102 protein-coding genes, 2 pseudogenes and 2 riboswitches (2 of these 106 running past the window's edge) are annotated in these 112,607 nt (G+C 74.1%); of the genes and pseudogenes, 50 read left to right on the forward strand and 54 right to left on the reverse strand.

What is annotated here, in order from left to right; all coding sequences use genetic code 11:
- The 5 genes from paaC to ACLE50_RS01660 all read right to left on the reverse strand — a co-directional run.
- Positions 1-642: the 5' portion of a 1,2-phenylacetyl-CoA epoxidase subunit PaaC gene (paaC, locus tag ACLE50_RS01640; RefSeq protein ID WP_410941533.1), read on the reverse strand. The gene continues 279 nt to the left of window position 1, outside the view; the window shows 642 of its 921 coding nt (coding positions 1-642); it begins with the start codon at positions 640-642; the stop codon falls past the left edge of the window.
- Complete coding sequence (gene paaB / locus ACLE50_RS01645; RefSeq protein ID WP_410941534.1) at positions 639-1,019, reverse strand: 1,2-phenylacetyl-CoA epoxidase subunit PaaB; 381 nt, start codon at positions 1,017-1,019, stop codon at positions 639-641. Before paaB ends, paaC begins: the two co-directional genes overlap by 4 nt.
- Positions 1,016-2,023, reverse strand: a complete 1,008-nt coding sequence (gene paaA, locus ACLE50_RS01650) for a 1,2-phenylacetyl-CoA epoxidase subunit PaaA (RefSeq protein WP_410941535.1) — start codon at positions 2,021-2,023, stop codon at positions 1,016-1,018. The genes paaB and paaA overlap by 4 nt, the downstream gene beginning before the upstream one ends.
- Before the next feature lie 79 nt (positions 2,024-2,102).
- Entirely contained in the window at positions 2,103-2,723 is a 621-nt protein-coding gene (locus tag ACLE50_RS01655; RefSeq protein WP_410941536.1) for a TetR/AcrR family transcriptional regulator, read from the reverse strand.
- 5 nt (positions 2,724-2,728) lie between these two features.
- Positions 2,729-3,547, reverse strand: a complete 819-nt coding sequence (locus ACLE50_RS01660) for an enoyl-CoA hydratase/isomerase family protein (protein ID WP_410941537.1) — start codon at positions 3,545-3,547, stop codon at positions 2,729-2,731.
- Positions 3,548-3,727: 180 nt separating this feature from the next.
- Here ACLE50_RS01660 and paaZ point away from each other — a divergent pair, with 180 nt between their 5' ends.
- Positions 3,728-5,776: a phenylacetic acid degradation bifunctional protein PaaZ gene (gene paaZ, locus ACLE50_RS01665; protein WP_410941538.1), complete on the forward strand. Its 2,049-nt coding sequence runs from the start codon at positions 3,728-3,730 to the stop codon at positions 5,774-5,776.
- A 44-nt stretch (positions 5,777-5,820) separates the two neighbouring features.
- Positions 5,821-7,113 (forward strand): phenylacetate--CoA ligase PaaK, encoded by a 1,293-nt coding sequence (gene paaK, locus ACLE50_RS01670; protein ID WP_410942236.1) that lies wholly within the window; start codon positions 5,821-5,823, stop codon positions 7,111-7,113.
- A 22-nt stretch (positions 7,114-7,135) separates the two neighbouring features.
- Here paaK and ACLE50_RS01675 read toward each other — a convergent pair whose 3' ends face one another.
- A complete protein-coding gene (locus tag ACLE50_RS01675) occupies positions 7,136-7,534 on the reverse strand; it encodes a MarR family winged helix-turn-helix transcriptional regulator (protein WP_410942237.1) in 399 nt (132 codons plus the stop codon).
- Between the two features lie 179 nt (positions 7,535-7,713).
- On the opposite strand from ACLE50_RS01675, the gene ACLE50_RS01680 reads away from it, so the two are divergent.
- From ACLE50_RS01680 to ACLE50_RS01690, 3 genes are read left to right on the forward strand one after another with little or no spacing between them, the layout of a single operon-like run.
- Entirely contained in the window at positions 7,714-8,838 is a 1,125-nt protein-coding gene (locus ACLE50_RS01680; protein ID WP_410941539.1) for an LLM class flavin-dependent oxidoreductase, read from the forward strand.
- Positions 8,835-9,443, forward strand: a complete 609-nt coding sequence (locus ACLE50_RS01685; protein WP_410941540.1) for a CE1759 family FMN reductase — start codon at positions 8,835-8,837, stop codon at positions 9,441-9,443. The genes ACLE50_RS01680 and ACLE50_RS01685 overlap by 4 nt, the downstream gene beginning before the upstream one ends.
- A gap of 5 nt (positions 9,444-9,448) precedes the next feature.
- Positions 9,449-9,955, forward strand: a complete 507-nt coding sequence (locus tag ACLE50_RS01690) for a VOC family protein (protein ID WP_410941541.1) — start codon at positions 9,449-9,451, stop codon at positions 9,953-9,955.
- A 16-nt stretch (positions 9,956-9,971) separates the two neighbouring features.
- Here ACLE50_RS01690 and ACLE50_RS01695 read toward each other — a convergent pair whose 3' ends face one another.
- Positions 9,972-10,565 carry a hypothetical protein gene (locus tag ACLE50_RS01695; RefSeq protein WP_410941542.1) on the reverse strand — a complete coding sequence of 198 codons (594 nt, stop codon included), beginning with the start codon at positions 10,563-10,565 and terminating at the stop codon, positions 9,972-9,974.
- A gap of 78 nt (positions 10,566-10,643) precedes the next feature.
- On the opposite strand from ACLE50_RS01695, the gene ACLE50_RS01700 reads away from it, so the two are divergent.
- Positions 10,644-11,534, forward strand: a complete 891-nt coding sequence (locus ACLE50_RS01700) for an alpha/beta fold hydrolase (RefSeq protein WP_410941543.1) — start codon at positions 10,644-10,646, stop codon at positions 11,532-11,534.
- A gap of 7 nt (positions 11,535-11,541) precedes the next feature.
- Here ACLE50_RS01700 and ACLE50_RS01705 read toward each other — a convergent pair whose 3' ends face one another.
- The 5 genes and pseudogenes from ACLE50_RS01705 to ACLE50_RS01725 form a co-directional block, all read right to left on the reverse strand.
- Positions 11,542-13,116, reverse strand: coding sequence for a hypothetical protein (locus ACLE50_RS01705; RefSeq protein ID WP_410941544.1), 1,575 nt, complete (start codon positions 13,114-13,116; stop codon positions 11,542-11,544).
- Between the two features lie 112 nt (positions 13,117-13,228).
- Positions 13,229-13,897 (reverse strand): NAD-dependent epimerase/dehydratase family protein, encoded by a 669-nt coding sequence (locus ACLE50_RS01710; protein WP_410941545.1) that lies wholly within the window; start codon positions 13,895-13,897, stop codon positions 13,229-13,231.
- Between the two features lie 64 nt (positions 13,898-13,961).
- Positions 13,962-14,213 (reverse strand): annotated as a pseudogene (locus ACLE50_RS01715) (NAD-dependent epimerase/dehydratase family protein); the annotation flags it as partial.
- A gap of 9 nt (positions 14,214-14,222) precedes the next feature.
- A complete protein-coding gene (locus ACLE50_RS01720) occupies positions 14,223-16,034 on the reverse strand; it encodes a choline/carnitine O-acyltransferase (protein ID WP_410941546.1) in 1,812 nt (603 codons plus the stop codon).
- Between the two features lie 42 nt (positions 16,035-16,076).
- On the reverse strand, positions 16,077-16,952 hold the full coding sequence (locus ACLE50_RS01725) for a HalD/BesD family halogenase (RefSeq protein ID WP_410941547.1): 876 nt from the start codon (positions 16,950-16,952) through the stop codon (positions 16,077-16,079).
- 217 nt (positions 16,953-17,169) lie between these two features.
- Between ACLE50_RS01725 and tatA the strand changes: the two genes are divergently transcribed.
- On the forward strand, positions 17,170-17,433 hold the full coding sequence (gene tatA, locus ACLE50_RS01730) for a Sec-independent protein translocase subunit TatA (RefSeq protein WP_410942238.1): 264 nt from the start codon (positions 17,170-17,172) through the stop codon (positions 17,431-17,433).
- Positions 17,430-18,188 carry an SDR family oxidoreductase gene (locus tag ACLE50_RS01735; protein WP_410942239.1) on the forward strand — a complete coding sequence of 253 codons (759 nt, stop codon included), beginning with the start codon at positions 17,430-17,432 and terminating at the stop codon, positions 18,186-18,188. The genes tatA and ACLE50_RS01735 overlap by 4 nt, the downstream gene beginning before the upstream one ends.
- Before the next feature lie 4 nt (positions 18,189-18,192).
- On the opposite strand, the gene ACLE50_RS01740 is transcribed toward ACLE50_RS01735, so the two are convergent.
- Positions 18,193-18,507, reverse strand: a complete 315-nt coding sequence (locus ACLE50_RS01740; protein WP_410941548.1) for a hypothetical protein — start codon at positions 18,505-18,507, stop codon at positions 18,193-18,195.
- Between the two features lie 346 nt (positions 18,508-18,853).
- Here ACLE50_RS01740 and ectA point away from each other — a divergent pair, with 346 nt between their 5' ends.
- From ectA to ACLE50_RS01770, 6 genes are all read left to right on the forward strand, one after another.
- Complete coding sequence (gene ectA / locus ACLE50_RS01745) at positions 18,854-19,444, forward strand: diaminobutyrate acetyltransferase (RefSeq protein WP_410941549.1); 591 nt, start codon at positions 18,854-18,856, stop codon at positions 19,442-19,444.
- Positions 19,441-20,700 carry a diaminobutyrate--2-oxoglutarate transaminase gene (gene ectB, locus ACLE50_RS01750; RefSeq protein ID WP_410941550.1) on the forward strand — a complete coding sequence of 420 codons (1,260 nt, stop codon included), beginning with the start codon at positions 19,441-19,443 and terminating at the stop codon, positions 20,698-20,700. Before ectA ends, ectB begins: the two co-directional genes overlap by 4 nt.
- Before the next feature lie 7 nt (positions 20,701-20,707).
- Positions 20,708-21,103 carry an ectoine synthase gene (locus tag ACLE50_RS01755; protein WP_410941551.1) on the forward strand — a complete coding sequence of 132 codons (396 nt, stop codon included), beginning with the start codon at positions 20,708-20,710 and terminating at the stop codon, positions 21,101-21,103.
- A gap of 151 nt (positions 21,104-21,254) precedes the next feature.
- Entirely contained in the window at positions 21,255-22,181 is a 927-nt protein-coding gene (gene thpD, locus ACLE50_RS01760) for an ectoine hydroxylase (RefSeq protein WP_410941552.1), read from the forward strand.
- 89 nt (positions 22,182-22,270) lie between these two features.
- The gene (locus ACLE50_RS01765; RefSeq protein WP_410941553.1) at positions 22,271-22,945 is read left to right on the forward strand and encodes a DUF3159 domain-containing protein; all 675 of its coding nucleotides are present in this window, start codon (positions 22,271-22,273) and stop codon (positions 22,943-22,945) included.
- Positions 22,946-23,130: 185 nt separating this feature from the next.
- On the forward strand, positions 23,131-24,579 hold the full coding sequence (locus ACLE50_RS01770) for a hypothetical protein (protein ID WP_410941554.1): 1,449 nt from the start codon (positions 23,131-23,133) through the stop codon (positions 24,577-24,579).
- 63 nt (positions 24,580-24,642) lie between these two features.
- Here the strand turns inward: ACLE50_RS01770 and thiE are convergent, their stop codons facing one another.
- Positions 24,643-25,350, reverse strand: coding sequence for a thiamine phosphate synthase (gene thiE / locus ACLE50_RS01775; RefSeq protein WP_410941555.1), 708 nt, complete (start codon positions 25,348-25,350; stop codon positions 24,643-24,645).
- 49 nt (positions 25,351-25,399) lie between these two features.
- Positions 25,400-25,508: riboswitch (TPP riboswitch) on the forward strand.
- On the opposite strand from thiE, the gene thiO reads away from it, so the two are divergent.
- The 3 genes from thiO (at position 25,502) to thiG (ending at position 27,664) form a co-directional block, all read left to right on the forward strand.
- Positions 25,502-26,701 carry a glycine oxidase ThiO gene (gene thiO, locus ACLE50_RS01780; RefSeq protein WP_410941556.1) on the forward strand — a complete coding sequence of 400 codons (1,200 nt, stop codon included), beginning with the start codon at positions 25,502-25,504 and terminating at the stop codon, positions 26,699-26,701. It overlaps the preceding riboswitch by 7 nt.
- 1 nt (position 26,702) lies before the next feature.
- Complete coding sequence (gene thiS, locus ACLE50_RS01785; protein WP_410941557.1) at positions 26,703-26,903, forward strand: sulfur carrier protein ThiS; 201 nt, start codon at positions 26,703-26,705, stop codon at positions 26,901-26,903.
- A 2-nt stretch (positions 26,904-26,905) separates the two neighbouring features.
- Entirely contained in the window at positions 26,906-27,664 is a 759-nt protein-coding gene (thiG, locus tag ACLE50_RS01790; RefSeq protein WP_410941558.1) for a thiazole synthase, read from the forward strand.
- A 45-nt stretch (positions 27,665-27,709) separates the two neighbouring features.
- Here the strand turns inward: thiG and ACLE50_RS01795 are convergent, their stop codons facing one another.
- The 8 genes from ACLE50_RS01795 to ACLE50_RS01830 form a co-directional block, all read right to left on the reverse strand.
- Complete coding sequence (locus ACLE50_RS01795) at positions 27,710-28,312, reverse strand: hypothetical protein (RefSeq protein ID WP_410941559.1); 603 nt, start codon at positions 28,310-28,312, stop codon at positions 27,710-27,712.
- Between the two features lie 217 nt (positions 28,313-28,529).
- On the reverse strand, positions 28,530-30,440 hold the full coding sequence (locus ACLE50_RS01800) for a DUF222 domain-containing protein (RefSeq protein ID WP_410941560.1): 1,911 nt from the start codon (positions 30,438-30,440) through the stop codon (positions 28,530-28,532).
- A 224-nt stretch (positions 30,441-30,664) separates the two neighbouring features.
- Entirely contained in the window at positions 30,665-31,348 is a 684-nt protein-coding gene (locus ACLE50_RS01805; RefSeq protein WP_410941561.1) for a MadR family response regulator transcription factor, read from the reverse strand.
- Positions 31,345-32,910, reverse strand: coding sequence for a sensor histidine kinase (locus tag ACLE50_RS01810; protein WP_410941562.1), 1,566 nt, complete (start codon positions 32,908-32,910; stop codon positions 31,345-31,347). Before ACLE50_RS01810 ends, ACLE50_RS01805 begins: the two co-directional genes overlap by 4 nt.
- Before the next feature lie 70 nt (positions 32,911-32,980).
- Positions 32,981-34,234 (reverse strand): iron-containing alcohol dehydrogenase, encoded by a 1,254-nt coding sequence (locus tag ACLE50_RS01815; RefSeq protein ID WP_410941563.1) that lies wholly within the window; start codon positions 34,232-34,234, stop codon positions 32,981-32,983.
- A gap of 117 nt (positions 34,235-34,351) precedes the next feature.
- A complete protein-coding gene (locus tag ACLE50_RS01820; protein WP_410941564.1) occupies positions 34,352-35,497 on the reverse strand; it encodes an XdhC family protein in 1,146 nt (381 codons plus the stop codon).
- Positions 35,490-36,650 (reverse strand): vWA domain-containing protein, encoded by a 1,161-nt coding sequence (locus tag ACLE50_RS01825; RefSeq protein WP_410941565.1) that lies wholly within the window; start codon positions 36,648-36,650, stop codon positions 35,490-35,492. Before ACLE50_RS01825 ends, ACLE50_RS01820 begins: the two co-directional genes overlap by 8 nt.
- A 13-nt stretch (positions 36,651-36,663) precedes the next feature.
- Entirely contained in the window at positions 36,664-37,569 is a 906-nt protein-coding gene (locus tag ACLE50_RS01830; protein ID WP_410941566.1) for an AAA family ATPase, read from the reverse strand.
- A gap of 565 nt (positions 37,570-38,134) precedes the next feature.
- Between ACLE50_RS01830 and ACLE50_RS01835 the strand changes: the two genes are divergently transcribed.
- Entirely contained in the window at positions 38,135-38,848 is a 714-nt protein-coding gene (locus ACLE50_RS01835; RefSeq protein ID WP_410941567.1) for a transglycosylase family protein, read from the forward strand.
- A gap of 143 nt (positions 38,849-38,991) precedes the next feature.
- On the opposite strand, the pseudogene ACLE50_RS01840 reads toward ACLE50_RS01835, so the two are convergent.
- Together ACLE50_RS01840 and moaC are read right to left on the reverse strand one after the other, a co-directional pair.
- A pseudogene (locus ACLE50_RS01840) lies at positions 38,992-39,929 on the reverse strand (molybdenum cofactor biosynthesis protein MoaE).
- Positions 39,902-40,384: a cyclic pyranopterin monophosphate synthase MoaC gene (gene moaC, locus ACLE50_RS01845; protein ID WP_410941568.1), complete on the reverse strand. Its 483-nt coding sequence runs from the start codon at positions 40,382-40,384 to the stop codon at positions 39,902-39,904. Before moaC ends, ACLE50_RS01840 begins: the two are co-directional and overlap by 28 nt.
- A 423-nt stretch (positions 40,385-40,807) precedes the next feature.
- Between moaC and ACLE50_RS01850 the strand changes: the two genes are divergently transcribed.
- Positions 40,808-41,518 (forward strand): LysM peptidoglycan-binding domain-containing protein, encoded by a 711-nt coding sequence (locus ACLE50_RS01850; protein ID WP_410941569.1) that lies wholly within the window; start codon positions 40,808-40,810, stop codon positions 41,516-41,518.
- A gap of 75 nt (positions 41,519-41,593) precedes the next feature.
- Here the strand turns inward: ACLE50_RS01850 and ACLE50_RS01855 are convergent, their stop codons facing one another.
- On the reverse strand, positions 41,594-42,199 hold the full coding sequence (locus tag ACLE50_RS01855; RefSeq protein WP_410941570.1) for a nucleotidyltransferase family protein: 606 nt from the start codon (positions 42,197-42,199) through the stop codon (positions 41,594-41,596).
- A 2-nt stretch (positions 42,200-42,201) separates the two neighbouring features.
- On the reverse strand, positions 42,202-42,408 hold the full coding sequence (locus tag ACLE50_RS01860) for a hypothetical protein (protein WP_410941571.1): 207 nt from the start codon (positions 42,406-42,408) through the stop codon (positions 42,202-42,204).
- Between the two features lie 86 nt (positions 42,409-42,494).
- Here ACLE50_RS01860 and ACLE50_RS01865 point away from each other — a divergent pair, with 86 nt between their 5' ends.
- Positions 42,495-44,795 carry a helicase-associated domain-containing protein gene (locus tag ACLE50_RS01865; protein WP_410941572.1) on the forward strand — a complete coding sequence of 767 codons (2,301 nt, stop codon included), beginning with the start codon at positions 42,495-42,497 and terminating at the stop codon, positions 44,793-44,795.
- Positions 44,796-44,822: 27 nt separating this feature from the next.
- Here ACLE50_RS01865 and ACLE50_RS01870 read toward each other — a convergent pair whose 3' ends face one another.
- From ACLE50_RS01870 to ACLE50_RS01885, 4 genes are read right to left on the reverse strand one after another with little or no spacing between them, the layout of a single operon-like run.
- A complete protein-coding gene (locus ACLE50_RS01870; RefSeq protein WP_410941573.1) occupies positions 44,823-45,437 on the reverse strand; it encodes a GTP-binding protein in 615 nt (204 codons plus the stop codon).
- Positions 45,418-46,080 carry a DUF742 domain-containing protein gene (locus ACLE50_RS01875; protein WP_410941574.1) on the reverse strand — a complete coding sequence of 221 codons (663 nt, stop codon included), beginning with the start codon at positions 46,078-46,080 and terminating at the stop codon, positions 45,418-45,420. The genes ACLE50_RS01870 and ACLE50_RS01875 overlap by 20 nt, the downstream gene beginning before the upstream one ends.
- A 57-nt stretch (positions 46,081-46,137) precedes the next feature.
- Positions 46,138-46,566 carry a roadblock/LC7 domain-containing protein gene (locus ACLE50_RS01880; RefSeq protein WP_410941575.1) on the reverse strand — a complete coding sequence of 143 codons (429 nt, stop codon included), beginning with the start codon at positions 46,564-46,566 and terminating at the stop codon, positions 46,138-46,140.
- Positions 46,563-51,122, reverse strand: a complete 4,560-nt coding sequence (locus ACLE50_RS01885) for a nitrate- and nitrite sensing domain-containing protein (RefSeq protein WP_410941576.1) — start codon at positions 51,120-51,122, stop codon at positions 46,563-46,565. The genes ACLE50_RS01880 and ACLE50_RS01885 overlap by 4 nt, the downstream gene beginning before the upstream one ends.
- 348 nt (positions 51,123-51,470) lie before the next feature.
- Here ACLE50_RS01885 and ACLE50_RS01890 point away from each other — a divergent pair, with 348 nt between their 5' ends.
- The 3 genes from ACLE50_RS01890 (at position 51,471) to ACLE50_RS01900 (ending at position 54,176) form a co-directional block, all read left to right on the forward strand.
- Complete coding sequence (locus ACLE50_RS01890; protein ID WP_410942240.1) at positions 51,471-53,132, forward strand: DNA repair helicase XPB; 1,662 nt, start codon at positions 51,471-51,473, stop codon at positions 53,130-53,132.
- A 121-nt stretch (positions 53,133-53,253) separates the two neighbouring features.
- Positions 53,254-53,532 (forward strand): hypothetical protein, encoded by a 279-nt coding sequence (locus ACLE50_RS01895; protein ID WP_410941577.1) that lies wholly within the window; start codon positions 53,254-53,256, stop codon positions 53,530-53,532.
- A gap of 212 nt (positions 53,533-53,744) precedes the next feature.
- Positions 53,745-54,176 (forward strand): PspC domain-containing protein, encoded by a 432-nt coding sequence (locus ACLE50_RS01900; RefSeq protein WP_410941578.1) that lies wholly within the window; start codon positions 53,745-53,747, stop codon positions 54,174-54,176.
- A 301-nt stretch (positions 54,177-54,477) separates the two neighbouring features.
- Here ACLE50_RS01900 and ACLE50_RS01905 read toward each other — a convergent pair whose 3' ends face one another.
- Positions 54,478-55,107 (reverse strand): TIGR03086 family metal-binding protein, encoded by a 630-nt coding sequence (locus tag ACLE50_RS01905; RefSeq protein ID WP_410941579.1) that lies wholly within the window; start codon positions 55,105-55,107, stop codon positions 54,478-54,480.
- A gap of 63 nt (positions 55,108-55,170) precedes the next feature.
- Here ACLE50_RS01905 and ACLE50_RS01910 point away from each other — a divergent pair, with 63 nt between their 5' ends.
- A complete protein-coding gene (locus ACLE50_RS01910; protein WP_410941580.1) occupies positions 55,171-56,175 on the forward strand; it encodes a helix-turn-helix transcriptional regulator in 1,005 nt (334 codons plus the stop codon).
- A 215-nt stretch (positions 56,176-56,390) separates the two neighbouring features.
- Here ACLE50_RS01910 and groL read toward each other — a convergent pair whose 3' ends face one another.
- On the reverse strand, positions 56,391-58,019 hold the full coding sequence (groL, locus tag ACLE50_RS01915; protein ID WP_410941581.1) for a chaperonin GroEL: 1,629 nt from the start codon (positions 58,017-58,019) through the stop codon (positions 56,391-56,393).
- 240 nt (positions 58,020-58,259) lie between these two features.
- On the opposite strand from groL, the gene moeA reads away from it, so the two are divergent.
- From moeA to ACLE50_RS01935, 4 genes are all read left to right on the forward strand, one after another.
- On the forward strand, positions 58,260-59,498 hold the full coding sequence (gene moeA / locus ACLE50_RS01920; RefSeq protein WP_410941582.1) for a molybdopterin molybdotransferase MoeA: 1,239 nt from the start codon (positions 58,260-58,262) through the stop codon (positions 59,496-59,498).
- 568 nt (positions 59,499-60,066) lie between these two features.
- On the forward strand, positions 60,067-60,780 hold the full coding sequence (locus ACLE50_RS01925; protein WP_410941583.1) for a phosphatidylserine decarboxylase: 714 nt from the start codon (positions 60,067-60,069) through the stop codon (positions 60,778-60,780).
- Between the two features lie 4 nt (positions 60,781-60,784).
- Entirely contained in the window at positions 60,785-61,807 is a 1,023-nt protein-coding gene (gene pssA, locus ACLE50_RS01930; protein ID WP_410941584.1) for a CDP-diacylglycerol--serine O-phosphatidyltransferase, read from the forward strand.
- 9 nt (positions 61,808-61,816) lie between these two features.
- Complete coding sequence (locus tag ACLE50_RS01935) at positions 61,817-64,174, forward strand: AAA family ATPase (protein ID WP_410941585.1); 2,358 nt, start codon at positions 61,817-61,819, stop codon at positions 64,172-64,174.
- A gap of 38 nt (positions 64,175-64,212) precedes the next feature.
- Here the strand turns inward: ACLE50_RS01935 and ACLE50_RS01940 are convergent, their stop codons facing one another.
- Together ACLE50_RS01940 and ACLE50_RS01945 are read right to left on the reverse strand one after the other, a co-directional pair.
- On the reverse strand, positions 64,213-65,154 hold the full coding sequence (locus ACLE50_RS01940) for a LytR C-terminal domain-containing protein (protein ID WP_410941586.1): 942 nt from the start codon (positions 65,152-65,154) through the stop codon (positions 64,213-64,215).
- A gap of 13 nt (positions 65,155-65,167) precedes the next feature.
- Positions 65,168-65,482: a DUF3263 domain-containing protein gene (locus ACLE50_RS01945; protein WP_410941587.1), complete on the reverse strand. Its 315-nt coding sequence runs from the start codon at positions 65,480-65,482 to the stop codon at positions 65,168-65,170.
- A gap of 253 nt (positions 65,483-65,735) precedes the next feature.
- Between ACLE50_RS01945 and ACLE50_RS01950 the strand changes: the two genes are divergently transcribed.
- Positions 65,736-66,317 (forward strand): peptide deformylase, encoded by a 582-nt coding sequence (locus tag ACLE50_RS01950; protein WP_410941588.1) that lies wholly within the window; start codon positions 65,736-65,738, stop codon positions 66,315-66,317.
- Between the two features lie 21 nt (positions 66,318-66,338).
- Here the strand turns inward: ACLE50_RS01950 and ACLE50_RS01955 are convergent, their stop codons facing one another.
- Positions 66,339-66,980, reverse strand: a complete 642-nt coding sequence (locus ACLE50_RS01955; RefSeq protein ID WP_410941589.1) for a response regulator — start codon at positions 66,978-66,980, stop codon at positions 66,339-66,341.
- Positions 66,977-68,164, reverse strand: coding sequence for a sensor histidine kinase (locus ACLE50_RS01960; protein ID WP_410941590.1), 1,188 nt, complete (start codon positions 68,162-68,164; stop codon positions 66,977-66,979). The genes ACLE50_RS01955 and ACLE50_RS01960 overlap by 4 nt, the downstream gene beginning before the upstream one ends.
- Before the next feature lie 284 nt (positions 68,165-68,448).
- Here ACLE50_RS01960 and ACLE50_RS01965 point away from each other — a divergent pair, with 284 nt between their 5' ends.
- Together ACLE50_RS01965 and ACLE50_RS01970 are read left to right on the forward strand one after the other, a co-directional pair.
- Positions 68,449-69,210, forward strand: a complete 762-nt coding sequence (locus tag ACLE50_RS01965) for an ABC transporter ATP-binding protein (RefSeq protein ID WP_410942241.1) — start codon at positions 68,449-68,451, stop codon at positions 69,208-69,210.
- Positions 69,207-70,829 carry an FtsX-like permease family protein gene (locus ACLE50_RS01970; RefSeq protein WP_410941591.1) on the forward strand — a complete coding sequence of 541 codons (1,623 nt, stop codon included), beginning with the start codon at positions 69,207-69,209 and terminating at the stop codon, positions 70,827-70,829. Before ACLE50_RS01965 ends, ACLE50_RS01970 begins: the two co-directional genes overlap by 4 nt.
- A gap of 76 nt (positions 70,830-70,905) precedes the next feature.
- Here ACLE50_RS01970 and ACLE50_RS01975 read toward each other — a convergent pair whose 3' ends face one another.
- Positions 70,906-71,340: a nitroreductase family deazaflavin-dependent oxidoreductase gene (locus ACLE50_RS01975; protein WP_410941592.1), complete on the reverse strand. Its 435-nt coding sequence runs from the start codon at positions 71,338-71,340 to the stop codon at positions 70,906-70,908.
- A 207-nt stretch (positions 71,341-71,547) separates the two neighbouring features.
- Between ACLE50_RS01975 and thiC the strand changes: the two genes are divergently transcribed.
- The 5 genes from thiC (at position 71,548) to ACLE50_RS02000 (ending at position 77,967) form a co-directional block, all read left to right on the forward strand.
- Positions 71,548-73,191, forward strand: a complete 1,644-nt coding sequence (gene thiC, locus ACLE50_RS01980) for a phosphomethylpyrimidine synthase ThiC (RefSeq protein WP_410941593.1) — start codon at positions 71,548-71,550, stop codon at positions 73,189-73,191.
- A 130-nt stretch (positions 73,192-73,321) separates the two neighbouring features.
- Positions 73,322-74,179, forward strand: a complete 858-nt coding sequence (gene thiD, locus ACLE50_RS01985; RefSeq protein WP_410941594.1) for a bifunctional hydroxymethylpyrimidine kinase/phosphomethylpyrimidine kinase — start codon at positions 73,322-73,324, stop codon at positions 74,177-74,179.
- Between the two features lie 157 nt (positions 74,180-74,336).
- Positions 74,337-76,607 (forward strand): xanthine dehydrogenase family protein molybdopterin-binding subunit, encoded by a 2,271-nt coding sequence (locus ACLE50_RS01990; RefSeq protein WP_410941595.1) that lies wholly within the window; start codon positions 74,337-74,339, stop codon positions 76,605-76,607.
- The gene (locus ACLE50_RS01995) at positions 76,604-77,152 is read left to right on the forward strand and encodes a (2Fe-2S)-binding protein (protein ID WP_410941596.1); all 549 of its coding nucleotides are present in this window, start codon (positions 76,604-76,606) and stop codon (positions 77,150-77,152) included. Before ACLE50_RS01990 ends, ACLE50_RS01995 begins: the two co-directional genes overlap by 4 nt.
- Entirely contained in the window at positions 77,149-77,967 is an 819-nt protein-coding gene (locus ACLE50_RS02000; RefSeq protein ID WP_410941597.1) for an FAD binding domain-containing protein, read from the forward strand. Before ACLE50_RS01995 ends, ACLE50_RS02000 begins: the two co-directional genes overlap by 4 nt.
- Before the next feature lie 6 nt (positions 77,968-77,973).
- Here ACLE50_RS02000 and ACLE50_RS02005 read toward each other — a convergent pair whose 3' ends face one another.
- Positions 77,974-78,612, reverse strand: coding sequence for a response regulator transcription factor (locus ACLE50_RS02005; protein WP_410941598.1), 639 nt, complete (start codon positions 78,610-78,612; stop codon positions 77,974-77,976).
- On the reverse strand, positions 78,609-79,826 hold the full coding sequence (locus ACLE50_RS02010) for a sensor histidine kinase (protein ID WP_410941599.1): 1,218 nt from the start codon (positions 79,824-79,826) through the stop codon (positions 78,609-78,611). The genes ACLE50_RS02005 and ACLE50_RS02010 overlap by 4 nt, the downstream gene beginning before the upstream one ends.
- Positions 79,827-79,937: 111 nt before the next feature.
- Between ACLE50_RS02010 and ACLE50_RS02015 the strand changes: the two genes are divergently transcribed.
- Genes ACLE50_RS02015 through mftM form a run of 3 tightly spaced genes read left to right on the forward strand, consistent with a single transcriptional unit; the run spans position 79,938 to position 82,439 of the window.
- The gene (locus ACLE50_RS02015; protein WP_410941600.1) at positions 79,938-80,549 is read left to right on the forward strand and encodes a hypothetical protein; all 612 of its coding nucleotides are present in this window, start codon (positions 79,938-79,940) and stop codon (positions 80,547-80,549) included.
- Positions 80,542-81,693 carry a DUF418 domain-containing protein gene (locus ACLE50_RS02020; protein ID WP_410941601.1) on the forward strand — a complete coding sequence of 384 codons (1,152 nt, stop codon included), beginning with the start codon at positions 80,542-80,544 and terminating at the stop codon, positions 81,691-81,693. Before ACLE50_RS02015 ends, ACLE50_RS02020 begins: the two co-directional genes overlap by 8 nt.
- A 35-nt stretch (positions 81,694-81,728) precedes the next feature.
- On the forward strand, positions 81,729-82,439 hold the full coding sequence (mftM, locus tag ACLE50_RS02025) for a mycofactocin oligosaccharide methyltransferase MftM (protein WP_410941602.1): 711 nt from the start codon (positions 81,729-81,731) through the stop codon (positions 82,437-82,439).
- On the opposite strand, the gene ACLE50_RS02030 is transcribed toward mftM, so the two are convergent.
- The 3 genes from ACLE50_RS02030 to mdo form a co-directional block, all read right to left on the reverse strand.
- Positions 82,440-83,981: a VWA domain-containing protein gene (locus ACLE50_RS02030; RefSeq protein ID WP_410941603.1), complete on the reverse strand. Its 1,542-nt coding sequence runs from the start codon at positions 83,979-83,981 to the stop codon at positions 82,440-82,442.
- Positions 83,982-83,992: 11 nt separating this feature from the next.
- Positions 83,993-85,288, reverse strand: coding sequence for an AAA family ATPase (locus tag ACLE50_RS02035; RefSeq protein ID WP_410941604.1), 1,296 nt, complete (start codon positions 85,286-85,288; stop codon positions 83,993-83,995).
- 136 nt (positions 85,289-85,424) lie between these two features.
- On the reverse strand, positions 85,425-86,717 hold the full coding sequence (mdo, locus tag ACLE50_RS02040) for an NDMA-dependent methanol dehydrogenase (protein ID WP_410941605.1): 1,293 nt from the start codon (positions 86,715-86,717) through the stop codon (positions 85,425-85,427).
- Positions 86,718-86,957: 240 nt separating this feature from the next.
- A riboswitch (cobalamin riboswitch) is annotated at positions 86,958-87,180 on the forward strand.
- A gap of 158 nt (positions 87,181-87,338) precedes the next feature.
- Between mdo and metE the strand changes: the two genes are divergently transcribed.
- The 5 genes from metE (at position 87,339) to ACLE50_RS02065 (ending at position 94,224) form a co-directional block, all read left to right on the forward strand.
- On the forward strand, positions 87,339-89,645 hold the full coding sequence (gene metE, locus ACLE50_RS02045; protein WP_410941606.1) for a 5-methyltetrahydropteroyltriglutamate--homocysteine S-methyltransferase: 2,307 nt from the start codon (positions 87,339-87,341) through the stop codon (positions 89,643-89,645).
- A 135-nt stretch (positions 89,646-89,780) separates the two neighbouring features.
- Positions 89,781-91,271, forward strand: coding sequence for an ABC transporter substrate-binding protein (locus tag ACLE50_RS02050; RefSeq protein WP_410941607.1), 1,491 nt, complete (start codon positions 89,781-89,783; stop codon positions 91,269-91,271).
- Between the two features lie 4 nt (positions 91,272-91,275).
- Positions 91,276-92,223 (forward strand): ABC transporter permease, encoded by a 948-nt coding sequence (locus ACLE50_RS02055; protein WP_410941608.1) that lies wholly within the window; start codon positions 91,276-91,278, stop codon positions 92,221-92,223.
- Entirely contained in the window at positions 92,220-93,035 is an 816-nt protein-coding gene (locus ACLE50_RS02060) for an ABC transporter permease (protein ID WP_410941609.1), read from the forward strand. The genes ACLE50_RS02055 and ACLE50_RS02060 overlap by 4 nt, the downstream gene beginning before the upstream one ends.
- A gap of 85 nt (positions 93,036-93,120) precedes the next feature.
- Positions 93,121-94,224, forward strand: a complete 1,104-nt coding sequence (locus ACLE50_RS02065) for a DUF6925 family protein (protein ID WP_410941610.1) — start codon at positions 93,121-93,123, stop codon at positions 94,222-94,224.
- 70 nt (positions 94,225-94,294) lie between these two features.
- Here ACLE50_RS02065 and ACLE50_RS02070 read toward each other — a convergent pair whose 3' ends face one another.
- A complete protein-coding gene (locus ACLE50_RS02070) occupies positions 94,295-94,969 on the reverse strand; it encodes a TetR/AcrR family transcriptional regulator (protein WP_410941611.1) in 675 nt (224 codons plus the stop codon).
- Between the two features lie 88 nt (positions 94,970-95,057).
- Between ACLE50_RS02070 and ACLE50_RS02075 the strand changes: the two genes are divergently transcribed.
- From ACLE50_RS02075 to ACLE50_RS02085, 3 genes are all read left to right on the forward strand, one after another.
- Entirely contained in the window at positions 95,058-95,939 is an 882-nt protein-coding gene (locus ACLE50_RS02075) for a siderophore-interacting protein (protein ID WP_410941612.1), read from the forward strand.
- A gap of 112 nt (positions 95,940-96,051) precedes the next feature.
- Positions 96,052-96,924, forward strand: coding sequence for a siderophore-interacting protein (locus ACLE50_RS02080; protein ID WP_410941613.1), 873 nt, complete (start codon positions 96,052-96,054; stop codon positions 96,922-96,924).
- Positions 96,921-98,333 (forward strand): DHA2 family efflux MFS transporter permease subunit, encoded by a 1,413-nt coding sequence (locus ACLE50_RS02085; RefSeq protein ID WP_410941614.1) that lies wholly within the window; start codon positions 96,921-96,923, stop codon positions 98,331-98,333. Before ACLE50_RS02080 ends, ACLE50_RS02085 begins: the two co-directional genes overlap by 4 nt.
- A 70-nt stretch (positions 98,334-98,403) precedes the next feature.
- Here ACLE50_RS02085 and ACLE50_RS02090 read toward each other — a convergent pair whose 3' ends face one another.
- From ACLE50_RS02090 to ACLE50_RS02100, 3 genes are read right to left on the reverse strand one after another with little or no spacing between them, the layout of a single operon-like run.
- On the reverse strand, positions 98,404-99,390 hold the full coding sequence (locus ACLE50_RS02090) for an ABC transporter substrate-binding protein (protein WP_410941615.1): 987 nt from the start codon (positions 99,388-99,390) through the stop codon (positions 98,404-98,406).
- 24 nt (positions 99,391-99,414) lie between these two features.
- Positions 99,415-100,020 (reverse strand): histidine phosphatase family protein, encoded by a 606-nt coding sequence (locus tag ACLE50_RS02095; protein ID WP_410941616.1) that lies wholly within the window; start codon positions 100,018-100,020, stop codon positions 99,415-99,417.
- The gene (locus ACLE50_RS02100; protein ID WP_410941617.1) at positions 100,017-101,453 is read right to left on the reverse strand and encodes a short-chain fatty acyl-CoA regulator family protein; all 1,437 of its coding nucleotides are present in this window, start codon (positions 101,451-101,453) and stop codon (positions 100,017-100,019) included. The genes ACLE50_RS02095 and ACLE50_RS02100 overlap by 4 nt, the downstream gene beginning before the upstream one ends.
- Before the next feature lie 209 nt (positions 101,454-101,662).
- Between ACLE50_RS02100 and aceA the strand changes: the two genes are divergently transcribed.
- Both aceA and ACLE50_RS02110 read left to right on the forward strand, forming a co-directional pair.
- A complete protein-coding gene (gene aceA / locus ACLE50_RS02105) occupies positions 101,663-102,955 on the forward strand; it encodes an isocitrate lyase (RefSeq protein ID WP_410941618.1) in 1,293 nt (430 codons plus the stop codon).
- A 19-nt stretch (positions 102,956-102,974) separates the two neighbouring features.
- On the forward strand, positions 102,975-104,093 hold the full coding sequence (locus tag ACLE50_RS02110; protein WP_410941619.1) for a bifunctional 2-methylcitrate synthase/citrate synthase: 1,119 nt from the start codon (positions 102,975-102,977) through the stop codon (positions 104,091-104,093).
- 129 nt (positions 104,094-104,222) lie between these two features.
- Here ACLE50_RS02110 and ACLE50_RS02115 read toward each other — a convergent pair whose 3' ends face one another.
- The 3 genes from ACLE50_RS02115 to ACLE50_RS02125 are packed head-to-tail and all read right to left on the reverse strand — an operon-like array spanning position 104,223 to position 107,094.
- On the reverse strand, positions 104,223-104,987 hold the full coding sequence (locus ACLE50_RS02115; RefSeq protein WP_410941620.1) for an ABC transporter ATP-binding protein: 765 nt from the start codon (positions 104,985-104,987) through the stop codon (positions 104,223-104,225).
- On the reverse strand, positions 104,984-106,111 hold the full coding sequence (locus tag ACLE50_RS02120; RefSeq protein WP_410941621.1) for a FecCD family ABC transporter permease: 1,128 nt from the start codon (positions 106,109-106,111) through the stop codon (positions 104,984-104,986). The genes ACLE50_RS02115 and ACLE50_RS02120 overlap by 4 nt, the downstream gene beginning before the upstream one ends.
- Positions 106,108-107,094 carry an ABC transporter substrate-binding protein gene (locus ACLE50_RS02125; RefSeq protein WP_410941622.1) on the reverse strand — a complete coding sequence of 329 codons (987 nt, stop codon included), beginning with the start codon at positions 107,092-107,094 and terminating at the stop codon, positions 106,108-106,110. The genes ACLE50_RS02120 and ACLE50_RS02125 overlap by 4 nt, the downstream gene beginning before the upstream one ends.
- 27 nt (positions 107,095-107,121) lie before the next feature.
- Here ACLE50_RS02125 and ACLE50_RS02130 point away from each other — a divergent pair, with 27 nt between their 5' ends.
- A complete protein-coding gene (locus tag ACLE50_RS02130) occupies positions 107,122-108,024 on the forward strand; it encodes an LLM class flavin-dependent oxidoreductase (RefSeq protein ID WP_410941623.1) in 903 nt (300 codons plus the stop codon).
- 21 nt (positions 108,025-108,045) lie between these two features.
- On the opposite strand, the gene ACLE50_RS02135 is transcribed toward ACLE50_RS02130, so the two are convergent.
- The 5 genes from ACLE50_RS02135 to ACLE50_RS02155 all read right to left on the reverse strand — a co-directional run.
- Positions 108,046-108,900 carry a CbtA family protein gene (locus ACLE50_RS02135; protein WP_410941624.1) on the reverse strand — a complete coding sequence of 285 codons (855 nt, stop codon included), beginning with the start codon at positions 108,898-108,900 and terminating at the stop codon, positions 108,046-108,048.
- A gap of 1 nt (position 108,901) precedes the next feature.
- On the reverse strand, positions 108,902-109,111 hold the full coding sequence (locus tag ACLE50_RS02140; RefSeq protein WP_410941625.1) for a CbtB domain-containing protein: 210 nt from the start codon (positions 109,109-109,111) through the stop codon (positions 108,902-108,904).
- Positions 109,112-109,238: 127 nt separating this feature from the next.
- Positions 109,239-110,366, reverse strand: a complete 1,128-nt coding sequence (locus tag ACLE50_RS02145) for a bifunctional 2-methylcitrate synthase/citrate synthase (RefSeq protein ID WP_410941626.1) — start codon at positions 110,364-110,366, stop codon at positions 109,239-109,241.
- Positions 110,363-111,268, reverse strand: coding sequence for a methylisocitrate lyase (gene prpB, locus ACLE50_RS02150; RefSeq protein ID WP_410941627.1), 906 nt, complete (start codon positions 111,266-111,268; stop codon positions 110,363-110,365). The genes ACLE50_RS02145 and prpB overlap by 4 nt, the downstream gene beginning before the upstream one ends.
- Positions 111,268-112,607: the 3' portion of an MmgE/PrpD family protein gene (locus tag ACLE50_RS02155; RefSeq protein ID WP_410941628.1), read on the reverse strand. 172 nt of this gene lie beyond the right edge of the window; the window shows 1,340 of its 1,512 coding nt (coding positions 173-1,512); its start codon lies beyond the right edge, outside the window; it ends in the stop codon at positions 111,268-111,270. The genes prpB and ACLE50_RS02155 overlap by 1 nt, the downstream gene beginning before the upstream one ends.

Below are 112,607 nucleotides of genomic sequence, written 5' to 3' on the forward strand. Positions count from 1 at the left end.
CTCCAGAGCCGCCTGCATGCGCTCGTGCGACAGCGCGGTGCCGTCGCCGAGGCGCAGCACCCAGCGCGCCGAGTGGTCCCGGTGGTAGGCGACCTCCTTGACTCCCTTCGCCGCGACCGCGGCGACCACCGGGTCCGCGGAGTCCTGCAGCCGGTGCAGCAGCGCGAGCCGCCAGCTGGAGAACACCAGCAGCCGGGCCACGGCGCGGGCGAAGTCCCGGTCGTCGGAGGGCTCGGCGAGCGCGACGCAGCGGAACTCCGGCACGTCCCGGCCGTAGGCCAGCGCGTCCTCGTCGGTGCCGGTCAGGTGCCCGGCCCGCGACAGCAGCACCCGGGCCTGGCCGAGCAGGTCGAGCGCGGTGTTCGCGAGCGCGACCTCCTCCTCCAGCTCCGGGGCGTTGGTGACCCACTCGGTGAGCCGGTGGCTGTAGACCAGCGCGTCGTCGCCGAGCATCACGCAGTACGCGGCCAGATCCGCCGGGTCGACGCCGTCGGGCACCGGGGCGGTCAGGTCGGCCTCGACGTCGTCGAAGCCGGAGCCGAACGCCCAGCGCGGGTCGTCGGCCTCGACGAGCGCGTCGTAGACGGTGCCGTGCTCCTCGTTCCCGCCGGTGGGGTTCTCGTCGGTGGGGGCGGTGCTCACAGGTGCGGCACCTCCTCCGGGATCGCGTAGAACGTCGGGTGCCGGTAGACCTTGTCGCCGCTCGGGGCGAAGAACGGGTCCTTCTCGTCCGGGCTCGACGCGGTGACGGCGTCGGCGCGCACCACCCAGATGGAGACGCCCTCGTTGCGGCGGGTGTAGACGTCACGGGCGTTGCGCAGCGCCATCTCGTCGTCCGGGGCGTGCAGCGAGCCGACGTGCACGTGGTTGAGGCCGCGCTTGCCGCGCACGAACACCTCGTAGAGCGGCCAGGTGCGGCGCGAGGGCCGCTCGCCCCGCCCGGTCTCGACACCCGCGGTGGGGACGGCGCCGTGCCCGCCCTCGGCGGTCACGTCGTCCGGGGTCACGTTCTCGCTCATGCCGGGACCTCTCCGTCCTGCATCAGGTGGTCGTGGCGGACGCCGTCGGCGGCCTGCGCGCGCCGGGCGGCCTGCTTGTCGGCGTAGGCCTGCGCGGCCTCGCGCACCCAGGCGCCCTCCTCGTGGGCGCGGCGGCGGTGCGCCAGGCGCTGCCGGTTCGCCGGTCCTGCGCCGGAGACGACGGCCTTGAACTCCGACCAGTCGGGCTCGCCGAAGTCGTAGGCGCCGCGTTCGTCGTTCCAGCGCAGGTCCGGGTCGGGCAGCGTGACGCCGAGCGCCTCGGCCTGCGGGACGGTCATGTCGACGAACCGCTGACGCAGCTCGTCGTTGGTGTGGCGCTTGATGCCCCAGTCCATCGACTGCTGCGTGTTCGGCGAGTCGCCGTCGGCCGGGCCGAACATCATCAGCGACGGCCACCACCAGCGGTCCACCGACTCCTGCACCATCTGCTTCTGAGCATCGGTGCCGTTGACCAGCGCGAGCAGGGCCTCGAAGCCTTGGCGCTGGTGGAACGACTCCTCCTTGCAGATCCGGATCATCGCCCGGGCGTAGGGGCCGTAGGAGCAGCGGCAGAGCGGGACCTGGTTGCAGATCGCGGCGCCGTCGACCAGCCAGCCGATGACCCCCATGTCCGCCCAGGACAGCGTCGGGTAGTTGAAGATCGACGAGTACTTCTGCCGGGACGCGATCAGCTTCTCGGTCAGCTCCTCGCGGTCGACGCCGAGCGTCTCGGCCGCCGCATACAGGTACATGCCGTGCCCGGCCTCGTCCTGCACCTTCGCGAGCAGGATCGCCTTGCGCCGCAGCGACGGCGCGCGGAGCAGCCAGTTGCCCTCCGGCTGCATGCCGATGATCTCGGAGTGGGCGTGCTGGGCGATCTGGCGGATCAGCGTCTTCCGGTACGCCTCGGGCATCCAGTCCCGGGGCTCGATCCGCTGGTCGGCCTCGATCGTCGCGTCGAAACGCGCTTCCAGCTCCGCCGGGGAAGGAGCGGTGCTCGTCACTGGACACCTCCGTACCGAATGTTCGTTCGGGAAGTGAGTGTGGCTCATGACCAGGGGATGTCGCAACCCCTGCGGGCGGCTACGGGGCCGGGACGATCCCGGTGAAGGCGGCGCGGACGACGTCGTCGGGGAGGGTGTCGGTGCCGGCGCGGCCCGGGCGGTACCACTCGACGATCGAGTTCACGAGCCCGGACAGCAGGCGGGCGGCGAGAGCGGGGTCGACGTCGGAGCGGACCTCCCCGGCGTCGACGGCCTCGCGCACCAGGGTGGTGATCGCGGCGTCGTAGGCGCGGCGGCGTTCCAGGGCCCAGCGCTCGGTCTCGGTGTTGCCGCGTACCCGCAGCAGCAGCGTCACGTAGGGCAGCTCGGCCATCAGCACCCGGACCTGCTCGGCGACGATCGTCCGCAGGCGCTCGGTGGGGCTCCCGGACTGCGCGGCGGGCAGGTCGAGCACGCCGAACAGGCCGTGCACGGCACGCTCCAGTGCGGCCCGGAGCAGGGCCTCCTTGCCTGCGAAGTGGTGGTAGAACGACGACTTCGTGATCCCCGCGGCGCGCGAGAGGTCCTCCATCGAGGTCGCGTCGTAGCCGCGGTCGATGAACTCTCCGACGGCGGTCTCCAGCAGCTGGTCCTTGCCGCCGCTGGGGCGCCGCCCGCGCCGGGCCTGCGCGGCGGAGGGGGTCGTCGTCTCGCTCGTCATGCGCGTCAGCGTCCCTCGAAGGTCGGGGTCCTCTTGGCCAGGAAGTCGGCGACGGCGCCGTGGTGGTCCTTCGTCCCGGCGAGCCGGACCTGGGCGTCGGCCTCGTGCTCGAGCACCTCGGGCAGGTCGTGCACCGCGCCGAACTGCACCGCGGCCTTGACCTCGGCGTACGCCTTCGTCGGACCGGCCGCGAGCCTACGGGCCAGTTCCAGTGTCGTACTCAGCACCTCAGCGGCCGGGACGACGTCGCGGACCAGCCCCCAGTTGCGGGCGTCGTCGGCGGAGAAGGTGTCGCCGCAGAGCAGCAGCTCGGTCGCCCGCGCGACCCCGACGGCGTGCGCGAGGCTCGCGGACAGCCCGGTGTCCGCGGTCAGTCCGATCCCGGTGAACGCGGTGGCGAACTTCAGCCCCTCCGCGGCGATCCGCAGATCGGCGGCCAGTGCGAGCCCGAGCCCGGCGCCGACGCACGGCCCGTTCACGGCGGCGATCACCGGCTTCGCCATCCCGGACAGCGCCAGGACGAGCGGGTTGTAGTGCTCGCGGACGGTGTCGAACGCGCCGACGGCGTCGCGCTCGAGCGCCGCGGCGTGCTCGCCCAGGTCCTGCCCGACGCAGAACGCCCTGCCCGCGCCGGTCAGCACGACCGCGCGGACCGACTCGTCCCCGGCGACCTCGGTGACCGCGGGGAGCAGGGCCTCCTTGAGCTCCACGGTCAGCGCGTTGTACTTCCCGGGCCGGTTGAGCGTGACGATCGCGATCGAGTCGTCGGTGACGTCCCGTTCGACGAGGACGGCGGGCTCGGTGGCGGCTGCGTTGTCGCTCATCGGGACACCATAACCACTCCCTGCGTCGCCGACCGAACGATCGGTCCAGCTCGTCACGCCCGGGAATCCGGCTCTTCACCGACGGCCGGGATCGGTGCTAACTTTGCCGAACGAACGGTCGGTTCAATCAGTGGCCGGCGCGTTCACTCGGTTCGACGACGTACCGGAGGCGCATCCGCGATGACCCTGCTCCGCAGCCACCTCTCGGGTTCCTGGCAGACGGGATCCGGGGCGGGCCGCCCGCTCCACGACGCGGTGACCGGCGAGGAGATCGCCCGGATCTCCACCGACGGCCTCGACATGGCCGCGGCGCTCGACCACGGCCGCCGGGTCGGCGGCCCTGCCCTGCGCGCACTGACCTTCCACCAGCGCGCCGCCCTGCTCAAGGCACTGGGGCAGCACCTGCGCGAGCACCGCGAGGAGCTCTACGCGGTCTCGGCCCGCACCGGCGCGACGCCCGGCGACTCGGCCTTCGACGTCGACGGCGGCATCGGCGTCCTGCTCGCCTACGCCTCCAAGGCCAAGCGCGAGCTGCCCAACTCCACCGTCCTCGTCGAGGGCCCGCTGGAGCCGCTCGGCAAGGGCGGCACGTTCCTCGGCGAGCACGTCCTCACTCCGCTGCACGGCGTCGCGGTGCAGGTCAACGCGTTCAACTTCCCGGTGTGGGGGCCGCTGGAGAAGCTCGCCCCGGCCTTCCTCGCCGGCGTCCCGACGCTGATCAAGCCGGCGAGCCCGACGGCGTTCCTCACCGCGAAGCTCGTCGAGCTGATCGTCGACTCGGGCCTGCTACCGGAGGGCGCCGTGCAGTTCGTCGCGGGCTCGCTCGGGGACACCTTCGAGCACCTGACCGGCCAGGACCTGGTGTCGTTCACCGGCTCGGCCGCGACCGCGCAGACCCTGCGCTCGCACCCGGCGATCGTCCGCAACTCGGTGCGGTTCTCCGCCGAGGCCGACTCGCTCAACCTCGCCGCGCTCGGGCCGGACGCGACCCGGGGCACCGAGGAGTTCGACCTCTTCGTGAAGGCCCTGACCACGGAGATGACGGTCAAGGCGGGCCAGAAGTGCACCGCGATCCGGCGCGCCTTCGTCCCCCGCGCGCAGCTCGACGCCGTCGCCGAGGCCGCGTCGGCGCGGCTGGCGGAGGTCGTGGTCGGCGCCCCGGACGCCGACGGGGTGCGGATGGGGGCGCTCGCGAGCCTGGAGCAGCGCGAGGAGGTCCGGCGCAGCGTGAAGGCCCTGCGCGAGGCCGGCCGGATCGTCTTCGGTGACCCGGACACCGTCGAGGTGACCGGCGCCGACGCCGGCCGTGGCGCGTTCGTCTCGCCGCTGTTGTTCGTCGGCGATCCGGAGCGCAGCGAGCCGCACGAGGTCGAGGCGTTCGGCCCGGTCGCGACGCTGCTGCCCTACGACACCACCGACCAGCTGATCGACTACGCCGCGCGCGGGCAGGGCTCGCTGGCCGGCTCGGTCGTCTCGGCCGACCCGGAGTTCGTCCGGGAGGTCGTGCTGGGCATCGCGCCGTTCCACGGCCGCATCCACGTGCTCAACGCGCGCGACGCGAAGGAGTCCACCGGGCACGGCTCGCCGCTGCCGCAGCTGGTGCACGGCGGCCCCGGCCGCGCGGGTGGCGGCGAGGAGATGGGCGGCATGCGCGGCGTGCGGCACCACCTGCAACGCACCGCGATCCAGGCCGACCCGGAGTCGCTGGCCGCGATCACCGGGCAGTGGGTGCCGGGCGCGCCGCGCCGCGAGGACACCGTGCACCCGTTCCGCAAGCACCTCGAGGAGCTGCGGCCCGGCGACGCGCTGGTCGCGGGTCCGCGGAGGGTCTCCCGGGAGGACGTGGAGCACTTCGCGGAGTTCACCGGCGACACCTTCTACGCCCACATGGACGACGCCGCCGCGGCGGCGAACCCGCTGTTCGGCGAGCGCGTCGCGCACGGCTACCTGGTGGTCTCGCTGGCCGCGGGGCTGTTCGTCGACCCCGACCCCGGCCCGGTGCTGGCGAACTTCGGCGTCGACGGGCTGCGGTTCCTGACCCCGGTCCGCTTCGGCGACGAGCTCACCGTGACCCTGACCTGCAAGCAGATCACCCCGCGCGAGTCCGCGGACTACGGCGAGGTCCGCTGGGACGCCGACGTCACCCGGCAGGACGGCGAGTCCGTCGCCCGCTACGACGTGCTCACCCTCGTCGCCAAGCAGGGACACGAGCAGGGAGCGCAGGCGTGACCGCCGCGACGGAGCGCCGCCTCGGGGACGCGCCCCCGGCGGAGATGCTCGACCCGGCCGAGCGCATGTCGGTCGACGAGCTGCGGGCGCTGCAGCTCGAACGGCTGCAGTGGACGCTGCGCCACGCCTACGACAACGTGCCGCACTACCGGCAGAAGTTCGACGCGCACGGCGTCCATCCGGACGACTGCCGCGAGCTCGCCGACATCGCGAAGTTCCCGACGACGACCAAGGCCGACCTGCGTGAGACCTACCCGTTCGGCATGTTCGCGGTGCCGCGGGAGCGGGTGAACCGGATCCACGCGTCGTCGGGGACGACCGGCAGGCCCACCGTCGTCGGCTACACCGCCGGGGACATCGACCGCTGGTCGTCGCTGGTGGCGCGCTCGATCCGCGCGGCGGGCGGGCGGCCCGGGCACCGGATCCACGTCGCCTACGGCTACGGCCTGTTCACCGGCGGCCTCGGCGCGCACTACGGCGCGGAGAAGCTCGGGGCCACGGCGATCCCCATGTCCGGCGGCATGACCCCGCGCCAGGTGCAGCTGATCCGGGACTTCGAGCCCGAGGTCATCATGCTCACGCCCAGCTACATGCTGACCCTGCTCGACGAGTTCGACCGCCAGGGCGTCGACCCGCGGGAGTCCTCGCTGCGGATCGGGATCTTCGGCGCCGAGCCGTGGACCGAGCAGATGCGCCGCGAGATCGAGGAGCGGGCCGGCATCCACGCCGTGGACATCTACGGGCTCTCCGAGGTCATGGGCCCGGGCGTCTCGCAGGAGTGCGTGGAGTCCAAGGACGGCCTGCACATCTGGGAGGACCACTTCCTGCCCGAGATCGTCGACCCGCTCGACGGGGATGGGCGAGGCACCCCACTGCCCGACGGCGAGGAGGGCGAGCTGCTGTTCACCAGCCTCACCAAGGAGGCGCTGCCGATCATCCGGTACCGCACCCGGGACCTGACGACGCTGCTCCCGGGCACCGCGCGGCCGTCGATGCGCCGGATGGCCAAGATCACCGGCCGGTCCGACGACATGATCATCCTGCGCGGGGTGAACGTCTTCCCGACCCAGATCGAGGAGATCGTGCTGCGCACCCCGGGCCTGGCGCCGCACTTCCAGCTGGTGCTCACCACCGAGGGCCGGATGGACGCGCTCGCGGTGCGGGTCGAGGCCCGTCAGGGCGTCGGCACCCAGGAGCGGGCCGCCGCCGCGGCGGCGCTGCAGCGCGAGATCAAGGAGCGGGTCGGCGTCACCTGCGTCTGCGAGGTCGTCGACCCGGACACCCTGGAGCGGTCGGTCGGCAAGCTGCAGCGGCTGCAGGACCGCCGCGGGACGTGACGTCCGCCCCGGCGGCTCGCGCTCAGCGGGTGGCGAGCCGGTCCAGGACGGCGTCGGCGATGCGGGCCATCGCGTCGACGTCGTCCTCGCCGACGGCGTCGAACACCAGCTCGCGCACCGTCTCGACGTGCCCGGGCGCCGCGGCGACGATCGCGTCCCGGCCGGCGTCGGTGAGCACGACGTAGTTGCCGCGGCCGTCGTCGTCGCAGTCCTCGCGGGTGACCAGACCGCGCTTCTGCATCCGCGCCAGGTGGTGGGAGAGCCTGCTCTTCTCCCAGTCCAGCGTCGTCGCCAGCTCCATGACCCGGCAGCGCTCGTCGGGCCGGTCGGTCAGGGCGACGAGGACGTCGAAGTCGGAGATCGACAGCCCGGACTCGGCCTGCAGCCGCCGGTGCAGCTCGGCCTGCAGCCGCGACTGCATCCGCAGGAAGCTCCGCCACGCCGCCTGCTCGCGGCCGTCGAGCCAGCGGGTGGTGGTCCCTGCGCCGGTGTTCGTCACGCCCCCACCCTAGCGGAATAGTTGACGAGTCATCTATGTTGGTGGCAGTAGATGACGCGTCAACGACGGATGAGGCGTCGCGAGCACCCGGGAGGGGAGCCATGCAGTTCGGTGTCTTCACGGTCAGCGACATCACGCCGGACCCCACGACGGGCCGGACGGTGCCGGAGGCGCAGCGCATCAAGGACGTGCTGACGATCGCCCAGCACGCGGAGCAGGTCGGCCTCGACGTCTTCGCGCTCGGCGAGCACCACAACCCGCCGTTCTTCTCGTCCTCGCCGACGACGACGCTGGGCTACCTCGCCGGCGTCACGAGCACCCTGCAGCTGTCCACGTCGACCACGCTGATCACCACGAACGACCCGGTGAAGATCGCCGAGGACTTCGCGATGCTGCAGCACGTGGCCGGCGGGCGCGTCGACCTCATGCTGGGCCGCGGCAACACCGGCCCGGTCTACCCGTGGTTCGGCAAGGACATCCGCGAGGGCCTGAACCTGGCCGTCGAGAACTACGCGCTGCTGCGCAGGCTGTGGGACGAGGAGGTCGTCGACTGGGAGGGGAGGTTCCGCACGCCGCTGCAGGGCTTCACCTCGACCCCGCGCCCGCTCGACGACGTCCCGCCGTTCGTCTGGCACGGCTCGATCCGCAGCCCGGAGATCGCCGAGCAGGCCGCGTACTACGGCGACGGCTTCTTCCACAACCACATCTTCTGGCCCGCCGACCACACCCGCCGGATGGTCGAGTTCTACCGCAAGCGCTGGGAGCACTACGGCCACGGACCGGCGTCGAGCGCGATCGTCGGGCTCGGCGGCCAGGTGTTCATGCGGAAGAACAGCCAGGACGCGGTGAACGAGTTCCGGCCGTACTTCGACAACGCCCCGGTCTACGGGCACGGGCCGTCGCTGGAGGACTTCAGCCAGGCCACCCCGTTGACCGTCGGCAGCCCGCAGCAGGTCATCGAGCGGACCCTCGGGTTCCGCGACTACGTCGGTGACTACCAGCGCCAGCTGTTCCTCATCGACCACGCAGGCCTGCCGCTCAAGACCGTGCTCGAGCAGCTGGACCTGCTCGGCGAGGAGGTCGTCCCGGTGCTGCGCAAGGAGTTCGATGCGCTGCGCCCGGCCGGGGTGCCGGACGCGCCGACGCACGCGTCGCTCGTCGCCGCCCGCGAGGAGCGCGCGGGTGACACCCGGAACGACGTGCAGACGGTGGAGGTGGCGTCATGACCCGCAGGATCGTCGTGCTGAGCGCCGGGCTGTCGACGCCGTCGTCGACCCGGCTGCTGGCCGACCGGCTCGCCGCCGCGACGTCGGCGGCGCTGCTCGGGCGGGGTGAGCAGAGCGAGGTGCAGGTCGTGGAGCTGCGCGAGCACGCCCGCGACCTGGCCGACCACCTGGTCACCGGGTTCCCGAACGACGCGCTGCGCCCGGTGCTCGACGCCGTCGCGGCCGCCGACGCGGTGGTCGCGGTGACGCCGGTGTTCTCCGCGTCCTACAGCGGGCTGTTCAAGACCTTCGTCGACGTCCTCGACCGGGAGGCACTGACCGGCACCCCGGTGCTGGTCGCCGCCACCGGCGGGACCGGGCGGCACTCGCTGGTCACCGAGCACGCGATGCGCCCGCTGTTCACCTACCTGCACGCCGCCGTCGTCCCGACCGCCGTGTTCGCCGCGCCCGAGGACTGGGGCGCGACCGGGACGGGCGCCCCGCTGGAGGCCCGGATCGAGCGGGCCGCCGGGGAGCTGGCCGACGCGGTCGCCGCCCGTCCGGCGACGGTCCGCGCCGACGCGTTCGACGACGTGCCCGATTTCTCCGCACTGCTGAAGGGCTGATCGACATGACCGCCACCGACACCACCGAGACCGCGGCACTGGACGCCGAGCGCGCCCGCATCCGGGACACGCACCTGAAGCCGGTGGGGGAGCGGCCCGCGTCGACCGCACGCGGGCTGCACCACACCGCGCTGGTGAGCTCGGACGTCGAGCGGACCGTGCGCTTCTACCAGGACGTCCTCGGCTTCCCGCTCACCGAGCTGATCGAGAACCGGGACTACCCGGGGTCCTCGCACTTCTTCTTCGACATCGGCAACGGGAACCTGCTCGCGTTCTTCGACTTCCCGGGCCTCGACCTCGGGCCCTACGCCGAGGTGCTCGGCGGGCTGCACCACATCGCGATCAGCGTCGAGCCCTCGACCTGGGACGCGATCGTGGCCCGGCTCGACGACGCCGGTGTCGAGCACGAGGTGCACTCGGGCGTCTCGGTGTACTTCCGCGACCCCGACGGTGCCCGGGTCGAGCTCATCGCCGACCCGCTGGGGGAGATGTACGGCGAGCACGTGCTCTGAGCCCGCACGGGCACGCTCACCGGCGGACGCTCACGTGGATGTGGTCGAAGTGGCCGCCGGTGGCGTCGGTGGGGTCATAGACCCCGCCGCCGTTGTACGGGCTGCCCCAGTTCTCCCGGCCCGGGCCGTCGTCGGAGGAGCCGCGGTACCAGATCCGGCCCTGCCAGATGACGTACCGGACGCGCAGCTCGGCGGCGTTGTCGCGCAGCCAGTCCGCGACGGCCCAGCCGTGCTCGAGATCCTGGCCTGCGGGGAACCGGCCGTAGCGGGCCGGGAAGAAGTCGCACGCCCGGCCGGCGGGGTGGTCGCTGGAGGGGTTCCAGGCGTGTTCCGACCAGCAGGTGACCGAGCGGATCGGGGCGCCGGCGCCGGGCGTACCGAACCGGGCCACCGCCCCGTCGTGCAGGCGCAAGGTGGACGGGGTGAGGCACGCCCGTCGATCCGACGACGTCGGGTCGTCCTCGGTGCACCGCTCCGGCTCCGGCGGGTGCAGCAGCTCCCACGCGTCGCCGGTGGTGCCCTCGATGCTCGACGCGACCCACACGAGGCCGCCGGCGAGCAGTACGAGCGCGAGCAGGGCGCCCAGCACGGGGGCGGCGCGGGTTCTCACGGGCACTTCGTCCGTTCCGTCGGTTTCCCGCCACTCTAGGCGCGATTCCGCGGCACCATTCCGCGGCACCATGAGGACATGACCGTCCCTGTGACCACCGAGCTGTTCGACCGTCCCGGGGCGCGCATCGCGTTCGACGTGCGCGGGACCGGTCCGTTGCTCGCCCTCGTCGGTTCGCCGATGGGTGCCGACGGGTTCGCCGCGCTCGCCGACCGGCTGGCCGCCGACCACACCGTGCTGACGTTCGATCCGCGCGGCACCGGTCGCAGCCCGGCCGACGACCCGGACGCCGACTCGACCGTCCCGATCCGGGCCGCGGACCTCGCGGCGCTGATCGAGCACGTCGGGAGGGGGCCGGCGACGCTGCTCGGCTCCAGCGGCGGCGCGGTCGTCTCGCTCGCCCTGGCCCAGGAGCGTCCCGACCTGGTGCGTGCGGTGATCGCGCACGAGCCGCCGCTGGAGGAGCTGCTGCCCGACGCCGCCGAGCGCAGACTCGGCACCGAGCAGATCATCCAGGCGTACCGCGACGAGGGGTCGGCCGCGGCCTGGACCCTGTTCCTGGGCGGGACGGGCCTGCCGGCCGGACGCCCGGACGACGCGCCCGACGACGCTCCGGCCGGCCGCACCGGCCTGCCCGGCGCCGACGACTCCGCCCCCGACGACGCTGCCCCCGACGACCCAGCCCCCGACGCCGGGGCGCGGTGGCCGAACCCCGACGAGCGGCACTTCTTCCTGCACGAGATGCGCGAGACGGTCCGCTGGACGCCGGACCTCGACGTGCTGGCCGACCGGCGGGTCGTCGTCGGGATCGGCGACGACTCGGCCGGCCAGATGTGCGACGACACCTCCCGCGCGCTCGCGGCCCGCCTCGACGTGTCCCCGGAGCCCTTCCCCGGCGGACACGTCGGCTTCACGACGCACCCCGAGGCGTTCGAGGTGCGGCTGCGGGAGGTCGTGGCGGGCCTCTGAGCGCCGGTCAGTCGCCCAGACCCGGGATGCCTCCGCCGGGGCCGAACGGCATGCCGCCGCCGAGGCCGCCCATGTTCTGCCGCATCTCCATGACCGTCAGGACGCCGTAGACGCAGCTCGCCAGGAACACCAGGCAGCACAGGCACACCAGCAGGTAGGTGATCACCCGCAGCCAGGTGAGCGCCGGGTGGTCGACGCGGCGGTCCTTGCGCGAGCTGCCACGGCCCTTCCGGTCCTTACCGTTGCCGTTCCCGTTGTGGGACAGGCCCCGTTCCGCGGCGGCGTCGCCGACGGTCCACCCGCGGCCCCGGCCCTGCTGCTCCTCGCCGGCCTCGCGCTGGGCGGGGAGCGCGGTGGTCGCCTCGCCGGACCCTTCCGGGCCGGTCGGGGCCGGTGCGTCGCCGGAGCGGCGGCGCTCCCCGAAGCGCTGCGGCTGCTGCCGGGTGGGCTGCGCCTGGTCGGCCGGGACGGCCCGGGTGCGTTCGTCGCCGGCCGGGACCGCGGTGGTGGCCGCGTCCGCGCCGTGTTCCGGCCGGACGTCGGCGTAGCGGGCGGTCTCGTCGCCCGCGGGTCCGGAGCGGGCGCCCCCCTCGGGCGTCCGCTCCGGAGGCTCGCCGGCCGCGTCGGAGGCGGAGCCGGGCCCCGAGCCGGAGTCGGAGTCGTGCCCGGAGCCGGAGCCGCGGCGGGAGGCGTACGCGGCCGCGCCCGCACCCAGGGCACCGGCACCGACCGCCCCGGCGGCCGCGGTACCCGCCCCGGGGCCCGAGGACTGCTCGGTCCCGGGTTGCTGCGCGCCGCGGGGTGGCGTGCCGGTCGGGTCCGGCCGTTCGGCGGTGCCCGGCCGGGCCGATGCGTCGGGCTCCGGCGAGGAACCCTGCTGTCCCGCGTAGCCCTGCTGTCCCGCGTAGCCCTGCTGCCCGGCGTAGCTCTGCTGGTCCGCGAAACTCTGCTGGTCCGGGAAGCCCTGCTGTTCCGCGGAGCCCTGCCGGGCTGCGTAACCCTGGCCGCTGCCCGCGTCCGGCTGCGCGCCGTAGCCCGGAAGACCCGCGTAGCCCTGCTGCTGCGGGGGCGCTGCGCCGTGATCGGGGCCGTTCCCGGGGCCTCGCGTTCCGAGCCGCTGCTCGTCGACCTGGGGCACGCCCGCCGGCTCGGCGGCACCGCGCTCGTCGTAACGGGTGGGCGCCGCGAACGCCGACGGCTGCTGCGCGTCCCGCTCCTGGTCGTAGGGCCGGTCGGCGCCGGCGGGGCCGCCGTAGCGCGCCCACGAGGCGTACCCACCCGCGTCCGCGGGCGGCTGCTGCTGTTGCTGCGGCGCATCCTGGGGGAACGAGCCGCCCTGCTGCTCCCCGCCGTGCCCGCGCGCGGTGCCGTAGGCGCCGTAGAGCCCGTCCTCGGACCGCTGCGGGCGCTCCACCGGACCCGGCTGCCGCAGGTCGGGGTAGCCGCCCTCCTGGAGGGAGTCCTCCGCGACCCCGGCGCCGCCCTCCTCGTCGGGACGCCCGTGCCGCGGACGCGGTGAGGGCCGGCCCTCACCCGCATCACGCGGGGCAGGGCTGGGCCAGGACTGCTGCGGACCGGTCATCACGACCTCCGGACTCGATACGGCTGTGACGCGTGTGCCGACACACCTTCGCCGTCCGTACCCGTTCCGTCAGCGTTTTCGACCCCGAGTCACCTGACCCGGTGAGTCGGAATCACGTGGTGTACACGCCCGTGGGACGCGCGTGATAGCCCTTCGCGCCGACCGCGTCGGCCAGCGGGCTGCGCGGCGGCAGCCCCGATCGCACCCGTCCGGCGACGGCGTCGGCGGTCCAGACCGGTGCCCAGTCCAGCTCGGCGACGGCCCGGGAGGCGTCGTAGACACGGTCCACCGCCGGGGCCGCCCAGCCGCGCTCGTCGAGCACCGCGGCGACCTCGGGCGCCCGGCGGCGCAGCACGGCCGGGACGTCGTGGCCCAGCTCGGCGAGGTCGTCACGGCGCAGCGGGGTCGGAGCGCTGACGACGTAGCGGGCGAAGCCCAGCTCCGGAGCGCGGCGGGCGGCCGCGAGGTGCGCGGAGACGACGTCGGCGACGTCGACCCGGCGGTGGCAGAACTCGACGAGCTTGAGTGCGGTGTCGTCGAACCGGGCGCGGACGTCGTCGCGGTCGTCGGCCTCCGGGAAGAACCGTGAGGTCCGCAGCACCACGACCGGCAGCCCCGGATCGAGCGACGCCAGCTCGCACAGGTCCTCGGCGGCGGTCTTCGTGGCGCCGTAGACGTTGCGCACCCGCGGCACGACGGTCTCGTCGATCCAGGTCGCGGGCCCGCCCGGTGCCGGGGTGAGGGCCCGGCCGAACGCGCTGGTCGACGACGTGAACACCACCCCCCCGCACCCCGGCGGCCGCGGACTCCTCGAGCACCGCGAGCGTCCCGGAGACGTTGGTGTCGACGAAGTCCTGCCTGCTGTGCGACCCGACGTGCGGCTTGTGCAGCGTGGCCGTGTGCAGCACGTGCGTGGCCCCGGCGACGGCTGCGCGCAGCGCGTCCCGTTCGATCAGCGGCGCGACGACGTCGGTCCACGGCGACGGCCGCACGTCCAGCCCGACGACCGGCACGCCGTCGGCGCGCAGGGTCCGTACCAGCGCCTCACCCAGGTGCCCGGAGCTGCCGGTGACCAGGAAGCGTTCCACGCCACCCATGATGCGGGGTCAGGCCAGCAGGTTCCGCAGCTCGGTGACCGCGGCCCGCAGCTCCCGGGCGAACGCGTGCATGCCATCGGCCTGGTCGGCGGGGGTGGACAGGTGCACGTGGAAGCGGTCGGGCAGCAGCACGTAGGCGACGCCGATGCAGCGCGACGCGGTCGACCCGAAGCCGAACCAGTGCACGTTCGCCGACGGCGCCGAGCTGGTCGACAGCCAGTCGTCGCGCATGACGGTCCAGCCGGGCGAGTCGAAGACGCTCAGGGCGTCTGTCGCCCCCAGCTGCTCCCCCCGACGACGCTGGATCCACTCCAGCTCCCACAGGTGCTGCTCCGGCGCGTCCCCGGCCTGGCACTGCTTCGCCCGCGCACCGTGCGCGGCCGCGGCGGCCCGGAAGGCGTCGCGGCGCGCGTCGTCGGAGACGTCCGGGTCCTGCATCGCGTCCACGAACGCGACGATCTCCGGGGTCACCACGCGCATCGCCTCGGTGCGGCCGTGCCGGAACTGGCGGGTCGCGATCGACTCGTAGGTGGCGCCGGTGACGCCCTTCGCCCGCCGGTGCGCGAGCTGGTAGGCCAGCTGGACGAACGCGTCCGGCGAGCACTTCAGGGCCTTCGCGTCGTCGGCGCCGAAGTCCTCGATCGGGACCAGCTCGGTGGCGGTGGCGTCGAGGAACGCGGCGAACTCGTCGTGCGCGCGGACGATCGTGGCGCGCAGGTCGTCGTCGAGGAGGAAGCCCAGCTCGACCGGCTCCGGGACACCCTGCGCGCGGGCGCCGGCCCGCTCGGCGTGCTCGGCCGCGGAGTGCGCGAACATCGCGTCGACCAGGGTGAGGATCGTGGTGCCGTCGAGCTCGCAGTGCTCGATGTTCACCCCGGCCCGGGCGTCGGGCAGGACGACGATCGACAGCGCCTTGTCGAACCAGCGGTTCCCCGAGTCGCCGGCGAGCAGCGTCCGGCAGGCCGCCTGTTCCGGGTCGTCGGAGGTCTCCGGGTCGGCGTCGTCGAGGTCGATCGCGAACAGCGCCCGCTCGATCAGGTCCACGGCCTCGGCGTTGGCCGGGTCGAGCCCGGTCAGCCGGGCCCGCACCCCGGCCCACTCGGCGCGGGCCAGTGTGGTCAGCGACCCCACCGCATCGTCGACGGCGGCCCGGGACGGGTGCGCGCCGCGGACCAGCCGCAGCGCCTCGGCGATCTCGTCGACGGTGTGCGGGACGCCGTCCGGGCCGAGCACGTCGAGCCGGAAGACGCGGCCCCGGCAGAACACGACGACGTGCCGCTCGGTGCTCGGTCCGGGCCAGTCGTCCGACCAGGGGGTGCGCACGGTGTCCTGCTCCTCGCCCGGGATCCGGGTCGTGGAGAACAGGTGCTTGCTCTGCTCCATCGACTGCGGCACACCACGGTTGACCAGCGGTGGGAACCCGCCGGTGTCGAGGTCGTGCTTGTGCCCGAGCGCGGCGAGGGCGAGCTGCGCGGCCCGCTCGCACGGGTCGGTGGTGTCGCCGGGGCCGAACAGGAAGAAGAAGTTCGCGTTGAGCGCGATCCGGTCCCGGCGGCCGAGGTAGCGCGACGGCCAGAACTCGTCGAGCCAGCTGTACGTGGTGGGCTCGGTGTCGAACCGCAGCAGGTCGGCCTGCAGCGTCTCCGCGGTGCCGCCGGGGGTGAGCAGCTCGCGGGCGGCGGCCTCGGTGCGGGCGTACTCGTCGGCGGTGAGCAGCGGGGCGCACCACTCCAGGAAGCGGTCCACCGACGCGGCCAGGGTCGGGACGGGCACCTTCGGCAGCTCGTCCTCACCGGCGAACGTGGCCGGGACGTCGGTCATGGCGTGATCCTTCCGCGTACGGCGACGGTGCTCGTGGCCACGTCAGTCCAGCAGTCCGTCGGAGGGCGCGGAGCGCGACCCCCCGTGTTCGGGCAGTGTCCGGCCGAAGAGCTGACGGGTCCGGACGGCGGTGCCCACCACCCCCGGGCGGGTGCTGTAGGAGAAGATCGCGGTGTGCCGGGCGCGGCTGCCGCCGACCTCGGTGACCCGGTGCAGCGAGAACCGGCCGCGGAACAGCTGCAGGTCCCCGCACCGCAGGTCGAGGCGCCGGACCCGGTCGCGGTCCCGCCCGGCGAGCACCTCGGTGACACCGGCGGTGTTCTCCGCACCCGCCGAGCGGATGTCGGGGTGGTACTCGAACGTGCCGCCCGCGTCGGACGCGCGGGTCAGCAGGCTGATCGCGATCTCGTTGGTGTCGAAGTGCCACGGGTGCTCCCGCCCCGGCGGGACGACGTTGAGGCAGAGCCCGGCGAGCGGGTCGGCCAGCTCGTGCAGCTCCCCGGCCCCGACGCAGGCCGCGAGGAACGCCCGGAACGCGGGCTCGGTGTAGAGCCGGTGCACGAGCAGGTCGCCGGGGATCCGGTCGCGGGCGACGAAGGCGTTGCCGCGCTGCAGCGGTACCCGCGCGGGGTGGTCGTCGGGCACCTCGTCGTCGGGCTCGGTGTTGTAGACGTTCACGGTGCGGGTCTCGTAGTGCGCCCGCGGCGCGATCCGCTCGCCCTCGGCGCGCAGCCGATCCCGCCAGGAGGCGCGGACGAAGCCCGTCAGCACCGCGCAGCCGTCGTCGGCCAGGCCGGCGCGGGCAGTGGCGACGGCGTCGTCCCACTCGGGGGAGCCGGGCCGGTGCAGCGGGAACCTGCGCAGGTCGACGGGCTCGAGCGCCGCCGGGATCGTGGCCGCCGCGGTCGGGGGAACCATGAGAACCGCTCCTTCGCCGGGCGGCCTCGGTGCCGCCGTCCGTGGATCACTCAACAGGCCCCGCGCCGCGATGTCCATGACTCCCCGGTGGTATCCGCGGGGTATTCACGGGGGGTGGGTTGCGGCGGCGAACCCCCAGGGGGGATCGTCTCGTTGTGCCTGGAAGAGACAGGCATCGCCGCCGGATCTCCCCGGTGGTCCGACGTGAGGAGATTCCATGGGCGCGATGAGCCCCACGCACTGGCTGATCGTCCTGGTCGTGCTGGTCCTGCTGTTCGGTGCGAAGAAGCTGCCGGACATGGCGCGGTCGCTGGGCCGGTCGTCGCGGATCCTGCAGAGCGAGATGCGTGGCCTCAAGGACGACCGCAGCGGGGACCGTGCCGAGGAGACGACGCAGGCTCCCGCCGTCGAGCAGGCCCGTCCGGTGCAGGCGCAGACCGCCGAGCACAGCAGCGCGCCGCAGACCGAGACCCGCTCCTGACCTCGTTCTCCTCCGGGGCCGTCCTCGTCACCGGCGCCAGCCGGGGTGTCGGGGCGGCCACTGCACGGCTGCTCGCCGCCAGGGGCCGGGACGTCGTCGTCGGGCACCTGGCCTCGCCCGACGAGGCCGAGGCGGTCGCGGCGGACTGCCGTTCCTGCGGTGTGCAGGCCCTGCCGGTTGCCGCGGACGTCACCCGCTCCGAGGACGTCGCCCGCCTGTTCGACGCGGCAGGCACGCTGCCGTCGCCGCTGACCGGGGTGGTGGTCAATGCGGGTGGGGCGCCGTCGCGGCAGCGGCTGGAGGACATGACCGACGACCGGATCGACGAGGTCGTCGCGCTGAACCTGCGCTCGGCGCTGCTCTGCTCACGGGAGGCCGTGTGGCGGCTCGCGCCGCGGCACGGCGGTTCCGGCGGCGCGCTGGTGCACGTGACCTCGCGGGCCGCGGTGCTGGGCTCACCCGGCGAGTGGAACGACTACGCCGCCGCCAAGGCCGGCGTCGAGACCCTGGTCGTGGGCCTGGCCAAGGAGGTCGCCGACGACGGCATCCGCGTCGCCGCCGTCCGTCCGGGCCTGCTGGACACCGACTTCCACCGCCGCGCCGGTGAGCCCGGACGGGCCGAGCGGATGGCGCCGGCGATCCCGATGGGCCGCGCGGGGCGGGCCGACGAGGTGGCTCCGGCGATCGCCTGGCTGCTCTCGGACGAGGCGAGCTACGTGACCGGCGCGATCCTGGACGTCACCGGCGGACGGTGAGCGCTCAGCGCCACATACGGCGGCGCGGCTCCCGGCGCGGGGGCTCGACCGCCGCCGTGCACAGCGGGCAGTGGCTCCCCGGGGGCGAGGCGAGCGAGGCGGGCAGCACGAGGTGCCCGCAGACCGCCGACAGCTGCCCGGTCCCGGACGCGAGCGACTCGGCCAGTACCGCGTGCGGCACCGAGTGGCTGAGCCCGTCGCGGGCGCACGTCACGGTCGCGTGCTGTGCGGGCGCGCGGTCGCCGGACTGCTGGGCGGGGATCGAGCCGGACGCGACCCCGGCGGAACGCAGCCGTGAGCTGACGGACGGAACCGACACGGTCTCTCCTCCGGGCGGGCTGCGGCGAGACTCCATCGTGGCTCCCGATCCGTGCACATGCAAGTGCATCCGCACGAACGGCCGAGCGGGACACGGCCGGGTGTCCCGATCGGCGCGCCGTCGTCGCGCAGCGTGGCACACGCCACGTCGGCCGGTCGTTCCGCTGTCCGGCGGACCCCGCGTCGATCTCCGCCGGCGGCCGCGAACGGCCCGTCAGCAGGGCGGACACATGATCCGCGCGGAACGGCCCCCGGCATGACCCGGATCACGGGAATCCCAGCTCAGGGGGGTGGCCGGGCCGGTCAGGGGCTGCGATCGAGGGCGCGCGCCGTTAACCTCGTCGTTCATGATCGCACCCGAGCACGCCGAGCCTCGGGCGTCCGCACCCCCACCGTGCGACGCCGACGGAGACCATTCGTACGAGATCGGTGCTCCCGTGCCGGCCGACGGTGTGGACATGTGGCGACTCGCGGTCGAGTCGCAGACGCTGGACGCCAACGCCCGCTACGCCTACGTCCTGTGGTCCCGTGACTTCGCGGGTACCTCGGCCATCGCCCGCCGCGACGACGGCGAGGCCGTCGGCTTCGTCACCGGCTACCTGCGCCCGGACGCCCCGGACACCCTGATGATCTGGCAGGTGTGCGTGGACGGGCGTGCGCGCGGGGCCGGGCTGGCCGGGCGCCTGCTCGACGCCGCCTGGGACCAGGCCGTCGCCGGTGCCGGCGTCACCCGGATGGAAACGACGATCACGCCGGACAACGCGTCGTCCATCCGGCTCTTCACGAAGTTCGCCGAACGACACGCCACGACGATCGAGCGGGAGGACCTCTTCGGTCCGGACCTGCTCGGTGACGAGCACGAGCCGGAGCACCTGTACCGCATCGGCCCGATCGCCTCCGCCCCCGGAGCGCAGAAGACAGAGGGTGAGACCACGTGACCGTTTTCGAGGACCTCGAGTCCCAGGTTCGCAGCTACTGCCGCAACTGGCCGGTCGTCTTCGACACGGCCAAGGGCAGCCGCCTGACCGACGTCGACGGCAACAGCTACCTGGACTTCTTCGGTGGCGCCGGAGCCCTGAACTACGGGCACAACCCGGACGAGCTGAAGCCCGCGCTGATCGACTACCTGACCCGGGACGGAATCACCCACGGCCTGGACATGTACACCGTGGCCAAGGGTGAGTTCCTGACCGCGTTCGAGGACATCATCCTGCGGCCGCGGAACCTGGACTACAAGGTCCAGTTCCCCGGCCCGACCGGCGCGAACGCCGTCGAGGCCGCGCTGAAGCTCGCCCGGAAGATCACCGGCAACGAGGCGATGATCAACTTCACCAACGCGTTCCACGGTATGACGCTGGGCGCGCTGTCGGTGACCGGTAACTCGATGAAGCGCGGCGGCGCCGGCATCCCGCTGGTGCACTCGACGCCGATGCCCTTCGACAACTACTTCGAGGGCAAGTTCCCCGACTTCCTCTGGTTCGAGAAGGTGCTGGACGACAGCGGCTCCAGCCTGAACGACCCGGCGGCGGTCATCGTCGAGACCGTGCAGGGTGAGGGCGGGCTCAACCCGGCCCGCGTCGAGTGGCTGCAGGGCCTGCGCGAGCTGTGCACGCGCAAGGGCATCCTGATGATCGTCGACGACGTCCAGATGGGCTGCGGCCGGACCGGCCCGTTCTTCTCGTTCGAGGCCGCAGGCATCCAGCCCGACATCGTCACGATCTCCAAGTCGATCTCCGGCTACGGACTGCCGATGGCGCTGGTGCTCATCAAGCCGGAGCTGGACCAGTGGGGCGCCGGCGAGCACAACGGCACCTTCCGCGGCAACAACCCCGCGTTCGTCACGGCCACCAAGACGCTGCAGACCTGGTGGACCGACGACGCCTTCGAGAAGCAGACGATCCGCAAGGGCGAGAAGATCGAGGAGGCGTTCAACGCGATCGTCTCCGAGACCAGCCCGACCGTGGAGTGCTTCCAGAAGGGTCGCGGCATGGCCCGGGGCATCCAGTTCCAGCAGGACGGACTGGCCGAGGAGGTCGCCGCGAAGGCCTTCGAGCAGCACCGTCTGCTGCTCGAGACCGCAGGCCCGCAGGACCAGGTCCTCAAGCTGCTGCCGCCGCTGACGACCTCCGATGACGAGCTGGACGAAGGACTTGCGATCATCGCCGAGTCCGTACGTACTGTCACCGGGAGCTGATACCGCAATGATCGTCCGCACTCTCGACGAGATCACCGACACCGAGCGCGACGTCGAGTCCGACAACAAGCAGTGGCGCTCGAAGCGCATCGTCCTCGCCAAGGACGGTGTCGGGTTCTCCGTGCACGAGACGGTGCTCCAGCCGGGCACCATCAACGACTTCTGGTACGCGAACCACATCGAGGCCGTCTTCATCACCGAGGGCGAGGGCGAGCTCTACGACAAGGACAACGACGTCACCTACCAGCTGGCGCCGGGGTCCATCTACGTGCTGAGCGGCAACGAGAAGCACCAGCTCCGCCCGAAGACGCTGATGAAGACCGTCTGCGTGTTCAACCCGCCGGTGACCGGCCGTGAGGTCCACGACGAGAACGGCGTGTACCCGCTGATCACCGAGGACTGAGCGGCGCACCGGCGACGAGCCGGTACCGCGAATCACCACGAGGGGCGTTTCCGCCGTGTTACGGCGGGAACGCCCCTCGTGGTCTGAAGAAGCCAGACCTTCGTGGAAAGGAACCGCGACCACCGCATCCGCCGATACAGGAGGACATCGAATGACCGCTCTCGTCGGCCGTGGCGACCTGACTCGTCTCAGCAACGTCACCGACCGCTACCCGACCCGTGTCTCACAGGTCCCGGCCTTCATCGACCGGGCCGAGCCCACCGTCTGGGGTGATCGCGCAGGGGCCGGGATGTTCGGCGCCCAGGAGCTCGACGCGCACGCCCGTGACGGGTTCGTGCAGGTGCCGGGCCTGCTGAGTGCCGAGGAGGTCGCCGAGTACAGCGCCGAGCTGGACCGCCTGGCGTCCGACCCGCAGGTCCGCGCCGACGAGCGCTGCATCATCGAGAAGTCCTCCGAAGAGGTGCGCTCGATCTTCGAGGTGCACCGCATCTCCGACGCGATCGGCCGCCTCGTCCGCGACGAGCGCGTGCTGTCCCGCGCCCGCCAGATCCTCGGCTCCGACGTCTACGTCCACCAGAGCCGGATCAACTACAAGCCCGGCTTCGGCGGCGGGGGCTTCTACTGGCACTCCGACTTCGAGACCTGGCACGCCGAGGACGGCATGCCCGGCCCGCGCGCGGTGAGCTGCTCGATCTCGCTGACCGACAACCACGCGTTCAACGGCTGCCTGATGATCATGCCGGGCTCGCACCGGACGTTCGTGTCCTGCGTCGGCGAGACACCCGAGGACTACCACCTCGAGTCGCTCAAGGAGCAGAAGATCGGCACGCCGGACACGGACTCGATCTCCAAGCTGGCGCAGCGGCACGGCATCGCGATGATGACCGGTGACGCAGGCGGCGCGACGTTCTTCGACTCGAACTGCATGCACGGCTCGGGGGACAACATCACCCCGTTCCCGCGCTCGAACATCTTCCTCGTGTTCAACAGCGTCGAGAACACCTGCGTGCAGCCCTTCTCCGCACCGCGGCCCCGGCCGGCCCACATCGGCTCGCGGGACTTCACCCCGGTGCGCTGAGGCCCTGCCCGGGCGTGTGCGTGCGTCCTCCGCGGGTGCCGGTCACCGTTACGTCGACCGGCACCCGCGGGATAGGGCACCCTTAGGGGGTGAGCCCCGACCCCGCCCCGCGTGCCGCCCCGGTCCGACCGCCGGATCCCGGTCTCGGCGAGCTGCTGGGTGGACGGGCCGGCGCCGTCGACGCGTCGGTCCCGGTCGTGGCCTTCGTGCTCGCCTGGCTCGGTGCGGGCCTCGCCGGGTCGGCGGTGCCGATCCGCTGGGCGGCCGGTGCCGCGGTCGTCGCCGGGGCGCTGGTCGCGGTGTGGCGGTGGCGGCAGGGGCGCAGGCCGCGGGCGGTGCTGCTCGGGCTGGCCGGGGTCGTGGCCGCGTCGGCGGTGGCGCTCTACACCGGCCGGGCCGCGGACTTCTTCCTGCTGCAGATCATCTCCAACGTCGCGAGCGCGCTGGTGTGGGCGATCTCGATCGTCGTGCGGTGGCCGCTGCTGGGGCTCGTCGTCGGCGGGCTGCTGGGGCAGAAGACGCGGTGGCGCCGGGACCCGGACCTGCTGCGCGGCTACCAGCGGGCGTCGTGGGCGTGGGTGGCGCAGTACGTCGTACGGATCGGCGTGTTCGTGCCGCTGTGGGCCGCCGACCAGACGTTCCTGCTCGGGCTCGCGCGGACCGTGCTGAGCCCGGTGCTGGTGACGCTGAGCGTGGTCGTGTCCTGGCCGTTGCTGCGTACGGCGCTGCCCGCTGATCACCCGGGAGTGCGTCACCCCCGGTGACGAATCGCAACAGGGGGTGTCGCTATCATCGTGATCACTCCGTGACTTTCACCGGGACTTTCACCGGGATGTTCCCCGGATCGTGTGACGGTCGCGACAACCGTTGATCATCGGGTGCGTCCGAGGGGCCTCGGACGTTCCCCGTAGTAGCCGCCCGATCCCTCTCGCGCCCCCTGCAAGGAGCCATGGCACAGCAGAGCCGCCCGGAGTACGGCCGGAACGCCGCCCACGGCGACGACCCGGACCGCCCCGGCCCCGCCGCCCCCCGTCCCTCCCACGGTCGCACCGCCGAGGCCGACGCGTCGGTGCCGCAGCCGCGCCGGCAGGCGGCGAGCCGGCCGCCGAACCGCACCGCCCCGCCCGGCCCGCGGAACTCCTGGGCGCCGGAGGGCGAGCACGCGACACGGCGGGCCCGGCCCGCGGGTCCGCCCGAGCCCGGTGCTCCGCAGCCTGTTCCGCCGCAGCAGCCCGGTCCGCAGCAGCCTGTTCCGCCGCAGCAGCCCGGTCCGCAGCAGCCCGGTCCGCCGCAGCGCGGTGGGCCGATGCCGGGCGCCCCGATGCCCGGGACGCCCATGCCGGGGGCGCCCGCCGACGGGATCCGCCGAGACCCCGGCGTCCCACCGGGTACGCCGCCCGCCGCCGCGCCGCGCACCCCGGCGTCGGCGCCGGCATCGGCATCGGCATCGGCGGATCAGCCGAAGACGCTGAAGAACGAGATCAATCCGACGAAGATCGTCGCCGGTGCGGGCGCCGCCGTCGTCACCGCGATCCTGGGGTCGTTCCTCGGTGCGGTCGGCACGGTGCTCGGTGCCGCGCTCGGCTCGGTCATCACCACCCTCGCGACGACGTTCTTCACCCGCGGCATCGAGCAGAGCATGGAGCTCAAGGACAAGGCCAAGGCCGTCGGGCTGCGCGGCCGCCCCGGCCATGAACACCGCACCGGGGAGGGCCACCGGCGCGACGGCGCCGTCGGCGGCGTCGGCGCCGCGTCCGCGCCGCCCGGTGACGAGACCGTCATGCTCGGTGCCCCGCAGGCCGGGACCCGCGGCGGGTCGAAGGGGAGCGGCTTCCTCGGCCGGTTCCGGATGAGCCGCCGCAACGCGATCATCGCCGGGATCGGTGCGCTGATCGCGTTCGCCGTCGCGATGTTCCTGGTCACCGGCATAGAGTTCGTGAAGGGCTCGACGATCACCGGCGGCCACACCGGCACCTCGATCGGCAACGTCGTGCACGGCGGCGGCGAGAAGAAGAGCTCCGGCGACGAGGGGTCCACCTCGTCGAGCTCGGACTCGGGGGAGTCGGGTTCCTCGTCGACGTCGGAGTCGGACTCCGGCGGCTCGGGCAGCACCGGTGAGTCGAACTCGAACGGCGACTCCTCCGGGAGCAACCCGCTGCAGGACGGCCTGAACAAGGTCCTCCCGTCCGGCGAGCCGAAGCCGGGCCAGAGCGGATCGGGTGACTCCGGCTCGGGCTCTGGCTCCGGCGACTCGGGCTCCGGCTCGGGTTCCGGCGACTCGGGGTCCGGTTCCGGGCAGGGCGGTTCCGGTGGGCAGAACGGCTCGGGCTCGCAGGGCGGCTCGGGCTCGCAGGGCGGCTCCGGCTCGCAGGGTGGCTCGGGGTCCGGCCAGAACTGAGCCGCACGCCCGGCCGACCCGCACACCCGTCCACCGGCCCGCCGCGGTCCGCCGGCCGGTGTGTCAGCCGGTCAGCCGGGCCCGGAGCCGCTCCGCGGCGGCCCGCGGGTCGTCGGCCTCGGTGATCGCGCGGACGACGACGATCCGGCTCGCGCCTGCGTCGAGCACCTGGTCGAGGCGCTCCTCGTCGATCCCGCCGATCGCGAACCAGACCCGTTCCGGGCCGCGGGCGGCAACGGTGCGCACCAGGTCGAGGCCCGGTGCGGGGCGGCCGGGCTTGGTCGGCGTCGGCCAGCAGGGGCCGGCACAGAAGTAGTCGACGCCGTCCTCGTCGGCGGCGGCCAGGGTCTCCTCGGCACTGTGCGAGGAGCGGCCGAGCAGCACGTCGTCGCCGACGACGCGGCGCGCCCACGCCACCGGAAGGTCGTCCTGGCCGAGGTGCAGGACGTCGGCGCCGGCGGCCAGCGCGACGTCGGCCCGGTCGTTCACCGCGAGCAGCGCACCGTGCCGCGCACAGGCGTCGGCGAGGATCTCCAATGCGGCCAGCTCGGCCGTGGCCTCCAGCGGGCCGTCCGGGCCTCCCTTGTCCCGCAGCTGCACGATGTCGACGCCGCCGGCCAGCGCCGCGTCGGCGAACTCGGCGAGATCGCCGCGGTCGGTGCGGGCGTCGGTGCAGAGGTAGAGCCGGGAGTCGGCGAGCCGGCGGGCGCGCTCGTCCCGGGTGGTCGGGCGGGGTGTGCGATCGCTGCTGGGAACATCGGTGTGGGGCACGGCGCGCAGGGTACGGCGTACCGTGGACCCCGCAGGGACGAGAACTGTGTGAGAGCCACGGGAGCCCGCCGCAGCGGGCTGAGAGGGGACCTGGCCGGGTCCCGACCGTCGAACCTGATCCGGGTCATGCCGGCGCAGGGAGTGAGGTGTCATGAACGAACGGCTGGCCGTCGTCGGCGGCGGCGTCATCGGCCTGTCCGCCGCCCGCGAGGCGGCCCGGGCGGGCTGGACGGTCACGGTGTACGACCCCGCCCCGGGGTCCGGTGCGTCGCGGGTCGCCGGCGGGATGCTCGCACCGGTCACCGAGGCGTGGCCCGGCGAGGAGGACCTGCTCGCGCTCGGGCTCGACTCGGTCGCGCGCTGGCCGGAGTTCGCCGAGACGCTCTCCGCCGACGCCGGGACCGATGCGGGGCTGCAGCCCGACGGCACCGTCGTCGTCGCCACCGGGGCGGGAGACCGCGACGAGCTGACCGCGCTCGCCGCATACCTGAAGACCCTCGGCCGCCCGGTGGAGTCGCTGACCGGCCGCGAGCTGCGGCGACGTGAACCGGCGCTCGGCCCGGACGTCCGCGGCGGCATCGCGGTGCCCGGCGACCCGTCGGTGGACAACCGGCTGCTGCTCGCCGCACTGCGCCGCGCCTGCGAGCGGGCGGGCGTGCTGTTCGACGAGCGCGCCGTGACCGCCGTCCACGACGACGGCGCCCGGGTGACCGGCGTGTCCCTCGCCGGGGAGCCTGCCGCGGTGCCCGCCGACGCCGTGGTGATCGCGGCCGGGGCGTGGTCCTCGGCGCTGCACCCCGCGCTGGACGGCCTGATCCGCCCGGTCAAGGGCGAGATCCTGCGCCTGACCCGGCGGGCGGGAGCGCTGCCGCCGCCGTCGCGCACGGTGCGGGCGCTGGTCGACGGCCGCCCCGTCTACTGCGTTCCGCGGAACGCGCCCGGCCACGACCTCGTCGTCGGCGCGACGACCGCGGAGAACGGCTTCGACACCACCGTCACCGTCGGTGGGGTGCGGGACCTGCTCCGCGACGCGGAACGGATCCTGCCCGGGATCGCCGAGTACGAGCTGACCGAGACGGCGGCCGGGCTGCGTCCGGGCAGCCGCGACAACCTGCCGCTGATCGGACGCATCGGGCCGGAGGGCCTGATCGCCGCGACCGGGCACGGACGCAACGGGATGCTGCTGGTGCCGGTCACCGCCGCCACCGTCGGCGCGCTGCTGGGTGGCGGTGTCGTCCCCGAGGTGGCGCGCGCGGCCGACCCGCAGCGGTTCGTGGCCGCGGGGTCCGGGGCTGCGGTGTCCGGGGCCGGGGCTCCGGCGCCGGCGTTGCTCTCGCAGGAAGGGAACTGACATGCGGATCGTGTTCAACGGCGAGGCACGCGACGTCGACGGCGAGCCGACGCTGGCCGAGGTGCTCGCCGCGGCCGGCATGCCCGAGCGCGGCATCGCCGTCGCGCTCGACGGTCAGGTGGTACCGCGGACCGCGTGGGCGGACACCCGTCCGGCCGACGGCGCGCAGGTCGAGGTGCTCACCGCCGTGCAGGGAGGATGACGATGGACAAGCTCACCGTCGGGGACCACGTCTTCGACTCACGGCTGATCATGGGGACCGGCGGCGCCGCGAACCTGGAGATCCTGGAGCGGGCGCTCGTCGCGTCCGGGACCGAGCTGACGACCGTGGCGCTGCGCCGCGTCGACGTCGGTGGCGGGACCGGGCTGCTCGAGCTGCTGCGCCGCCTCGGCATCCGGGTACTGCCCAACACCGCCGGATGCCGTACCGCGGCCGAGGCCGTGCTGACCGCGCGGATGGCTCGCGAGGCCCTGGAGACCGAGCTGGTGAAGCTCGAGGTCGTCGCCGACGAGCGGACGCTCCTGCCCGACCCGATCGAGCTGCTCGACGCCGCGGAGCAGCTCGTCGACGACGGGTTCACCGTGCTGCCCTACACCAACGACGACCCCGTGCTCGCCCGCAAGCTCGAGCAGGCCGGGTGCGCCGCCGTCATGCCGCTCGGGTCGCCGATCGGCACCGGGCTGGGCATCCGCAACCCGCACAACATCGAGATGATCGTCGACGGCGCCGGGGTGCCCGTGGTGCTCGACGCCGGCATCGGCACCGCGTCCGAGGCGGCACTGGCCATGGAGCTCGGCTGCGACGCGGTGCTGCTCGCGACCGCCGTCACCCGCGCAGCGGACCCGGCCCGGATGGCCTCCGCGATGCGCGGCGCCGTCGAGGCCGGCTGGGACGCGCGGCACGCGGGCCGGATTCCGCGCCGGTACTGGGCGCACGCGAGCTCGCCCGACCGGGAGGAGTGAGCCCGTCGCCCGGCCGGACCCCGCCGCCCGGCTGCAGGTACGGCATCAGCTGCGGGTGCGGCGCAGGCCGAGGTCGGCGAGCTCCAGATCCGCCAGCCGGGCGACGACCTGCGGGTCACCGGAGCGCCACGCCGCGGCCGGGTCCGGGGCGACACGGGTCAGCGTCCGCACCGGGACGCGGGTCAGCGCCCGGACGGCGAGCAGGTCGGGCGCGGTGTCGCGGGCGGCGACGGCGGCACCGGCCCGGCGCGCGTAGCGCAGCCGCAGCGGCAACCAGCCCAGCAGCAGCGGGAGCACCAGGAGCAACGGCAGCACCACCGCGGACCAGTCCGCGATGGTCTCGACGGTCCCGGCGAAGTCCCGCCCGGCGCTCGCGAGCTGCGACCCGGTCGACGCGACCGGATCCAGGGCGCGGGCCAGGTCGCCGCCGACGAACGGGATCCCGGCGACCGCACCGGCCAGGCCGGACAGCGTCCCGACGGCCCGGTCACCGGCGCCGACCAGCGCCTCGCCGGGCTCGCGCAGGGCGTTGAGCCCGCTGCGTGCGGCCATCCCCGCGACGACGGCGAGCACCGCCCACACCAGGGCGGCCGCGTCGGCGACGACCTGCCGCACGAGCCGGTCGGGACGTTCGGCGTACCAGCGCATCGGCCCTGTCTACCGGGTGCCGTGCGCGCGGCTCGGCCGGGGCGGGCTGCGGCCGGTCGGCTGCAGGGCGAGATGTTCCGCGGAACGCGGTCGGGGTGGTCGGGATCGCCGGGGCGGGCCGTTCGCCGGGGCGGTCCGACAGCCGGGAGGGCCGTTCGCCGGGGCGGGCCGTTCGACGGTCGGCCGAGGTGGCCGACCCCGGTGGCGGGTCCGCCGCTCAGGCCGCGGTCGACCGTGGGATCGGAGGCAGCAGCGCATCGAGGATCGGCTCGGCGACGAGAGGCTCGCCGTACCAGTCGGGGGTGAGGGTCTCGTCGTCGATCCGCAGGCCCTCCCTGATGTTGATCTCGATGACGCCCTTGTCTGCGCCGGTCAGCGGAACGGGTACGGCAGGCACCGGGGTGCCGTCCGGTCGTTCGAACGCCCAGCGGCCGCCGGGGAGCGCCCGGATCCGGTACCCGTGGTCGTGCACCAGCCGGTGGTGATGGCTGCAGAGCAGGACGAGATTGTCGACGTCCGTCGGGCCGCCCCGCAGCCAGTGCACGACGTGGTGGGCGTGCAGGTACCGGACGTGGTCGCACCCCGGGAACCGGCAGCCACCGCCGTCCGCGGCGTCCCGGGCGGTGAGCGCGGCGATCTGGGCCGGGCTCGCGAGACGCCGTTGCCGACCGAGGTAGAGGCGGTTGCGGCTCCGGTCGTCGAGCAGGATCCGGGCGCGGGCGTCACACGCGAGGCGCTCCGCGGTCGTCGGCGCGAGCTCGGGGCCGCCCTGGATCCGTGCCGTCCCGGTGGCGACGTCGAGGTGGACGACGAACTGCGCGGCACCCCGTGCGACGGACGGCTCCGGGGCCGCCGAGTGCCGTGTGGCCAGCGTGACCAGGGCGTCGGCGCGCCGGGCGGCGAGCGAGTCGGTGGTGGGCCCGGGCTCCTGTTCACGGGCACGGTGCTCGAGGTCGGCAGGGTCCTCGTCGCCGGTGGTGGTGTTCTCGCCGTCGCCGGAGGCCGGGTTTTCGCTGTCGCCGGAGGCCGGGTTTCCGCTGTTGCCGTCGGCGGGGCCGGACGGGCCGATCGGCGGCGGCAGCGGCTCGGTGCACAGGGCCTCGAGCGCGGCGACGAGCGCGGCGCCGTCGTCGGGTGTGAAACGGCCGCGCAGGACCAGGGTGCCGTCGGCGTCGTAGTACCAGTTCAGGCTGCGCCGGGCGGCGGTGTCGACCGGGGACGCACAGCTGCGCCGCACCTGGCGGACCAGCTTCTCGACGTGGCTCGCCGTGCTCGACAGGGCGAGGTCGACCAGCGTCTGTTCGGAGACCTCCCGGGGCGCGACGGACGGGACGGACCACGGCGCGGGCTGTTCCTGTCCGGAAGCCGGTTCGGCCGGACCGGGTGCGTCGGCGGGACCGGGTGCGTCGGCGGGATCGGGCGTGCCGGTAGGAGCAGGCGCGTCGGTAGGCGCCGGTGTGTCCGTGTCCGTGGCCGCGGCGTGGGGGTCGTGGTGCGGGTCGTCGGCACCGGCCGCGGGGTCGTCGGTGTCGTCGGGATCGGCGGTTGCGCTCTCGTCGGTTGCGGTGGCGGGGTTGGTTCGGGTGGCCTCGATCTGTTCGGCGAGGCGTTCGAGGACGGCGTCGTCGGCCCCGACCAGCCGGGTGATGGCACGGACCTTCGAGTAGGAGATCCGTCCGGCGGCGAAGGCCTCGGTGACCTGCGGGAGTCTCGCCAGCGCATGCGCGACGCGCAGGTGCTCGGACGCGGTCCGCAGGCTCATCCCGGCGCGCCAGGACAGCCAGTGCGCACACGACCGCACCCCGACGCCGGCCCAGCCGTCGCGCCGGTCGAACTCGGCGAGCAGCCGCAGGAAACGGCACTCTGCCGCGGCGATGTGCCCGGCGAGCCCGAGCAGCTCCGACTCCAGCGCGTCGATGCTCAGCTCAGGAAGCGGCGGTACCCCGGCTGTGACGGGTGCGGGCTCGGTGTCCGGCACCTCGGCGCCCGGCACCTCGGTAGTCGGTGCCTCGGTAGTCGGTGCCTCGGTAGTCGGTGTCTGGGTGGCCGCTGCGCCGGCGGGCGGGCCGGGGGTGCGTGCGCCGGCGGGTAGCTCGGGCTGATCGGCGGTGGGCGTATCGGTGGCCATCGCGGTGCTCCTCGTGTCGAACTCATGTTCGGCGAGTGTGCGGCCGAGGTCCGACACTTTCGGTCCGTCCGAGAGCCGCGGGGTGCGGATCGCGTTCCGCGGAACGCGAATTTCGGCCGGACGCCGCAGCTCGGACGGCCGAACGGCGCAGCGAATCGCGTTCCGCGGAACGCGCCGCGCGGCCCCGGGGCAGCGACCGGGGGCCGTGCCCGGTGAAACCGGCGTCAGAGCAGGCCGAGCTTGGTCGCCGCGTAGACGGCCTCGGCGCGCCGCGAGACGGTCAGCTTGCGCATGAGGTTGCCGACGTGGAACTTCACCGTCGTCTCGGAGATGAACAGCTCCGCGCCGATCGCGCGGTTGGACAGCCCGCGGGCGAGCAGCCGCAGCACGTCGAGCTCGCGGTCGGTGAGCCGCTCCCGGTCCGGCATCCCGCCCGACAGTGACCGCACCATCGCCGACGCCGACCGCGCGTCGAAGGCGCTCTCCCCGCGGGACACCGCACGGATCGCGCGTACGAGCTCGGTGGTGTCGACGTCCTTGACCACGTAGCCCCGCGCGCCGGCCTGCACCGACTCGACGACCAGGCGGTCCTCGGCGAACGTCGTCAGCACCAGCACGCCGATGCCCGGATGCTCCGCGCAGAGTCGGCGGCACACGTCGAGCCCGTCGGTCTGCGGCCCGGACGCGAGCTTGAGGTCGAGCAGCACCACCTGCGGCCGGCCGGCGTCGACGGCCGCGTAGGCCTCCGGTCCGCTGCCCGCCTCGCCGACGACGCGCAGGTCGTCCTCGCGTTCCAGCACCGCCCGCAGGCCCTGTCGCATGATCGAGTGGTCGTCGACCAGCACGATCCGGATCTGCCGGACCGCGGGCCGGGCGGCCGCCGGGCCACGTGCCTCGGTGACGCTCACGTCGTCTCCCCTTCGATCGGGACGTCCACACGCACCTGCAACCCACCGATCCGGGACCGCCGGAACCGCAGGATTCCGCCCATCTCCCGAGCACGGGCGTCCATGTTGACCAGGCCGCGGTGCTCCCCGGCCGGTCCGCGCACGGCCGCCGCACGCAGGGTGCGGCGGATCTGGTCGGGGGCGGCGCCGCCGTCGTCGGACACCGACAGGCGGACGCGGTCGGGCTGGTAGGCCAGCCGCACCACCGCCCGCGACGCCGACGCGTGCATGGCCGTGTTGAACAGCGCCTCACCGGCGATCCGGAACAGCGACTGCTCGTACTCGTGCGGCAGCGGGACCGGGGTTCCGCCGATCGAGACCTCGACGCGCAGCTCGTCGGGCATGTGCACGGTGGACAGCTGGCGCAGCATCGACGGCAGGTCCTTCTCGGCCTGGTCGTCGTCGTTGAGCGCGTAGATCGCAGACCGCAGCTGCTCCACCGCGCGCCGGGTCAGGTCCTTCGCGGTGTCCAGGTGCTCGACGACCCGGTCGACCCGGTCGGCCCTGTCGGCCCGGTCGGCGCTGCCGATCCCGCCGCCGTCGGCCCCGTCGATCCCGCCGGCGAAGCCGGCGACCTCCGAGCGGCACAGCTCGATGTGCATGCCGGCCGACAGCGCGTACTGGGTGACGCTGTCGTGCAGCTCGCGGGCGATCCGGTGCCGCTCGTTGTCGAGCACCTCGCGCTGCCGGGCGGCACCGAGCGCCTGCTGGGCGGCGACCAGCTCGTCGTTGCGGATCCGCAGGTCCTCGGCCTGCGCGGCGGTGTGCGCGTGCAGCCGCTCCGCCCGTTCCAGCAGGGCGCAGTTCTGCAGCGCAGATGCCGTCTGACCGGCCAGGATGCGCAGTACCGAGTGGTCGGTGTCGTCGATGTCGCGGTCCGGCGGGGTCCAGGCGACGAACCCGCCGACGACGCGGCCGTTCAGCCGGATCGGGACGTGCAGATGGCGGCGCTCGTCGTCGGCGTCCTCGTGCCGGGAGCGTGGGGCGGGCTGCACGTGCGGGGCGTGCGCGCCGTGCGAGCTGTACATCGACCGCGGCCGGGACGCGCCCGGCCGCGGCTCCGGTGGCGGGTGCGCGTGGCCGGTGGCGCCGTCCTCGCCGGTGCCCGCGCGAACGTGTGCGACGTGCCGGCGCACCTTCTCCGGCACCAGCCGCAGGTCGCTCCACTCCGCCCCGTCCGGGCCGAGGACGACGTGGCGCGGGGTCGCGTCGGCCAGCTCGCCGTCGACGAGGGCGAGGATCACCCAGTCCGCGGTCAGGTGGTCGGCGGCGGCGTCGGCGACCGCGCGGACCAGCGCCTCGGACCCCTCCATGGTGCGCACCAGTGCCGCGGAGATCCGGTCCAGCGCGAGGATCACCCGGCGCAGCCGCTCGGCGTTGACCCGGTACTCCGGGTAGAACGAGGGCTTGCCCGACCGCAGCCCGGTCAGCTGGTCCAGGTCCGGGCGCGTGCGGGAGCCGGGCGGGAACCCCGCCGGCGGTGACGGGGTCCGGCGGCGGGGGAAGCGCGCTGCGGCGGTCACCCGGGCGACCCCTGCGTCGCAGTGGCTCCCGGGATCACAACGCTTCCCGGGATCACAGCGCTTTTCGGGATCACAGCGCTTCCCGGAACAGGCCCTCGATCTGCCCGACGCTCGCGCTGCGCGGGTTGGTGGCCAGGCAGGCGTCGCCGAGGGTGAGCCGGGCCAGCCGCGGCACGTCGGCCTCGCGGACCCCGATCGCGCCCAGCCCGGTCGGCACGCCCACCTCGTCGGCGAGCTTGCGCACCTCGGTCGCGACCATGTCGACGGCCTCGTCGCCGGGCATGCCGACCCGCGCAGGCAGCCCCATCGCCTGGGCGATCGGCACGAACCGGGTGGAGTCGTCGACGCCGTTGAACCGGATGACGTGCGGCAGCAGGATGCCGTTGATCAGCCCGTGCGGCAGGTCCAGCAGCCCGCCGACCTGGTGGCTCATCGCGTGCGTGGCGCCGAGGATCGCGTTGGTGAACGCCAGACCGGCCTCCAGCGCGGCCTGGGCCATCGCGGTACGCGGGCCCTCGTCGCGGCGGCGGATCATGGTGGTCGGCAGGTGCGAGTGGACCAGCGCGACGGCGTGCAGCGCGTGGGTGTCGGTCAGCGGGCCGTGCGCCAGCGACACGTAGGCCTCGATGCCGTGGGTCAGCGCGTCGAGCCCGGTCGCGGCATTGAGCCAGTCGGGCATCGTGACCAGCAGCCGCGGGTCGACGACCGACACGTCCGGGACCAGCGCCCGCCCCATGATCGTGATCTTGGTGAGCCGCTCGGTGTCGGTGATGATGCAGAACTGGGAGACGTCGGCGCCGGTGCCCGAGGTCGACGGAATCATCACCAGTGGCGGGATCGGGTTCTCGATGCGGTCGATGCCCTCGTAGTCGCCGATCGTGCCGCCGTTGGCCGCGAGCAGCGCGACGCCCTTCGCCGCGTCGATCACCGAGCCGCCGCCGATTCCGACGACGACGTCGCAGCCGGAGCTCTCGTACCGCTCGAACCCGGCCTGGATCTCGTGGTCCTTCGGGTTCGCGGTGATCTCGTTCCACAGCTGCGGCGACAGCCCGGCCGCGCGCAGGTGACGCAGCAGCTCGGCGGGCCAGCCCGCCTCGGTCACCCCGGGGTCGGTCACGACGAACGGGCGGTGCGCGCCCAGCCGGCACGCCGCGTGGGCGGCCTCGGGCAGCGACTCGACGCCGAACACGATCTCCGGCGCGTGGAACTTGGACAGCCGCGGCGTGGCCGCCTCCGGGCACTCCGGGGCGCGCACCGTCGCCCCGCCCGGGGAGTCCGGGTCGTCGTCGAGCACCAGCAGGGTGTCCGGGCCGGTGAGGACCACTCTGCCCTCCTCCCGAGTCGTGACCAGGAATGTGGTCCACGGTACAGAAGGAGCAGTCGCGGCGGCGCTTCCGATCGGCGGACGGCGTAGTGCGCCCTGACCGAAAGTACGGGCTGGTCAGGGGGTGTGGATCGGTCCCGCACGCCCGGTCAGGGGCAGGCCCTCACCGCCCCAGTGCTGGGCGATCATCTCTGCGGCGATGGACACCGCGGTCTCCTCCGGTGTCCGCGCGCCGAGGTCCAGCCCGATCGGCGACGACATCCGGGAGAGCTCGGCGTCGGTCACGCCGTTTCCCCGGAGCCGGGCGACCCGGTCGTCGTGGGTGCGCCGCGAGCCCATCGCGCCGATGTAGCCGACCGCGGGCAGCCGCAGCGCGACCTCCAGCAGCGGGACGTCGAACTTGGGGTCGTGGGTGAGCACGCACAGCGCGGTGCGGTTGTCGACGCGCCCGGCGTCGGACTCGGCCTGCAGGTAGCGGTGCGGCCACTCGACGACGACCTCGTTGGCGCCCGGGAACCGGCTGGCGGTCGCGAAGACCGGGCGTGCGTCGCAGACGGTCACCCGGAAGCCGAGGAACGAGCCGATCCGGGCGACGGCGGCGGCGAAGTCGATCGCGCCGAACACGATCATCCGGGGCGGCGGGGCGAACGACTCGACGAACACCTGCAGGCCCTCGCCGCGGCGCTCGCCGTTCGGGCCGTAGGTCAGGGTCGCGTTGCGACCGGCGTCGAGCAGGCCGCGGACGTCGTCGCGTACGGCGTCGTCGATCCGGTCCGAGCCGGTGCCGCCGGCCAGCGCGGGGTCCCGGGCGGCGTCGTGGTCGGCGTCGGCAGGCCAGACGACCAGCCGCGCGCCGAGGCGTTCGGACGGGCCTGCGACGACGGTGGCCACGGCGACCGGGTCCTCGTTGCGGATCGCGTCGGCGACGGCGCCGAGCTGGGCATAGGTCTGCTGCGACACCTTCTCCACGAAGATGTCGAGGATCCCGCCGCAGGTCAGGCCGACGGCGAACGCGTCGTCGTCGGAGACGCCGTAGCGCTGCAGGACGGGGCGTTCCTCGTCGAGGACCTGCCGGCCCAGCTCGTAGACCGCGCCCTCGACACAGCCACCGGAGACCGAGCCGACGGCCTCGCCGTCCGGCCCGACCAGCATCGACGCGCCGGGCTGTCGCGGCGCCGACCGGAAGGTCCCGACCACGGTCGCCAGCGCCGCGGGCTCCCCGTTCTTCCACCAGCCCTCGAGCCGGTCGATCACGTCACGCATCTCGCACCACTCTCAGCAGCTCCTCCAGCGTGGCCAGGCTGTGCCCGGCCAGCAGCCGGTCCAAGTGCGGCAGCGCCGCGACTATTCCCCCCTGCACCGGGGCGTACCCGGCCTTGCCCGCGTGCGGGTTGACCCAGACGACGCGGTGCGCGAGCCGGGACAGCTGCTCGACCTGCTCGCCCAGCAGCTCCGTGCCTCCACGCTCCCAGCCGTCGGAGAAGATGACGACGACGGCCCGGCGCGCGGCGCCGCGCCGGCCCCACCGGTCGACGAAGGCCCGCAGCACCTCACCGAGCCGGGTGCCACCGGACCAGTCCGGGATGGCCTTTCCGGCCGCGGCCAGTGCTCTTTCCGGGTCACGCTGACGCAATTCCCGGGTGATTCTCGTCAATCGCGTTCCGAGGGTGAACGCCTCCACCGAACGGGGGGATCGGCGCACGAACACGTGGGCGAACCGGAGCAGCGCGTCGGCGTAGGGCTCCATGGACCCGGAGACGTCGACGAGCAGCACGACCTTGCGCGGCCGGTCGGTGGCCGTGCGGCGGCGGATGTCGGCGAGCTCGCCCTGGTTGCGCAGTGCCGCCCGCAGCGTGCGCTGCGGGTCGGCCGCTCCGTGCCGGGACGGGCGCCTGCGTCGCGAGGGCCGCACCGGCGGGTCGGGGCGGAGCAGGACCATCAGCCTGCGCAGGTGCTCCCGCTCGACGGCGGACAGTTCTCCCAGGTCACGGTGCCGGAGCACCTCGTTGCCGGTGGCGGCCGCGCGCAGCTCCGGGCCCTCGGAGCCCTCCTCGTCCTCGCCGGTGCCCTCGCGCCCGGGAACCAGCGCGGCCAGCCGTGGCGGGGCCGGTGGGCGCTCGTCCCGGACCCGGGTACCTCCGCCCTGCGCCGGCTCGAACCAGGCGGGGAACGCCAGGTCGTAGCGGGCGATGTCGTCCGGATCGGCGCACAGCGTGAGCCGTCCGGCCCAGTAGGCCTGCGTCCGGTCGGTGACGTCCAGCCCGTCGAGGGCCTCGACGAATGCGGCGACGCGGTCCCCGGTGACCGGCAGCCCGGCGGCCCGCAGCACCTCGGTGAACCCGACGATCCCGGTGAGCAGCGTGCCGCTGTCGCCCGGGCCGGGCTCTGCCGTGGTGGTGGAGTCGGTGCGGGACAAAGGGATCAGTGAGTCAGGAGGCCAGCAGGGCGTCGAGCTGGGCGTAGGTCCGGTCGGCGTCCTCCCGGTACTTGAGGACGGCGCCGAGGGTGCGCGCGGCGGTCTCCGGGTCGAGGTGGCGGGCGCCGACGAGCTGCAGCGCCTCCGCCCAGTCCAGGGTCTCCGCGACGCCCGGCGGCTTGATCAGGTCGGCGTGGCGCAGCTTCTGCACCGCGCGCGCGACCTCGGCGGCCAGCCGCTCCGGGACGCCGGGCAGCCTGCTGTGCAGGATCTCGATCTCCCGCTCGACCGACGGGTGCTCGAGCCAGAGGTACAGACAGCGGCGCTTGAGCGCGTCGTGCACCTCGCGGGTCCGGTTCGAGGTCAGTACGACGACCGGCGGCTGCGCGGCGCGGATCTCCCCGAGCTCGGGGACGGTGACCGCGTACTCGGTCAGCACCTCCAGCAGGAAGGCCTCGAACTCGTCGTCGGCGCGGTCGATCTCGTCGATGAGCAGCACCGACGGGCTGGTGCGCAGGGCGCGCAGGATCGGGCGGTCGAGCAGGAAGCGCTCGGCGTAGAGGGAGGACTCGACGGCGTCGGTGTCGAACTCCGCCTGCCCGGCCTCCAGGGTGCGCAGGTGCAGCAGCTGGCGCGGGAAGTCCCAGTCGTAGAGGGCCTGGCCTGCGTCGATCCCGTCGTGGCACTGCAGCCGGATCAGCGGCGCGTCCAGGGTCTGCGCGAGGGCCTGGGCCAGCGCGGTCTTGCCGGTGCCGGGCTCGCCCTCGCAGAACAACGGCCGCCGCATCCGCAGTGCCAGGTAGGCGGCGGTGGCCAGGCCGTCGTCGGCGAGGTAGCCGGTCGACCGCAGCGCCGCGGCCAGCTCCTCGGGGCTCGCGGGCCCCGGCGCGGGCGTACCGGCGGAGGGGGAGTCGTTCACCCGCTCAGCATGCAGGACCGGAGGGGGTGCGGCCACATCGGCGGACGGCTGCGTACGGTGACCGACCAGGTGCGGAGCGGTGCAGGAACGGCGCCGGGTAGACCGCCGGAGTACCCGCGGGCCACTGTCGCCACGCGTAGATGCTTCCATTTCGGAGCAGTTCACAGCCGCGTGATACGGCCGTGATGTGACGTCGTTGACCAGCACGTTTAGGTTCCCATTGATAATAACAGCTGTGTCATCGTGAGCCCGCTCACGAACCGTCTCGTTGACGGAACCGACGCACCCATTCACTGTTTCGCTCCGGCCGGTCCGCCTGGATCGGCTGAACGAGCCATCATCCGGAACCGCCGCGCCGAACCCCCCGTCCCGCGGCAAGTCCGGTCCGTCGAGCAACACAGAGAACGGGACGGGGACGAGAGACCAACCTCCGCGGGCGTCGATCCGACGCCGCTCCCCGGTCCCGATCGGCTTGCGAGCCGAACCACGGTGGGCACCTTCGTGCCCAGGATCCCGGCGCGGAACGAAGCGGTCGACTCGGCGGCGCGGTGGGGAGCACAGAGCAATGTCTCAGGGAACCAAGGGCCGTAACCTGCTGCGTATCGCCGTGGCCGGTGCTGTCACCGTCGGCGCGTCGGCCGCGATCGTCGGCCCCGCCAGCGCCGCGTCCGACGACACGTGGGACCGCGTCGCGCAGTGCGAGAGCGGCGGCAACTGGTCCACCAGCACCGGTAACGGCTTCTCCGGTGGTCTGCAGTTCACCCCCTCCACCTGGAAGGCCTACGGCGGCCAGGGCTCGCCGCAGGGCGCCTCCCGCTCCGAGCAGATCCAGGTCGCCGAGAAGGTCCTGGCCGGCCAGGGCTGGGGCGCGTGGCCGGTCTGCTCCAAGAAGGCCGGTGCCTCCGGCTCCGCGGAGCCGAACAAGCGCGTGAAGGCCTCCGAGAAGTCCTCCTACGAGGCCCCGAAGCAGTCCTCCAAGTCGGAGTCGAAGTCCGAGTCGAAGTCGGAGTCGAAGTCCGAGACCAAGTCGGAGACCTCGAAGTCGGCGAAGTCGGAGAAGGCCACCTCGTCGCACAAGGCGACCAAGTCGGCCCCGAAGCACGCCAAGAAGTCCCAGAAGCGTGCCGCGGCCACCGCGGGTGCCTACACCGTCAAGTCCGGTGACACCCTGTCGGGCATCGCCGCGTCGAACGGCACCTCGGTGTCGGAGCTCGCGTCGGACAACGGCATCTCGAACCCCGACGTCATCGCCGTGGGTCAGAAGCTGAACCTGTCCTGATCCCCGCCTCCGCGGACCGCCATCCGCGGAGCGGCGACCCGGGGCGTGCGGTGTCCCCAGCACCCGCCCCGGCGGCTCACGGCCCGGGTTCCCTGCAGGGAGCCCGGGCCGTCGCCGTGTCCGGGGTTGGTCACGGCGAGGGATCAGGTCGAGTTGACCCACTCGTCGGACCCGTCGGCGAAGCGCTGGTGCTTCCACACCGGCAGCGCACGCTTGACCTCGTCGACGAGCTCGGCGCAGGCGGCGAACGCCTCGCGCCGGTGATCCGCGGCGACCGCGCAGGCCAGCGCGACGTCGCCGATGTCCAGGGTTCCGACGCGGTGGCTGACCGCCAGCGCACGCACGCCCTCGGACTGCGACGCGATCTTCTGCGCCACCTCCTCGACGATCCGGCCGGCGGTCGGGTGAGCGCTGTACTCCAGGCCCCGCACCGACTTCCCACCGTCGTGGTCGCGGACGACGCCGGCGAACGTCACGACCGCACCCGCGGCCGGATGGTCCACCAGCTGCGCATGCTCCTCGACGCTCAGCGGCTCCTCGCCGACAGCGGCCCGCAGCACCTCGGCACCCTCGGCCATCAGTGGTCCCCTCCTCGCAGCTGGTCGACGGCGTGGTCCAGGACGGCGTCGAGCACGCCCAGCCCGTCGCGCACCCCGCCCTTCGATCCCGGCAGGTTGACGATCAGGGTCCGGCCGGCGACCCCGGCCAGACCGCGGGACAGCACCGCGGTCGGCACCTTCTCCTCCCCGGCGCGGCGCACGGCGTCGGCCAGTCCGGGGATCTCGTGGTCCAGAACGGACCGGGTCACCTCGGGTGTCGCGTCAGTGGGGGAGATGCCGGTGCCGCCGGTGGTGACCACGACGTCCACGCGGTCCGCGACGGCGGTGCGCAGCGCCTGTCCGACCGGCTCGCCGTCCGGGACGACGGTGGGGTCGGGGGTCTCGTAGCCCTTGTCGCGCAGCCAGGTCGCGATCAGCGGGCCGCCCTCGTCGGCGTAGACACCGGCGGCGGCCCGGTTCGAGGCCGTCACGACGAGCGCCCGGCGGGCGGTGGTCACGACCGGTCCTCCGGGCGGGTCCAGCTGCCGGTCTTGCCGCCGTCCTTGCGCTCGACCTGCACGGCGTCGAGCACGGCGGCCGGGTCCACAGCCTTGATCATGTCGTGCAGGGTCAGCCCGGCGACGGCGACGGCGGTCAGCGCCTCCATCTCCACGCCGGTGCGGTCGGTGGTGCGTACCTCGGCCCGGATGTCGACGCGGTCCTCACCCGGCACCAGGTCCAGGGTGACGCCGCTGATCGCGATCGGGTGGCAGAGCGGCACCAGGTCCGGGGTCCGCTTCGCGCCCATGATCCCTGCGATGCGCGCGGTGGCCAGGGCGTCGCCCTTGGGCAGGCCGTCGGACTGGATGAGGCCGACGACCTCGGCGGTCGTGTGCAGGGTCCCGGTGGCCACCGCCGTCCGCTTCCCGGCCTGCTTCTCCGAGACGTCCACCATGCGGGCGGCACCGGCCTCGTCGACGTGGCTGAGCTCGGTCATGGGGACGACCCTATACACCGGCTCCCGGGGGCGCCGCGTGGCTTCCGACCTGCCGAAACAACCCCTGGATCGGAAGCAATCGAGTGATCTACATCACGTTTAATCAACCTCGCGCAGCATTCTCGCGAACGTATCCGGATCGTGATCGGGCATTCTGAGCAGCCAAAACGCGTTTATCCGATCTTGATGGGCCGGAGGGTGGCCCGATCGGGGGCGTGTCGCACCGACTTTCGTGGTGCGTCCGGGGCACGTACGGTCCCTCCCGGCTCGGCCGACTCCCCCTTCGTGGCCGTGCTCCGGATCCGCAGCGCTCCCCTGTCCGGTGGATCCGGTCCCCGAGGACATGCACGTGGGACAGGGCCGACTGGAATCGACCGTCCACTCCCCGGACGGTGTCGGACGGCGCCACGCGGGAGATCACCCATGGCTCGTTACCGCGGCAAGCACCGCAAGCCGAGTACCACCGGGCGCAACATCGCCCGTACCGCCGTCGCCGGCGCCGTCGCCGGCGCCCCGTTCCTCGCGATCGTCCCGGCCGCCAACGCGGCCTCGGACTCCACCTGGGACAAGCTCGCCCAGTGCGAGAGCACCGGCAACTGGTCCGCGAACACCGGCAACGGCTTCTCCGGCGGCCTGCAGTTCACCAAGCAGACCTGGAAGGGCTTCGGCGGCGGTCAGTACGCGTCCGAGGCGCACCAGGCCAGCCGGTCGCAGCAGATCGCCGTCGCCGAGAAGGTCCTCGCCGAGCAGGGCTGGGGCGCCTGGCCCGTCTGCTCGAAGAAGACCGGCGCGTCCGGCTCCTCGGAGCCGCGCGACGCCTCGTCGAGCGACGACAGCAGCAAGTCCGACAGCGGCAAGTCCTCGGACGACAGCAGCAAGTCGGACAGCAGCAAGTCCTCGGACGACAGCGACAAGTCCGACAGCAGCAGCTCCTCGAAGCGGACCAAGCTGAGCGCCCCGGCGTCGGCTCCGGCCGCCCCGAAGGCCGGCAACTACACGGTCAAGTCCGGCGACACGCTCGGGCAGATCGCGGCCGCGCACGGCATCTCCCACTGGAAGAGCCTGCTCGCCAAGAACCCGCACCTCGGTGCCGGTCAGATGATCTTCCCGGGGCAGAAGCTGAACGTCGGCTGACCGCCGCCCCGCCACTCCACGCCGAGCGCACGTCCGCCCACACGGACGTGCGCTCGACGTGTGTCCGGGGCCTTGTCAGGCGCGGGACAGGCGCCGGAGCTGCTCGGGGGTGTCGACGTCGTCGGGGACCGCGACGTCGCCCACCTCGACCAGCTCCAGGGCCGGATGGTCCGCGAGATAGCCGCGGGCGCCTGCGTCGCCGGTGGCCCGGGCGACGACCCCGGACCAGTGCTCCCGGCCCAGCAGGACGGGGTGGCCGGGCACGCCGCCGTAGGCGGCACGGCGCAGCGACGAGGGCCCCGCCCCCTCGGCGACCCGGCGGATCGCCTCGGGCGTGACGCCGGGCAGGTCGACCAGGTGCACCAGGGCCGCGCCGACGCCGGGCAGGTGCGCCAGGGCGTCGAGCCCACAGCGCAGCGAGGCGCCCATGCCGTCGGCCCAGTCCTCGGCGACGACGGTGGTGACGTCGGAGTCCGGGTCGGCACCGAGCCCCGCACGCAGCAGGACGTCGGTGACGGCCTCCGCGCGGGCGCCCAGCACCACCGTCACGGGCGAGCAGCCGCCGTCGCGCAGGGCGTGGACGGCGCGCACGGCCAGCGGGCGGCCGTGCAGCTGCACGAGGCCCTTCGGGGTGCCCATCCGGCGACCCGCGCCGCCGGCGAGCAGCAGCCCGGCGGCCACGCTCAGCGGTTGATCTCGGTGACCGGGTGCTCGTAGGGCACGCTCGGCAGCGGGAACGTCACCTCACCGAACGGCGACATGTTGCCCTGCACGGGCCCCAGGAGCTCGGTCAGCGGGTGCTCGCCGTCCTCGTGGCCGGGCCACGTCGGGTCGATGCGGTCGGTCCTGGCGGCGTTGTTCCTGCCGTCGGTACCCGGCTTGGCGGCCATCGTCGTTCCTCCAGCGGTGTGGCTCCGGTGCTCGACGACCAGTATCCCCGATCCGGGCCGCGTGTGGGGCGACTACCCTGGTAGCGGTGCAGACGTCCCTGGTCGACCGGCTGCGCGCGCAGGACGACGAGTTCCTCGCCGCGCTCCTGCGCCTGCGTCCGGACCTCGCCGTCCCCCCGCCGGGTGATCTCACCGTGCTCGCGACCCGGGCGGGGATCCGCGCGTCGGTGCAGCGGGCCTGCGAGGACCTCGACACCGTCGCGCTGACCCTGATCGAGGCACTGGTGATCGCCGGGGCATGGCGGGAGCCGGTCTCCTTCGCCGAGCTCGCCGCCCTGCTCGGCCCCGACGTCGACGACGCCACCGCCCGCGCCGGGCTGCGCCCGTTGCTGGACCGGGCGCTGGCCTGGGGCGACGAGGACGCACTGTCGGTGGTGCCTGCCGCGTCCGAGGTCGTCGGGCCGTTCCCGGGCGGGCTGGGCCGGGAGGCCGGTGGCGCGGCCGCGTCGGCCGAGCTGCCTGCGATGCTGGCCGAGCTCGGCGAGGAGGAGCGCAAGGTCCTCGACGTGCTCGCCGAGGGGCCGCCGGTGGGCCGCTCCCGCGCCGCGGGCGACGGCTCCGGCCCGGTCGGCACGCTGCTGGCCCGCGGGCTGCTGGTACGCCGGGACTCCGAGACCGTGGAGCTGCCGCGGCAGGTCGGGCTGGCGCTGCGCGGGGACCGTCCGATGGGCCGGCTCGACGTCGCCCGCCCCGAGATCCCGGTCCGCGAACGCGATCCCGAGGTCGTCGACGGCACCGGAGCCGGTGCGGCACTGGAGTTCCTGCGCCGCGCCGCGCTCGTCCTGGAGTGGTTCTCCGACCAGGCTCCTGGTGTGCTGCGCTCCGGTGGTCTGGGCGTGCGGGAGCTGCGCCGGGTCGCGAAGGAGGCCGACACCGACGAGCCGGGCGCCGCACTGCTCGTCGAGCTGCTGTACGCCGCGGACCTGATCGGCGAGTCCGACGCGTCGACACCGGAGTGGCTGCCCACCACCCAGGCCGACGTGTGGTCCGCGTTGCCCGAGGAGCTGCGCTGGGCGACGCTCGCGCGGGCCTGGCTGGAGCTGCCGCGGCTGCCCGGCCTGGTCGGCCGCCGTGACGACGCCGACAAGCCGATCACCGCGCTGTCCGACGGGCCGCGCCGTCCCCCCGCCGCCCGCGACCGGCGCCGGGTGCTGGAGGCGCTGGCGGACCTGCCCGCGGGCACCTCGGTGTCCTCCTCGGAGGACCTCGCCCGGGTGCTGGCCTGGCGGGCCCCGCGCCGCGGCGGGCGGCTGCGCGACGAGAACGTGTCCTGGACCGTCGCGGAGGCGACGGTGCTCGGCGTCGTCGCCCTGGACGCGCTCACCACGGCCGGGCGGGTGCTGCTCGACCCGGCCCAGCGTGAGGCCACCCGGCCCACCGAGCTCGCCTCCGCGTTGTACGCGGCGCTGCCCGCCCCGGTGGAGGAGGTGCTGCTGCAGGCGGACCTGACCGCCGTCGCACCCGGGCGTCTCGCACCGGACCTGGCGCAGGAGCTGGCGGTGCTCGCCGACGTCGAGTCCGCGGGCGGCGCGACCGTCTACCGGTTCACCGAGCACAGCATCCGCCGGGCGCTGGACACCGGACGCACCGCCGGTGACGTGCGCGAGGTCCTGCGCACGCGGTCGCGCACCCCGGTGCCGCAGACGCTGGAGTACCTGGTCGACGACGTCGCCCGACGGCACGGCAGGCTGCGCGGCGGCACCGCGTCGAGCTTCCTGCGCTCCGACGACGAGGTGCTGCTCTCCGAGGTCCTGGCCCACCCGTCGGCGGCCGAGCTGGAACTGCGCCGGATCGCCCCGTCGATCCTGGTCTCCGCGCTGCCGCTGGCCGAGGTGCTCGCCGGGCTGCGGGCCGCCGGGTTCAGCCCGGCCGCGGAGGACGAGGGCGGCGCCGTCGTCGACCTGCGCGGGCGGGGACGGCGGGCCGAGCCGCGCCGCCGGCACGGGCGGGCGGGGACGAGCCCGGCCGCAGGACAGGACGGCGGGCCACCGGCCCGGCGCGCCGAGGACGTCGTCGAGCGGCTGCGGGCCGGGGACGCGCTGGCCGGGGTGCGGCGCAGCGTTGCCGGTCGCACGTCGTCACTGAACGGGGCGGGGTCGACGGCCACGCTCGCGTCGCTGCAGGACGCCGCCCGCGAGCAGCGCACCGTGTGGATCGGCTACGTCGACGCGCACGGGGTCGCCGGGGACCGGGTACTGGCTCCGATCTCGATCGGTGGCGGCGTCGTCGAGGGCCGGGACGCCCTCGACGGCGAGCTGCGCCGCATCCAGCTGCACCGGATCACCTCGATCGCCCCCGTCGACGAGGACGCCACCGGAACCCGCTGAACAGCGGGAACGCGGTGCCGGTGGGGACTAGCGGGCGCCGGCGGTCATCCGCTGGTGCATCGCGTGCTGCACCAGCGCGATCAGCGTCTCCTTGGTGGACTGCCGCTGCCGCGCGTCACAGATGATCATCGGGACGGACGGGTCGATCGACATCGCCTCGCGGACGTCCTCGACGCCGTGCTGGACGTGCCCGTCGAAGGCGTTCACGCCCACGACGTAGGGCAGGCCCCGGTCCTCGAAGAAGTCGATCGCCGCGAACGAGTCCGCGAGCCGGCGGGTGTCGACCAGGACGACGGCGCCGATCGCGCCGCGCACCAGGTCGTCCCACATGAACCAGAACCGCTGCTGACCGGGCGTACCGAACAGGTACAGCACCAGGTCCGAGTCCAGCGACACGCGGCCGAAGTCCATCGCGACCGTGGTGGAGCGTTTGTTCGGGGTGGCCGACAGGTCGTCGTGCGACGAGCTCGCCTCGGTCATCACCGCCTCGGTGGTCAGCGGCATGATCTCCGAGACCGAACCGACGAACGTCGTCTTGCCGACGCCGAACCCACCCGCGACGACGATCTTGGCCGACATCGTCGCTCGGGCGGCGCCCGGCGCGGGCTGGGACTGCTGTGGCCTAGAGCCGACGGAGTCCACTCAACACCCTTTCCATCAGCGCGAGGTCCGGCACGTCGCCGGGGGTGCTCGCGGTCTGGTGAACGGTCACCGTGCCACCGGCCGCCATGTCACCGAGCAGGACCCGGGCCACCCCCAGCGGGAGCGAGAGGAGCGCAGCGACCTCGGCCACCGAACGGGTCTGCTCCAGGAGCAGGTCGGCGACGGCGCGGTGCTCCATGGGGAGCCGGTCCAGCTGGCCTGCGGCACGGCCGCCGACCGAGACCAGGGTCTCGACGGCGAGCTCGTAGCCGGATTTGGTGCGGCCACGGGTCCATGCGTAGGGACGCACGGACGACGCGCCGCTCGGCGCCGCGGCCGGGGAGGGCTGCGGCATCTGCGGGGCACGGGACGTCTGGTCGGAGCCCGCGGAGTCGAGCTCGTCGGGGGTGGGCGGCAGTCCGTACGCCGCCGACCCGGCCGCCGGGCCGTTCCACTCCGCGGGTGCCTGCGCCGGAGCCTGTTGCTCCGGCGCCTGCTGGGGCGCGTTCTCCTCGTCGGACGCGCCCCGGTTGCGGCCCCACCGCCGCTTCTTCGGCTTGCGCGCCGAGTCCAGGCTGAACCCGTTCATGACGTCGGCGAACGTCGGCTCGGGTCCGTGCCCGTCGTCCGGGTCCTGGTTCATCGGATCTCACCTACCCTGGCCGATCCTGCGGTGGCGGGGGACATGTCGGTTCCGGCCTCAGGACCCGAAGGAGCCCTGCAGCTCCGCGCGGAGCTCCGGGGTGAGCAGCTGGCCGACCCGGTCGACCAGCAGCGTCATCTCGTAGCCGACGAGGCCGATGTCGCAGCTCGGCGAGGCGAGCACGGCCAGGCAGGAACCGTCGCTGATGGACATCAGGAGCACGATGCCACGATCCATCTCCACGACGGTCTGCACCACGCCGCCTGCGTCGAAGCAGCGTGCCGCGCCCTGGGTCAGGCTGACCAGCCCGGATGCGACGGCGGCGAGCTGGTCGGCGCGGTCCCGGGGGAGCCGGTCCGACGACGTCAGCAGCAGCCCGTCGGCCGACACCACGATCGCGTGCGCGACGCCGGGGACGCGCTCGGCGAAGTTGGTGACCAGCCAGCCGAAACGGCTCTGGCTGGGCTGTGCCTGCGGTGCCCTCACTGGTTCTCCTCAGGGTCGGACTGGTTGGTGCGGTCACCGGACGGCTCGGGGGCGCCGTCGGTGCTGGTGGTGCTGGTGGTGCTGCGTGCGCCCTGCCGGCCCGCCGCGTTCTCGCGGCCCTGCCGGACGCCCTGCTGGTAGCTCGCCAGCCGGCCACGGACGCTCTCGGCGCTGCGCGCCTCGGCGGCCGGTGGCGGGCTGAGCACGGTGGATCCTGCCGCACTGCCCGGAAGCAGCCGCGCCCGCGGGCGCCGCTTGGGCAGACCGGCCCGGGTCGTCTCATCCGGACGGGTGGACTCCTCCTCGTTCCCGGCCACCTCGCGGGCCTGCTGCCAGGCCTCGTCGGCGGGGGAGGAGAAGTCCGCGGCGGGTGCCGCGCCGCTCTGCTCGGTCTCGGCGGCCTGCTGGCCCGCGGCCGGGTCCTCGCCGTCCTGCCAGCGCACCGGGACCGACCGGTTCGAGCGGAACCAGGCCGACGCGATGTCGTCGAAGATCGGCGTGGTCTGCTCGGTCGCGTCCGGGGCGGCCGGACCGCCCTGTCCCGACGACTGCCCGCGGACGGACTCCAGGGCGCCGGGCCGCCGGAGCTGGCCGGGGTTCTGCTGGTCGGCGGGCACGTTCGGGGCGAACAGCTCGTCCTGACCCTGACCCTGCTGGGCGCCGGGCCTGCCCTGCGGGCCGCCGGGGCCCGCGGGACCACGTCCGACCGGCGCCGCCGGGCCGCGCTGCGGCTGACGGCGGGGCAGCGGCGAACCACCGGTCTGCGGCCCGGGGCTCTGCGGTCCGGGGCGCTGCTCGGGGCGGCCGTCCGGGCGCGGGCCCGGCTGCTGCCGGCCCGGGGCGCCGTTCGGGTACCCCTGCGGGGTCGGTCGGCCCTGCTGAGGTGCGCCGTTCGGAGCACTGCCGGGCCCCCGTGCGGGGCCGCGGGCCGGCGGCATCACCGGACGCTGCGACGGGCCGGGCCGGGTACCGGTGGTGCCGTGGCCTTCCGCCGGGCCCCCCATCGGCTCGCGGCCCGTGGCGGGGCGCTCCTCGGTGGAACGCTTCCGCGCGGCGGCGGCCCCGAGTGCGGCGGCCCCGGCGACGCCCGCGGCGCCGGCCGCGGCGGCGCCGGTGCGGCCGTGGCCGTCCCGGTCGGTGCCGTCGTCGGTGCCGTCGGCGTCGTCCGTGCCGGACGCCTCGTCGGTGCTGCGGGCCCCGTGCTGCTCGGGCCCGTCACCGGTGGCCGCATCCATGACGACGGTGTCGTCCAGCTCCCGCCCGGGCGCGGTGCGCGCCCGACCGGCGTACTCCTGACCGGAGGGGCCGGTATCGGCGTCATCGGTGCCGGTCTCGGCGTCGTCGGCGTCGGCGTCGGTGGTGCCGGTGGGGGAGCCGTCGGCGCGGCCGGCCGAGTCCGATTCCGTGGCCGAGTCCTCGTCCGTACGGACGCCGGTGGCGCCCCGGAGCTCGTCGGAGTCGGCGCCGTCGTCGGCGGGCTCGGAGCCGTCGGCGGACTCGCTGCCGGTGTCGGTGCCGGAGTGGGTGTCGGAGTCGGTGTCGGTGTCGGCGCCGGTGTCGGCGCCGGTGGCGAACGCACTCCCGACCCCGACGGCACCCGCCGCGGTGCCGGTCGCCGCCATCGCCGCGGCACCGTGCCCGTCGGTCTCCTGGTCCTCGCCGTGCGCGGTGCGGCTCCCGGACTCGTCGGCTCCCTCGGCTCCGTCGAGCTCCGGTGCCGACGTGTCGCCCTCGGCCCGGTCCACGGTCGTGACCGCGTCCCGGGTCTCCTCGGGGTCTTCGTCGTCACCGGCGGAGTCGGCGGAGCTGTCGGAGTCCTGGACGTGCGCGGTGCCGGGGGTGCCGGGCTCCACGGTCTCGACGTCGTGGGCGTCGGCGTGCTCCGCCCCGTCGAACGCGGTCGCGTCGTCGTACGAGTCCTCGTGGGGGTCGTCGTGGGAGTCGGCGCGGCCGTTCTCGTGGGTGTCCGGCTCGTCGGCGTCGGGGCCGGAGGGCCTGCGGAACGCGGACGCACCGGCGAGCCCGGCGGCACCCAGTGCTGCGGCCCCACCCGCGACGGCGCCGCGGGAGACTCCGCCGCCGGAGCCGCTGTGGTCGTCGGAGCCCGGACCGGCCGGACCGGCAGGGCCCTGCTCCTCGGCGGGGGTGAAGACGTCACCGGCGCTGCGGCCGTCCTGCGACGGCCCGGTCGTGAACGCCTGCGGGCCGCCCGGAGCGGAGCCGTTGAGCGACGCTCCCTTGCCGTTCAGCGCATCGTCGTGCGCCGCGGCACCGTTCAGCCCGGCCTCGTTCCCGCTGTTGCGCAGGGACGATCCGGGACGACGGGTGGGCAGCGCAGCGGTCGAGCCGTTGCGGCCGCGTCCACCGGCGGCGCCGGTCTCGAAGGTGGGGGTCTGCGGTCCGTCGGAGCCCGCGACCATCGAGGGCAGCGCGCTGCGCCCGGTGCTCTCGGTCGCGGGGCGGGCCCCGGTCGCGGAGGCCGCACCGGCGGCCCCGGCGACGGCGGCGCCACCTGCGGCGACCGCGCCCGCACCGGCACCCGTGACCGCCTGCTGCGCGACCGGGTCACCCCCGCGGACCTGGGCGGCCTGACCGTCGCGGCGCTGCTCGGCGCCGGCGGCGGACGGGACCAGCTGCGAGGGGATCGTCACCGACGCGCTCAGGCCACCGGAACCGCCACCGACGGCGGCCGAGGCCAGCCGGACGTCGACGCGGTGCCGCGCGGCCAGCCGGCCGACCACGAACAGACCCATCCGCCGCGAGGCCGACACGTCGACCTCGGCGGGCCCGGACAGGCGCTGGTTGGCGTCGTTCAGCTCGCCGTCGCTCATCCCGACACCGCGGTCGGAGATCTCGACCAGCAGCGACTCGTCGGCGGTGCGGGTCGTCGACATGACGACCTGCGAGTCCGGCGGCGAGAAGTTCGTCGCGTTGTCCAGCAGCTCGGCGAGCAGGTGGACGAGGTCGTTCGCGGCGCGGCCGGCGATCGTGGCCTCGGGCGGGGTCTGGACGACGATCCGCTGGTACTGCTCGACCTCGGACACCGCCGCCCGCAGGACGTCGACGACCTGGACCGGCGCCACGTTCCGCTTCGCGAGGTCGGTACCGGCGAGCACCAGCAGGTTCTCGCTGTTCCGCCGCATACGGGTCGCGAGGTGGTCCAGCTGGAACAGGTTGGACAGCTGGTCCGGGTCCTGCTCGTTGCTCTCCAGCTGCTCGATCAGCTGCAGCTGGCGCTCGACCAGTGCCTGCGACCGGCGGGAGAGGTTGACGAACATGCTGTTGACGTTGGTCTGCAGGGCCGACTGGTCGGCCGCCAGGCGGATGGCCTGGCCGTGCACGGCGTCGAAGGCCCGCGCCACCTCGCCGATCTCGTCACGGCCCTCCAGCGGCACCGGCTCGACGACGGCGTTCGGGGCGCGGCCTTCACGCATCCCCTGGACCGCGGCCGGGAGCCGGCGCTCGGCGACGTCGAGCGCGGAGCTGCGCAGCAGCCGCAGCGAGCGAACCATCTGCCGCCCGAGCAGCAGGATGATCGCGCCGGTGAGCAGCAGGGTCAGCATCAGCAGGACCGAGCTCAGACCGGCCTGGTTACCGGCCTTCTCGGCGGCGTCTGCACGGCCGCCGACGAACGCCTGCTCGGCCTGGCCCGCGCTGTCCTCCACCGACTTCACCGAGGCGTCCACGGCGGAGTTCCACGCGTTCCGGTCGACTGCGGGAGGCGCGTCCGGCGGGGTCGCGAGGACCTGGTCGCGCAGCGCGTTGCGCTGGCTTGCGGCCCGGCCGGTCGCGAAGTCGCCGAAGCGGTCGTCCTGCTCCGGGCTCAGCGAGGCCTGGTAGTCGCCCGCGGCGGCCTGGAAGGACTGCTCGGCACCGTTGATCTGGGCACGCTCGGCCTCGTCGAGCCTGCCTCCGGCGATCGACTGGTTGACCACGGCGCGCTCGAGCTGCAGCGCCTCGACGGCGGTGTCACCGGCGGCGACCGCGGAGGTCAGGCCGGCCGTCTCGGTGGTCTGCAGGCGTCCGAGCAGGGCGCGGTCCAGCGCCAGTGCCCGCTGCACGACCGAGGTGTAGCGGCTGGTCACGTCGGTGGCTGCGGTCGGGCCGCCCGCCACCTGCGACCGGATGACCGGGAGCTGCCCCAGCGCCGTCTCGGCCTGCACCCGCGCGGTCGAGAGCTCCGGCGAGGCCTGCTGCTCGGCGTCGATGACCTCCGAGGTCTTCCGGACGGCGCCGTCGGTGGCCTTCTGCGCCTGCTCGACCGCCGCGCGGTCCCCGGACCGGTTGCCTGCCACGAAGCTGCCGGCCGCGTTCCGTTCGGCCTGCAGCGCCCCGGTCAGCCCGGTGACCTGGTCGTGCACCTTGACCAGGCCGGATCCGCGGCCGAGGTCCTCGGCGACGTTCGCCTGGTCGACGACCCGGATGGCGCCGATCGTCAGCGCCAGGACCGTCGGGACCAGGCCGACGACCGCCAGCTTGGCGACCAGGCTCCAGTTCCGCGGGTCCAGTCGCTCCGACCAGGTGCTTCGGCGGTCCGCACTCGTCACGGTGGTCACGTCGAGGTCTCCCTGTCGATCTCCGGTCCGCACGCGGTCAGGGCTGGGGGGAGCATCAGAGGGTCCGGTGCGCCTTTCGGGTCGTGACGGGTCCCGCGCGGATCGGCCCGGCGACACGGGACGCCGGTGGCGTGTCCCGCATGAGCGGCCGGATATGATCCGTTCGAGGTCTCGTCTGTGCGTGACGGACGGCTCAGGAGTCTAGCCCCCGGAACGGACCCGTCCCGAGTGGCGTAGCACCCGGTCGTGCCCCGATCACATGAGGTGACATACCCCGACCGTTCGCCGCTTCGCGTCGCCCGGCGGACCCTAGTCGAACCCGATGCCGGAAGCGAAGGGATGCGTTCTGTGACCAACGGCCCGCTGATCGTGCAATCGGACAAGACGCTGCTGCTCGAGGTGGACCATCCCGACGCCGAGCAGGCACGGGCCGGGATCGCGCCCTTCGCCGAGCTCGAACGTGCGCCCGAACACGTCCACACCTATCGGGTGACCCCGCTGGCGCTCTGGAACGCCCGCGCCGCGGGGCACGACGCCGAGCAGGTCGTCGACGCGCTCGTGAAGTGGTCCCGCTACCCGGTCCCGCAGCCGCTGCTGGTCGACGTCGTCGACACCATGGGCCGCTACGGGCGGCTGCAGCTGTCCAACCACCCCGCGCACGGGCTGGTGCTCACCGCGCTGGACCGCGCCGTCCTGGAGGAGATCCTCCGGCAGAAGAAGATCACACCGATGCTGGGCACCCGGATCGACGACGACACGGTGATCGTCCACCCGTCCGAGCGGGGCCGGCTCAAGCAGGCGCTGCTCAAGGTCGGCTGGCCCGCGGAGGACCTGGCCGGTTACGTCGACGGCGAGGCGCACCCGATCTCGCTGCGCGAGGACGGCTGGACGCTGCGGGACTACCAGCAGCAGGCCGTCGACGGCTTCTGGGACGGTGGCTCGGGCGTCGTCGTACTGCCGTGTGGTGCGGGCAAGACCCTGGTCGGCGCGGCCGCGATGGCCAAGGCCGGTGCGACGACGCTGATCCTGGTCACCAACACCGTCTCGGCACACCAGTGGAAGCGGGAGCTGATCGCGCGGACGTCGCTGACCGAGGAGGAGATCGGCGAGTACTCCGGTGAGCGCAAGGAGATCCGGCCGGTCACGATCGCGACGTACCAGGTCGTCACCCGCAAGACCAAGGGCGAGTACCGGCACCTGGAGCTGTTCGACTCGCGCGACTGGGGCCTGGTCGTCTACGACGAGGTGCACCTGCTGCCCGCGCCGGTGTTCCGGATGACCGCGGACCTGCAGTCGCGGCGCAGGCTCGGCCTGACCGCCACGCTGGTCCGGGAGGACGGGCGCGAGGGCGACGTGTTCTCCCTGATCGGCCCGAAGCGCTACGACGCCCCGTGGCGCGACATCGAGGCGCAGGGCTGGATCGCACCGGCCGAGTGCGTCGAGGTGCGGGTCACGCTGACCGAGGCGGAGCGGATGTCCTACGCGACCGCGGACTCCGAGGAGCGCTACCGCACAGCGGCGACCGCGCACACCAAGCTCAACGTCGTGCAGGCGATCCGCGAGCGGCACAAGGGCGAGCAGACGCTGATCATCGGCGCCTACCTGGAGCAGCTCGACGCGCTCGGGGAGAAGCTGGACGCACCGGTCATCCAGGGCTCGACCCGCAACAAGGAGCGGGAGAAACTGTTCGACGCGTTCCGCAACGGCGAGATCGACACCCTGGTCGTGTCCAAGGTCGCGAACTTCTCCATCGACCTGCCCGAGGCGACGGTCGCGGTGCAGGTCAGCGGCACGTTCGGATCCCGGCAGGAGGAGGCGCAGCGGCTCGGGCGGCTGCTGCGGCCCAAGGGCGACGGCCGGCAGGCGCACTTCTACTCGGTGGTCTCCCGCGACACCGTCGACACCGACTACGCCGCCCACCGGCAACGCTTCCTCGCCGAGCAGGGCTACGCTTACAAGATCGTCGACGCCGACGACCTGCTCGGGCCCGCGCTGCCCGACTCCGGCTGAGGCACCGGCCGGCCGGGCCGGAAGGCCCGGGTCGACCGGCTCGCCCCCGAGCGGGTGAGGGAACCGCGTCCGCGATCGAGGTGCGGGCACACTGTCCTCGTCCGAGCAGGAGGTGGCCCCGGTGTCGACCGTGTGGTGGGTCGTTCTCGGGCTGGTGGCGTGGTGCGTCGTCGCGGTCGGCGTCGCGCTGGTGATCGGCCGGGTGGTACGGCTGCGCGACCGGCAGGGGCCGGGCCCGGACCCCGCGGACTCCACCGGCTGTGCCGGCCCCGGCGACTCCGGCGGGTCCACCCGCCCCGGAGGGTCTGCCGACGGCCCCCCGCCGCCGTGGCCAAGGGTGGCTCCGGACGACCAGGGCCCCGCCGCACCGGACCGGCGGCGGCCGGACGACCGGATCTGACCCTGACACGTCGCCCAAATCTGACACGTCGCCCAAATCTGACACGTTGCCCGGATCTGGGGCCTCGTCCGGATCTGGGACCTCGCCGGGACCCGGGTGCCGGATCGGGGTGGCCGACCCCGGGATCGGGTGCCGGAGGTCCGGGGGTGTCCGGGGCCGATCTCCGGGGCGATCCGGAGCCGGTGCGCCGTCGGTGGCGACAGCCTGGGTACATGGACACCGCAGCGCAGAACACCTCGGACCACGACGCCGCCCAGGACTCGACCCAGGACCCGACCGCCCTCGACGCCACCGCCCACGACGCCACCGCCCACGGCTCGGCTGCCCATGACGCCGCGGCCCACGACTCGACCGCCCAGGACCCCGCGGGCCGGAGTACGCAGCAGGACGCCGGTGCGGCCGCAGCCGGGACCGCGGCGGGGGCCGCACCGGCGGGCCCGTCGTTCTCCGAGCGGCTGACGGCGTACCGGATGTACCGCAGCGCCGGTGACTCGATGCTCGGCGGCGTCTGCGGTGGGCTCGGCCGTGACCTGGGCGTCGACCCGGCGCTGCTGCGCCTGGCCGTGCTCGCCCTGACCGTGCTCACCGGCGGCGCGTTCGCGCTCCTGTATCTGGCGGTCTGGATCGTCGCGCCGGTCCGCTGACCGCGTTCCGCGGAACGCGGTGTCGCCGGGGCCTCTGCGGGACGGCCCGATGCGCCGCAACGGCTTCCCGCGTTCCGCGGAACGTGCCACTACGCCGGACGGAGCAGGCGACGACGTTCCGCGGAACGCGGCCCGGCGCAACCCGGCGCAACCCGGCGCAACCCGGCGCAACCCGGCGCAACCCGGCGCAACCCGGCGCGGCCAAGCCGGTCCACGAGGGCCGTTGCGGCCCCGGAACCGGGTCGCCGCACCGCGTGCGTTCCGCGGAACGCGGTCGGGCCGGTGCCGGGGTGGGCTGCGCTCAGCCGGCGGCGGGGCGCTCCCGCCCGGACCAGTTCGCCAGCCGCTCGGTCGGCCCGGCGCCAGGGGCCGGCTCGACCACCGGGCCGAACGGGATCGGCCCGCCGCGTCGCTCGGCGGGCAGGTATGCCCGGGCGGCCTCGAGTGCGGCCGCCGCCAGGTCGGGCTCGGCCTCGGGACCCTGCCCGGTGGCGACCGCGAGGTCCCAACCGTGGACCAGGGTCTCGTTCAGGAAGGCCCACAGCGCCGCCCGGCCGGGCACCTCGCCGAACGGCAGCTGCGCGACACGGTCGAGCAGGGCGTCGCCTGTGGGACCGGTGAACGCGTCGCGCAGGGCCGCGGCCTCGGCGACGTAGGCGGGCGCCGGGTCGTCGAGGACGTCGGCGCTCACTAGCTCGTGGGCCATCGGGTCGGTGCCCGCGGCGATCGAGGCCGGACGCCGGACGGTCGTGACGAGGTGGGCCAGCAGGGTGCGGACGTCGAACTCGTCGCACGGGGTCGGGTCGGCCAGGTGCTCGTCCGGCACCGCGGCGGCGAGCCCGGAGACCCAGGCCAGGGCCCGGAAGTAGAGCGGTCGCGGGTCGGTGGTGAGCAGGGCGGGCGGGGTCGGGACGTTCGTCGAAGCAGTCATGGACGGAAGCGTGACCGCTAAACCTGACACCCTCTGTCGTGATTTCCTGGCAGTCTCGGCGACGTGCGCGCGGACCGGCTCCTCTCCCTCGTCCTGCTGCTGCGCCATCGCGGCCGGACGACCGCCGCCGCCCTCGCCGCAGAGCTGGAGGTCTCCGCGCGCACCGTGCTCCGTGACGTCGATGCGCTCTCGGCCGCGGGTGTCCCCGTCTACGCCGAACGCGGCCGGCACGGCGGCATCGCGCTGCTGCCCGGGTTCTCGACCGACCTGACCGGGCTGACCACCGGGGAGGCCGTCGCGCTGCTGACCTCGGGGACCGCGGCCACGTCGGGTGCACTGGGCCTCGGCACCGAGTTCTCGTCGGCGATGCGGAAAGTCGTGGCGGCGATGCCGGAGGCCGCGCGGAGCACCGCGACCGGCGCCGCGGACCGGGTGCTGGTCCGGCGCGGCGGCCTGCTGCGCGACCCTTCGGACGACGACGGCCACGCCGTCCTCGCGGCCGTCCAGCAGGCCGTGTTCGGCGGCCGGCGGCTGCGGATGCGCTATCGCCCCGGCGGGCCGTCGGGCAGCGTCGTCGAGGCGGCGGAGCGGGTGGTCGACCCGATCGGGCTCGTCCAGGCGTCCGGGCGCTGGTACCTGCTCGCCCTGCGCGACGGCGCCGACCGCACCTACCGTGTCTCGCGGATCGAGGCCGCCGCGTCGCTGCCCGAGGCCGCCCGGCGTCCGGACGGCGTCGACCTGGAGGAGCTGTGGCTGCGCCGCAGGGAGGACTTCCGTGCCCGCAGCCCGGGAGTCCGTCTGTACCTGGAGCTGCCCGCAGGGCTGCGGGACCGGCTGGGCGCGCTGATCGTCGAGGACGTCCGCGAGCGTGACGGGCGGCTGCAGGTCACCGCCCTGTTCGGCGACGCGCACCACGCCGAACGAGCGCTCTGGCCGCTGCTGCCCGACGTGCACGTGGTCGGCACCGGCAGCACCGACGACCTCGCCGAGCGGGTCCGCGCCGCACTGCTCACCCGCGCCCGCGCGGCCGCCGCCGCGCTGCAGCCGGACCGCGGGACCGAGCGCTGACCGCGTTCCGCGGAACGCTCCGCTGGTCCGGACGGAGCTGGGTGTACCGCCGGACGGTGTAGCGAATCGCGTTCCGCGGAACGCGACGGCGTGCCCCGGCCACGGCCCGCACAGCCCCGGCCCACACACCCCTGGAAACGCCGCGAGGGCGGCACCGCCGAAGCGGTACCGCCCTCGCGGGACGTGCCGGGTGCGGAGACCCCGAGCCGGTCGGCTCAGAAGTCCATGCCGCCCATGCCGCCGGTCGGGTCGGCGGGGGCGCCGCCACCCTTCTCCGGCTTGTCGGCGATGACCGCCTCGGTGGTGAGGAACAGGGCCGCGATCGAGGCCGCGTTCTGCAGCGCCGAACGGGTCACCTTGGCCGGGTCGATGACGCCGGCCTTGATCAGGTCCGTGTACTCGCCGGTGGCGGCGTCGAGGCCCTCACCGGTCGGCAGGTTGCGGACCTTCTCCGCCACGACGCCGCCCTCGAGGCCTGCGTTCACGGCGATCTGCTTGAGCGGAGCCTCCAGCGCGACCTTGACGATGTTCGCGCCGGTGGCCTCGTCACCCTCGAGCCCGAGGCCCTCGAGCAGGTCGGCACCGGCCTGGATCAGGGCGACGCCACCGCCGGCGACGATGCCCTCCTCGACGGCCGCCTTCGCGTTGCGAACGGCGTCCTCGATGCGGTGCTTGCGCTCCTTGAGCTCGACCTCGGTGGCCGCGCCGGCCTTGATGACGGCGACGCCGCCGGCCAGCTTGGCGAGGCGCTCCTGGAGCTTCTCGCGGTCGTAGTCGGAGTCGGTGCGCTCGATCTCGGCGCGGATCTGGTTGACCCGGCCCTGGATCTGCTCGTTGTCACCGGCACCGTCGACGATGGTGGTCTCGTCCTTGGTGACGACGACCTTGCGGGCGGTGCCCAGCAGCGACAGGTCGGCGTTGTCGAGCTTGAGGCCGACCTTCTCCGAGATGACCTCGCCACCGGTCAGGATGGCCATGTCGGCGAGCATCGCCTCGCGGCGGTCACCGAAGCCCGGGGCCTTGACGGCGACGGACTTGAAGGTGCCACGGATCTTGTTGACCACCAGGGTCGCCAGGGCCTCGCCCTCGACGTCCTCGGCGATGATCGCCAGCGGCTTGCCCGACTGCATGATCTTCTCGAGCAGCGGCAGCAGGTCCTTGACCGTGGAGATCTTGGACGAGACCAGCAGGATGTACGGGTCCTCGAGCTCGACCTCCATCCGCTCCGCGTCGGTGACGAAGTACGGCGAGATGTAGCCCTTGTCGAAGCGCATGCCCTCGGTGAGCTCGAGCTCGAGCCCGAAGGTCTGCGACTCCTCGACCGTGATGACGCCTTCCTTGCCGACCTTGTCCATCGCCTCGGCGATGAGCTCGCCGATCTGCTTGTCGCCGGCGGAGATCGACGCGGTGGCGGCGATCTGCTCCTTGGTCTCGATCTCCTTGGCGCTCTTGAGGAGCTTCTGGGAGACGGCCTCGGTGGCCTTGTCGATGCCGCGCTTGAGCGACATCGGGTTCGCGCCGGCGGCCACGTTGCGCAGGCCCTCGCGGGCGAGCGCCTGCGCCAGCACGGTGGCGGTGGTCGTACCGTCACCGGCGATGTCGTCGGTCTTCTTGGCGACCTCCTTCACCAGCTCGGCGCCGATCTTCTCCCAGGAGTCCTCGAGCTCGATCTCCTTGGCGATCGACACGCCGTCGTTGGTGATGGTCGGCGCGCCCCACTTCTTCTCCAGGACGACGTTGCGGCCCTTGGGGCCCAGCGTCACCTTGACGGCGTCGGCGAGGATGTTCATGCCCCGCTCGAGGCCCCGGCGGGCCTCCTCGTCGAACGCGATCTGCTTCGCCATGGGGGTGTTGCCCTCCGATAGACAGAGTCGAGTGATCGGGATCCGGTGCCCGCGACGGACGCCCGGCAACCCTGCGCCGGACTCACCGCCCCGATCTGGCACTCCACGGACACGAGTGCCAGTGGATGCTGCGTCCGTTTCTAGCACTCGCCGTGGGGGAGTGCAAGGCGAACCGGCGAGGTTCGGCCGGGCGTCCGGGGGCCGTGCGCCGGCAGGTGGAGCGAGGGGCAGGATGGCCCCATGAGCACCTGGTCGGAGTCGGGTCCGCGCAGCGTCGACGAGCACCGTGCGGCGGTGGCCGCGCTCCTGCCCGCGACGGGCGTCGAGCGCGTCGGGCTGGAGGAGGCGGGCGGCCGGGTGCTGGCCGAGGACCTCGTCTCGGCGATCTCGTTGCCGCCCTTCGACAACTCCGCGATGGACGGCTACGCGGTGCGTGCTGCGGAGATCGACGGCGCCTCGGAGGAGAAGCCCGCGGAGCTGCCGGTCGAGGGCGTCATCCCGGCCGGGCCGACCGAGCTGACCCCGCTCGCCCCCGGCACCGCGACCCGGATCATGACCGGCGCACCCGTCCCCGGGGGCGCCGACGCCGTCGTCCCGGTGGAGTGGACCGACGGCGGCATCGAGCGTGTCGCGATCACTCGCCCGGCCGAGCCGGGTGCGCACATCCGGTGGGTCGGCGGCGACGTCGTGGCCGGATCGGTGCTGCTGCCCGCGGGCACCGTGCTGCGCGCCCCGCAGGTCGCGCTCGCCGCGGCGTGCGGGCACCCGGACCTGCCGGTGCACCGGCGCCCGCACGTGCTGGTGCTCTCCACCGGTTCCGAGCTCGTCGCGCCCGGCGACCCGCTGGCGCCTGGCCAGATCTACGAGTCCAACGGCACCATGCTCGCCGCCGCCGTCCGCGAGGCCGGTGCGACCGCGGAGAAGCTCGCGTTCGTCCCCGACGACGTCGAGCAGTTCCGCGCCGTGCTCGCGGACAAGGTGTCCGACGGCGTCGACCTGGTGATCACCAGCGGCGGGGTGTCCGCGGGGGCGTTCGAGGTCGTCAAGGACGCGATGACCGGGCACGGCGTCGAGTTCGGCAAGGTCGCGATGCAGCCGGGCGGCCCGCAGGGCTGCGGGCGTCTCGAGCTGGGCGACCGGTCGGTCGCGGTGGTGACGCTGCCGGGCAACCCGGTCAGCTCGATGGTGTCGTTCGAGGTGTTCGTGCGGCCCGCGCTGCGCGCCGCGGCGGGCTACCCGGACATCGACCTGCCGCGGGTGAGCGCCCGGCTCGACGGCGGGTTCACCTCCATCCCGGGCAAGCGGCAGTTCCGCCGTGGCGTCCTCGACGCCACCGCGGGCACCGTCTCGGAGATCGGGACGCCGGCGTCGCACCTGATCGGGGCGCTCGCGCAGGCCGACTGCCTGATCGACATCCCTGCCGACGACGTCGAGGTGGCCGACGGCAGCGCCGTCACCGTGTGGTTGCTCGACGCCTGATCCGGGCCGCCTCGTCACCCGCCGGGGCGTGCAGCGACACGCCCTTGCGCCACGAGTGTGACGGTATTCATAGTCCGTCGGGGCAACGATCTCACGCGCGGCGACGTCGTACAGGGTGTGCGTTCGGCCGAAAGAGGTAGATCGCTGCCGGGCAGCACTGTGATCTGGACTGCCGGTCGCCGGGGAGGAATACTCTTGCTCGTGACGGGGTAGTCCCCTCACAGCACAGGACCCACCGCCCGTCGCTGGGGAGCGGACGAGCGGTTCCAAGGCCGGGGTCGTCGTCTCGGGGGACGACGGCCCCGGCCCTTTTAATGCCACCGGTCGCATCGGCGAACGGACGGCTGGGACGGCGCATCCGCCGGGGCTGGCCATCCACGTCGATCACGCGATCGCATCCGGCGATCATGGTGCCAGGACCCGCGGAACGTGCCCGCACCGGCATCCGGCCGGCACGTCGTGCCGTTCCCGATCGGTCGAACCCGCGCCGTCCCGCCGGACGGGCCCCGGGGCACTCCGCGTAGCGTGACCGTGCCCTGACCGGAGTCCGAGGAGCCGACGACCAGCCATGCCCGAAGGAACCGGGACCTCGCCGAGCCACATGGTCCACCTCGTCCGGGACTCGATCCCGCCGATCCACCCGGGTGGCCGTCCGATCGTCGCAGGAGTCGGCCTCGCCGCCGCCGGGGTCCGCGCCCTCACCGGCCGCGGCACCCTGGCCGGCCTGCTCGTCACCGCCGCGACCGCCGCGTTCTTCCGCGAGCCGCACCGCACCCCGCCACCGCGACCCGGTGCCGTGCTCGCCGCCTGCGACGGCACCGTCGCGACCGTCTCCGAGGTCGTCCCGCCCGACGAGCTCGACCTGCCGCGCGTGCCGCACCCGCGGGTGTCGGTGTTCCTGTCGATCCTCGACGTGCACGTCCAGTGGGTGCCGGTGCACGGCCGCGTGCGCGCCGTCGAGTACCGGCCCGGCGCGTTCGTCTCCGCCGACCTGGACAAGGCCAGCGAGTCCAACGAGCGCAACGCGCTCACGTTCGAGGCCGCCGGTGGTGAGCGGGTCGGCGTCGTGCAGATCGCCGGTCTGGTCGCCCGCCGCATCGTCTGCGCCCTGTCCGGCGGCGAGGAGGTCGCGGCCGGGGAGCGGTTCGGGCTGATCCGGTTCGGCTCCCGCGTGGACCACTACCTCCCGCCGGGGTCGGTGCCGCTCGTCGTGCCCGGCCAGCGGACCGTCGGCGCCGAGACGGTGCTGGCCGAGCTGCCCGGCGAGCCGGCGGGGGCCTGACGCCGTGGGTGTCCCGCGCCCGGACGGCGGCTATCCCGCCGGGGTCCGGCTGCTGCCGAACGCGGTCACCGTCCTGAACCTGTGCGCGGGCATGTCCGCGGTCTACTTCGCGCTGCACGCCAACTTCGCCTCGGCGATCATCGCCGTCCTGGTCGCGGCCCTGTGCGACGCGCTCGACGGCGGCCTGGCCCGCCTGCTCGACGCGGCCAGCCGGATCGGCGCCGAGCTCGACTCGCTGGCCGACCTCGTGTCGTTCGGCGTCGGGCCCGCGCTGGTGATCTACATCTGGCACTTCCAGGACACCCGGGCCGGCTGGGTGATCAGCCTGGTCTTCGCCGTCTGCATGGCGCTGCGGCTGGCGCGGTTCAACACCCTGATCGACGACGACTCCGCCCCGCCGTTCGCGCGCGAGTTCTTCGTCGGGGTCCCGGCCCCGGCCGCCGCACTCACCGCGGGCATCCCGCTCTACCTGTCGCTGCACTTCGGCGAGGGCTGGTGGACCAACCAGTGGCTCGTCGCGGTCTGGGTGCTGCTCACCGCGGGGCTGATGGTCAGCCGGATCCCGACGCTGTCGCTCAAGGCGGTCAAGGTGCCGCAGCGGGCGATCGCGCCGCTGCTCGTCGGCGTCGTCGTGATCGTGGCGGTGCTGTTCGTGGCGCCGTTCCTCGGGATCGCGATCGCCGCGCTCGGCTACCTCGCGCTGATGCCGTGGACGATCTACCGCTACCGCTGGCTGTCCCGGCACCCCGAGGCGTGGGACGTCCCGGTGCGCCAGCGCCGCGCCGTCGCCCGGGCCGCCCGCTCGGCCCGCCGCCTGGGGCTGCGCCCGCCGCTGCGCCGCCGGGTCGCCGGACGGGCCGGTGCCGTCGCCCGCGGTGTCCGGCGCCGGCTCGACCCGGACGGAGCGGCCCGCCACGACGAGCACGCCCGCAACGGGCGCGCCGTGCGCGGCCCCGGTGCGGGGCACCCGCCGCGCGGCTCCGACCGTCGTCTGGGGATCCGCCGGGAGAACCGCGGCCGCCGCTAGGTTGGCGGTGTGGGAGAACCCTCGCTGACCCTGGTCGCCCGGCTCGCTCCGGCGGCCGCCGACGCCCGCCGCGGTGTCGTCCGCCTGCACCCCGAGGTGCTCACCGCGCTCGGCCTGCGCTCGTGGGACGCGGTGTCGCTCACGGGCTCCCGGGTGACGGCCGCACTCGCCGTCGCCGGGGACACCGCGACCCCGCCCGGCCAGGCCCGGCTCGACGACGTGACGCTGTCCAACGCCGGGCTGACCGACGGTGCGCAGGTCGTCGTCGCGCCCGCCGTGGTGCGCCCGGCCCGCGAGGTCCGGCTGGTCGGCTCCCGGCTGGCGACGGCGGCGGTCGCCCCGGAGACGCTGCGCCTGGCGCTGGTCGGCAAGGTCGTCGTCCGCGGCGACGCCGTGTCGCTGCTCCCGCAGGACATCGCGCCGCCGCCCGGTGCGGACGTGGCCTCGGCCCGCCGGGCGCTGGCCGCCGCGATCGGCGGGAGCTGGACGACCGAGCTGCTGACCGTCGCCGCCGCCGACCCGGACGGTGGTCCGGTCGTGGTGCGGCCGTCGACGGTCGTCGGCTGGGAGGGCGGGGCGAGCACGTCCGCGGTGGTCGGGGCGGCGGGGAGCGGCCCAGCGGTGCCCGGGGCCGGTCGGCGGACGCCGGTGCCTGCGCCGTCCGCCGGACCGCGCGCGGGCGCCTCCCCGGGCGGCGCGGGCACCGGCACTGCGGCCGGGACGGGCACCGGCGGGAACGACGCCGCGGCCGCGGACGGCACCACGACCGGGGCCGACGCCGTCCGCCCGATCGCGCTCGACGACCTCGGCGCCAACGAGGCGGTCGCGCGCCGCCTGCTCGACTGGCTCGAGCTGATGTTCCGCCGCCCCGAGCTGCTGACCCGGCTCGGCGGTGAGGCCCGGCTCGGCGTCCTGGTGGCCGGTCCCGAGGGTGTCGGGAAGGCGACGCTGGTGCGCAGTGCGACCGCCGCAGCGGGCGCCCGGTGCGTCGAGCTGGTCGCGCCCGCGGTGGCGGCGCTGGAGCCGGCGGCCGCCGCCGACCGGGTCCGCGACGCACTCGCCGACGCCCGCTCGAGCGGGCCCGCGGTGCTGCTGGTGCAGGACGCGCACGCGCTGTTCCCGGCGGTGAACCCGCCGCCGCTGGCCACCGTCGTGCTCGACGAGCTCCGGGCGGCGACCGCGCCGGGCGGGCCCGCCCTCGTCGTCACCAGCTCCGAGCCCGAGGGGCTCGACCCGCGGCTGCGTGCCCCGGACCTGGTGGACCGCGAGCTGACGGTGCCGCTGCCCGACGCCGCGACCCGCCGGAAGCTGCTGGAGAAGCTGCTCGCCGGGGTCCCGCGCGCCGACGACGTCGACCTCGGGGCGATCGCCGCGCGCACCCCTGGTTTCGTGGTCGCCGACCTGGCGGCGGTGCGCCGGGAGGCCGCGGTCGACGCCGCCCTGCGCACCGGCACCGGCACCGGCACCGGCGCCGAGCCGGTGATCACCCAGCAGGACCTGCTCGACGCCGTCGCCGCCGTCCGCCCCATCTCGCTGTCCGACGGCGGCACGCTCTCCGCCGGGGGTCTGACCCTCGACGACGTCGGCGACATGACCGAGGTCAAGCAGGCGCTGACCGAGGCGGTGCTCTGGCCGCTGCGCCACCCCGACTCGTTCGCCCGGCTCGGTGTCGACGCCCCGCGCGGGGTGCTGCTCTACGGCCCGCCCGGCGGCGGCAAGACGTTCCTGGTGCGGGCGCTGGCCGGCTCCGGGGACCTCAACGTCTTCGCGGTCAAGGGTGCCGAGCTGCTCGACAAGTACGTCGGGGAATCCGAGCGTGCGGTCCGCGAGCTGTTCCGCCGCGCCGAGGAGGCGGCCCCGTCGCTGATCTTCCTCGACGAGGTCGACGCGCTCGCCCCGCGCCGCGGCGGGTCCACCGACTCCGGTGTCGCGGACCGGGTGGTGGCGGCGCTGCTCACCGAGCTGGACGGGGCGACGCCGCTGCGGGAGGTCGTCGTCGTGGGGGCCACGAACCGTCCCGAGCTGGTCGACCCGGCGCTGCTGCGCCCCGGGCGTCTCGAGCGGCTGGTGTACGTGCCGCCGCCGGACGCCGAGGCCCGCGCGGACATCCTGCGCGCGTCCGGGCGGGACGTGCCGCTGGCCGGCGACGTCGACCTCGACGCCGTCGCCGCAGAGCTGGAGGGCTACTCGGCCGCGGACTGCGCGGCGCTGCTGCGGGAGGCCGCGCTGACCGCGATGCGGGAGTCCCTCGACGCCGGCGAGGTCACCGCCGCGCACGTCGCGACGGCCCGGGGCGCGGTGCGGCCGTCACTGGACCCGGCGCAGGTCGCGGAGCTGGCCGACTACGCCCGCCGCCGCTCCGGCTGAGCGGAGCGGCGGGCGGGACGTGCTGGGGAGCGGAGGACTCAGGCCGCGGAGAAGTCCTTGGTGAGGATCACGACGACGCCCGGGCCGTCGTTGGCGATCCCGGCGAAGCGCGGCGCGGTCTTCATGTGGAACTTCTTCGCGATCTCCTCGGCCGCCGCCTTCTCCGGGGTGTCCGGGCGGAAGTAGACCGTGGAGGCCGGGATGGTGCCGCGGGCGTAGTTCTGCACCTCGGCGACGGTCCAGCCGTCGGAGCGGAACTTGTCGGCCGCCTTCTCGGCGAGGCCCTTGATCGTGGAGTTGTTGTAGATCCGCACGTCCGGGCGGGACGCGGCGGCCGGCGCGCCCTCGGCGGCCGCGCCACCGGCGGCGGGTGCCTCGGCACCGGGAGCCGGAGCGGGGGCGCCCGGAGCACCGGGAGCCGGAGCGGGGGCGCCCGGAGCACCGGGAGCACCGGGAGCGCCCGGGGCGGCCGGAGCGGCGGCGACCGGAGCGGCACCCGGGGCGGGGGCATCGGCGGGCCCGCCGGGCGCGGCGGTCTCGCCCGCGGGGGACCCGGGCGTACCGGGGGCGCCCGGGGTCAGCGGGGAGCCGGGGGTTCCGGGGGCGCCGGGAGTCCCCGGAGCACCGGGGGTCCCGGGCGCACCCGGGGTGCCGGGCGCACCGGGAGTGCCGGGGGCGGCACCTCCGGGAGCGGCGGCGTCGGGAGAGCCCGGGGCGGGGGCGTCGGGCGCGGCCGGAGCACCGGCGTCACCGCCCTGGCCGCCCTGGTCACCGGCATCGCCGGGCTGGGCCGCGTCGCCGCCCTCGCCGGGCTGCGGCTCGGCCGGTGCCGACGACGAGGCCGGTGCGGCCTGGTTGCCGGCGTCGTCGCCGCCACCGAGGCCGGACAGACCGACCGCGCCGGCCACGACACCGGCGCCGATCAGCGCGACACCGGCGATCTTCAGCGGAGACTGTCCGCCGGAAGCGGGACTGGTCATGAGGACCTCCGGTTCAGGGCTCGAGGCCGAGACGGCGAGCGGCGCGGGTGCGCTGACGGCTGGTGCGCAGCCGTCGCAGGCGCTTCACCAGCAGCGGATCCACCGCGAGCGCCTCGGGCTTGTCGACCAGCGCGTTCAGCACCTGGTAGTAGCGGGTGGCGGACATGTCGAACAGCTCGCGGATCGCCTGTTCCTTGGCGCCCGCGTACTTCCACCACTGGGCCTCGAACGCGAGGATCTCGCGCTCGCGGCGGTCGAGCTCGCGGGAGGACGCGGCGGGGCGACGGTGCGCTCCTCGGCGTTCCGAGAGGGACCCGGCGGACTCCATCACGCTCCCTGCGCGGCCGGCGAGACCGGCACGCGCCGACCTCGCTGCGACACTCGCTGACACTCACTGCGACGTCTTCGGACGCGAATGACACGGCTGTCATTCGCGGAGCCAGTGAACCACAAGGGACCGACAACGACCGGCCACGACGCGCCCCGGAACGGTGAAACCGCCCGTGTGGGTCGAACCCGATGCGGGGCACGGGGAACCCCGGGGCGACGGGGCACCGGCCGGGCGACCGTACCCTGCACCGGTGACGGTTCTGCGCATCCGCATGGTCGGCGACCCCGTGCTCCACCATCCCACCCGCCCCGTGGAACGGGTCGACGACGCGCTGCGCACCCTCGTCGACGACATGTTCGAGACGATGGAGGCCGCGCACGGCGTCGGGCTCGCGGCCAACCAGGTCGGCGTCGACCTGCGGTTGTTCGTCTACGACTGCCCGGACGAGGAGTCCCGCACCATGCGCCGCGGGCTGGTGCTCAACCCGGTGCTGGAGACCAGCGGACGCCCCGAGACCATGCCCGACCCGGACGACGACCAGGAGGGCTGCCTGTCGGTCCCCGGCGAGCAGTACGCCACCGGGCGCGCCGACTGGGCCCGGGTCACCGGCACCGACCTCGACGGCAACCCGGTCGACGTCGAGGGCAAGGGGTTCTTCGCCCGCTGCCTGCAGCACGAGACCGACCACCTCGACGGCTACCTGTACCTGGACCGGCTGATGGGCCGGAACCAGCGGGCGGCGCGCAAGATGCTCAAGCGCAACCGGTGGGGTGCCGAGCCGGCGTCCTGGGACCCGGCGTCGCAGCTGGCCGAGGACGTCGCGCGGGGCTGAGCCCGGTGTGCCCGGCGGCGGTCACTTCACCAGCTGGTTCTCCCACGCCCACGCGGCGATCTCCACCCGGTTGCGGGCGTCGAGCTTGGTCTGGATGTTCGTCAGGTGCGACTTGACCGTCGACAGCGAGACGAACAGATCCCCGGCGATCTCGTGGTTGGTGCGCCCACGGGCCACCGCACGGACGACGTCGAGCTCGCGCGCGGACAGTCCGGGTAGCTCGGTCGCCGGACGCGGCTCGGGCTCGGACAGCCGTTCCAGCAGCCGCACCGTGATCGACGGCGAGACCAGCGCGTCCCCCGCTGCGGCGGCGCGGACCGCCTCGACCAGCAACCGCGGGCCGGCATCCTTGAGCAGGAAGCCGCAGGCGCCCGAGCGCAGCGCCCCGTAGACGTACTCGTCGAGGTCGAACGTGGTGACCACGACGATCCGCGGTGGTGCCGGGTCGGCGGCGAGGATCCGGGTGGCGGTCAGCCCGTCGAGGCCGGGCATCCGGATGTCCATGAGCACCACGTCCGGGCGCAGCTCGCGGGCCAGCCGCACGGCGTCGTCGCCGGTGCCGGCCTCGCCGAGCACCGACACGTCGTCCTCGGCGGAGAGGATCAGCCCGAATCCGGTGCGGACCATCTCCTGGTCGTCGGCGAGCAGGACCGAGATCGTCACCGGTCACCGCCGAGCGGCAGCTCCGCGAGCACCTGCCAGGTCCCCGGTCCGTCCGGGCCGACCCGCAACGTGCCGCCGAGGGCACCGACCCGTTCGGCCATCCCGGCCAGCCCGAATCCGCCGCTGTCCGCCGAGCGCAGGAGCCGGTCGGTGCCGCCGCCACCGGAGTTGCGGACGACGACGCGCAGGTGCCCGGGCAGGTGCCGCAGCTCGACGTGCACCGCGGTCGCGCCCGGGGCGTGCCGGTGCACGTTCGTCAGCGCCTCCTGCACCACCCGGTACGCCGTCTCACCCACCCCGGGTGGCAGTACGGCGGGCCCGGGGTCGCGCTCGAATGTCGTGCGGACCCCGTCCGGGTCGAACGCCTGGACCAGCGCGTCGACGTCGGTGGGGCCGTGCGCGACGGCGCGCCCGGCCTCCTCCCCGCCCCGCAGCACACTCACCATCCGGCGCATCCCGGCCAGCGCCTCGGCGCCGGCCTGCTCGATCGACGCGAGCGCGGGTTCGGCCTGCTCGGGGCGGGTGCGGGCGACGGTGACCCCGGCCTGGGCGGCGACCACGATCCCGGTGACGTGGTGGGCGACGACGTCGTGCAGCTCGCGCGCCAGCTCCAGGCGCTCGTCGTTGCGGGCCCGCGACAGGCCGGCCTCCCGGCGGGTGCGGACCTCGCTCAGCACGGCGCCGACCATGACGGTGCAGGCCCAGCCGGCCCCGCAGGCCGCGACGATCTCCGGCTGCTCGACCCCGATCCCGCCGGTGCGCAGCAGGGGCATGCCGAGGATCGCGACGAACGCCAGGCCGGCCGGCAGCAGCACGGCCCGGCCGCCTGCGAGGCGCAACGCGGCCACGGTGACCACGGCCAGCGCGAACAGCTCGGTGACCGAGAACGCACGCAGGTGCCCGAGCTGGGCGACGACCGACAGCAGCACCGAGGTCCCGAGGGCCACGACGGCGGCTCGTTCCGCCGCGACGTGGTACCGGGCGAGGACCACGATCGCCACCAGGGCACCGGTGACGGCCCCGGCGGCGTGATACCCCGGGCCGTTCAGATCCCTGCCGAGACCGACGTCGACCAGGAGCCAGAACGCGTAGGCGAGCAGCTCGAGCACGACCATCAGCGGTCGCGGGGATCCGGCGCGCCGCCCCGCGCGCGGGGCGCGCAGCACCTCGGTCCGGCCGGTCATGACCCCACCCTAGATCGGCGCCTGCCCCGGCACCCTCAGCCGGAAGTACGAGAGGGTCGTCCCGGGAACCATCCCGCGGTCCGATGTGGCGCAGGGGCTCCGGCGGGCACCGTCGTCGGCATGATGGATGTGTTGCTCAACGTCGTCGGAGTGATCGGCGCCGTTCTCCTGTTCCTGATGGTCCTCACCACGGCGACGCTGCCGCTGCTCATCGAATGGGGTGAGCAGCGATGAGCGCGCACTGGGCCGCCCCTGTCCCGCCCGGGGTGACGCAGCGCGGCGCGATGTCCGCCGTCGCCCCGCGCCCGCCGGAGGCCGCCGCGGCCACCGTCGGCCTGGTCCGTGCCTACGGCGACGGGCCCGGCGCCGTCCGCGCTCTCGACGGCGTGACGATGTGGCTCCCGAGCGGCCGGTTCACCGCCGTCATGGGGCCCTCGGGGTCCGGGAAGTCGACGCTGCTGCACTGCCTCGCGGGCCTCGACCGGCCGACCGGCGGACAGGTGCTGCTCGGCGACACCGACCTCGGCGGGCTGTCCGAGGCCGAGCTGACGGCGGTCCGCCGCGACCGGATCGGCTTCGTCTTCCAGGACGGCAACCTGCTCCCGCACCTGAGCGCGGGGGAGAACATCGACCTGGCCGCGTCGCTGGCCGGCCGCCGCCCGGACCGGGTGTGGCGGGCCGAGCTCGTCGAGCGGCTCGGGATCTCCGACCGGCTGACGCACCTGCCAGGGGAGCTGTCCGGCGGGCAGCGTCAGCGCGTCGCGGTGGCCCGTGCGCTGCTCGGGCGCCCGGAGCTCGTCGTCGCCGACGAGCCGACCGGGGCGCTCGACACCGCCTCCGGCCGGGAGCTGCTCGGCCTGCTGCGCGCCTGCGTCGACGACTACGGCCAGACCGTCGTCATGGTCACCCACGACCCGCAGGCCGCCGCGGTCTCCGACCAGGTCCTGCTGCTGCGCGACGGTGTCGCGGCCGGCCGGATCACCGCCCCGACCCCGGAGCGGGTGCTGGCCGCGCTCGGCGACCTGAGCGCGGGTGAGCAGCTGTGAACCCGGCGACGCGCGCGGCGGTGGCCGGTGTCCGCCGGCATCCGCGCCGGACCGTGCTGACCGGGCTCGCCGTACTCGTCGCGACGGTGTTCGCGGCCGGGGCGGTGCTGGCCTCGGCGACGACGGGGGCAGCGCTGGCCGGGGAGGACTCCGGCGCGGCGGACGCGCTGCTCGCCGGGCTGTCGGTGTTCGTCGGGATCGCGATGGTCGCCGCTGCGGTCGTGGTCGGGTCGACGTTCCGGATCGTGCTCGCCCGCCGCGGCCGGGAGCTGGCGCTGCTGCGCTGTGTCGGCGCGAGCCGCGCCCAGGTGACCCGCTCGGTGCTCGCCGAGGCCGCGGTGACCGGGCTGGTCGCGGGCGTGCTCGGCACGGCGCTGGCGATCGGGCTGGGCGAGGCCGGTCTGGCGTTGCTGCGTGTGTCGGGCACGGAGGCACCCCCGCTGCAGATCCCGCCGGGGAAGCTGGCCGTGTGCGTGGGGATCGCCGTGCTGGTCACCGTGGTGTCCGCCGTCGGCCCGGCCCGCTCGGCCGGGCGGGTTCCGCCGGTCGTCGCGCTGGGTGAGGCGGACGCGACCGAGGCCCGGGCACCGCGCCGGGGCCGCCGGGCCGCGCTCGCCGGGGCGCTCGCCGCCGTCGCTGCCGTGCTCGCCGGATTCGGGGTCGCGGCCGCGGGCAGCGTGTTCACGTCCGTGGGCCTGCTCGCGCTGAGCGGGCTGGTGCTGTTCGGTGCGCTCGTCGCGGTCGGGCCGATGCTCGTCGCCGGGGCGGCCCGGCTGGTCGCACCGCTGGTGGCCCGTTCCGGCGCGGCCCGGCTCGCGGTCGGGAACGCCCGCCGGGTCTCCCGCCGCACCGCCGCGACGACGACGGTGCTCGCACTGGGCACCGGGCTCACCGCCGCGTTGCTGGTCGGGATGCAGGGCCTCGGCGACGGGGCACGGGCGGGGATCGATCAGAGCTATCCCGCCGACGCCGTGGTGCTCTCCACGGGCAGCGAGCAGAGCCTGTCCGAGCAGCAGGGCACAGCCCGGAGCCTGGCCGCCCGGCTGGACCCGCTGCCCGAGCTGCGGGCCCGGGCCGGTGGGAGCAGCGGTACCGAGGTGCTGGTCGACACCGTCCCGGGCACGGACCCGCAGGCGGCGCACGACGCGCTCGCCCGCGCCGCGGGCCCCGACACCGTGGTCCTGTGGTCGGCCGAGCAACGGGCCGCGACCGAGCAGGCGTTCGCCGCGGTGCGCGCCATCGGGCTCGGGCTGGTCGGGATCACGCTGGTGGTGGCCGTCGTCGGCGTCGGGGTGACGCTGGCGCTGTCGGTGACCGAACGGACCCGGGAGATCGCGCTGCTGCGTGCGCTGGGCCTGACCCGCTCCGCCGCACGGCGGTCGGTGGCCTGGGAGGCCGGGCTGGCCGGGGCGGTCGGTGCCGTCGCCGGGGTCGTGCTCGGCACGGTCTACGGCGTGCTCACCCTGGTCGGGATGCAGATGGCGGGCCACGTCGCACCCCCGGCCGGGCAGCTGGCCGGGCTCGGTGCCGGAGTGGTGGCCGTGGCCGTCCTGGCGTCGGCGGCGTCGATGCGCAGTGCCGGACGGGTCGAGCCCGCCCAGGGACTCGTCGCGGCGTGAGCGGCGTGAGCGGCGTGCGTGGTGCGCGCCCGGCCCGAGGGAGCCGGGCGCGCACCGTCCCGTCGCCGGGGTGGTGCTACTTCTTCGGCTCCAGCACGAACACCGGGATCGTGCGGTCGGTCTTCTGCTGGTACTCGGCGTAGGGCGGGTAGGCCTCGACGGAGCGGTCCCACCACGCCTGGCGCTCGGCACCCTCCGGGATCTCCCGGGCGACGAACGTGCCGGTGGACGTCCCGTCCTGCACCCGGACCTCGGGGTGGGCCTTCACGTTGTGGTACCAGGCCGGGTTCTCGGGCGTGCCGCCCTTGGACGCGATCATCGCGTACGACCCGTCGTGCTCGACCCGCATGACCGGCACGTAGCGCTTCTTGCCGGACTTCGCACCGGTCGTCGTCACGAGGATGATCGGCCGGTCCATGACCGTGATCCCCTCGGTGGTGCCGTTCTCCAGGATCTTCTCGGTCTGCTCGCGGACCCAGTCGGTCGGCGAGAGCTCGGCGTTCTCCGTCATACCGGTGGTGAACCCCGTACGGCCCGTGATCATTCCGCGCGGGCGGGTGAGGGTCTGGCGCGCCCGGGCGGTACGTGGCTACGGTCGGTGAGTACATCTGAACAACGCGGGAGCTCCGTCGCGCGGGGCTGAGAGGGCGACACACCGATTCACGGTCGCCGACCGCAGAACCGGCCGGGTAATGCCGGCCAGGGAGGACTGTCGTTCATGACGGCTGCACCCGAACAGGCGCGTCCGCAGGTCACGACCGGCCCGATCCAGGGTTCGGCGAAGGCCTACGTCGAGGGACCGGGGGACCTGCGGGTCCCGGTCCGGCGGATCGCGCTCTCCAACGGCGAGCACCACGACGTCTACGACACCTCCGGCCCCTACACCGACGACCACGCGGTCACCGACGTGCACGCGGGGCTTCCCCCGCTGCGCGCGGCGTGGGTCGACGGGCGGGAGCCGGGGACCCAGCTGTCGTACGCACGGGCGGGGCTGGTCACCGAGGAGATGCGCTACATCGCGATCCGCGAGCAGTGCGACGTCGAGCTGGTCCGCTCCGAGGTCGCCCGCGGTCGCGCGGTGATCCCGGCGAACGTCAACCACCCCGAGTCCGAGCCGATGATCATCGGCAAGAAGTTCCTCACCAAGGTCAACGCCAACATCGGCAACTCCGCGGTGACCTCCTCGATCGAGGAGGAGGTGGAGAAGATGGTGTGGGCGACCCGGTGGGGCGCAGACACCGTGATGGACCTGTCCACCGGGCGCGACATCCACGCCACCCGCGAGTCGATCCTGCGGAACTCGCCGGTCCCGATCGGCACCGTGCCGATCTACCAGGCACTGGAGAAGACGAACGGCGACCCGGAGAAGCTCACCTGGGAGATCTACCGGGACACGGTGATCGAGCAGTGCGAGCAGGGCGTCGACTACATGACGGTGCACGCCGGAGTGCTGCTGCGCTACGTGCCGCTGACCGCCAAGCGGGTCACCGGCATCGTCTCCCGCGGAGGGTCGATCATGGCGGCGTGGTGCCTGGCGCACCACCGCGAGTCGTTCCTCTACACGCACTTCTCCGAGCTGTGCGAGATCCTGCGCCGCTACGACGTCACGTTCTCCCTCGGCGACGGCCTGCGTCCCGGCTCGATCGCCGACGCCAACGACGAGTCCCAGCTCGCCGAGCTCGCCACCCTCGGCGAGCTGACCAGGATCGCCAAGTCGCACGACGTGCAGGTGATGATCGAGGGCCCCGGCCACGTCCCGATGGACAAGATCGTGGAGAACGTGCGGCTGGAGGAGGAGTGGTGCGACGAGGCGCCGTTCTACACCCTCGGACCGCTGGCGACCGACATCGCACCCGGCTACGACCACATCACCTCCGCGATCGGCGCCGCCCGCATCGCCGAGGCGGGGACCGCGATGCTCTGCTACGTCACGCCCAAGGAGCACCTGGGCCTGCCGAACCGCGACGACGTCAAGGTCGGCGTGATCAGCTACAAGATCGCCGCGCACGCCGCCGACCTGGCCAAGGGGCATCCGCACGCGCAGTCCCGCGACGACGCGCTGTCCCAGGCCCGGTTCGAGTTCCGCTGGCGGGACCAGTTCGCGCTGTCGCTCGACCCGGACACCGCGCAGGGCTACCACGACGAGACCCTGCCCGCTGAGCCCGCGAAGAACGCGCACTTCTGCTCGATGTGCGGCCCGAAGTTCTGCTCGATGAAGATCACGCAGGACGTCCGGGACTACGCCGAGGCGCACGGCCTGACCAGCGTCGAGGCCATCGAGGCGGGCATGGAGGAGAAGTCCGAGGAGTTCCGCGAGGAGGGCGGCCGGGTCTACCTGCCGATCTCCTCGGCCGAGGAGTAGGCCCAGGAGAAGCCGGCTACCGGCGCCGGGCACCGCGTGGTGCCCGGCGCCGGGGCACGCTCGGATCAGCGCGTCGGGCCCGCCCGCGACCGGCCGGGATACGGTCGCCACAGCAAGCCAGGGAGGACCCATGCAACCCACCGTCGGCACCACCCCGCCCCGGGCGATGACGATCGCCGGAACCGACTCCGGCGGCGGCGCGGGCATCGCCGCGGACCTGCGGACGTTCGCCGCCTGCGGGGTGCACGGCTGCCTCGCGGTGTGCGCGGTGACCGTGCAGAACACCGTCGGCGTCACCGGCGTGCACACGGTCCCGGCGGACACGATCTCCGCGCAGGTCGCCACCGTCGCCTCCGACATCGGGCTGCAGGCCGCGAAGACCGGGATGCTCGCGAACGCCGAGATCATCGGCGTGGTCGCGCAGGCCTGCGACGCGAACGGCATCGGGGCAGGCCGGGCGACCCCGCTGGTCGTCGACCCGGTCGCGGCGTCGATGCACGGCGACCCGCTGCTGGCCGCGGAGGCGCTGGAGGCCTACCGCACCGAACTGTTCCCGCGGGCCACGCTGGTCACCCCGAACCTCGACGAGATCCGGCTGCTCGTCGAGCACGACGTGCACGACCGCGCAGGCCAGTACGCCGCGGCGAAGGCGCTGCACGCCCTCGGCGCGCGGAACGTGCTGGTCAAGGGCGGTCACCTGGCCGAGGACACCGACGGCTGCCTGGACCTGCTCCACGACGGCGAGACCTTCGTCGAGCTGCCCGGCCCGCGGTTCGACACCGGCAACACCCACGGCGGCGGTGACTCCCTCGCCGCGGCGATCGCCTCCGGGCTGGCCCGCGGGATGGACGTCGAGGCCGCGGTGCGGTTCGGCAAGCGCTACATCGTCGAGGCCGTCCGGCAGTCCTACCCGCTCGGTGCCGGGCACGGCCCGGTCTCGTCGCTGTGGGCGACCCGCCCCTGGTGGGACGACGACGCCACCGGCTGAGCCGTGATCGAACCACCCGACGCCGATGATCTCGGCCGGGAACCGGAGCCGTCTCCGCAGCTGCGGAACCACATCGGCGCGTCGCGCCGCGAAGGGTAGCCTGACCTGCGGTTCTGCTCCGCGCGTCGGTCGCCGGGCCCGTATAGGCTCGGACGCGATGAGCCTCCTGGGTACCCGCGTCGTCCGCACCGAGGATCCGGTCTTCCTCACGCGCGGCGCGACCTACACCGACGACCTGACCGACGAGCGGCTGACCGGCGCGCTGCACCTCACGCTCGTCCGGTCCCCGCTGGCGCACGCCGAGATCACCGCGATCGACACCTCCGCGGCGCGGGACGCGCCGGGCGTCGTCGCCGTGGTCACCGGTGCCGACCTCGACATCAGGGCCGCGCGGCTGTTCCCCGGCGCGAACAAGGCGATGCGCCGCGAGTTCCTGGCCACCGACCGGGTGCGTTTCGTCGGCGAGCCGGTCGCGGCCGTGCTCACCGAGGAGCTCTACCAGGGCGAGGACGCCGCGGAGCTCGTCGACGTCGAGTACGAGCCGCTGCCGGTCGTCGTCGACCCGGTGGAGGCCGCGCGCGACGAGACCCTGCTGTTCCCCGAGGCCGGCACGAACACCGCCACCTCCTACGGCTACGAGGAGGCGCTGGACCCGGCGTTCTTCGACGGCTGCGAGGTCGTCGTCTCCCAGGACCTGGTGAACCAGCGCCTGGCCGCGTCGCCGCTGGAGACCCGCGCCGCCAGCGCGGTCTGGGACGGCGACGACCTGCTGATGTTCATCTCCAACCAGAACGCCCAGGGCGGCCGCGACGAGATCGCCCGCTGGCTGGGGCTGGAGAAGGACTCCGTGCACGTCATCCTGCCCGACGTCGGCGGCGGGTTCGGCGCGAAGATCGGCTCCGACCCGGAGTTCGCGCTGGTCGCGTGGCTCGCACGCCGGGAGGGCCGCCCGGTCCGCTGGAACGAGTCCCGCTCGGAGAACATGACCGGGATGGTGCAGGGCCGCGCCCAGCGCCAGACCGTCACCATCGGCGGGACCCGCGACGGCCGCGTCACCCACTACCGGCTCGAGGTCCTGCAGGACGCCGGTGCCTACCCGCGGCTCGGGGCGGCGCTGCCGGCCTTCACCCGGATGATGGCGCCGGGCACCTACGACATCGCGAACGTCGAGTCCCGGGCGAGCGTGGTCGTCACCAACACCACCTCGGTCGCCGCCTACCGCGGCGCCGGGCGGCCGGAGGCGACGGCCGCGATCGAGCGCGCGATGGACCTGTTCGCCGCCGAGATCGGGATGGACCCGGCCGAGGTGCGCACGCGCAACGTCGTCGCCCCGGAGAAGTTCCCGTTCACCAGCAAGGGCGGCGCCGAGTACGACTCCGGCGAGTACGCGAAGGCGATCGAGCTGGCGCTGGAGAAGGCCGGCTACGACCGGCTGCGCGCCGAGCAGGCCGCCCGCCGCGAGCGCGGCGACGTCCGCCAGCTCGGCATCGGCGTCTCCTCCTACGTGGAGATCACCGGCGCCGGCGCGTTCGCCGAGGACGCCACCGTGCAGGTCCACCCGGACGGCGCGGTGACGGTGCTGACCGGCACGTCCTCGCACGGCCAGGGACACGCGACGGCGTGGGCGATGCTCGCCGCCGACGAGCTCGGCGTCCCGCTGGAGTCGATCACCGTCAAGCACGGCGACACCGCGCTGATCCCGGACGGCGGCGGCACGATGGGGTCGCGGTCGCTGCAGACCGGCGGCATCGCCGTGCAGAAGGCCTCCCGCGAGCTGGCCGACCTGGCCAAGCAGCGGGCCGCGGACCTGCTCGAGGCGAGCGTCGACGACCTGGAGATCGACCCCGAGGGCGCGGGCATCCGGGTGCGCGGCGTGCCCGGCGCGTCGTCGGTGACCCTCGCGGATCTGGCCGCCCGGGAGGAGCTGAAGCTGCAGACCACCTGGGACGGGGAGAAGGCCACGTTCCCGTTCGGCGCGCACGTCTGCGTCGTCGAGGTCGACACCGAGTCCGGGAAGGTCACCGTCGAGCGCATCGTCGCCGTCGACGACGCCGGTCCGATCCTCAACCCGCTGCTCTGCGACGGGCAGCGGCACGGCGGCATCGCTCAAGGCATCGCGCAGGCGCTGCTGGAGGAGGTGATGTTCGACGAGGAGGGCCAGCCGCTGACCGGCACCTTCGCCGACTACGGCATCCCCTCCGCCGCCGAGCTGCCCAGCTTCGACCTCGTCGAGATGTCCACCCCCACTCCGGTGAACCCGATGGGCTACAAGGGGATCGGCGAGGCCGGGACGATCGGCTCCACCCCGGCCACGCAGAGCGCGGTCATCGACGCCCTGTCCCATCTCGGCGTCCGCCACATCGACATGCCCCTGACCCCGATGCGGGTCTGGGAGGCCATCCACGCGGCTCAGGAGGCCGGTAAGTGAAGGTCCAGATCACCGTCAACGGCGAGAACACCAGCGCCGACGTCGAGCCGCGCCAGCTGCTCGCGCACTACCTGCGCGACACCCTCGGGCTGAAGGCCACCAACATCGGCTGCGACACGACGTCCTGCGGGGCGTGCACCGTGCTGCTCGACGGCGAGGCCGTGAAGTCCTGCACCGTCCTCTCGGTCCAGGCCGACGAGCAGTCGGTCACCACCCTGGAGGGGCTCGACGGCGCCGCGGACGGCCGCCCGGAGCACCCGGTCACCGCCGCGTTCCACGCCGAGCACGGCCTGCAGTGCGGCTTCTGCACCCCGGGCATGGTGATGTCCGCGGTGTCGCTGATCAGCCACGACGACGACCTCGACGAGCGCACGGTGCGCGAGGGACTGGAGGGCAACCTCTGCCGCTGCACCGGCTACCACAACATCGTCCGCGCGGTGCTGGTCGCGGCGGGCAAGGACCCCGACGCCGAGCAGCGCGCCGAGGCCGAGTCCGAGGCCCTGCGCACCGCTCCGGGCTTCTCGCGCGGGGAGGCGGGCGCATGATCCCCCTGGCCTTCGACTACACCCGCCCGGACACCCTCGACGACGCCATCGCGCTGCTCGCCGAGAAGGGCGAGGACGCCTCGGTGCTGGCCGGCGGCCACTCGCTGATCCCGGTCATGAAGGTGCGCCTCGGCGCCCCCGAGCTCGTGATCGACATCGGGCGGCTGCCGGAGCTGTCCTACATCCGCGTCGACGGTGACGACGTCGCGATCGGCGCCGGCACCAGGCACCGCGACGTGGTGGTCTCCGAGGTCCTGGCCGCCGAGGTGCCGCTGCTGCCCGCGGTGGCCCGCACCGTCGGGGACCCGCAGGTCCGTGCCCGCGGCACCCTCGGCGGGACCGTCGCGCACGCCGACCCGGCCGCCGACCTGCCCGCGGCGCTGCTCGCGCTGGACGCGACCGTCGTCCTGCAGGGGCCGCGCGGGCGGCGCTCGGTGCCGATCGGCGAGTTCTACGAGGGCGTGTTCACCACCGTCCGCGAGCCCGACGAGCTGGTCGTGGAGATCCGGGTGCCGCGCTGCGGTGACCTGGGCTGGGCGTACGAGAAGTTCACCCGGCGCAGCAACGACTGGGCGATCGTCGCCGTCGCGGTGTCCGGGGACCGGATCGGCCTGGTCAACATGGGGTCGACGTCGCTGCGCGCCACGAAGGCCGAGGAGGCGCTGGTCGAGGGGGCCCCGATCGCCGAGGCCGCCGCCCTGGCGGCAGAGGGGACCGAGCCGCCGTCGGACACCCACGGCACGCCGGAGTACCGCACGCACCTGGTGCAGGTGCTGACCCGCCGCGCACTGGAGACCGCGCACGGGCAGCGCTGAGCACGGCTACACGAGCCCGGCCTCCTGGGCGGCGATCGCCGCCTGGGTCCGGGACCGCAGGCCGAGCTTGGTGAGCACCCGGGAGACGTGCGTCTTCGTCGTTCCCTCGGAGATCACCAGCTCGGTGGACAGCTCGGCGTTGGACAGCCCGCGGCCGAGCCCGGCCAGCACGTCGGTCTCCCGCGCGGTGAGCAGGTCCAGCCCCGGTACCGACGACGGCCGGGGAGCCCCGGCGTAGCGGGTGATGACCCGGCGGGTGATCTCCGGGGCGAGCACGCCGTCCCCGCGGGCGACGGCGCGGACGCCACCGGCCAGGCTCGCCGCGTCGACCGACTTGAGCAGGAACCCGGCGGCTCCGGCGGCCAGGGCGCCGTCGACGAGCTCGTCGAGGTCGAACGTCGTCAGCACCAGGACCTGCGCCGACCCGGCATCGAGGATCCGGCGGGTCGCCTCGATCCCGTCGATCCCGGGCATCCGGATGTCCATCAGGACGACGTCCGGGCGGTGCTCGGCGGCGGCGCGGACCGCGGCGAGCCCGTCGGCGGCCTCGGCGACGACCTCGATCCCGGCCGCGGAGGTCAGGATCAGCACCAGTCCGGTGCGGACGGCCTCCTGGTCGTCGGCGACGACCACGCGCACGGTCATGACGCCTCCCCTGCCACGGGCAGGTCGGCGCGGACCCGCCAGCCGTCGTCGTCCGGCCCCGCGGTGACGGTGCCGCCGACCGCGCGGGCCCGTTCGGCCAGCCCGGCGAGCCCGGTGCCGCCGTGCAGGCCGGGACCGGCCGCGGGCCGGGCGCCGGGGCCGTTGCGGACCTCGATCCGCAGCTCCTCGTCCCGGGTCGCCAGGTGCACGGTGACCTGCGAGCCCGGAGCGTGCTTGGCCGCGTTGGTCAGCGACTCCTGCACGATCCGGTGCCCGGCCAGCTCGACCGCCGCGGGCAGCGCGGTGCCGGTCTCCCGGTCGTCGGACAGGGCCACGTCGAGACCACCCTCCCGGTAGGACTCGACGAGCCCGGGCAGCTCGGTGAGCCGGGCCGGGGCGCCCGGCGGGTCGGACGTGGTGTCGTCCGGGCCGCCGTCGCGCAGCAGCCCGATCATCGTGCGCATCTCGCCGAGTGCGGCCACCCCGGACTCGCGCACGTTCACCAGGACCCGGCGGGCCAGCTCCGGGTCGGTACCCGGCTGCAGCGCCGCCTCGGACTGCAGTGCGATCGCCGAGAGCCGCCCGGCGACGACGTCGTGCAGGTCGCGGGCCATCCGCGCCCGTTCCGCGGCGACGGCGGCGTCGCGCTCCCGGGCCGCGGCGCGGCGCGCCTCGGCGGCGCGGGCTCGTTCCAGGTCGGCGACGTCGACGTGCCTGCGCACCTCCGCACCCCACACCAGCGGGATCCCGACGATCAGCACCAGGTTCAGCAGCGAGTAGACCGCGGGCCGCGTCCCGGCCGTGACCAGGGTGAACAACACCAGCAGCGCGGTCGCCCCGGCGTAGCCGACGGCGACGGCCCGCGCGGTGCGCCGCGGCGGGAACAGCACCGCGCAGTAGAGCAGGTCGGTGAACACCAGCACGGTCCCGACCTCGGTGCGCCCGCCCCACAGCGGGCCGGAGATCAGCGCGGCCGTCGCGACGAGCAGCCCGGCCGGGACGTACCGGCGGCGCAGCAGCGACGCGGCGCAGCCGAGGGCCATCACGCCCAGCGACACCGCCGTCGGCCCGCCGCCCGGGCCCCACCAGCTGATCGCCGCGTCGGACAGCCCGAGCGCCAGCGCCAGCCCGACGGCGAACCAGGCCAGCCCCACCCCCGCGTCGCGGGCGAGCGACGGCGGACCGTCGGTGCGCGCGGCGAGGTAGGAGATCACCGGGCCATCCCACCACGGCGGAATCGACGGCGACGTCGGTCGAAAGTGGTACGCGTGCACCGGTCGTCCGCCGGACGCCGTACGGGCCGCCGGTCGGCACGATCGCCGGTCATGGGGGATCCGACGGTGTCACCGCTGCTCTGGCTGATCGGTGCGGCCGAGGTCGCGTTCTGGGGGTTCCTGCTCGCCGGTCTCGCCACGCGCTACCTGCTGCGCCGCCGCAGGCTCGGCGGGATCGTGCTGCTCGGCGTCCCGCTGGTGGACGTCGTGCTGGTCACCGCGGCTGCGGGCGACGTGCTCACCGGTGGCGAGCCGGCCTCGGTGCACGGGCTCGCCGCGCTCTACCTGGGTGTCACGGTCGCGTTCGGACACTCGCTGGTGCGCTGGGCCGACGTCCGGTTCGCGCACCGCTTCGCAGGCGGCCCGACCCCGGTGAAACCGCCGCGCGGCGGGCTCGCCCGCACCCGCCACGAATGGCGCGAGTTCGGCAAGGTCGTCGCGACGTGGGTGATCACCGCAGCGGTGCTGGTTCTGCTCACGGTGCTCGCCGGCCGCGGGATCCCGGCGCCGGGGGACTGGACCGGGGATCCGATGTGGTCGTGGCTGAGCCGGGCGAGCCTGGTGGCCGGGATCTGGTTCGTCGTCGGGCCGCTGTGGGCCACGGTGTTCCCCGGTACCGACGAGTTCCCCGGCACCGGCGACCGGGAGCGCTCCGGTGTCTGAGCGCCTCGCCGCCCCGGACGTGCTGCGCGGGATCGCGATCGCGGGGACGTTCGGCACCAACATCTGGGTCTTCGCGGATCCGCGCGGCCCGATCGGGATCATCGCCGGTGCCGACGACGGCTGGTGGGCCGACACCGCGCTGCGCGCCGCCGCGAACGGCAAGTTCCTCGCCCTGCTCACGCTGCTGTTCGGCGTCGGTGTGGAGCTGCAGTACCGGTCCGCCGTGCGCCGCGGGCTGCGCTGGCCCGGCCGCTACCTGCTCCGCACGGCGATCCTGTTCACCGAGGGGCTGCTGCACTACCTGCTGGTCTTCGAGTTCGACGTCCTCATGGGCTACGCGGTCGCCGCGCTCCCGGTGGCCTGGCTGATCGGGCGCAGCCCCCGGGTCCGGGCCGTCGCCGCCGCGGCGGCGGGCTCGGCCGTCGTACTGATCGTCGGGGCGGTCACCGTGCTCACGGCGGGCTCGACGGGTGCCGACGCGCCGCTGCCGCCGTACCCGGCGACCTGGGCCGGGCAGGTGCACGACCGGATCGTCGATGCCGGGCTGTGGCGGATCGAGCTGGTCGTCGTCGTGCCGTCGGCGGTCGCGCTGTTCCTGGCCGGGGCCGCGCTGCTGCGTGCCGGGGTGTTCGACGCCGCGGGCACCCGGCTGCGCCACCGGCTCGTGGTGCTCGGCGCGGCCGGGGCCGTGCTGAACGTGGCGACGACGGTCGCCGGACCCGGCTGGTTCGTCGTCGAGCGCTACCTGGTCGCGCCGCTGGTGGCGCTCGGCCTGCTCGGGCTGGTGCCCGAGCTGCTGTTCCGGCTCCGCGCACCGGCCGGTCCGGTGCGCCGCGGCCTGACGGCCCTCGGGCGGACCGCGATGAGCTGCTACGTCGGCCAGAACCTGGTCGCGGCGGTGCTGTTCCACGCCTGGGGGCTCGGGCTCGCGACGACGTTCGCCGCGCTGCCCGCCCCGGTCCGCACCGTCGCGGTGGCCGGGACGTGGGCGGCGGTGCTGGTCTGCTCGGCGGTGCTCGCGTCGGTGTGGCTGCGCCGGTTCGGGCGCGGGCCGCTGGAGCTGCTCACCCACCGGCTGCTCGGCGTGGGGGTCCCGGCGGACCCCACCGTCCGGACGGGGTGCCGGGGTGGGCCGGGCGCCTAGCGTGGAACCACCCACCACGTGCCCCGGGAGCGTCGATGATCGGAACCGACCACCTGTCCAACGACCTCGCAGGCTGGCTGGACCGCACGCTGGTCCGGCCGGGGCTGCTGGCGCCGGAGCGGTTCGAGGAGGCGTTCGTCGCCTGCGTCGCGAGCGCGGCGAAGGACCCCGAGTACCCGGACGACGCGTGGCTTGCGTTCTACCGCAACACCCTCGACGCGCTGGCCGGTGAGCCCGAGCCGGGCGGCACGAACGCCGAGATGGCGCCGGTGCACGCCCGGGCCCGGGAACTGGTCGTCGGCGACGACGTGCTGGAGCTGGGCTGCTGCTTCGGCTTCCTGTCCCTGCAGCTCGCCCGGGACGGGCACCGGGTCACCGCGACCGACCTGACCGCCGGGACGGTGGACCTGCTGACCCGGATGGCCCCGCAGCTGGGCGCCGACGTGGAGACCCACGTCGCCGACGCCCGCGCCGTCGCGCTGCCCGACGACTGCGCCGACACCGTGTTCGCCGTGCACCTGATCGAGCACCTCCCCGAGGCCGAGGGCGACGAGGTGGTCGCGGAGATGCTGCGGCTGGCCCGGCGGCGCATCGTCGTCGCCGCCCCGTTCGAGGACGCGCCGAACCCGGCCTGGGGGCACGTACGGGTCTTCGACACCGACGTCCTGCGCCGGATCGGGGAGCGCACCGGGAAGCCGTTCACCGTCGCCGAGCACCACGGCGGCTGGCTGGTGGCCGACCTCTGATCACCGTCCGATCAGCTCGCCCGCCATCTCGTTCGTCGTCGTCTCCAGGCCGGACAGGTCGCGCACCACGCGCACCCGGTCGCAGTGCTCGGCGTAGAGCGGCAGGTCGCAGCGGCCGAGGCCCCAGGAGTAGCGCGGCTCGGGGGTCAGCCAGATCGTCTCCCGGGCGCGGCGGGTGATCTCGACGAAGGCCTCCATGTTCGGGTCGTTGCCGTTGCCCCGGCCGTCGCCGAGCACCAGCACCGTCGTGCGGCGGGTGACCGCGGAGCCGAACTCCTCCAGGAACTCGCCGAACGCGGCGCCGTAGTCGGAGTTGGCGTCGACGTCGAGCTGGTCGCCGCCGAAGATCAGCCCCAGGGCGTGCTCGACGGGGTGGTCGGCGAACAGGTCGGTGACCTCGACCAGGTCGGAGACGAACGCGAACGACCGCACCTGCCCGAACAGGTCCTGCAGCCCGTGCACCAGGTGCAGGGTGAACCGGGCGGTCGCGCGCACCGACAGCGACACGTCGGCCAGCACCACCAGGCGCGGCTTGTCCTCCTGGCGCTGCACGGTGACCGGGTTGAACGGCACGCCGTCGTAGCGCATGTTCCTGCGCATCGTGCGGGCCGAGTCGATCCGGCCCCGCGGCGACACCCGCCGCCGGTGGGTCAGCGCGCCGTGCAGCGACTTCGCCAGACGGCGCAGCGAGTCCTCCAGCTGCATCCGCTCGGTCTCCGAGGCCCGGTCGACCTCGGCGACACGGTCGACGTCGTCGTGGCCCTCGACGATCCGCTGCTCGATCTCCATCAGCTTCTCGAGGTGGGCCTTGAGCAGCTCGGGCAGGTTCTCCAGGACGCCGGTGAGCCTGCGGCGCAGGGCCGCCGCGTCGTCCTCGGTGCCCTTCTCCGCGTCGGTGAGCGCGTCCTCCTCGGAGTTGAGCCAGCCCAGCAGCGCGTCCTGCTGGGCGACCGAGAGGTCCGCGTCGACCTGGGTGCCCTGCTGCTGGGAGATGTCGCCGGGCAGCCCGCCGCCGGAGAACCGGTCGGTCTCGATCTGCACCCGCTGGCCCTCGGTGGCGCCGTCGGCCTGCTCCTTGGACAGCACGATCTCGTCGGTCATCGACGCCATGTCGATCTTGTTGGCCTCCTGGTGGAGGTTGTACTGCTCCGCCAGGTCCTCCGGGTCGAAGTACTCCCGGATGTCGGCCGGGGAACCGTGGTCGTGGCCCTCCTGCGGGGTCTCCGACGGCTCCTCGGAGAGCGTGAAGTTCTCCAGCGCGGCGTCGTCGGTCATGTCGCCGTGCCCGTGCCCGTGGCCGTGCCCTGTGTCGGTCTCGCCCACCTTGACCAGGGAGAAGAACAGGTCGAAGACCTCGTCGAACGTCGCCTCGTCGCGCCGGTCCTTGATCAGCGCGACGCGCAGGGCCTCCTTCAGCACCGCCTTGTCCGACAGCACGCCGGGCTGGGCGGCGCAGGCCATCGCGTCGAGGGCCTCGGAGACCGAGATGCGCACCGAGCGGATCCGCAGGAGCCGGACGAAGCGGTGGATGCTCGCTTCCACTCCCGGCCCCCTCAGACCGGGCGCCTGCGGGAGCCGCCGAACGAGCGGGACCCCTGCCCGGAGCTCACGTTGCGCGGCTTGGTGCTGCCGCCGCCCGCGGTGACACCGCCGTAGATCGGGTGCCGGCCCGGTTCGTCCTTCCCTGCGCGCTTGGCCCGGCCGTCGACGTCGCCGTCGTCCGGGTCGTCGGACGCCGCCGGGCGCGCGGGGGCCGCCTTCGGGGCCGGGGCGGGCTCGTCGTCGTGGGTGTGGTCGCCGTCGTGGCCGTGCCCATGGCCGTGCCCGTGCCCATGCCCGTGGCCGTGCCCGTGCTCCTCGACCACCGCGTTCGGGTCGACGAGGTGCGGGATGGCGTCGAGCGCCTTCTTCACGTCCTTGTCGTACTTCACGACGACCGAGACGGTGTCGGACAGGATCTGCGAGTTCAGCTCGTCGACGCCGAGCACGGCCAGCGTGCGGGCCCAGTCGATCGTCTCCGAGATCGACGGCGACTTGCGCAGCTCCAGCTCGCGCAGCCCGCGCACCACGGTGACGAGCTCCTCGGCCAGCTGGTCGGACAGCCCGGTCTTCTTCGACCGCACGATCTCCAGCTCGCGCTGGGCGGAGGGGTAGTCGAGGAACAGGTGCAGGCAGCGGCGCTTCAGGGCGGCGGCCAGGTCACGGGTGTTGTTCGAGGTCAGCAGCACGTAGGGGCGGTGCTTGGCGGTGAACGTCCCGACCTCGGGCACCGAGATCTGGTACTCGCCGAGAGTCTCCAGCAGCACGGCCTCGAGGGCCTCGTCGGCGCGGTCGACCTCGTCGATCAGCAGCACGCACGGCTCGTCGGAACGGATCGCCTCGAGCAGCGGGCGCGGGGCGAGGAACCGCTCGGAGAAGAAGACGCTCTCCTGCGACCCGACGCGCTCGACGGCCGACGCGAGGTCGGGTGCGTCCTCGACGACCTGCCCGATCTTCTCGCGCAGGATCTGGGTGTACATGAGCTGCTTGCCGTAGTCCCACTCGTAGAGAGCCTTGGTCTCGTCCTGGCCCTCGTAGCACTGCAGGCGCAGCAGCCTGCGCCCCGTGGCAACGGCGAGCATCTTGGCCAGCTCGGTCTTGCCGACGCCGGCGGGTCCCTCCAGCAGCAGCGGCTTGTCGAGCCGGGTCAGCAGGAACACCGTCGTCGCCAGCCGGGTGTCGGCGATGTAGCCGTGCTCGCGCAGGGCCTCGACCACCTGGTCGACGGACTCGAACGGGCCGGACGTGGCGACCGCGTCGGCGACCTCGCCGGGGTCGGGGGAAGAGGAGGGAACGACAGCCTCGGACACGCGTGATTCTCCTTCGCAGCCGCACCGTCGGTGGTGCGGCGGGCCGTACCGCAACCGGCGGGCCCACCCGTGGCGCGAGTATGCGCCGGTTCGGGTGGGCCCGCCGGTGTGCGGACTCCGCGGACTCGCCGGACGATCAGGTCAGCAGGTCGTCCAGGTCACCGTTGATGGAGTGGTCGACGACCGGGCGGACGGTCTCGAAGGTGCACTCCTTGATGTTGCCGGGGGTGCACGCGTCGCCCAGGACGTGGTTGGTGATCTTGTCGACGTCGGCGGCGTCCCCGACGATCGTGCCGTGCTCCTCGTAGAACTTGGTCGGGCCCTCGCCCAGCCGGTTCTTCGAGTACGTGTCCTTCTTGACGTCGGTGAACTTCTCCGGGATGCCCACGTCGCGCAGCAGCCGGATCGACGCGGCCAGCGCGGCGTCCGCGGCCTGCGGCTTGGTCATGCCGCGGGTGTCGACGCCCATCGCCTCGGCGATGTCGGCGAAGCGCTCGTAGGCGACCGGCATGTTGAACGCCCACACGCGCGGCAGCGCGATGGCGTTGTTCAGGCCGTGGTGGGTGTCGTAGAACGCCGACACCGCGTGGCTGATCGAGTGGATGATGCCCAGGCCACCGGAGTTGAACGCCTGCGCGGCGATGTACTGCGCGTACATCATGCCCTCGCGGCCGGGGAGGTCCTGGCCGTTCCAGACGGCCTGACGCAGGTGGGCCGCGGTCAGCTTGATCGCGTGCAGCGCGTTGCCCAGCGACGGCTGGAAGTTCAGCCGCGAGGTGTAGGGCTCCGAGGCGTGTGCGAGCACGTCGAACCCGCACTGGGCGGTGTAGTCGACCGGGCAGTCGTAGTAGAGGACCGGGTCGTCGATCGCGAGGCTGGTGACCGAGGCGTCGTCGAACGCGACGTACTTGTGCGGGTTGTCCGGGTCGGTCGTGGTGTCGGTGATCACGTACGCCCACGAGGTCTCCGAACCGGTGCCCGCCGTGGTGGAGACCGCGATGTGCGGCGGGTTCGCCGGGTTCTCGGACTTGTTGAAGCCCTCGAACTCGTTGACGTTGCGGCCGTCGTGGGCCACCGAGATCCGCGCGCCCTTGCAGGCGTCGTGCGAGGAACCGCCGCCGATCGAGACGAACGAGTCGCACTTGTTCTGCTGGTAGAGGCCCACAGCGTCCATGACGTTGTAGTCCTTGGGGTTCGACTCGACCTGGTCGTACAGCACGACCTCGAGGCCGTGGTACTTCATCGACTCGACGATCTTGTGGACGATGTCGGTGCCGCGCAGGCCCGACGTCATCACCAGGGTCTTCTTGAAGCCCAGGTTGAGCGCCTCCGGGCCGATCATCTCGTGCGCACCGGGACCCATGAGTGCCCGGGGGAACGGATGGAACTCCTTGATGGGGAACGGCTTGAGCAGCTCGTCTACCTGCATGTCAGCCCTTTCTGAGGCAGGCGGATGGGTCGGTTCCGGACGGTAGAACCGGTGTGGCCACGAGCACAGGGGTGATCGGGATTACCCGTCGGCTGCCCAGGCAGGAAACCCCTCCGAACAGAGGGGGACAGGGTGAGGTCGCCCTCGGACCGCGGAGCGGCAGGGCGTTGTGTTGCAAGTCTATGGCAACAAACAACGAACAGCAATACTTCACATGGACCCGGGCGCGCGGCGTCGTCTACTGTCGGTTCCGCCGACGGTTCGCGGCGCACCCCTCGGGGCGCGCCGCGAGGCAAGAGGGAACCCGGTGTGAGTCCGGGACTGCCCCGCAGCGGTGAGTGGGAACGACCGCCGTCATACGAGCACTGGGAGCACGAGCTCCTGGGAAGCGACGGCCAGTAGGTCGGGTGCGACGCACCCGGTGCCCACGAGTCCGAATACCTGCCGTCGGTGCGCACGCCGGCCGGCGTGCGCGGATCCGCGGCCTCGCGGGAGGGCGGACGGACGAGCGGGCGCGACCCGGCACCGGTGTGTCTCCGGTGCGGTCGCGGGCTCGCGCGTGCTGTCACGCCCTCTGCACGGTGCCGCGGTCCACCACCGGACTCGCGAGGAGAGAGGGCCGTGACCACTGTGAACGCACAGACCGCCCCCGGCACCGTGCTGGGGTACCCGAGGATCGGGCCGTTCCGTGAGCTCAAGCGCGCCACCGAGGCGTTCTGGGCCGGACGCAGCGACGCCACGGCGCTGCGGGAGACCGCGGCTCGCCTGCGCCGGGACACCTGGACCGGGCTGCGCGACGCGGGCCTCGGGCAGGTGCCGGGTAACACGTTCTCGTTCTACGACCACGTGCTCGACACCGCGCTCGCCGTCGGTGCCGTGCCGAAGCGCTTCGCCGGCATCACCGACCCGCTGGAGCGGCTGTTCGCGATGGCCCGCGGGCGCGAGGGCGCCCCGGCCTGCGAGATGACCAAGTGGTTCGACACGAACTACCACTACCTGGTGCCCGAGCTGGGCCCGGACACCCGGCTCGCGCCGACCGACCGCAAGGCGCTGGAGGAGTTCAAGGAGGCGCTGCGCGTCGGCGTCACCACCCGTCCGGTGCTGGTCGGCCCGGTGACGTTCCTGCTGCTGTCCAAGCCTGCCGAGGACGCGCCGGAGGGCTTCACCCCGCTCGACCTGCTCGGCCCGCTGGTCGAGGTCTACCGCGACCTGCTCGCCGAGCTGGCCGAGGCCGGCGTCGACTGGGTGCAGCTCGACGAGCCCGCGTTCGCCGCCGACCGGACGCCGGAGGAGATCGCCGCGCTGCGCAAGGCCTACGACCGGCTCGCCTCCGCGCAGAGCCGCCCGAAGATCCTGGTCGCGAACTACTTCGGCGAGCTGGGCCCGGCGCTGCCGGTGCTGGCGCGGACCGGTGTCGAGGGCATCGCGCTCGACCTGGTCGCGGGCCGCTCGGACCTCGACGGCATCGAGGGCGTCGAGGGGCTGGACCGCAAGCTGCTGCTGGCCGGCGTCGTCGACGGGCGCAACGTCTGGCGCACCGACCTCGACGCCGCGCTGGAGACCGCGCAGCGGCTGCAGGGCGTCGCCGGGCGGGTGGAGGTCTCGACCTCCTGCTCGCTGCTGCACGTGCCCTACGACCTGTCGGTCGAGACGAACCTGCCCGCCGACGTCGTCGACATGCTGGCGTTCGCACGCCAGAAGGTCGACGAGGTCGTACTCCTGGGCCGCGCGCTGGCCGAGGGCCGCGACGCCGTCGCCGAGGAGCTCGACGCCGCCCGGGCGACCCGCGAGCGGGTCGCGGCGGCCAGCCGTCGCAAGGAGGAGGTGCGGTCCAGGCTCGCCGAGCTGGGCCCGGACCACTACCACCGCAGCGCGGGCGACATCCGGGCCAAGGTCCAGCGCGAGGCGCTCGGCCTGCCGGAGGTCCCGACGACGACCATCGGCTCGTTCCCGCAGACCGGCGCCATCCGCAAGGACCGGGCCGCGCACCGCAAGGGCGAGATCACCGAGGCCGAGTACGACGAGCGCATGCGCCAGGAGATCGTCCGGGTCCTGAAGCTGCAGGAGGACATCGGCCTGGACGTGCTGGTGCACGGCGAGCCCGAGCGCAACGACATGGTCCAGTACTTCGCGGAGAACCTCGACGGGTTCGCGACGACCGAGCTGGGCTGGGTGCAGTCCTACGGCTCGCGCTGCGTGCGCCCGCCGATCCTGCACTCCGACGTCACGCGGCCGAGCCCGATCACCGTGGACTGGGCGACGTTCGCGCAGTCGCAGTCGGGCAAGCACGTCAAGGGCATGCTGACCGGCCCGGTGACCATCCTGGCCTGGTCGTTCGTGCGCGACGACCAGCCGCTGGCCGACACCGCGCGGCAGGTCGGCCTGGCCCTGCGCGGCGAGGTCGAGGACCTGGAGGCCGCCGGGATCACGATCATCCAGATCGACGAGCCCGCCCTGCGCGAGCTGCTGCCGCTGCACGAGCGCGATCGTGCCGCCTACATCGACTGGGCGGTCGACTCGTTCCGGATGTGCGCCGGTGACGTCGCGGACTCCACCCAGATCCACACCCACCTCTGCTACTCCGAGTTCGGCGAGGTCGTCGGCGCGATCGACGGGCTGGACGCCGACGTGACCACCGTCGAGGCGGCGCGGTCGAGGATGGAGGTGCTCGGCGAGCTGGGCCCGGGGGTTCCGCGGGGTCTCGGCCCGGGGATCTACGACGTCCACTCGCCCGAGGTGCCCGGGGAGGGCGAGCTCGAGGACCAGCTGCGCGCAGCGCTGGCCTTCATCGGCCCGGACCGGCTGTGGGCCAACCCCGACTGCGGGCTGAAGACGCGTGGTGAGCCGGAGACGGTCGCCGCGCTGGAGAACCTGGTCGCCGCGGCCCGCACGGTGCGGGACGAGGTGTCCGCCACGACCACCGGCTGAGCCGGTGTGCTTCCGCGGCGCCGGTCTCTTCCGGCCGTCGAGGCCGGTGCCGCGGGGGCTTGGTCACGGGCTGTTGTCTGTTCATGTGGGCAGATGTCACCGTAAGGCGTGATCGCACGGTTCGGAGTCGTCCTGGTGGCGGCCGTTCTCCTGCTGGCCGGATGTGGATCGAGCGGTGCGGGCGGTGGGGCGCCGGACCCCGCGGCGCCGCTGACGGTGGCGCTGCAGTTCCCGCCCCGCGCCGACTACGCCTTCGACGCCGACGACGGCGCCCGCCTGGCGACCCTCGGCGTCGCCGAGACCCTCACCACCGTCGACGACGCCGCCCGGCCGGCGCCGATGCTCGCCACGTCCTGGCAGCAGCAGGGCAACACCTGGCGGTTCACGCTGCGCCCCGGTGTGACCTTCCACGACGGCACCCCGCTCACCCCACAGGCCGTGGTCACCGCGCTGAGCTACGTCGCGGGTGTCTCCGCGCCGCCGCGGTCGGTGCGCGGCATCGGTTTCCGGGTCGCCGCCGACGGGCCGGACGCCGTGAAGATCACGACCAGGGCCCCGGACCCGGTCATGCCGCTGCGGATGTCGAGCGGGAACCTCGGCATCCTCGCCCCGTCCGCCTATGCAGGCGGGGGCGCGCCGAAGGTGCTCCGCACCGCGACCGGCCCGTACGTGCTCGACTCCACGCAGGGCACGGCGTCGGCCGAGCTCGTCCGGAACGAGAGCTACTGGGGGCCGAAGGCGGGCGCGGCCCGGGTCACCGTCCGCTACGTCGAGGACCCGCAGGCCCGCGCACTCGCGATCCAGTCCGGTGACGTGCAGTTCGCCGAGGGTGTCCCGCAGGCCCAGCTCGACCAGGTCCGCTCGGCCGGGGCCCAGGTCGTCGAGTACCCGAACGCGCGGACGGTCCCGTTGCAGCTCAACGAGTCCGCGAAACCGTTCGACGACATCCGGGTCCGGCAGGCGGTCACCGCCGCGATCGACCGCCCGGTGCTGGCGAACCAGGTGCTCGCCGGTGGCGCCGCACCGGCGTCGGACCTGTTCGGGTCCGCCGTGCCGTGGGGCGCGACGACCCCGCCGCCAGGTGCCGACGTCGAGCGCGCGAAGCAGCTGCTCGCCGAGGCCGGCTACGGCCCGCAGAACCCGCTGACCGTGCGGCTGTGGACGTTCCCGAACCGCCCGGAGCTGCCGACGCTGGCCAACGCGGTCCAGGCGATGCTCGGCGCCGCCGGAGTGAAGGTCGAGGTCACCGTCGGCAACTACGAGGCGCAGGAGCCCGAGGTCCTGGCCGGGCGTTACGACATGTTCCTCAACTCGCGCAGCTACCTGTCCGACTTCCCGGACGCGGCCAGCACGCTGAGCTCGGACTACACCTGCGGCGGCAGCTACGCGATCGACCAGTACTGCAGCCGGGAGTACGACGCGTTGATCAAGAAGCTGGACGGCACGGTCGACCCGGCGCAGCGGCAGCGGATGTTCACCGAGGCGGCGGACCTGCTCACCCGAGACGCCGTCGGCGTGATGCTGGTGCACCCGCGCAACACCGCGGTGCTGCGCGGTGCCACCGGGTTCGTCCCGGACCCGCTGCAGGTCAAGCCGATCCTGCCGCAGCTGACCCCGGTGCGCTGAGCCGGTGGCGGGCCTCGTGGCGCGCCGGCTGCTGCCGGTGCCGCTGGTGCTGCTGCTCGCCTCCGTGCCGGTGTTCGCGCTGCCCCGCCTCGTCGGCGTCGACCCGGCGCGGGCGGTGCTGCGCGCCCGGATCGCCGAGGCGGTGCCGGACCCGGTGACCGAGGCCCGCATCCGCGCCGACTACGGCCTGGACCGGCCGTGGGCCGAGCAGTACCTGCGCTGGCTGGGCGCGCTGCTGCGCGGCGACCTCGGCTACGGCTACCTCTCCCGCACCCCGGTCGCCGAACAGGTCGGCGACGCCGCGGCGGTGTCCGGGCTGCTCACGGTGCTCGCGCTGGCGCTCGCCGCGGCCGTCGGCGTCCCGGCCGGGGTGTACGCGGCGCGGCGACCGGACGGTCCGCTGGACCGGGTGCTGACGGCAGGAACCGTCGGCGGGGTCGCGGTGCCGGAGTTCGTGCTGGCCCCGTGCCTGGTGCTGCTGTTCGCCGTCGAGCTCGGGGTGCTGCCTGCGATCGGCTGGGGCGACGCCCGGCACGTCGTGCTGCCGGTGCTGACCCTGGCCGCGTACCCGTCGGCGCTGGCCGCGCAGCTGGTGCGGGCGGAGACCGCCGCGGTGCTCGGGCGCCCGCACGTCGCCGTCGCCCGGTCGAAGGGGATCGGCGCGCACGCCGTGCTGTGGCGGCACGGCGCTCGGCTCGCGACGACGTCGGTGACCGCGCTGGCCGGGCTCTTCGTGGCCGGGCTGCTGGGTGGCTCGGTCGTGGTCGAGGTGGTGTTCGGGATCCCCGGGCTGGGGCGGCTGCTGCACGCCTCGGTGCTGGCCCAGGACCTGCCGGTGCTGCAGGCCGGGACGATGCTCGTCGTCGCCGTGGCGGTGACGGCCGGGGTGCTCGTCGAGCTGGCGGCGCTGGCCGCCGATCCGGTGCTGCGGTCCGGGCCGGGTGTCCGGTGAGTGCGACGAGTCCGGTGAACGCGACGGCGACGGCGCGGCGCCCCCGCCGGCGGGTTCCGGTCGCCGTCACCGCGGTGGTGTTGCCGGTGCTGCTGCTCGGGCCGCTCCTGCTGCCCGACCCGGACGCCGTCGACTTCGGCGCGCTGCTCGCCGGGCCGTCGGCGGCGCACCCGCTGGGCACCGACCAGCTCGGCCGGGACCTGCTCGCCCGGCTGGTCGACGGCGGGCGGCTGACGATCGGGCTGAGCGCGGTGACCGTGCTGCTCACCGGGCTGTTCGGCGTGCTGGTCGGGCTGGTGGCGGCCGCCGCGGGCGCTGCCGGACGGGTGGTGATGCGGTTCGTCGACGTCCTCGCCGCGCTGCCGGTGGTGCTGTTCGGGCTGCTCACCGCGGTCGCGCTCGGCCCGGGGGTGCTGTCGCTGGTACTGGCGGTCGGGTTGATCGGGTGGACGCCGTTCGCCCGGCAGGCCTACGCGCTGGCGGTCACCGAGTCGGTCCGTGACTACGTCGGCGCGGCCGTCGCGCTCGGTGCGGGGCCGGTGCGGGTGCTGGCGCTGCACGTGGGGCGCAACGTGGTCCCGCCGCTGCTCGCGCACGCCGCGGTGCGTTTCGCCGGGACGCTGCTGACGGTGTCCGGGCTGTCGTTCCTCGGGCTGGGGGTGCAGCCGCCGACGCCGGAGTGGGGCGCGATGGTGGCCGAGGGCCGCGAGTACCTGTTCGCGGCGCCCCGGGTGGTGCTGGTGCCCTCGATCGCCGTCGTCCTGACGGCCGGTGCGGTGCTGTGGTGGGGGCGGCGTGCGGACCAGCGATGATCGCCGCCGACCGGAGCGTGCGAGAGGTCGTGGAGGGTGTCGGCCGTCCGGCCGGAGAGGCAGGGTGGGGACCGTGGAGACCGACGTGACCGAGACACCGGCGGGGTACCTGGCCGACCCCGACGCCGGCTGGAGCATGGGCGCGCCCGGCGCGATCGCGGAATTCGTCCGGCTGCCCGGCGAGCCGGTCCAGGCGACTGCGGACACGGTGGTGACCGCGCGCGGCGGCATCCGGTTCGACCCGCCACCGGGCACCCGGCCGGTCGCCTACCGCACCCCGGTCGGCCCGGGCGACCACTGGAACCACGCCGTCGCGTTCTGCCTGCCCGGCGCCGAGGCCCGGCGCGCGGGCCGCACCGTCGTCACCGTGCTGGGCCCGGACCACGACGCGCTGCGTGCGGCCGACCGCGACGCCGTCCTGGTCGACCTGGGGCTCGGCACCCCGACCGTCGACGCCTGCGTGCGCACCGCCGACCCGGACCTGCTGGCCGCGCTGCGGGCCGCCGAGGGCGCCCCGATGGACGGCGCACTCGCCGGGACGCTGGTCGCCGCCGGACCGCACCGGGTGTTCACCACCGCCGTCGGCCGGGTCGAGGTCTACGCCGCCATCCCACCGCCGGAGGGCCGTTCGCCGGACGGGCCGCACACCCACCTGCTGCCCGCGATCCTCAAGTCCGGCCGGACGCACGCGGCCACCGTGCCCGTCCCGGACGGGGTCCTGCCGTGCGCGCACCTGTACCCGCCGCATCCGCTCACCGACACGACCGGCCGGCGGATCCCGTTCGACGCCGGACGCCTCGCCGCGTTCGACCGGCTTCTGGAGCAGTGGGGCGACGCGGACCAGCAGGCGGTCACCGAGGCGGTCACCGCGGCCGTCCGCGCAGGTCGGGGGCCCGACGGGGCACCGGTCGGCGACGGACAGCCGCGTTCCGCGGAACGCGGCCGGGGCGCCGGGGACGTCGCGGCGGGATCGCCGGAGCGTTCCGCGGAACGCGGTGCCGGTGGTCCGGGTCGTCCCGCGGAACGCCCGCCGCGCCCGTCGGACCCGCCCGGCCGCGCCGCGCAGGCCGTCGCGCTGCGGGTGCTCGCCCACCTCGGTGCCGACCCGGCCGTGCTCGCCGCCTGGCGCGGCCGCGCCGCCCCGGAACCCGAGCTGCTCGACCCCGACGGCGACCGCAACGCCGGGTAGATCACCGGTTGTGGAGCGATCCGGCCGCTGAGCGTGCGATCCGCTCCACAACCGGTGATCACCCCGGCGTTCACCCGATGCCGGCGTAGCCCTCGGCGCCCCGGTCCCGCCGGAGCTCGACGCCGTCGAGCAGCAGGGCGACCTTGTCCAGCACGTGCCCGCGCGGGTCGGCCATCAGGGCGTGCAGCTCCCCGCGCACCGGCTCGGCGACGGTGTCCAGGTAGGACCGTGCGCTGTCGGACAGGTCGCCGGGCCCGCCGCCCGGGCCGCACACCCAGCGGGTCTGCACCGCCCCGTCGGCGACGACGTCGAGCACTGCGTCGGCGACCCGCACCGACGCCGTCGGGCCGAAACCGGCCGCGCGCAGTGTCGTGACGACCTGCCGCAGCCGGTCCCCGGCGACCGCGGCGAGGTCCGCGCCGACGTCGGTGAGCAGGCTGCCGTAGCGCAGCAGCAGGTCGTAGGCCAGCTCCGCCTCGGCCTCCAGGAATGGCCGCCAGCCGCGGGCCGCGCCGGGCAGCGGGACGTCGGCGAACACCCGGGCGGCCGCTGCGGAGGCGATCTCCTCCAGCCCGCCGACGTAGCGGTAGAGCGTGCCAGGGGCGACGCCGAGCCGGGCCGCCACCGCGCCCACCGACAGCCGTTCGACGCCGATCTCGACCGCCGCGTCGACGATCTCGTCGCGCGTCAGGCGGGGCTTGGGGCCCGGCCGGTTCCCCGGCCGCGTCCCGGACGGGCCGGTCATCCGGCGAAGCGTACGGAACAATGATTGCAAATGATGTTCAGAGATCGGTAAGGTCACCCTCAGTGCCGGCGCCGCCCGAGGAGGTCCCGTGACCCAGCCCCTGCCTCCGTACGTGCTCGGCCGGGTGACCGGCGCCGAGCCCGTCACGCCGCTGATGCGGCGCATCACCCTCGAGGCCGACGACTGGTGCGGCGCCGTCCCGGTCGCCCCGGACCAGCAGGTCAAGCTGTTCTTCGCCCGCGACGGCGGCGTCCCCGAGGTCCCCGGCGCGCCGGAGGACGGCAGCGGGGTGGCCGGCTGGTACGCCCGCTACCTGGCCGTTCCCGAGGACGTCCGGCCGTGGATGCGCTCGTACACGGTGCGTCATCTCGACCCGGACGAGGGCGTCATGGTGATCGACTTCGTGCTGCACGGCGGTGGCCACGGCGCCGCGGGCGACCCCGGCGGAGGCCACGGTCCGGCGAGTCACTGGGCCGAGTCGGCCGGGCTGGGCGACGTGGTCGGCGTGCTCGGACCCGCGATCGCCACGTACCGCACCCCGTCCGGTGAGCCGGTACGGCTGCTGGTCGGCGACGAGACCGCGTTGCCCGCGATCGGCGCCATCGTCGAGCAGCTGCCGGCGGGGACCCGCGCGGTCGTCGTCGCCGAGGTGGCCGGGCCCGCGGAGGAGCAGGTCTGGGGGTCGGAGGCGGAGCAGGAGCTGCACTGGGTGCACCGCGGCACCGGCCTCTCGCTGCCGGAGGCCGTCCGTACCCTCGCGCTGCCCGACGAGCCGGTCTTCGCCTGGGTCGCGGGCGAGGCGTCCGACGTGCGCGCGGTGCGCCGCCACCTCGTCGGCGAGCGCGGGCTGGCGAAGCAGTCGGTGTCGTTCACCGGGTACTGGCGCCGGGACATGACCCAGGACGACGCTCCGACCGAGCAGGACATGGCCGACGCCGCCGAGCAGATGGCGGCCGCGGGTCAGGGCTGACGAGCACGGTATTGCTCGGGTAGGCCTCGCCTCATAGATTCGCCCTGGTGCGTGAGATGCGAGGATCGGTCTCGTTCGGCCGGTTCGAGAAGATTTTCGGCAAGGGGAACTGATGACCGCTCGCACCTCCCGGGGCGACCGGTGGGACGTCGCCTCGAAGCTGGCCGCGGCCGCGGCCCGGGACACCGGCCATACCCGGATCCCGTACCCGATCCTCCTCCGGGAGCTGGAGGTGCTGCGCAGCGAGCAGCTCAACCGTTCGTTGCTGCGCCTGACCCTCGGCGGCCCCGGGCTGGCCGGTTTCCGGAGCCACTGCGCCGACGAGCACGTGAAGCTGATCTTCCCCGATGACGACGGTGTCCTGCGCCTGCCCGAGCAGGACGACGACATGCTGCGCTGGCCGCGCCCGTTCCCGGTGACCCGGGAGTACACCGTCCGCCGCTTCGACCCGGACGCCGGTGAGCTGGACCTGGACTTCGTCCTGCACGACGGCGGTCTGGCGTCGGAATGGGTCCGCACCGTGGAGCCGGGAACGCGGATACACGCCGCCGGGCCGCCCGGCGCGATATTCGTCCCGGACGGCTACGACTTCCGGCTGCTCGCGGGGGACCTGACGGCGCTCCCGGCGATCGCCCGGATCCTGGAGCGCCTGCCCGCCGACGCCCGAGGCGTCGCGGTCGTCGAGGTCGCCGACGACGGCGAGCAGCTCGAGCTCACCGCGCCCGCGGGTGTCGAGGTCCGCTGGGTGCACCGCGGCCCCGGCGTCGCCCCGGGTGCGTCGGACGCCCTCGCGAACGCGGTCGCGCAGGTGCGCCCGCCGTCCGGCGCCCGGGTGTACGCCTGGGTGGGCGGCGAGGCGACGTCGATCAAGCCGATCCGCCGCTTCCTGCGCGACGAGCTGGGGCTGGGCGCCGACGACCAGGACGTGACCGGTTACTGGAAGCGGGGGATCGCCAACTTCGACGAGGACCACGGCGCGCGGTGACCGGCCCCGAGCCGGACGGTCCCGGGGCCCCGCCGGAACGGATCGACGCGCCCCTGGTTCGGGCGGCTTTCGTGCTCGTCCTGGGCACCTTCATGGCGATCCTGGACACGACGATCGTGTCGGTCGGTGTGCCCGCGCTGTCCGCCGAGTTCGGGGCGACGCCGGTCGAGATCCAGTGGGTCGGCACGGCCTACCTGCTCGCGGTGGTGACCGCGGTGCCGGCGTCGGGCTGGCTCGTCGACCGGTTCGGCGGGCGCCGGACCTGGATCGGTGCGGTGCTCGCGTTCGTCGCGGCGTCGGCGCTGTGCGGGCTGGCCTGGTCGCTCCCGTCGCTGGTGGCGTTCCGGGTGCTGCAGGGTCTCGCCGGTGGGCTGCTGCCGCCGACCGGGCAGGCGGTGCTCGCCCGGCTCGCCGGGCCCCGGCGGATCGGCCGGGTGATCAGCATCGTCGGGGTGGTCCCGATGCTCTCGCCGGTGCTCGGGCCGATCGCGGGCGGCGCGATCCTCGGCGTCGCGGCCTGGCCGTGGCTGTTCTACGTCAACCTGCCGATCGGGATCGCCGCCGCGCTGCTGGCGCTGAGCCTGGTGCCCCGCGGGGACGCTCCGGCGCGCGGGGCGTCGTTCGACGTCCGGGGCGCGTTGCTGCTCTCGCCGGGGCTGGCCGTGCTGGTCTACGGGCTGACCATGGTCGAACGCGGCGGCGTCCTGCCCGGCGTGCCGATCGCGCTGGTGGGGGTGCTGCTGCTCGTGGCGTTCGTCCGGCACGGGCTGCGCACCACCGGGACCCCGCTGATCGATCCGCGGCTGGTGACGCGGCCACCGTTCGGCCCGGCCGCGCTGACCCTGGCCGCGCTCGGCGTCGCGCTGTTCGGGGCGGTGTTCCTGCTGCCGCTCTACCTGCAGACCGCCGGCGGGCTCGACCCGTGGGAGACCGGGCTGCTGCTCGCGCCGCAGGGTGCCGGGGCGCTGGCCGGGGCACTGCTGGTCAACCGGCTGGTCGACCGGCTCTCGCCGCGGTTGCTCGTGATGACCGGGATCGGGCTGGTTGCGCTCGGGACGGTCGCGTTCACCCGGCTCGGCCAGGACCCGTCCGACTTCGTCGTGGCCGGGTCACTGCTGGTCCGGGGCGTGGGCGGTGCGCTGATCGGGGCGCCGGTGATGGCGCTGGTCTACAGCACGCTCGCGCGCGAGGTGATCCCGCGGGCGGCCGGGGCGCTGAACATGCTCAGCACCGTGGGCGGGTCGGTGGGGACCGCTCTGGTCGCCGTCGTGCTGCAGGCGCGGCTGGCCGCGCTCGGCCCCGCCGGTGTCGCGGCCGCGTTCGGGCAGGCGTTCTGGGTGGTGCTCGCAGCCTGCCTCGTGGCGCTGGTCGCCGCGGTCCGGCTGCCCCCCGTCCGCCCGGGGCGGTGATCACTGTCCGCCCGGGGCGGTGATCGCCGTCCGCCCGGGGCGGTAGTCGCCGTCCGCCCGGGGCGGAAAGTCACCGGCCGAGGAGCCGGTCCAGCTCGTCGAGCACGGCGAGGCCCTGGCCGTAGTGCGAGACGTAGTAGTTCGGCAGCGGGTACACCCGCTTCGCCTTGGCCGCGGGCAGCGCCCGGAACGGCGGCGACTGGATCAGCGCCTGGGTGTTGGCGTCGACCTGTCCGCGGGTGTCGGCCAGGTGCAGGATGACGCCGCAGTCGGACAGGACGTCGAGCTGCTCGTAGGAGACCTGCTCCGACGCGCCGGGCTTCCCCGCGGCGAACTCCGGCGGCCGCGCCCCGATGGCGGTGAGCACGACGCCGCTCCAGGACTCCGGCAGGTCGACGAACCCGATGCCCTTCCCGCCGTGCACCAGGCCGACCCGGTTGCGGGACAGGAAATCCTTGTGCTTCGCGCCGACCTCGTCGGCGCGCTTCGTGTAGCGGTCCCGCAGCGCCTCGGCCTGTGGTGCCCGCCCGACGGCGTCGGCGGCCTTGACCGCGCGCTCCTGCCAGGTGCCCGGTGACGTCCCGGCGGGGAACAGCAGGGTCGGGGCGATCTTGCCGAGCCGCTCCGGGACGTCGGGCGGCAGGGTCGGCACGACCGTGCCGAGGATCAGGTCCGGGTTCTGCGCGACGATGCCCTCGAAGGACAGGGTGCCGGGCCTGCCGACCTTGGGGATGGCGTCGTAGGCGGCCTGCAGGCTCGGCAGCACCCCGCCGACGCTGGCCTCGGCCGTCGCGACCGGGGTGACGCCGACGTCGAGCAGTGCGTAGGTCGTGTAGAAGTCCGTGCACACCACCCGCTTCGGGTCGACGGGGATGCTCACCGTCCCGAACGCGCCCTCGACGGTCCGGCTGGGCCCGTCGGGCTCGACCTGCCCGCTGCCCGAGCCGCACCCGGCCAGGACGGCCAGCGCGGCGGCCCCGGCGCCGAGCCCCAGCATGTTCCGGCGGGTCAGGGGTCCGGTGACGGCATCGGCATCGGGCGTGAGCAGCATCGGCATGCCTTGAGTAAAGCGACCCTTACCTCAGCTGGCAAGGGTTGCGCCGGTCGCGCGGACCGTCCAGCGGTCCGGGCCGCCACGCAGGTCGGTCACGGTCAGCGGGGCCGCGTCGATCCGCCAGAACGCCGACGCCGGTGCCCCCGTCGCGACGACGACCGCGGCCCGCGCCACCGCCGCCCCGGTCACCGCGAACGTGTGCCCCGGCTCCGCGCCGGCGAGCAGCGCGGCGACCCGGTCGAGCAGCGCGACCAGGGACTCGCCGCCGTGCGGGGCGGCCGCCGGGTCGGACATCCAGGTCGCGACGGCGTCGGGTTCGGCGGCCAGCACGTCGTCGAGGGTGCGGCCGGCCCAGCGCCCGGGATCCCAGCCGCGCAGCCTCTCGTCGGGAGCGGCGTCGATTCCGAAAGCGGCGTCGATTCCGAAAGCGGCATCGATCCCGAGGGCGGCGGCGGTCCCGGCACACGCGGCGTCCGGGGCGCGCAGGGCCCGGGTGGCGCGGGGGAGGGCGCCGCGCAGGGCGGCGGCGTCGGCGGTGCCGTGGGCGTCCGGTGGCTCGTCGATGCGGGGGAACGCCGCGGCCCGCACCGACGGCGTCGCGGCGTGCACGAGCAGGGTGAGGCGGGCGCTCACGCCGAACCGAGCCCGGCCGGGTAGGGCACGAAGGTGCTGCGCTCCTCGACGATCGCCGGCGCGTGGTCGAGCCGCGGGAACGCGCGCTGCGGGCACTGCTCCCGGGAGCACACCCGGCAGCCGGCCCCGATCGGCGTCGCCGCGGCGGGGTCGTCGAGGTCGAGACCGGCGGAGTAGACGAGCCGGTGCGCGTGCCGCAGCTCGCAGCCCAGCGCGATCGCGAACGTCTTGCCTGGTGCCCCCCAGCGGCGCCGCGAGCCGTGCACGGTGCGCGCCACCCACAGGTAGCGGGCGCCGTCGGGCATCGTCGCGACCTGCACGTGGATCTCCCCGGGGGAGGCGAACGCCTGGTAGACGTTCCACAGCGGGCAGGTCCCGCCGCCGCGGGAGAAGTGGAACCCGCTCGCCGACTGCCGCTTGGACATGTTCCCCGCCCGGTCGACACGCACGAAGGAGAACGGCACCCCGGGCTCGGACGGGCGCTGCAGCGTGGAGAGCCGGTGGCACACCGTCTCGAAGCCCTGCCCGAAGTGGTCGGCGAGGCGCTGCAGGTCGTAGCGGAACTCCTCGGCGGTGGCGCGGAACTCGCCGTAGGGCAGGACGAGGGCGGCCGCGAAGTAGCGGGCCAGCCCGATCCGGGTGAGCCGGTGGGTCTGCACGTCGTCGGGGTCGGCCTGCTCGCCGGCGAGGGCCTCGATGACGTCGTCGAACTCCAGGAAGGCGAGCTGGGTCGCCATCCGGAACGCCTGCTGGCCGGGCCGCAGCGCAGGTGACAGCCGCAGCACCCGGTGCGTCGCGTCGTAGCGGTGCAGCTCGCCGGAGCCGCCCTCGTCGTCGAGCCCGGCGATGGTCACCCCGTGCACGGCCCGCAGCCGCTCGGCCAGCGCGCGGCGCACCTCGCCGCGCCGGACACCGATCCGGTGCGCCAGGTCCTCGGCCGCGTCGTCGAGCTCGGCGACGTGGTTGCGGCGCCGGTAGAAGAAGTCCCGCACCTGCTCGTGCGGGGACGCGCTGCGCGGCGGGGCGGCGACCCCGTCCCGGGACCCCGACGACAGGTGCGCCAGCCGCTCCTCCGAACGCCGCCAGTGCCGGTAGAGCTCCAGCACCGCGTCCGCGGCCGCAGGCAGCTCCGCGGCCAGCCGCTCCACCTCCGAGGGCGGCACCGGCCCGTCGGCGGTGGAGGTCTCGGAGAACACCTCGTGCAGCTCCGCCACCAGGCGCTCCGGCTGCCGGGCGGCGAAGAACGCCGCGTCGACACCGAACACCTCGGTGATCCGCAGCAGCACCGGCACCGTCAGCGGGCGGGAGCCGTGCTCGATCTGGTTCAGGTAGCTGGGCGAGATCCCGAGGGTGCGCGCGAGCGCGGCCTGGCTCATCGACCGGGTCTCGCGCAGCGCGCGCAGCCGGGTGCCGGGGACCTTCGACGTCGCCATGCCGGGACCTTAGCGAACACCACCCTTCGCAGAATTCGCAGAACGGCGGCCGAAGATGCGCAGAAGTTGGCACGAGGCCACCGTCGCCGATCACTCCTGTCGGCTCCGATGCTGGTCGCACCCCGTTCGAGCGGCGGCACGGCGCTCCGGTCACCCCCGGCGCGACGTGACGCGAACAACGGACGAGAACTTCGCAGAAGGAGCACGACATGAGCGGGACCACCCGGCAGGAGCGGATCGACGCGCTGGAGAAGGAGTGGGCGGAGGACCCGCGCTGGGCGGGCATCACCCGCGGCCACACCGCCGCCGACGTCGTGGCGCTCTCGGGCAGCGTCGTCGAGGACCACACGCTGGCCCGGCTCGGCGCCGAGCGGCTGTGGGAGCTGCTGCACGACCGCGACTACGTCCACGCGCTCGGCGCGCTCACCGGCAACCAGGCGGTGCAGAGCGTCCGCGCCGGACTCGAGGCGATCTACCTGTCCGGCTGGCAGGTGGCCGCCGACGCCAACCTCGCAGGCCAGACCTACCCGGACCAGAGCCTCTACCCGGCGAACTCGGTGCCCGCCGTCGTGCGGCGGATCAACAACGCGCTCGGCCGCGCCGACCAGATCACCACCCTCGAGGGACGCGAGGCGGAGGACCCGTACTGGTACGCGCCGATCGTCGCCGACGCCGAGGCCGGGTTCGGCGGCCCGCTCAACGCGTTCGAGCTGATGAAGGCCATGATCGCCGCCGGTGCGGCGGGCGTGCACTGGGAGGACCAGCTCGCGTCGGAGAAGAAGTGCGGCCATCTCGGCGGCAAGGTGCTGATCCCGACCTCGCAGCACGTGCGCACGCTCAACGCGGCCCGGCTCGCGGCCGACATCGCCCGGGTGCCCTCGGTCGTCGTCGCCCGGACCGACGCGCAGGCCGCCAACCTGATCACCTCCGACGTCGACGAGCGCGACCGGCCGTACCTGACCGGGGAGCGGACGGCGGAGGGCTTCTTCCGCACCCGCGGCGGCATCGAGCCCTGCATCACCCGCGGCCTGGCCTACGCGCCCTACGCCGACCTGCTCTGGATGGAGACCTCGGTCCCGGACCTGGAGCTGGCCCGCAAGTACGCCGAGGCGATCAAGGGCGAGTTCCCGGACCAGATGCTGGCCTACAACTGCTCGCCGTCGTTCAACTGGCGCAAGCACCTCGACGACGACACCATCGCCCGCTTCCAGCGCGAGCTCGGCGCGATGGGCTACAAGTTCCAGTTCATCACCCTGGCGGGCTTCCACGCGCTCAACCACTCGATGTTCGACCTGGCCAAGGGTTACGCCGCCGACGGCATGCCGTCGTACGTGGCCCTGCAGGAGCGCGAGTTCGCGGCCGAGGCCGACGGCTACACCGCCGTCAAGCACCAGCGCGAGGTCGGCACCGGCTGGTTCGACGCGGTGTCCACCGCGGTCAACCCCGAGTCGTCGACGACGGCGCTGGCCGGCTCGACCGAGTCCGAGCAGTTCACGCACTGAGCCGGGCCGAGGAGCACCGATGAGCGAGAACGTCCACCGCGGACTCGTCGGCGTCGTCGCCGACACCACCGAGATCTCCGACGTCGACCCCGACCACAACCTGCTGCTCTACCGCGGCTACCCGGCCCCGGAGCTCGCCGAGCACCGCTCGTTCCTGGAGACGGCGTTCCTGCTCTGGACCGGGGAGCTGCCCGACGCCGACGAGCTCGCCGCGTTCACCGCGCGGGAGCGGGCGCTGCGCCATATCGACCCGGCGCTGGAGTCGATGCTGCTGTCGCTGCCGCACACGTCGCATCCGATGGATGTGCTGCGCACCGCGGTCAGCCGGCTGGGCGCCACCGACCCGGCCACCGGTGACGCGTCGCCGGAGTCGAGCCGGGAGAAGGGCCTGCGGCTGCTCGCGGTGCTGCCGACGATCGTCGCGCTGGACCAGCGGCGCCGCCGGGGCCTGGACCCGATCCCCCCGCGCGACGACCTCGGCCGGTCGGAGAACTTCTTCCACATGGCCTTCGGCGCCGTCCCCGAGGACGACGTCGTGCGGGCCTTCGAGATCTCGATGGTGCTGTTCGCCGAGCACAGCTTCAACGCCTCCACGTTCGCCGCCCGGGTCGCGACCTCGACCCGGTCGGACCTCTACAGCGCCGTGGTCGCCGGGACGAGCGCGCTCAAGGGGGCACTGCACGGCGGTGCGAACCAGGCCGTGATGGAGCAGTTCGCCGAGATCGGCGATCCGGACGCCGTCGACGACTGGCTCACCGCCCGGCTCGAGGCCGGCGACAAGGTCATGGGCTTCGGCCACCGCGTCTACAAGCGCGGCGACTCCCGGGTGCCGCTGCTGCACGCGCAGCTGCGCCGGGTCGCCGAGCTGCGCGGCGGACGGGACCTCATGGCGTTCTACGAGGTGCTCGCGGGTGCGATGCTGCGCGACAAGGGCCTGCGGCCGAACCTCGACTACGCGGCGGGCCCGCTCTACCACCTCATGGGTTTCGACACCCCGATGTTCACACCGTTGTTCGTGCTGGCCCGGATCGCGGGCTGGACCGCGCACGTCGTCGAGCAGGCCTCGGAGAACGTCCTCATCCGGCCGATCGCCCGGTACGAGGGCAAGGCCCGGCGGGAGGTGAGCGCCGTTCACTGATCCCGGGCGCCCGGTCCGATGCGCCGGGCCCGCCCTTCTCCTGCCCCGAGGGGCACCCTCGTCACCTCCGGTGGTGACCGGGGTGCCCCTCGGGGCAACCGGGCGTTCGGGCGGGTGATCGGGGCCGGGTCAGGGGGACAGCACGACCAGGGGGCACGCCGCCGTCGGATGCTCGAGCACGGTCGCGGTGACGCCGTAGACCGCGCCGATCCGCTCCGGGGTGAGGACCTCGGCCGGTGTCCCGGTCGCGACCGCCCGGCCGCCGTCGAGCAGACACAGGCGGTCGCAGTAGCGGGCCGCGAGGTTGAGGTCGTGCAGTGCGACCAGCGCCGGCAGCCCGAGCTCGCGGACGAGCTCCAGCAGGTCCAGCTGGTGACGGACGTCGAGGTGGTTGGTCGGCTCGTCCATCACCAGTAGCGCAGGCCGCCCGACCAGGGCCCTGGCCACCAGCACCCGCTGGCGCTCGCCACCGGACAGCGTCCCGAACCGGCGCCGCGCGAGCCGTTCCAGGTCGAGCAGCTCCAGCGCGGCGTCCACCAGGGCGTCGTCGAGGGGGTCGTCGGCAGCCAGCGGACGCTTGTGCGGGGACCGTCCCATCGCGACGACCTCGCGCACGGTCAGCGGGAAGTCCACCGGCACGTCCTGCAGGACGACGCCGACGCGTTGCGCGACCCAGCGGGCGGGCCGGTCGCGGACGTCCGCGCCGTCGACCCGGACGGTGCCGGTGACCGGCCGGTTCACCCGGTACACCGTGCGCAGCAGCGAGGACTTGCCGCTGCCGTTCGGCCCCAGCAGCCCGACGACCTCACCGGGCCCGACGCGCAGCGACACCCCGTCGACCAGGGTCGCGGCGCCGGCGACGACGCGGACGTCGTCGATCTCCAGCGGGGTCACCGGGACTCCTCCCTCCGGCCGTCGCGGCGCAGCAGCCAGACGAAGAACGGGCCGCCGACCAGCGCGGTGACGATCCCGACCGGCAGCTCCTGGGGGCTGATGACCGTGCGGGCCATGAGGTCGGCGAGCACGGTGAACAACGCCCCGACCAGCACGGCGACCGGGAGCGCCCGGCGGTGCCCGGAACCGACCACGAACCGCACCACGTGCGGCAGCATCAGGCCGACGAAACCGATCACCCCGCTCACCGCCACCGACACCCCGACCAGCACCGCGACGACGACGAACATCGACTGCCGGAACCGGTGGACGTCGAGCCCCAGAGCGCCTGCGCTCTCGTCCCCGGCCAGCAGCAGGTCCAGGTCCCGGGCCCGCGCGAGGAGCACCACCATGCCGCTGACGAGCACGAGCGCAGGGATCCCGAGCATGCCCCAGCGGGCACCGCCGAACCCGCCGAGGGTCCAGAACAGCACCTGGGCCGCGAGCGTCGGGCTGGGCGCGGTGAGCACCAGCAGGCTGGTCAGTGCGGACAGCACCGCGCCGACCGCGACACCCCCGAGGATCAGCCGCAGCACCGTGATCCGCCCGGCCGAGCGGGCAATCGCCAGCACGACGGCGAGGGTCGCGAGCGCCCCGCCGAACGCGGCCAGGTTCAGCGTCAGCGCCCCCGCGCCGAGCAGCCCGAACCGCATGACGACGACCGCGCCGGTCGCCGCCCCGGAGGAGACCCCGATGACGCTCGGACCGGCCAGCGGGTTGCGCACCACCGCCTGCAGGACCATTCCGGCGACGGTCAGCGTGGCCCCGACGAGCCCGGCGAGCAGCACCCGCGGCAGCCGGGTGTCGGCGACGATCAGGTCCTGGGCCCGGGTCCAGTCCGGCGCCGGGACGAGCGTGGCGCCGCCGAGACGGTGGGCCAGGATCCGCCAGGTCTGCGACCAGGGCACCGCCACCGATCCGATGGCCAGCGCCAGCCCGGCCGCGACGACCAGCAGGGCCACCGAGACCGCCACGACGACCGGGAGCGGCAGCCGTCCGGTGGTGGCCGACGGGCGGCGCCGTGGGGCGGCGGGGACCTCGCCGTCCGGGCGCAGGACGGCGATCAGCGCGGAGCGGCGGCTCACCGGAACCGGTCGGGGTGCAGGACCTTCGCCAGCCGCTCGACGGCGTCGACCGAGCGGGGCCCGGGCTGGGCCTCGGACAGCTCGACGGTCGGGAACGCGTTCGCGGCGAGCGCCGGGATCCCGGCGATCGTCGGCGTCGCGCGCAGCGTCGCGATCTTCGACGCCACGCTGGGCTCCAGGTAGTCGTAGATCAGGACGACCGCCGGCCTGCGCTGCGCGACCTGCTCCCAGGAAACCTGCCCCCAGCGCTGGTCCAGGTCGTCGAACACGTTGCGGCCCCCGGCGCGCTCGATCATGTCGGTGAGCAGCGCCTTCCCGCCCGCCGTGCGCGGGGCGTCGGCGCCGCTGTTGTAGACGAACACCGGCACCGGTGCGGCGTTCCCGAGCGACGAGCGGACCTCGTCCAGCCGCTGCCGGAACCCCGCGACACTCGCCGCGGCACGGTCGGGGACGCCGAAGATCGCCCCGATCCGCTCGGTCTCGCCGAAGAGGTCGTCGAACCCCGAGCGGCCCGGCCGGCACGACTCCGGGTTCAGGTGGGTGCGGATCCCCAGCTCGGCGAGCCGCGGGCGGGTGTGGCCGTTCGACTCGGAGAACCCGTCCGGGTAGCCGGAGTAGACGAAGTCCGGCTGCGCGGCGAGCAGCTGCTCCAGCGAGGGCTGGCCGGGCGCGAGTACCGGAACCGACCGGTAGGCCTGGGCGTACCGCGCCCCGATCGGCCGGTTCTTCAGGTAGGCGGTCCCGACCATGTGGTCCTGCAGCCCCAGCTCGAGCATCAGCTCGGTGGCGTTCGAGGTGAGGGTGACGGCCCGGCGCGGCGGTGCGTCGTAGGTGGTGGTGACGCCGCAGTCGTCGTCGGTGACGGGGAAGCCGGGCGCGGTGCCCGGGGCGGCGGGAGCGTCCTGCACGGCGGAGCCGCAGCCGGTGAGCAGGACGGTGGCGAGGACGAGGGCCGCGGCGAGCGGCGGCCGGAAGCGGGTCACCCGAACAACCTATGAAAGATTGATCAGATGTCCAGAGAGCAGTGGGGCGTGCTCACTCACGCCGCCGGTGACCGCGACTCCGCGACCGAGCTGGCCGACACCGTCCGGCTGGCGGTGCTGGCCGAGGAGCTGGGGTTCGGCGCGTTCTGGATCGCGCAGCACCACCTGGGGGCGCAGCAGGGACACGCGTCGTCGCCGCTGGTGGTGCTGGCCGCCGTCGCGGCGCGGACGACGCGGATCCGGCTGGGCACCGCGGTCGTCGTCGCGCCGCTGGAGGAACCGATCCGCCTGGCCGAGGACGCCGCGACCGTCGACGCGCTGAGCGGCGGCCGCCTGGAACTCGGCCTCGGTGCGGGATCCGACGCCGGGGCGGCCGAGGCGTTCGGCGTCGCACCCGAGGCGCGGCGGGAGCGGCTCGACGCCGTGCTCGACGTGCTGACGAAGGACGCGGGCGTGGTGCCCGACCCGGCGGGGCTGCGGGACCGGCTGTGGCTGGCGACGTCGTCGGAGGCGGGGGTGGAGACGGCGCTCGGCCGCGGCCTCGGGCTGCTGTCGGGCCGCCGGTCGGGCCCCGACGGCCCGGACGACGAGCGCTCGGCGGGCCTGCTGCGCCGGTTCCGCGACGGCGGCGGACGGCGCGTCGGGCTGTCCCGGCCGGTGGTGCCCGGGCCGTCGCGGCGGTGGGCACACGACCTGCTCACCCCGCACATCGCCCGCTGGGGGCGGGATCCGGAGCAGCACCTCGCGGCGGGCAACGCCTACGCCAGCACCCCGTCCGAGGTGGCCGCCGGGCTCGCCGCGGATCCGTGCCTGCCGTACGCGACGTCGCTGCTGTGCCACGTGCAGCCCGCCCGCCTCGGCCACGACGAGCTGGAGCCGGTCGTCCGCCGCGTCGCCGCCCTGGCGGGCAGGGTCCGCGTCGGCACCTGACCACCGCGCCGGCGCGGAACCTCAGCCGGTGGCGGCCAGCTCGTCGCGCTGCGCCGCCGACGACGACCCCAGCACCCGCTCCGCGAGCGGGCCGAACACCGCGACCAGCACGCCCCAGAGCAGCACCTGCGCGGTGACCGAGTAGAGCCGGAACCAGTAGAGCAGGTCGGCGTCGAAGCCCGGGTAGACGATCTTCCCGGCGGGGTCGAGCAGCGGCTGCGGCGTCTCGGACAGCTCCGGGCCGGTGGCACCGGCGTTGGCCGCGAGCGACCCCAGCGGCGGCAGCAGCGCCATGACGATCCCGATCACGACGACGAACGCGATCGCCGCGTACCAGGTCGCCGCCGTCGTCCCGACCCGCGGCTGCAGCGCCCGGCCGAGCCGGACCGCGAGCAGCCCGAACACCACCGAGGCGACGACCATGCCCAGGTAGAGGCTGCCGCGCTGGGCGATCGTGTCGCCGTTGCCGATCGCGGGCGGGTTCGCCGGGTACTTGACGAACGGGACCAGGTAGATCGCCAGGAACCCGGCGACGCCGAGCCGGACCGCGAGCTTCCGGGCGGTGACGGCGCCGTAGCGGCCGTAGGCGAGGCAGAAGGCGACGCCGAACAGGCAGCCCAGTGCCACGCCGAACAGGACGATGCCCGCCCCGATGCCGACATTGCCCTGGACGGCCCGGCTGAACAGCTCCGGTCCCTCGGCCTCGGCCGCCTGACCGGCGGCGGCGTCGAGCGCCGCCTGCGCCTCGTCACGGCCGCTCTCGTAGTCGATGGCCTGCTGGATCAGCGGCTCGGCGAAGATCCGGGCGAAGACGAACGCGACCAGGCCACCGATCGCGCCCGCGAGCATCGCCCGCAGGATGAGTGCGCGCGCCATCTCAGTGGCAGGGGAAGCCGAGGAAGTGGCGGGCGTCGTGGACGAACTCGTGGACGACCATCGAGTTGCCGAACACCGACGTCGCGCCCTCGTCGATGCCGATGAAGTAGTACAGCAGCAGACCGAGCGCGAGCGCGCCGATCAGCCACGGCATGGTCTCGGAGACCGGGATGACGGCCGGGCGTGCACCGGCGTGGCCGGGGGTGGACATCGTTCCTCCACGGGGTCGGAACCGGCGAAAACGGACAGGTTTCCGCTGGTGAGAAGCTCACCGACGGTAGATCCGGGTGCCGAGCACGTCAATGTGCATGTGACGACATGTTCAGCCCTCGACGTCCTCAGGCCGCCGGTGGCACCTCGCGGCGACCGGCGCCCTCGTACGCGGCCAGCGGCCTGATCAGCGCGTTCGCCGCCAGCTGTTCGGTGATGTGCGCCGTCCATCCGGTGATGCGGGCCATCACGAACAGCGGGGTGAACATCGGCACGTCGAAGCCCATCAGGTGGTAGAGCGGCCCGGCCGGGTAGTCGAGGTTCGGGAACAGGTTCTTCTCCCGCAGCATCCCCGCGGCCAGCGCGGAGGACGTCGCCAGCAGCTCGTCGGCCCCCTTCAGCCGGACGACCTCCTCCAGTGCGGCCTGCAGCGTCGGCACCCGGGAGTCGCCGTTCTTGTAGACGCGGTGCCCGAAGCCCATGATCGTCTTCTTGTTCGCCAGGGCGTCGGCCAGCCAGGGCTCGGCGTCGGCGGGGGAGTCGATCTCGCCGAGCATGTGCATGACGGCCTCGTTCGCCCCGCCGTGCAGCGGGCCCTTCAGCGCGCCGATGCCGGCGACGACCGCGCTGTAGAGGTCCGACAGCGTCGAGGTCACGACCCGGGCGGTGAAGGTCGAGGCGTTGAAGCTGTGCTCGGCGTAGAGGATCATCGAGACCTCGAACGCCCGCAGCACCTCCGGCTCCGGGACCTCGCCGAAGGTCATGTGGAAGAAGTTCGCGGCGTAGCCCAGCGACGGGTCCGGCGGGATCGGCTCCAGCCCGCGGCGGCGCCGCTGGTCGATCGCGACGACCGTCGGCAGCGCCGCGAGCAGCCGCAGCGACTTCGCCGCGTTCGCCCCGGCCTCGTCCTCCTGCACGTCCTCGGAGCCGAGCCAGCTCACCGCCGTGCGCAGGGTGTCCATCGGATGGCACGTCGTGGGGGTCTGCAGCAGCAGCCCCTGCAGGCTCCGGTCGATCGGGCGCAGTGCCCGCTCGCGCTCGGTGAGCGATGCCAGCTCGGCGGGCGTGGGCAGCTCGCCGTTCCACAGCAGGTGGGCGACCTCGAGGAAGTTCCCGCGGGCGCACAGGTCCTGCACCGGATAGCCCCGGTAGAGCAGCGAGTTGGTGTCCGAGTCGACCTTCGAGATCGCCGTGGTGTCGGCGACGACCCCGGCCAGGCCCTTGAAGATCTGCGGCGGTGCATCGGTGACGGTCATGCGGGGTCCTCCTCCTGGTAGCCGGCGAGCCGGGCGTCGAACGCCGCGTACTCGTCGTAGCCGAGCAGCTCGTAGAGCCGGCTGCGGGTCTGCATCCGGTCGACGACGCCGGACTGGGTGCCGGTGCGGCGGATCTCGGCGAGCCCGGCCTCGGCGGCGCCCATGGCCAGCCGGAGCAGGGCCACCGGGTAGATGACGACGTCGACGCCGAGCTTCTCGAGCGTCGCCGCGGGCAGCAGCGGGCTCCGCCCGAACTCGGTCATGTTCGCCAGCAGCGGGACGGTGACCGCGTCCCGGAACGCGCCGTACTCGTCCTCGCCGGTCAGGGCCTCGGCGAACACCATGTCGGCGCCCGCGTCGACATAGGCGCGGGCCCGGGTGATCGCGGCGTCGAGCCCCTCGACGGCGCGGGCGTCGGTGCGGGCGCACAGCACGAACGCGTCGTCGGTGCGGCCGCGGACCGCGGCGCGGATCCGGGTGCACATGTCCTCGGTGGACACCAGCGCCTTCCCGGACAGGTGCCCGCAGCGCTTGGGGTCGACCTGGTCCTCCAGGTGACAGCCGGACACGCCGGCGTCCTCGAGGGAGCGGACCGTGCGGGCCACGTTCGCCGGACCGCCCCAGCCGGTGTCGGCGTCGACCAGCGTCGGCAGGTCCGTGGCGCGGGCGATCGTCGCCGAGCGGGCGGCCACCTCGGTCGCCGAGGTCAGGCCGACGTCGGGCAGGCCCAGTTCCGCGGACAGCACGGCCCCGGAGACGTAGACGCCGTCGAAGCCCTGCTCGGCGACCAGCATCGCCGAGAGCGCGTTGAACGCCCCGGGCAGCTGCAGGATCCGGTCCCCGGCCATGGCGTCCCGGAACGCGACCCGCCGCTGGTGCGCGGTCGTCGTCGTGCCGAGCATCAGAAGATCCCCCGGTCCGGAGCGGCGTCGAGGCGCGGCGCCACCACGGTCAGCTCCGCCAGGTCCTCGGGGGCGAGCTCCGGCAGGCGCAGCGCGTACTCGAGGAACCGGTCCTGCTCCACCCGGTCGACGACGTCGCGGGCCAGCGAGCGGAACTTGCCGACGTACTCCTCGCGGCCGAACGGGCGCGCGCCGAGCGGGTGCGCGTCGGCGACGGCGATCTCGTCGGTGATCGTCGAACCGTCGGTGAGGGTGACCTCGACGCGACCGCCGAACGCCTTCTCGTCCGGGTCGGCGGAGTGGTAGCGGCGCGTCCACTCCGGGTCCTCGACGGTCGACACGGCGTGCCAGAGCTGCACCAGCTCGTCGTCGGCCGCCCGGTGCGGCGGGTAGGACCGCTCGTGGTGGAAACCGCCGTCGAGCAGGGCCACCGCGACGATGTAGGGGATCGAGTGGTCGAGGGTCTCGCGGGAGGCGTTCGGGTCGTACTTCTGCGGGTCGCCCGAGCCGGAGCCGATCACGTGGTGCGTGTGGTGGCTGGTGTGGATCACGATGCTGCGCACCGCGGCCGGCCCGCCCGCGTCGCGGATGCGCGGGCCGAGCCTGCGGGCCAGGTCGATCAGCGCCTGGCTCTGGTACTCCGCCGAGTGCTCCTTGGTGTAGGTCTGCAGGATCGCGCGCGGCGCCTCGCCGGGGGCGGGCAGCGGGACGGTGTAGGCGGCGTCCGGGCCGTCGAGCATCCAGGCGACGACGCCGTCCTCGCCCTCGTAGATCGGCGACGGCGCGCCCTCGCCGAGCATCGCGCGGTCGGCGGCCTCGATCGCGGCCTTGCCCGCGAACGCCGGTGCGAAGGCCTTCCACGACGAGATCTCGCCCTTGCGCGACTGGCGGGTCGCGGTCGTCGTGTGCAGGGCCTGGCCGATCGCCTGGTAGGTGACCGCGGTCGGCAGGTCGAGCAGCGCGCCGATCCCGGCGGCGACCGACGGGCCGAGGTGCGCCACGTGGTCGATCTTGTGGGCGTGCAGGCAGATGCCGGTGACCAGGGCGACCTGCACCTCGTAGGCGACGGCGATCGCGCGGGTGAGCGCGGCCCCGTCGGCGCCGACGTGCTGGGCGACGGCGAGCAGCGGCGGGATGTTGTCACCGGGGTGCGAGTAGTCCGCGGCCAGGAAGGTGTCGTGGTAGTCCAGCTCGCGGACGGCGACGCCGTTGGCCCATGCGGCCCACTCCGGGGAGACCCGGTCGCGGGTCCCGAACACCACCGCACCCGCGCGGCCGGCGGCCGGGGCGTGCCGCAGCGCCTGGGCGCGCGCGGTGACGGCCGGACGGCGGTTCAGCG

The organism is Pseudonocardia phyllosphaerae, from assembly GCF_046546475.1.
GTDB lineage: Bacteria > Actinomycetota > Actinomycetes > Mycobacteriales > Pseudonocardiaceae > Pseudonocardia > Pseudonocardia phyllosphaerae.

What these genes read in the sequence shown, in the direction of transcription:
- paaB (WP_410941534.1), bottom strand. Translation starts at nt 1,019, where the DNA reads ATGAGCGAGAACGTGACCCCGGACGACGTGACCGCCGAGGGCGGGCAC.
- ACLE50_RS01655 (WP_410941536.1), bottom strand. Translation starts at nt 2,723, where the DNA reads ATGACGAGCGAGACGACGACCCCCTCCGCCGCGCAGGCCCGGCGCGGG.
- ACLE50_RS01660 (WP_410941537.1), bottom strand. Translation starts at nt 3,547, where the DNA reads ATGAGCGACAACGCAGCCGCCACCGAGCCCGCCGTCCTCGTCGAACGG.
- paaZ (WP_410941538.1), top strand. Translation starts at nt 3,728, where the DNA reads ATGACCCTGCTCCGCAGCCACCTCTCGGGTTCCTGGCAGACGGGATCC.
- paaK (WP_410942236.1), top strand. Translation starts at nt 5,821, where the DNA reads ATGCTCGACCCGGCCGAGCGCATGTCGGTCGACGAGCTGCGGGCGCTG.
- ACLE50_RS01675 (WP_410942237.1), bottom strand. Translation starts at nt 7,534, where the DNA reads ATGCAGTCGCGGCTGCAGGCCGAGCTGCACCGGCGGCTGCAGGCCGAG.
- ACLE50_RS01680 (WP_410941539.1), top strand. Translation starts at nt 7,714, where the DNA reads ATGCAGTTCGGTGTCTTCACGGTCAGCGACATCACGCCGGACCCCACG.
- ACLE50_RS01685 (WP_410941540.1), top strand. Translation starts at nt 8,835, where the DNA reads ATGACCCGCAGGATCGTCGTGCTGAGCGCCGGGCTGTCGACGCCGTCG.
- ACLE50_RS01690 (WP_410941541.1), top strand. Translation starts at nt 9,449, where the DNA reads ATGACCGCCACCGACACCACCGAGACCGCGGCACTGGACGCCGAGCGC.
- ACLE50_RS01700 (WP_410941543.1), top strand. Translation starts at nt 10,644, where the DNA reads ATGACCGTCCCTGTGACCACCGAGCTGTTCGACCGTCCCGGGGCGCGC.
- ACLE50_RS01705 (WP_410941544.1), bottom strand. Translation starts at nt 13,116, where the DNA reads ATGACCGGTCCGCAGCAGTCCTGGCCCAGCCCTGCCCCGCGTGATGCG.
- ACLE50_RS01720 (WP_410941546.1), bottom strand. Translation starts at nt 16,034, where the DNA reads ATGACCGACGTCCCGGCCACGTTCGCCGGTGAGGACGAGCTGCCGAAG.
- ACLE50_RS01725 (WP_410941547.1), bottom strand. Translation starts at nt 16,952, where the DNA reads ATGGTTCCCCCGACCGCGGCGGCCACGATCCCGGCGGCGCTCGAGCCC.
- tatA (WP_410942238.1), top strand. Translation starts at nt 17,170, where the DNA reads ATGGGCGCGATGAGCCCCACGCACTGGCTGATCGTCCTGGTCGTGCTG.
- ectA (WP_410941549.1), top strand. Translation starts at nt 18,854, where the DNA reads ATGATCGCACCCGAGCACGCCGAGCCTCGGGCGTCCGCACCCCCACCG.
- ACLE50_RS01755 (WP_410941551.1), top strand. Translation starts at nt 20,708, where the DNA reads ATGATCGTCCGCACTCTCGACGAGATCACCGACACCGAGCGCGACGTC.
- thpD (WP_410941552.1), top strand. Translation starts at nt 21,255, where the DNA reads ATGACCGCTCTCGTCGGCCGTGGCGACCTGACTCGTCTCAGCAACGTC.
- ACLE50_RS01770 (WP_410941554.1), top strand. Translation starts at nt 23,131, where the DNA reads ATGGCACAGCAGAGCCGCCCGGAGTACGGCCGGAACGCCGCCCACGGC.
- thiO (WP_410941556.1), top strand. Translation starts at nt 25,502, where the DNA reads ATGAACGAACGGCTGGCCGTCGTCGGCGGCGGCGTCATCGGCCTGTCC.
- thiS (WP_410941557.1), top strand. Translation starts at nt 26,703, where the DNA reads ATGCGGATCGTGTTCAACGGCGAGGCACGCGACGTCGACGGCGAGCCG.
- thiG (WP_410941558.1), top strand. Translation starts at nt 26,906, where the DNA reads ATGGACAAGCTCACCGTCGGGGACCACGTCTTCGACTCACGGCTGATC.
- ACLE50_RS01795 (WP_410941559.1), bottom strand. Translation starts at nt 28,312, where the DNA reads ATGCGCTGGTACGCCGAACGTCCCGACCGGCTCGTGCGGCAGGTCGTC.
- ACLE50_RS01800 (WP_410941560.1), bottom strand. Translation starts at nt 30,440, where the DNA reads ATGGCCACCGATACGCCCACCGCCGATCAGCCCGAGCTACCCGCCGGC.
- ACLE50_RS01820 (WP_410941564.1), bottom strand. Translation starts at nt 35,497, where the DNA reads ATGCGTGACGTGATCGACCGGCTCGAGGGCTGGTGGAAGAACGGGGAG.
- ACLE50_RS01835 (WP_410941567.1), top strand. Translation starts at nt 38,135, where the DNA reads ATGTCTCAGGGAACCAAGGGCCGTAACCTGCTGCGTATCGCCGTGGCC.
- moaC (WP_410941568.1), bottom strand. Translation starts at nt 40,384, where the DNA reads ATGACCGAGCTCAGCCACGTCGACGAGGCCGGTGCCGCCCGCATGGTG.
- ACLE50_RS01850 (WP_410941569.1), top strand. Translation starts at nt 40,808, where the DNA reads ATGGCTCGTTACCGCGGCAAGCACCGCAAGCCGAGTACCACCGGGCGC.
- ACLE50_RS01860 (WP_410941571.1), bottom strand. Translation starts at nt 42,408, where the DNA reads ATGGCCGCCAAGCCGGGTACCGACGGCAGGAACAACGCCGCCAGGACC.
- ACLE50_RS01875 (WP_410941574.1), bottom strand. Translation starts at nt 46,080, where the DNA reads ATGAACCAGGACCCGGACGACGGGCACGGACCCGAGCCGACGTTCGCC.
- ACLE50_RS01900 (WP_410941578.1), top strand. Translation starts at nt 53,745, where the DNA reads ATGGACACCGCAGCGCAGAACACCTCGGACCACGACGCCGCCCAGGAC.
- ACLE50_RS01905 (WP_410941579.1), bottom strand. Translation starts at nt 55,107, where the DNA reads ATGACTGCTTCGACGAACGTCCCGACCCCGCCCGCCCTGCTCACCACC.
- groL (WP_410941581.1), bottom strand. Translation starts at nt 58,019, where the DNA reads ATGGCGAAGCAGATCGCGTTCGACGAGGAGGCCCGCCGGGGCCTCGAG.
- moeA (WP_410941582.1), top strand. Translation starts at nt 58,260, where the DNA reads ATGAGCACCTGGTCGGAGTCGGGTCCGCGCAGCGTCGACGAGCACCGT.
- ACLE50_RS01925 (WP_410941583.1), top strand. Translation starts at nt 60,067, where the DNA reads ATGCCCGAAGGAACCGGGACCTCGCCGAGCCACATGGTCCACCTCGTC.
- ACLE50_RS01940 (WP_410941586.1), bottom strand. Translation starts at nt 65,154, where the DNA reads ATGACCAGTCCCGCTTCCGGCGGACAGTCTCCGCTGAAGATCGCCGGT.
- ACLE50_RS01945 (WP_410941587.1), bottom strand. Translation starts at nt 65,482, where the DNA reads ATGGAGTCCGCCGGGTCCCTCTCGGAACGCCGAGGAGCGCACCGTCGC.
- ACLE50_RS01960 (WP_410941590.1), bottom strand. Translation starts at nt 68,164, where the DNA reads ATGACCGGCCGGACCGAGGTGCTGCGCGCCCCGCGCGCGGGGCGGCGC.
- ACLE50_RS01965 (WP_410942241.1), top strand. Translation starts at nt 68,449, where the DNA reads ATGTCCGCCGTCGCCCCGCGCCCGCCGGAGGCCGCCGCGGCCACCGTC.
- ACLE50_RS01975 (WP_410941592.1), bottom strand. Translation starts at nt 71,340, where the DNA reads ATGACGGAGAACGCCGAGCTCTCGCCGACCGACTGGGTCCGCGAGCAG.
- thiC (WP_410941593.1), top strand. Translation starts at nt 71,548, where the DNA reads ATGACGGCTGCACCCGAACAGGCGCGTCCGCAGGTCACGACCGGCCCG.
- thiD (WP_410941594.1), top strand. Translation starts at nt 73,322, where the DNA reads ATGCAACCCACCGTCGGCACCACCCCGCCCCGGGCGATGACGATCGCC.
- ACLE50_RS01990 (WP_410941595.1), top strand. Translation starts at nt 74,337, where the DNA reads ATGAGCCTCCTGGGTACCCGCGTCGTCCGCACCGAGGATCCGGTCTTC.
- ACLE50_RS02000 (WP_410941597.1), top strand. Translation starts at nt 77,149, where the DNA reads ATGATCCCCCTGGCCTTCGACTACACCCGCCCGGACACCCTCGACGAC.
- ACLE50_RS02005 (WP_410941598.1), bottom strand. Translation starts at nt 78,612, where the DNA reads ATGACCGTGCGCGTGGTCGTCGCCGACGACCAGGAGGCCGTCCGCACC.
- ACLE50_RS02015 (WP_410941600.1), top strand. Translation starts at nt 79,938, where the DNA reads ATGGGGGATCCGACGGTGTCACCGCTGCTCTGGCTGATCGGTGCGGCC.
- mftM (WP_410941602.1), top strand. Translation starts at nt 81,729, where the DNA reads ATGATCGGAACCGACCACCTGTCCAACGACCTCGCAGGCTGGCTGGAC.
- mdo (WP_410941605.1), bottom strand. Translation starts at nt 86,717, where the DNA reads ATGCAGGTAGACGAGCTGCTCAAGCCGTTCCCCATCAAGGAGTTCCAT.
- ACLE50_RS02070 (WP_410941611.1), bottom strand. Translation starts at nt 94,969, where the DNA reads ATGACCGGCCCGTCCGGGACGCGGCCGGGGAACCGGCCGGGCCCCAAG.
- ACLE50_RS02080 (WP_410941613.1), top strand. Translation starts at nt 96,052, where the DNA reads ATGACCGCTCGCACCTCCCGGGGCGACCGGTGGGACGTCGCCTCGAAG.
- ACLE50_RS02090 (WP_410941615.1), bottom strand. Translation starts at nt 99,390, where the DNA reads ATGCCGATGCTGCTCACGCCCGATGCCGATGCCGTCACCGGACCCCTG.
- ACLE50_RS02100 (WP_410941617.1), bottom strand. Translation starts at nt 101,453, where the DNA reads ATGGCGACGTCGAAGGTCCCCGGCACCCGGCTGCGCGCGCTGCGCGAG.
- aceA (WP_410941618.1), top strand. Translation starts at nt 101,663, where the DNA reads ATGAGCGGGACCACCCGGCAGGAGCGGATCGACGCGCTGGAGAAGGAG.
- ACLE50_RS02110 (WP_410941619.1), top strand. Translation starts at nt 102,975, where the DNA reads ATGAGCGAGAACGTCCACCGCGGACTCGTCGGCGTCGTCGCCGACACC.
- ACLE50_RS02130 (WP_410941623.1), top strand. Translation starts at nt 107,122, where the DNA reads ATGTCCAGAGAGCAGTGGGGCGTGCTCACTCACGCCGCCGGTGACCGC.
- ACLE50_RS02135 (WP_410941624.1), bottom strand. Translation starts at nt 108,900, where the DNA reads ATGGCGCGCGCACTCATCCTGCGGGCGATGCTCGCGGGCGCGATCGGT.
- ACLE50_RS02140 (WP_410941625.1), bottom strand. Translation starts at nt 109,111, where the DNA reads ATGTCCACCCCCGGCCACGCCGGTGCACGCCCGGCCGTCATCCCGGTC.
- ACLE50_RS02145 (WP_410941626.1), bottom strand. Translation starts at nt 110,366, where the DNA reads ATGACCGTCACCGATGCACCGCCGCAGATCTTCAAGGGCCTGGCCGGG.
- prpB (WP_410941627.1), bottom strand. Translation starts at nt 111,268, where the DNA reads ATGCTCGGCACGACGACGACCGCGCACCAGCGGCGGGTCGCGTTCCGG.